Source organism: Nostoc sp. CmiVER01 (genome assembly GCF_034531135.2).
Taxonomy (GTDB): Bacteria; Cyanobacteriota; Cyanobacteriia; order Cyanobacteriales; family Nostocaceae; genus Nostoc.
Map to the genome: position 1 here is coordinate 391,073 of NZ_JAVRBU020000002.1, position 115,343 is coordinate 506,415.

A 115,343-nucleotide genomic window follows, 5' to 3' on the forward strand; every position below is an offset into this window, starting at 1 on the left:
AACCCTCCCGTTTTTACGGGGAGGGAAATGGATTTTCGGTTTTCCCCTTTACAAGGGGGGATTAAGGGGGGTAATTCGACTTGTGTATACACGGTAGCCTTTTGAAGGGGGGTTGGGGGGATCGACTCTTAACCGAGCAGTATTGTGTAGAGACGTAGCACTGCTACGTCTCTACAAGGTTTTGGGTTTTATATATGTACTTCATTTACCTGAAATCTGCTGTATAGCAATACAACATTTGATTTGTAAAAATGTGCGGTGTCCAAATTCCTAACTTCTTTGAGGAGTTAGGGAACTAATTTTTTATAAAAGACTTGTGTTCTGGACGAAAGCACTTGTGTTCTGGACGAAAGCACTTGTGTTCTGAACGAAAGCACTTGTGTTCTGCACGAACGCAATTGTGTTCTGCACGAAAGTGCTTGTGTTCTGCACGAAAATGCTTGTGTGTTTGAATTACGTATAAATTGTTTAATCTGCATCTAAAACATTCAAAAGTTATAGATGATATTTAACATCTTTACTTAAAAAGATACAAAACATATTTAATTCATTCTATTAAAACAGTAGGTATCAACTATGAATTGAGGAGTTTTACGCATGACTGCAACCTTTATAAAGCTGCCTAAGTTTCGTAATACCCAATGGGTGAGCTTTGTTGGTGGAGAAGGGATTGTACGAAGCTACAAACCTGAATCTGGCACATGGACGTATCTCATTGAGATGGCATTAGGGCTAGAACCTGACTTTGGCAGAGTTGGTGCAGAAACGATGATACTCCTCAATGAGGCAGATTTGCAGACGATATAAGCAGACTTTTTACAACCTAGTACTGCAAGGCGGAAGTCAAAAGTCACCTTTCGGCTGCGCTCAGGGTAAAAAAGTCAAAACTATTATGGAATAAGCTTTTTAGGAATTTTAAATGGTTGCTCTACTACGCCGTGGCGTACTAGTATTCCTTAAAATTTTAGATTTTTATAACGATAGTGATTAAAGAAGGTTCAGCCTCCAGCTACTCCGGCTGTTCTTCCTCTATTGCGGCAATAGTTCGTTTCGTGGCAAAGCCATTGAGAATGATATCTCGAATTAAAGATACCTCCTTATCTAAATTTATTGCATGATCTTCATATTTTGTTGCGGCACTAGTTAAATTATAGTTTCTCATCCGTTCTGCCATTTGACGCGAGAATGTAACCTTTTCCTCCATTACTCGCACAGCCGACCACAGCGCATTTTCAAGATTCTGAGTTTGCTCTGCCAGGAACACACTAGCTGTAAAGGAATGCCCCGTGTGACAGCGAAACCGTAGCGGCTCTCCTTTGCCAATTTGCCAGATGCTGCCGTTGCATTCAGGGCAGGTGTAAGTCGTTCGAGTCCCGATCGCTTCTACACTCTCCAAAAACTCTTGGGTATTCATCTGCTGTTCAGCAATCTTGGATTCAATTTCGATCTCTTCGGTCACGGGGTATGCCTCCTCCTTGGCGGCGGGTTCTTTTGACAACTGCACTAGCAAGTCTGGGATTTCTGCAAGGGGCAAGCAGTAATCGACCTTTACATACCGCAAGGCGCTCTTTGCCATGCTGGGGTATTCTGCTTCCTTCGGGTCTTGAACGATCGCCACTCCGCCCCGTTTCTTGATTGCCTGCAACCCCACCGTGCCATCATCAAGATAGCCGGTGAGTATCACGCCTACCACCCTTGTACCATAAGCGCGGGCAGCTGAACGAAATAACGCATCGATCGCGGGGCGAAAGCGGTTTTCTTGAGGCCCACGCACGACACGCATTAAGCCTTGGTTGACTAACAGGTGATAATCGGGGGGTGCAATATAGATTCGCCTGTTTTGAATTGACTCTCCATCTACCGGGTGAGATGCTGCGAGAGAGCCTATATCTGTAAGAATTTCGGGGAGAATGCTGGGCTTATCTGCTGCAAGGTGCTGAACAATGAAGAAGACAGCATTAATGTCAGGAGGCACAGCACTCAAGATTACGCCCAGTGCTTTGAGTCCGCCTGCCGAAGTCCCAATAACAATAATCTTGTGTCCAAGCATAGATACCTTTTCTTAATGAATAAAAGCTGCTCAATGTTATCTATGTCTTCTAAATAATTAAACATCTTCTAGTATGAAAATGCCTGTTGGGGAGGGGTGATTCAAGAATTTTTGCAATAGTCTAATGAATATCAAAGCCTCATTAATGAAGTTCCGAGCCTCATTAATGAATATTAAAGACTCATTGTTGCATTCTAAGATATATCTCCTCTCCCACCCCTGCCCCCTGCCCCCTGCCTCATCACAATCCCTGCCATTCCCGCTTGGAGAGTTCTTTCATCGGCAACAACAAACCGGCTTCAATCTCCTGCCGCACAATGTCTGTGATTTCACAGTTGCTATTAAGGCAATCGATAAGCAACTGATTGGCATCGTAATATTGTTGCAATACTTGCTGTTGCTGTGGGCTGAAGTGCCAGTGATGCTGAATTCGATGCTTGGCGATCGCAGTTTTTAACTGTTCTATCCAAGCAGGATAACTTGTTTGCCACCATGTCTGAATCCTTTCTCTACTTTGTTCTGGATCGGGCAGTAGGTCTTTAAGTTCTTGTAAAGCTTGATGTAAGCCAGCATCTTGAACAATTGCTAAAGCACTACTCAGAGCATCATTGCACCCATAGACATTGGTAAAATTAGATTCGCATTCCTTTACTAGATTATCTAATGCCGCATCCAAAAAAATATCTTGATCGAAGATGCAGACAAGGGCAAAGTACGGGGTAAGGTGAGGAGTCTTAGCAAGAGCAAGATAAAACGCCCGAATTGCAGCAGGCACAGGAGCAGCGACAGACTTTTGACTTGTCCAAGTTAAAAATTTTTGCAAATATGGATCTTGAGCCGCTAGCGCATCAATTTCTTGCTTCATCAACAGTACCAAAAAATCTGCATTCCGTAGCATGGCAACCGTTAACAAAAAGATTTCACGCCATCTAGGTTCAGTAATATGAGTCACCAGACGTTCTAAGGGTTGTTTTAATGCTTGTAAATTATAACTGGCAACGATTTTTCGAGCAGTCAGATATTCTTGAAACGTCAAATAAGAGAAAGAGAAAATCCCCCGCACTCGTTCTGCTAGTAATCCATGTTGCAACTCTATCGCCTGAAGTACCCCTTCACTATCTAATTCCAATTCCTCTGGTTCTGTAGAAGCATTCGGCAAATCACCGATATAATCGCTAATGTGTTGTTCAACAATGCGTTGTTCAAAAAAGTAATTACCCTGCTCAAATGTCGCGCTAGCAACTTGACTCAGCAACTTAAGTTTTTGTGGTAATAAAAAACCTTGGTATACTTCATCCCGCTCAATTGCTTTAGTTTCGTCCCATTTACCTAGGAGCAGGTCTAAACACTGCTTATAAAAAGCAGATTTTTGGGTTGGAAATTTGTTCTGGTGATGAAAAACCCAGCAGGCGAGATGCAAAAACAAGGGAGTGACAGCAAGTCTTTGAAATTGTAAATTTTCGGGTAAATCTAGTTTCTCAATAAACTCAAATGCCTGTTCTTGTTTATTCTCAATGTTCGTTTTCGTAACTGCTGTAAACCACTTCTGAGCAAAAGCAACAATTTGATCTTGACTAAAAGGGGCAATTTCAACATCTGTAAAGCGTCTGAGGTTCAAAGCTTTAGCTGCCGTGCGGCAGGTGACGACAAACATATTTTTTTGAGACTTTTCAGATAGTCTGCGAATCTCATTGACGACACCCTTACTCTGTTGATGGAGTACTTCATCTAATCCATCCAGCAAAAGCAATACTCTACCTGACAACAACAAAGTTTCCAGTACAGATGGATCTGAAATTCCACAGGTGAGGAAGTCTTCGCAAATATAGTTCAGTAAATTGAACTCTCCTGCAACTCTCGTTTTGTCGGCAAAATCTCTTAAGGTGACAAAAATAGGAACCCGATTTGCTGCAAATCTCCCTCGGTTGCATTGAATCGCCAGATGTTGTAAGAAAGTGGTTTTACCTGTTCCCGGTTTACCCAACACCCGCAGCTTTGAGTAAGTTTGAACTGCTGTGATCCCCGCTATTTGTGTCTGAGATACTTCACCTAAACCAAAGCGGTCAAATTCTTTTGATGTAAAGTTTTGCAAATCAGCAAACTCTAACCACTGAAGGCTGGCAATCTCCTCCAAAATGTTGACATCAATGTAAATGTCGTCGATTCTAACGGGGCGAGTAACATCTAATAACTGCAAAGTGCCGCACTGGTCTTGAATTTTGTCGAAGCGTTGCGATTGCACTTGTTGTACTAGAGCATCAATATCTAAAAATTCAGCATTACCCAGTTCTTTTGATTCAGAGAATTCTTCTGGAGAATTAGCCGCAATTTCCCGCCAATTCAACGACAACACAGAACAAATGTCTATAAAAATATGACGCTCAACAGGACGCCCAGTAAAAAACCGCCAAATTGGTTGGCGAGTCTTTAAGTTGACTTCAAGAGCTAAATTATCTTGTGTCCACCCCTTATGAGCGAACGCTTTTTTGGCTTGTTGAATCCCGGCGAGGGATGCTTGGAGCGATCGCTTAACCATAGAAGCTTACACACATCAAATAATAATTCTTCCAGTTGACATTATTGCAACATACAGTTTTGGAACTACTTAGAAAATAAGTAAGCTATTTTAGCTATTTTTAAATGTTAATGATTTGTTTCAAGCAGCTTCAGCCAATATCTTATAATTGCATTATTTCAGTAAAATGTAAAAAATTAGTATTTTTTGCAACTTTGTACTGAATTTTAGAGAAAGTTTTTGTATATATAATACCTTTAGTGGTATGGCAAGCTTAAAATTTATGTACGATTAAGTACTTGTAATTATTGTACCACTTCTGTTAAGTGTACTTGTGTATCAAGTTAGATTGTTATGATCAATATTTAAATAAGTGAGATTAAACTGGTGATTTAAAGGTTTACCTGCCGACATAAGCCTTAGATTCTCAAGTCCTTTTATTGTGTTGTTAGCTGGCTTTTAAACATAATTCACTCTCAGATACATGAGCAAGGCAAACGCATTTGAAATATAATATTTTTACTATTAATTTCAATAGTTATAACGTTTTATTTTTAAGAATACTTATTAATCAGAATCTTTATTAACAATAAATAATACATACGCAACCTTGCCAAAATAAGAAACAATACACTTCAGTTAAGCCCCAAATCCAATGCAAGAGACGTTGCAATTGCTAGTCTATACATACCCAAAATCAATACCAAAAATCCTTAACCCAAGCGTATTAAAATAAGAAATTGAATTTCGTGTCAATGGTGGAGTTCGGCGTGAGCGCTCAGTCGAACGCTCAATAGACCTCTTGCAAAAGTACTTTTTGCAAGAGGGGAAAAAGGGGTTCATGTTAAAGGGGAAGGGGATAATACAGAACCTTTCCCCGTTCCCCCTTACCCTTTTCCCGACTTATGCAAGAAGTCTAATAAATGGTAAAACACCACACTAAATTGAAAATTTGGTGCAAAACTATCAATGCTGGATCGAAATCCCTCACTGATAGCGCAGCGTTAGCGTACCACTGCGTGGAAGCAAGCTACGCGTAGCGTCTCGTAGAGAGGAACGAGCGTCGCATCTTAATTCTGACAAACTTTATTGTCTTTTTACAATCTACAGCTGGTAAGAAGCCGTCAAAGCCACCGCCAAAGCATCCGCAGCATCATCTGGCTTAGGAATATGATCTAAATCCAACTCCCGCGCCACCGCTTCTTGCACTTCCGACTTATCGGCATTGCCATACCCTGTTAAAGCTTGTTTAATTTGAGCAGGAGTATACTCTACATAAGGAAGACGACGTTGGCCCAATACTAAAATAACTATACCCCGCGCCTGTGCAACCAGTATTGTACTTGACATCCGATAGAAGAATAGTTTCTCGATCGCAACCAAATCTGGTTTAAATTCCTCAATCACGGTGTGTAAATCATCAAACAAGGTACATAAACGCAGTCCCATTTCTACATCTGCTGAGGTTTTTATTACCCCAAAATCCAGCATATTTACTGTAGTCTCTGGTATCTTGTTAGGAGTTTGTATGCAGCTAATTGCCCCAAATCCTAAAATTGCCAGTCCTGGATCTAATCCTAAAATTCGTTTTTCTATTAAATTCATTTTTATCAAGCTAAGGTATTGTTTAACTAGGAATACTGGCAATTTTGACCACTTGCTCTTAGTCTAATGGAATAGACAAATATAATAGTTTCACGCCAAGTGTTTTAAACCAAGTGGTGTAAATTTTTTGTTAGTTATTGTTTGTAGCACTGCTGTAAATCAGGTATGTCAATTGGTTTTCTCAGACAAGTCCTCAACGCCCTGCAAAAGCAGTCGCGCTCTCGTACTTCCTATCGTGTTAACCAGTGGTTCAAATGGTTATCCCCTGGACTATCGGTAAAACGTTGGTTGTTAATCAGTATTGGGGGTGTACTGCTGGCGAGTTTGGGGTTAGCTATTTGGATTAAGTTGACCCCAATTTTTTGGATGATCGAGTTTTTTAGGAATCTTCTGGGAGTAATCACCAACATTTTACCCAACTATGTTAGTGGGCCTTTGGTGCTGCTTGGCGGCTTGCTGTTAGTGCTTTGGGGGCAAACTCGCACTGTCGGCTCAATTACTAAAGTACTAAGAGCAGAAGGGGGAGAGGAACTCATTGATGTTTTACTGGCCCATCATCGATTGTATCGAGGCCCGAAAATAGTGGTAATTGGTGGTGGTACGGGACTTTCTACGTTGTTGAGAGGACTAAAAACCTACAGCGCTAATATTACTGCTATTGTCACTGTTGCCGATGATGGTGGATCTTCTGGGCGGTTGCGTCAAGAATTTGGAGTGTTACCACCAGGGGATATTCGCAATTGTTTGGCTGCATTAGCAGATGAAGAAAAGTTATTAACAGAATTGTTTCAATACCGTTTTCGGGCTGGAGATGGGTTAACAGGTCACAGTTTTGGTAATTTGTTTTTAACGGCAATGAGTGATATTACTGGAGATTTAGAACAAGCAGTTGCAGCCAGTTCTAAAGTGCTAGCAGTACGGGGACAAGTACTACCAGCAACTCTTAGTGATGTTCGTCTCTGGGCAGAATTAACCGATGGTCGCCGCATTGATGGGGAGTCTAGCATTCCCAAGGCTGGCGGTAAAATTGTCAAAATTGGTTGCATTCCAGCTAATCCTCCAGCAGTACCAGCAGCTATTAAGGCAATTAAAGAAGCTGATTACATTATTATTGGCCCAGGTAGCCTTTATACAAGCCTGATTCCTAATTTATTAGTACCAGAAATTGCCGATGCGATCGCTCAAACAGATGCTCCCCGTATTTATATCTGCAATATAATGACTCAACCAGGAGAAACTGAAGGCTACACTGTTGCAGATCATATCAGAGCAATTGATGCTGCTTGTGGAGAAAGGCGGCTATTTGATGCTGTACTAATCCACAAAAAATCCCCGTCGGAGCAATCACTCATCCGCTACGCCGAACAAAACTCCCATCCCGTTTTCCTGGATAGAGAAGCCGTAACTCAGCTTGGACGAAGGATTGTTCTAGCTAATGTTTTGTATGAAGATGAAACGGGTGTTATCCGTCACAACCCGCAGAAACTAGCACAAGTGTTGTTGCGGTGGTATGGTAAAGGTCATCACGGTAAGTAGTCATTTGTCATTTGTCATTTGTCATTTGTGAATAACCAATGCCCCATGCCCCATGCCCCATGCCTAATGACTAATTATGAAAATTTTTCTTGCAGATACAGAAGCGACTCTACGCTTAGGTATTACTCTCGGTGAATCCCTAACTCCTGGCAGTGTAATTTTACTAGAAGGTGATTTAGGTGCTGGTAAAACTACCCTAGTTCAAGGTATTGGCAAAGGTTTGGGAATCACTGAACCTATTGTCAGTCCCACTTTCACCCTGATTAATGAGTATACGGAAGGACGCCTGCCCCTTTATCACCTAGATTTATATCGCCTAGAACCACAAGAAGTTGCAGCCCTGAATTTAGAAAGTTACTGGGAAGGTGTTGAAGTCATACCAGGAATTGTGGCAGTTGAATGGGCAGAACGATTGCCTTACAAGCCAAATAGCTATTTAAGTGTAAGCTTGATTTATGGGAATGAGGGCACTCGTCAAGTGGAACTCATCCCATTCAATTGTGCCATTAGCGAAGTTATTGCCGCGATTTAAGCTGATCTCCCGACTTAGGTACGAGAATTGTCACTTTATTAATATGTAATACGAGAAAATTTTTGCAAACAGTCGAGGGAGAACTCCACACTCGTTCTATCTGCCACTACCACGCTCACCACTGTAAATTACTAACATTGTTATCTTAACCTAAAATAAATTAAAAAATTTTGTAACAGCAGCTTTATTGCTGCGATAATCAGTTAAAAACTGATTTAGATGGTCTATAAATAAAGAAAATGTAAACTGTTGTTGGGTTAAATAAGAGTTTTTACAAAACTTAGTCAGCTTGGTTTTACCCGATTGGTTCTTTACTGTCATTAAAAGAACAAATCTGGATTATTTAGCAGCCAAAGCTAGTAGAGACAAGTTAAACAACATCAAGCAAGTTATGTAGAAGTTGTCTAACTTTTCCTTATCCTCAATATACCCAAATTAAAGTCAAAATATATACACAGAAATACTGAATTATCAAATATTTGAAAATTAATTTAAATAGCAAGAAATTATTCTATTCACATCTGTAATTAATACTGATATCAATAAATTAAAGAAAACATCTCGTATTTATACGCTAGTTATGTATAAATACGAAATGTTTTTTCCTTTACTAATTGATATGAATATGTCTACGTAGATGCACTAGTTATCTTTTATAAAAGAGGCGATCGCCTCCTTGATCGGAGAACCAGAGTCGTCTCTGGTATAGTAAGTAAGACCTTTATCAATAAATGCAGCAGTAGTATTTATTAACTGTTCAATAATCTCCAAACTAGCATTATCTATTTCTGGACTGACTTTTTCCCCTGTAAATCGGTTTTTTCGCTCTTCTGGAGGTAATACAATCCGAGGATCTTTATAAGTCTCGTCTGGCTTGGCTTTAAATGTCTCATTTAAGTCAAACTGAAGCCGTAAGTAACGTTTAGAATCGTATCCGCCCATAATTTGCCGACAAATAGTACTATCAATCTCAGATGTAGGTTCCATAAAGATATTAGTAAGATTTTGTATCCAGTCTAAACCTCTCCATTTACTTATTTGCTTATATTGATATGGTTCACCAGTTTGACCTGTGCCAATAGAAAGAATAGAAATATCTTCCAATCTTAGATTATCCAGTTTATATTTTTGCTTAATTGTTGGAGAGACTGAAGATTGACTGATCCTCATAGCTAGACTTAAGGCTGCAAGACAGGGATTGTTGGCAGAAACTCCTCCATCAATGTGGGGAAATTCCCAATCACCAAATTTTTCTTTATCTACAGGTTCTAATTTATATGGTGGAAAAAAAGTAGGAGCTGAGGCAGAAGCAGTACATATCTGCCATAAATAACAGTCATCGTACCATCTGTCTCCTAAATCGGGATGGCAATTAGTAAAAAAGGTTGTATTACGATATAATGTATCGTAAGCAAGAATCAAAATAATCGGTTTTTCAATATCTTTTATTTTTGTAGATTTATAGGTATCTTTGAGGGCGTTAATAATTCCATCATGAGAATATTTAGGCCCTGAAAATACATCAAGAATTGATTTGATGATGGGCGGCAAGTTTTTATAGCGGTCTTTTCTTTCTAACGGGAAGATATCTTGACCTCTATCTTTATACAGGTTAATGAGTTCATGACTCTCCTTTCCTAAAGCGATCGCTCCTGTTAACATTGAACCAGTAGAAGTGCCAGAAATCAGATCAAAGTATTCGTATAAAAAGTTTCCTTTACCCTGGTTTCTAATTTCTTGCTCTACTTCTTGAAGTATTCGTGCTGCAATGACTCCGCGAACACCGCCACCGTCTAAAGCTAAAATCTTGAAGGACATAGCAATTCTCTTTGATTATTTCTATAGTTATGTTTCCGGGCATAGTTTCTGGGAACAAGCATCATGAGATGAATCGCAATATGGTTCTATTTGCTTGTTTGTTTTTATCCAAATGGAAGAATAGCTAAGTTTTTTAGAAACCGCCAAGTATGCAAAGCAGGGAAAAGAAAAATAAATAGGTAATCCATTGCAAGAAAGGATTAGTTATTGAAGTTTTGACTTGAAACACTTATAAATAAATTCAGGATTTAAAATTGCAATCTCTGATACAGCGACTAGTCAATACCTTTAGGTAAAAGGGTAAAGGGAAAAAAAAAGATTGTTGTCTTTTAGCTTTAACCAAATGGCATTGATCTAGTCTTAACTTGGGATAGATAAAAATCTTGCCCGTTCAAGTATGGCTTTGATGTCTAATTGTTTGTCTACTACATAAGCTTAAATAAAGATTTCCTACAAGAAAGTTAAAGCTTGACCCCGCACTTGTGTATTTACCTGACCTTTGTCATAAACAACTTCACCACCGACAATGGTGGTTGTAGCCCAGCCGGTGAGGTTCCAGCCTTCAAAGGGACTCCAACGGCATTTGGTTAACAGTTCTTCGCGCCGGACTGGATGGTATGTGTTTAAATCTACAAGCACTAAATCAGCATCATAACCAGGCGCGATCGCTCCTTTATTGGGAATACCATAAGCTACAGCTACATTTTTTGACATCCAGTTAACAACTTGAGCAACAGTACATTTTCCCTCTATCGCCGCAGTTAACATCAAAGCTAGAGAAGTTTCCACCCCAGGCATTCCCGAAGGAGTATTGGGGTATTCTTGAGCTTTTTCTTCTAAGGTGTGCGGCGCGTGATCTGTAGCGATAAAATCAATCACGCCATCGCGCAAAGCTTGCCAGAGAACTTCATTATCGTGGGGCGATCGCAAAGGTGGATTCATCTGTGCTAAAGTGCCAATTTCCTCGTAAGCACTGGTGTTCAACAACAAATGCTGTGGTGTCACTTCTGCTGTTACCCAACTAGGTTTCTCCTGACGCAGTAAATCTGCTTCTTCAGCAGTTGACATGTGCAGAATATGCAAACGACGTTGATATTTTTGAGAAAGTTTTAATGCCAGTTGGGTTGCCAGCAAGGCCGCTTGATTATCTTGAATTTGCGAGTGAACGGCTGGATCGTGGATATTAGCAAATTCTTGGCGGCGTTGGTTAATTCTAGCTTGGTCTTCGGCATGAACAGCAATTAAGCGATCGCCTTTAGCAAATATCGCCTCCAATGCTGTTTCGCCATCAACCAACAACTGACCATGCATCGACCCCATGAAAATCTTAATTCCCGGTGTTGGCTTTGCTAAGAGCAAATCTGGTAGATTCTCTGCTGTTGCCCCAATAAAAAAGCCATAATTAACCAAGGACTTTTGTGAGGCACGTTGTAGCTTATCGTCTAAAGCCTGCTGTGTCGTTGTCAAAGGGCGGGTATTGGGCATTTCTAAAAAAGAAGTGACTCCTCCTTTAGCACAAGCGGAGCTGGCGGTGAATAAATCTTCCTTGTGTTCTAGTCCAGGTTCTCGGAAATGCACCTGCGGATCGATGACTCCTGGCAACAAAGTTAACCCTTCTGCGTCAATTTCAGTGGCTACTGCCGTTTCAGTGATTTCTGGTGCAACTTCGACTATTTGGCGATCGCGGGTCAATACATCCCCAATCATCAGTTCCCCATTGGGTAGAATTATCCGAGCGCGACGAATCAGTAAAATTTGTGGAGATGACATAAGGTTAATAAAGTTGAGATAGGGAGCTATGTATTACAGAGAATTATGCTTTTAGGTTAAACTTATTCGCGATCGGAGTAACCAATTTTTGCTGGGCGTTAAAAAAAAGTTTATTTTTAATTTATGAAGAACCCCGTCAATCAATTTTGGATTTTAGATTTTAGGTTGCACCTTTGGTGCGCTTCCAGCGCAACTTGGATTTTGGATTGACCGTAGCCTTGGAAGGGATGCGGCTTGGGTATTTTATATTGGTTTCGCCTACCAGAGGCGAGTCATAACTCACAACAAACACCCTAATCTAAAATCTAAAATCCCCAATCTAAAATTGGTACTTAAGATGGGAGCATGACTAGGAAATTAAAATTTCCCCGTTAACATTAACAGATAAAGTGTCACTAAGCGAGTTAATTACCTACATCTTTCCTTCAGTTTAAGTAATTTCATGCAAAATAAAGTGTCTGATAACAACTCTAGTCAACAACCCGATAATTCTTGGATCGCAGAGCTAGGTAGAACAATTGTATTGAGCATTGTTCTAGCTCTGGGAATTCGTACCTTTGTTGCTGAAGCACGCTGGATTCCTTCTGGATCGATGGAACCGACTCTGCATGGTACGCCAAACCAGTGGGAAGCAGATAAAATCATTGTCGATAAGTTGAAGTATAAATTTGCTGACCCGCAACGGGGAGATATTGTAGTATTTTCGCCAACAAAAGAGCTACAAAAAGAACAATACCAAGATGCTTTTATTAAACGTGTAATTGGCTTACCTGGAGAAAAAGTACAACTTAAGGATGGCAAAGTCTATATCAATAATAAACCCCTCCCAGAAAGCAATTACCTTAGTTCTGGTCAAACTACAGTTATTGATGTTTGCCAATCAGGGCCACAGCCACCTTTTTTGGCGAAACCCCAGACTATACCAATCGGTTCATATTTAGTACTAGGTGATAATCGTAACAATAGTTACGATGGTCGTTGCTGGGGTGTTGTCCCCCGCGAGAATATTATTGGACGGGCTGTAGTTCGGTTCTGGCCTCTAAATCATATTGGAGGAATAGATAAATCGCCGATATATCCTAATTAACAATATTATTGACGTTCCCCTGGTTGAACAAGTAACAAGAGTGCTTACTCTGGAAAACCAGAGGAGTCATTAGTCATTAATCAAAAGTTAGAAATTCTTCCCCTAGCCCCTGCTCTCTGCCTCTCAATGCTATGATGCCTTACTTAGCTAATATTTTACTGTATCCAGTTAAGTCACTGGATGGTGTTGAAGTTGAGAACGCGAGAGTTCTTGCCAGTGGCGCACTACAGCATGACCGCGAGTTTGCCATTTTTGACGAACAGGATAGATTTGTTAATGGCAAACGTCATGCTAAAATCAATTTAATAAGAGCGCGATTTGCACTCTCAAATAGAACTATCTCGTTGCACATCCCAGGCGGCAACTTACAACAAATTTTCCATCTTGATGAGGAACGGCCAGCATTAGAAGCAACTATGAGTAATTTTTTTGAGTTTGCTGTCACATTAAGGCAAAATTCTCTGATGGGTTTTCCTGACGATACGCACTCACCTGGCCCAACGGTAATTAGTACAGCAACATTGGCAGAAGTAGCTTCTTGGTTTCCCGGTTTAAGTGTAGATGAAATACGCCGTCGAATGCGTGCCAACATCGAGATTGATGGTGTACCAGCATTTTGGGAAGATCAGCTATTTAGTGAACAAGGTAATTTAGTCTCCTTTCGAGTAGGAGATGTAGATTTTTTTGGGGTTAATCCATGTCAGCGTTGTATAGTCCCAACACGCGATTCTTACTTAGGGAAAGCTTACCCAAACTTTCAAAAAATCTTTGTAACCCAGCGACAAGTAACTCTACCAAATTGGGTTGCTTCATCGCCTTTTAATCACTTTTACAGATTGAGTGTCAATACCCAATTACCCCCATCCTCAGCCGGAAAAATTTTACAAATCGGCGATGAGGTTGACATATTTATACAATAAAATTAACATTTATTTAAAATAAAAAATATTAAGTAAATTTTTTTAGATTTATTTATTTTGACTCTGCATTTATATGAAAATTTTAAAATTGCTGTACTTAATTTTTGTACAAATTCAACGGTTTTAAGACCGGAAAATCAAGATATCAGCAATTAAAAATTAAATTTAGGATTAGGTACTAATGACGACCTGAATTTTAGAATGGCATACTGTAGCTTATCGGTTAAATTTTATTTCATCCGAGAAAATCTGATAAAACTGAGTACATTCAGGTGCTATGTCTACGAAGTGCTATGAAGTTCAAACGCTGTTGTAGCCAAAACTCACTATGGGCGTCGCTAAGTCTGAAAATTAGACCTTAAAGGAATTTAGCCAATGCAAAAAGTAAAAAATATTTTTTTGTATTATTTGATACTCATTATTTTAAATAAATGTCATAGTAAATGCATAATATGCCGTAATTATCCTGATATTAAATGTAGCTGATATGGCAAAAATACCCCTAATCTATGCTGGGGAAGAATTAAACAACAATGTTATCCAAACTTCAGCCGATCAAATCTATTAATCGCTTAGTTGGCAAAGTTTATGCCAATATGCCCTTGAGGTATGTTCTGATTGTGCCCTTTATATTGCAAATTTGTGGCGCGGTGGGACTTGTGGGCTACCTTTCGTATCAAAACGGCCAAAAAGCGGTAACGGAGCTTGCTAATCAATTAGAAAATGAAATCTGCGATCGCATTGAACAGCATCTTGATAGCTATTTAACAACCCCGAAGCAAATTAATCAAATCAACTTAGATGCGATTGAGCTAGGTTTGCTCAATCTTTCGGATTTTCAAACCATCGGTAATTACTTTTGGAAACAAATGCATGTTTTCAATGTTGGCTATAACAGCTTTGCCAATGCTAAAGGTGAATTTATCGGTGTTGAACGTTTAAATAATGGCAAGCTCTTAATTAATGAAGTTAGCGAAAAGCATGGCCTCGGCAAACTTTATGTTTATCCTACAGACAACCAAGGAAATCGCCGCCATTTACAGGAAGTTAAAAACTACGATCCTCGCCTAGAAGCTTGGTATACAGATCCAGTCAAGTTAGGTAAACGAGTTTGGAGTCAAATTTATCAATGGGAAGATAAACCAGAAATTATATCCATATCTTCCAGCTATCCTGTTTATGATAAAAATCGCAAATTTGTTGGGGTGATTAGTGTTGATTTGCTATTATCACAAATAGGCAATTTTTTAGCCAATTTAAAGATTAATGATTCGGGTAAAACTTTTATTTTAGAGCGTTCTGGGTTAATAGTGGCTTCTTCTACTAGCGAACCACCATATACCATCATGAATGGTAAGGGAAAACGTCTATCAGCATTAAATAGCCAAAATTATTTAATTAGACTCACAACACAGTTTTTGATCAAACGTTTTGGCAGTCTTAAGTTTGTTGGAGAGAAGCAACAGCTAAGTTTTACCGCCGATGGAATGCGTTATTTTGTGCAGGTAAAAAGCTGGAGGGATCAACTGGGTTTAGATTGGCTAATTGTAGCAGTGATTCCCGAAGGCGAATTCATGGAGCAAATTAACGCTAACACCCATATCACTATTTTGCTCTGCATAGTTGCTTTTTTAGTCGCTACAAGAATTGGAATTTTGACTAGTCGCTGGGTAATTAAGCCGATTTTAGAATTAAACACATCAGCAAAGAAAATTGCTAAAGGTGAATGGGAGGAAATACCAGAAATTCAGCGTTTCGATGAACTGGGAGAACTAGCCAAGTCATTTGAAACTATGGCAAAGCAACTCCAAGTCTCATTCAATAGTTTAGAAGCAAAGAATGCTCAGATGCAAGTCTTAAATGAGGCGCTATCTCACAGTCAGAGTCGGCTAACTCAATTTTTAGAAGCTATGCCAATAGGTGTATTTATCATAGATGCTGAAGGTGAACCTTATTACACAAATACAATAGGGCAGCAAATTCTTGGTCAAGGAGCGATCGCACAAGTTAGCAGCGAGCAATTGTCAGAAGTATATCAAGCTTATCTTGCTGGGACAGATCAACTTTACCCCAGCGATCGCCTGCCGATATTGAGAGCATTGCTTGGGGAAAGCGCCAGGATTGATGATATGGAAATTCGCCATTCTGACAAAAGTATTCCCATTGAAGTTTTGGGAAAGCCAATTTATGATGAATCAGGAAATCTTGCTTTTGCGATCGCTACATTTTTTGATATTACCCAACGCAAACAAGCAGAAAACTTATTAGCAGAATACAATCGCACCTTAGAGGCTCAAGTAAAAAAACGGACTGAAGAGTTCCAGCAAGCGATCGAGCAACTGCAAATCACCCAACAAGAACTAATTCAATCGCAAAAAATTGCCGCACAAGAACAACAAGCAGCCATTCGTGAAGCGGCGCGAAGCACCGCCGCCAACCGAGCCAAAAGCGAATTCCTTGCTAACATGAGCCACGAACTGCGTACCCCACTCAATGCCATTCTCGGTTTTAGCCAAGTTATGAGCCGAGATTATTCCCTATCTGGCGAACATCAAGAAAATTTAGCAATTATTAATCGATCTGGCGAACATCTACTTAATTTAATTAACGACATTCTAGAAATGTCTAAAATCGAAGCTGGCAGAATTACATTAAATAGCAACAGCTTTGACTTAATTCATGTATTGAAGAAGTTAGAAAAGATGCAACACGCAAGTGCTGCATCTAAAAATTTAGAATTGGTGTTTGAATATGCACAAAACATTCCTAAATACATAGAAACGGACGAAAATAAACTGTGTCAAGTCTTGCTTAACCTCTTGGGAAATGCCATTAAATTTACTAATACTGGGAGGGTGACACTAAGGGTGAGATTAGAGGCTGGTTGGGAGAGCGGTGAGCAGGGGGAGATGCGGGAGCAATATCCTCCTCATCCCCCTCATCTCTTCTTCGAGGTACAAGACACTGGCTGCGGTATTACCCCACAAGAAATTGACTTGTTGTTTGAAGCTTTTGAGCAAACCGAAATCGGCAGAAAATCCCAACAAGGGACGGGACTGGGTTTAGCGATTAGCCGAAAATATGTGCAACTGATGGGAGGAGATATTACTGTCAACAGTATACCGGGTGTCGGTAGTAGATTCGCCTTTAATATTCAGATTGCTCTAGCTTGCCCCAGAGAAATCCCGACAAATCAAATTAGATACCAAATTTTAGCTTTAGCACCGGCTGAGAAAGCATACCGTATCTTAGTAGTTGACGACTCCAAAGAAAGCCGATTGTTGCTAGTTAAAATTCTTACATCTGTTGGCTTTGAAGTCAGAGAAGCTACAGATGGTAGTGAAGCAATTGCTAATTGGGAATCTTGGCAACCACACGTAATTTTTATGGATATGCGAATGCCGGTCATGGATGGTTACGAAGCAACAAGAATAATTAAAGCTAAACAAACTAAACAAATAGGGTATGGGGTAGCCAATGCGTTACGAAGGTTCCCAAACTCGGAACAGATGCTGTCATCGGGGAGCCAATACCTTGCGGGAGAATTCCCAGATTCCGGCGAGTCCAAAATTCTCAAAGTATCCCTTTTAAAAAGCCAGCTAGGCGTCGCGTCCCCCACCCTAGAAGCAACTAGTGTCATGGAAAATGATGCAAATGATGCATCCACAAAGCGATCGCCAACAGCCTTGGCTCCTCCTTCTAACTTATCTGAGGCAAAGCAGAGTTACTCCAATACACACACGATCGTTATTGCCCTAACTGCTAGCGCCTTTGAAGAAGAACGCCAGAAAATTTTATCTATTGGCTGTGATGATTTTATTCGCAAGCCATTCATCCAAGAAGTATTATTGGAAAAACTGAGCCAACATTTGGGTGTAAAGTATACCAACCAAGTAGAAACCACAAACACAACAGTTGCCGATCAACCTACACAGATATTTATCAGTGTTACCGAACTCCTGAGCCGTTTATCACAAATGTCACCTGAGTGGCTCCAACAGATTTACTATGCCGCAGCTAGCTGTAGCGATGAATTGATTTTAGAGTTACTTAAGCAAATTCCATCAGATAATAGTCAAGTTTTTAAAGTTCTTAGGGATTTAGCGAATAACTACCAGTTTGAGAAAATCATGGAATTGACTAAAACAAACGTAGAATGAATTACGAGCATTTAGACCCTAATAAAAAAGATATTTTGATCGTTGACGATATGGCGGATAATCTCCGGGTTTTATCCTCCATATTGACCAGGGAAGGGTATAGCGTTCGTAAAGCCTTGAATTGGCAAATGGCACTGACAGCAACTCAAACAGTATTACCGGATTTGATTCTACTTGATATTATGATGCCAGAAGTAGATGGCTATGAAATTTGTCAGACCTTAAAAGGTTGGGAGCTAACAGCCGATATTCCGGTGATTTTTATTAGTGCTTTAGATGATGTTTTTGACAAAGTGAAAGCCTTTAAGGTTGGTGGTGTAGACTACATCACCAAACCTTTTGAGTTCCAAGAAGTTTTAGTGCGCGTGCAAAATCAACTGGCATTGAGGTCAGCGCGATTAGAAATATTGAAGCTAAATGTTGAATTGGAAGATCGGGTAAAACAGCGCACTGGGGAGCTAGAAAAAACTCTCCAAAAACTCCAAGAAGAAATCAATTCCCGCCAAAAATTGCAAAGTCAACTGCTAGACATAGCGCTGCATGATTCCCTAACTGGATTACCAAACCGAATTTTGTTTATTAGGCGACTAAAAAATGCTTTAAATCGAGCCAAGGAAGAATCTAGTTATCAGTTTGCACTCCTTTTTTTGGACTGCGATCGCTTCAAAGTGATCAATGATTCCCTTGGACATCTGGTGGGAGATGAATTGCTAATAGCGATCGCTTACCGCCTCCAAGCATGTCTGATACCTAGTCATACTTTAGCACGATTGGGCGGTGACGAGTTTGGAATTCTCCTAGAAAATATCACAGATATCAATGTGGCAATTCAAGTTGCCGAACAAATTCTGCAACAGCTATCACTCGCTTTTAAGCTGTCCAGATATGAAGTATTTATGAATGCCAGTATTGGGATTAGTTGGGGTAATAAAGATTATGATCGCCCAGAGTATTTGCTACGGGATGCTGATACAGCCATGTATCGAGCCAAGGCTCAAGGAAGAGCCAAATATCACGTTTTCAATCCAACGATGCATCAAGAAGCTATTCAGCTTTTAGAGTTAGAAAATGATCTGCGAAGGGCTGTTGAAAGACAAGAATTTCTCGTTTATTATCAGCCAATTATTTCCCTGGTTACAGGCAGAATTTCTGGATTTGAAGCTTTGGTACGTTGGCAACATCCGATTCGCGGTCTGGTTTCTCCTATAGAATTTATTCCTGTGGCAGAAGAAACAGGTTTGATTAATGCTATTAATACTTGGGTATTACAGTCAGCTTGTCATCAACTGAGCATCTGGCAACATTATCCAGTGACACCAGAACCTCTAACTATGAGTATCAATTTGAGCGCACGGTTATTTTTACAGCCTAATTTAGTAGAACAAATTGACCGAATAATTTATGAAAATAAAATAAATCCCGCATACCTAGAATTAGAAATTACAGAAAGTGTAATCATGGAAAATACTAATGCAATTGAAATAATTCTTAAACAACTAAAGCAACGCCAAATCAAGTTGATTATGGATGATTTTGGTACAGGATATTCTTCTTTGAGTTACTTACACAGCTTTCCTTTTAATGCACTCAAAATTGATAAATCTTTCGTTAAACGTATGCAGGAAAATAAAGAGAACATGGGATTAGTACCAGCAATGATTGGCATTGCTAACTCAATGGGAATGAGTGCGATCGCTGAAGGTGTCGAAACCCAAGAACAGCTAGCCCAATTGAGAAGTTTAAACTGTAACTTTGCTCAAGGATATCTGTTTTCTAAACCCATAGAACAACAATTGGTTATTAAATTACTTGCTGTATCACCTCAATGGTAACTATCAAATAACACCCATAAAAATTTTATTTTTGACGCTCGGCTAGATAATATACTGCTGTAAACAGGCGAGCAAGTTCGCAAACTTCCTAATTGACTAATATAGCAATCTTATTTGAGTTGTGAAAATTATCTTTGTTGAATAATGCTATTGATGCAATAGAAGAGGAAGCGGCAAAGGGGGAAGGGAGAAAGATTCTAGAATTCTCCAGCAATAGAGGGTTTCAGAGCAAATAAATTTATTTATGCTCTTTGGTTAAATATTTATTTCGATAGCGCAGCGTAAAGCCTGCGGCATAGCTTCGCTTAGAGCGAGTCAGACGCTCCTACGTCGCTAACGCTACGCTATCGAGCGTCGACGCACTGTTCGCGTGAAATAATGCGCCCTTAGTTCAGTAGCCCTACATTTATGTATGTGGTTCTCGCCCTGCCCCCCTGCCTATAAAAGTCGCAGGGTTAACGGCAGTTGAACTGTGAACGTTGTCCAGCCTTGAGAACTGTTAACTTCAATTGTGCCTTGGATATATTCTACTAACTTCTTCACTAATGCTAAACCTAATCCTATACCGACATGTTGCCAGCGATCGCTTTGAGGAATTCGATAAAACGGCTCAAAGATTCGAGATTGTTCTTTTTTAGGGATTATCACCCCAGAATTGCTAATTGTGATTTGCAAGTAGGATTGAATATTATCTAATCCATCAGATTCAGCATCTTTATTTATTAGACTTTTTGTGGTACTGATTACTTGAACATTCACCATAATCTGTTCATCAGGCGGAGTAAATTTACAAGCATTGTTGAGTAATTCTGAGACAATTTCGGTCAAGCTAGCCAAGTCTGTAACTAAAGGTGGTAAATTTGGAGGAACACTAACTTGCAAAGTCTGTTGCCTAGCTCTGGCCCGTTCCTCAAAATACTCGGCAAGGTGAGGCAGCCAGGTTTGGAGTTGAATTGAAGTTAATTCTAACGGATAGACATCTGCATCAATCATTCGCATATACAGTAAATTGTCTACTAAATCTAGTTCTTGTTCGCACTGTTCACGCAAGATAGTTAAGTAGCGGGCTACAGATTCAGATGAGTCTAGTGCGTTTGAATTTAAGATACCCTGCCGATCAAGAATATTTTCTAGCACGGAAATGGTCATTTTGATGTTTGACAAAGGCGTTCGCATTTCATGAGAAGTGGTTGCAAGAAAATCCTCTTTCAACTGGTTGAGGCGTTGGAGTTCTGCCACTTGAATTTCTAGTTGTTGGGCACGTTCAGTTGCGAGATTGCGTTCTTCAGTTAGCCTTCGTTGCGTGTCATCCCGAAAAACTAGTACGGCTCCTGTGATTACACCATTATTATTTCTCAGAGGAGTAGCACTATCAGCTACTGGTATACTTTTCCCGTCTCTAGCAACTAGTAAGATGTGACTGCCTAGATAGATAGTAGTTTCTTGTTGCAGAGCTGTGATAACTGGATTTTGGGTGGGGATCTGAGTTTGTTCATCAACAAGCTTGAACACCTCAGTTAACATTCGTCCTTTGGCTTCATCCCATCGCCATCCTGTCAATGCTTCAGCGACCTGATTTAAATACTTGATGCTTAACTGAAGATCGACTACGATCACCCCGTCCCCCATGCCTCGAAGGATAGAACTCAAAAATTGCTCACGCTCATAACGATTGAGTGCTGTTTGAATGGCAACGTAGAGTTCTTGCTCCTTAATTGGTTTAAGAATATATCCAAAGGGGGATGTCAGCGTTGCCCGCTCTACAGTGCTTTTATCAGAATGCCCCGTAACATAGATAGCAGGAATTTGCAAATTATGCCAGATTTGCTCTGCCGCCTGTATACCGTCCATTTCACCCCGTAATCTGATATCCATTAAAATCAGGTTCGGGCGTAATTCGGTTGCTTTTACAATTGCCCCTTCTGCGGAATCTGCTATATCTAAAACAATGTATCCCAAAGACTCTAAACTTTCTTGCAAATTGATCGCAAGAATATATTCATCTTCAACAACAAGGATTCTAACTGTCTCCTTTGTACGTATGTTTGATGGGATGTCAATTGTGTTCATGCACGGCTGTTTGTAAAAGTAATTTTGAACTGTGTTCCCTGGTGAGAGTCAATTCTGAGCTTTCCCCTTAGTTGCTTGACTAAGCCCTGCACAAGGGTTATGCCAAGTGTTTTAGCTTTCTTGGTATCAAAATTTTCAGGTAGACCAATACCATTATCTCGAATAATGAGTGCCAAAGTAGACTCGGATTCTTGATAAAACTTAACCTCAATTTCCCCTTTACGATTACCAACAAAGGCGTATTTCAAAGCATTGGAAACTAGTTCATTGATAATTAAGCCACAGGGAATGGCGGTTTCGATGTCAAGGCTAGCATTATCAACTAGAATCTTTAGTTGAATCTGGCTAGAACTGACGTTATAGGAATCAAATAAATGAGTTGTTAAATCTGGGATGTATTGCGCGAAATCAATATCAGCGAGGTCTTCAGAGCGGTATAACTTTTCATGAACTAAGGCAATGGAGGCAATGCGGTTTTGGCTATCGCGCAAAATTGCTGTCACCAAAGGATCTTCTGTACGTCTGCACTGCATTTGCAGCAAACTGCTGACAATTCCTAAATTGTTTTTAACGCGATGGTGAATTTCTTTAAGTAATACCTCTTTTTCTCTCAAAGAGGCTTTAATTTTTTCCTGCGTTTGCTTATGCTCAGTGATATCTTGTTGAATAGCCACAATGACACTTCCATACTCAGGATGCTCAAAAATGGAAGCATTCGCCCTACACCAGAATGGAGTGCCATCTTTTTTAAGATTATAAACTTCATAGTTTGCCTCACCGTGTTGCAAGACAGCAGTTTTAATTGCCTGATTCACATCTTCAGGTGTATTATGTTCATCACCGTAGTTGATAATCGATACATGCTGACCAATTAATTCACCAGATTCATAGCCAAACATCTGCTCAAATTTAGGATTAGCGTAGACAAATACGCCATCTCTGGCACGAACTAGGCAAATTCCCTCTGCCATATTGCGGGTAATCACTGCTTGCAGTTCTAACATTTGTTCAGCACGTTTGCGATCGCTGATTTCAACTACAACAATGCCCATACTAATGGGTTCATCGGCTTCAGACTGAATCGGAAAGTAGGAAGCTAGCCAAGTCCTGATTACACCGGGCATTTTTGGAGTTTCGCCACTGATCTCAAAATCCAGAATCGCTTCACCTGTGGTTAAAACATTTTGAAAGATCGGTTCGAGCCTTGGTGCCAAATCAGGGATAATCTCCCACAGAGTTTTGCCAATATGCGCGGCTGCGGAAATGCCATTAATTTCTGCTAATGCTTCATTAATCAATGAGTAACGCAGTTGCCGATCCAGAATGGTTATACCAACAGGTGCATTATTAATGAAAGTATCCAATAACTTCTGCTTGTGAGCCAGTTCTTGCTCTAAAATCTTCTGTTCTGTGATGTCGATCGCTACTCTACCCACTAGCTTTTGTGCAGACAATCCCAGAATCGGGAACTTATATACTAAGAACTCTCCAAGGGTGCCATCTGGTCGGGAAGTAACTTCGATCGCCTCAATTACCTGATTTGTCTGTATAACGTTCTGAATGCGATCAAAATGCTGCCGAGCAATTTCATCTGGATAAAGGTCAAAAATGGATTGTCCAATTACCTGTTCGGGTAGTAATTTAAATGTATGCAAGTATGTCTGGTTTAAGTAAAGTACACGCCCGTCCGGATCAGTGATCCAAGCTAGCACGGGGCTATTGTTCATAAATGCCTGGAACCGAGCTTCACTTTCTTGCAGAGCTGCTTCTGCTTCTTTGCGATCGCTAATATCAATAATTACCCCTAACATCCGAACAGGTTCTCCTGCTTCGTTATAAATGCCGCGCCCTTTCCCAATCAGCCAGTGAACCCTGCCATTGGGATAAATTACTCGATATTCACCTTGAAAATTAGTATGTTGTGCTAGGGAATTTAATACAGCTTGTTCAATTCGGTCAACATCCTCTAGATGAACACGATCGCGCCATAGCTGATAGTAGGCTGTTAATTCTGGCTCTAAACCTAACAAACGAAAATGGTTGTCGTTCCAGATAACTTCATTTGTTTTAATATTCCAATCCCAGATACCGATGTGGTTAAATTCTAACGTTAGTCTCAATTGTTCTTCACTTCTGGCTAAGGCTGCTTCGGTTTCTTTGCGTAAGCGAAGCTCATCGTAGATATCGCTGATATCCCGATGAATACCAGTCATCCGCAAAGGATTACCTTGTCTATCTCGCATTACAACTTTGCCGTAGTTGGCAATCCATTTGTATTCGCCCGACTTAGTTCGGAGTCGATTGTCAAATTTGTAGGGTACTGAATTATCCTTTAAGTGATCTGCCAAGATTTTCTCAACCCAAGGTAGATCGTCTGGATGAACTAAACGCTTACAGGTACTAAAATTCTGTGGAAGTTCATCGAAACTGTATCCAAGCATTTCTAAATAGCGGGGGCTGTAATATACCTCTCCAGTGAGAATATTCCAATCCCATAAACCATCGCCAGAAGCTTCTAGTGCTAATTGTAATCTCTCTTCACTTTCTCGAAGTTTTTCCTCAGCTTGTTTGCGTTCGCTAATGTCCCCAAGCGAACCGACCAATCGAACTGGATTTCCTTGTTCATTCCAGATTGCTTTGGCCCGCGATCGCACCCAGCGATAACTGCCATCCTTGCACCGCAGACGATATTCAACGTTATGATCGGCAACTTGCCCAAGCAAATAAGCTTTTTGTGCAGCTATGACTCTGGTATAATCATCAGGATGAATGCGAGTACTCCACTCATTATCGTGATCGCTAAGTTCGTTGGGTTCATATCCCAAAATTGTGAACCAACGCTCAGACCGGAAGGTTTGATTAGTACATATGTCCCAATCCCAAATTCCTTCATCAGTACCTGTGATCGCTAATTGCCAACGTTCTTCACTTTGACGCAATATTTCTTCACTGCGCTTGAGGTTGGTAATATCTCGTCCTTCTGGAATCAACAAAACTACTTGGCCCGTTTCGTTTTGCAACGGACGTAGTGAAAAATCGATTGTTGCTACTCGGTTATTTGCGCCGAGAACATCAACTTCATACCGGACAAACTCCCCTTGAGCTGCACGAGCGATCGCTTGTTTTAATTCTTCTTGAATTTGAGGTGAAATCGTCCACCAGTGTGCTTCCCAAAAAGGGCGATTAATTACATCTTCAAGCTTCAGTCCGCCAAAACTGAGCGCAGTCTGATTCGCCTCTAATAAAATACCATCTGGCGTTAGCAATCCTGTGAATTGGAAGGTGTTATTGAAGATTGCTCTGAATCGGCGATCGCTTTCCTGTAGTGCAATAGTGCGTTCCTCCACTTTGGTTTCTAACTCAGCCTTGAGGGTTTGCAAGTTATCGTGAAGTTGGGCTTGTTGGATAGCGATCGCTAGTTGCACCGTCAGTTGGTTGAGAAATTCTATCTCAAATGTCTGCCATTGGCGGGGGGTAGAACATTGATGCACGATGAATAATCCCCATACAACTGCTGGAGTCCCTTGGTTCTCTAACAAAATGGGGACAACTAAATTCGCCTTGACTTGAAACTGTTCTAAAAATTGAATATGGCGATCGCTTAAACCCGCTTTGTAGATGTTCGTCGCTGTCCAGATTTTTTCTTGGTAGTATTCTTCTCCTTGGCTTTGCTGAAAATCGGTATTTTCAATTTCAAATCCTAATGTTGCTCTCCATTGGGGTAAAACTGACTCAGCTATGACTTTACCATGCATTTTATGAGTAAATTGATACACCAGCACGCGATCAGCCTTGAGTAACTGGCGGACTTCTTTGACACTCGTAGCGAGGACATCTTGAAACTTCAAGGACTTGCGAATATCAAGAGCGATCGCTCCAATTAACTTTTGTTGTTCCTGTAGCTGTTTTAGCTCCTGCATTATCTGTAATTGTTAGCTTTTAACCTACGTACAAGTGCCCCTCAAGAGTGCTGATTGGGGAAGAAACAAGGGAGAAGAATTTTCCCCTCTGCCCCCTGCCCCCCGCCCCTCTGCCTCTTTTCAATGCCCAATACCCCGAATCAAGAAATCCGGACTTTTTCTTGATCGCAGACTACTATTTTTAGTCGTATAAACGCATAATAGAATAGTGACTGATCTGTTCGCCCCTTTACAATCTCTCAAACAAGGTGACTGGTTCAAGCTGATCTGCGGAGCCAGCTTCCAGCATTTACCGGCAGTCAGAAGTTTAACGTTAGCCTATACTTTGGCGGGCGCTGACTGCATAGATGTTGCAGCTGATCCAGCAGTGATTGCAGCAGCGCAAGCAGGGCTACTTGTAGCCAAATCTCTGGCTACAGATGCTCAAAAGCGAGGCTTTAGCTACAAAGGTAACTCACCCTTTTTGATGGTAAGCCTGAACGATGGAGAAGACCCCCATTTTCGGAAAGCAGAATTTAATCCTACTGAGTGTCCTACAGACTGCCCTAGACCCTGTGAACAGATTTGTCCGGCACAAGCAATCGTGTTTAACAATGTTGTAAAAGAAAACTTTTCAGGAGTAATATCAGAAAAGTGCTATGGCTGCGGTCGTTGTATACCAGTTTGTCCATATAGTATAATTGATACAAGTTCATATATGTCAACGCCGCAAGCGATCGCGCCATTGGTAATGTCAACGGGAGTAGATGCCGTAGAAATCCATACAAAAGTTGGGCGGTTGACAGAATTTGAGCAATTATGGCAGGCAATTTCACCGTGGGCCGATCAATTAAAGCTACTAGCTATCAGCTGTCCCGATGGCGAGGGGATGATTGACTACCTAAGAGCAGTATATGACATGATTGCCCCACTCAAGAGTGCCTTAATTTGGCAAACCGACGGCCGGGCGATGAGTGGTGATATTGGCGATGGCACCACAATAGCTGCGGTGAAATTAGGGCAAAAAGTTTTGGCAGCTAAGTTACCGGGATATGTGCAGTTAGCAGGCGGCACAAATAGCTATACCGTTGCTAAGTTAAAGGCGATGGGAATACTGAAGAAAGCAGGGGAGCAGGGGAGCAGGGGAGCAGGGGAGAGAGAAGAACTTTTCTCCTTTGCCCCTGTGCCCCTGTTCCCCCCCTCCTCCATCGCCGGGGTCGCCTACGGTAGCTACGCCCGCGTACTGCTGTCACCAATTCTCGAACAGTTAGAGAATAAGGAGGTAAATAACACCAATGTGCAAGCGAATCTTCGCCTCGAAGAAAATGACGTATTACTTTGGCAAGCTGTAAAACTTGCCCATTCTCTCGTTTCCCAGATCAAGTCACAGCAGGAGCATTAATTGCTCGTTTTGGGAAATTACCCAGAGCAATTTCTCCTGCACGCAAATGTCCTCGCTATCTCTAAAAACGTCACCATAGAAAGCATGACGATTACAGACGATCTCCAAAAGTTATTAGACATTTTGCCCCAAGACCTGCAACAAGTACTAGAGAGTCATCCCAAACGAGATAGTTTAGTAGAAGTGGTCTTGGATTTGGGCCGTCGCCCAGAAGCTCGGTTTCCTAATCAAGCTGAGTATCTGAGCGAAGTACCCGTCACTCAAGAACAGATAGATGATTGTATTCAACGAGTTGGAATCTTTGGCGGAGATAATCGAGCAGGAATTGAGCAAACTTTGCATCGGATCAGCGCCATCCGCAACCGCACGGGTAAGATTATTGGCTTGACCTGTCGCGTTGGTCGAGCGGTATTCGGAACCATTGGCATGATCCGCGATTTGGTAGAAACTGGTAAATCGATTCTCATGCTGGGGCGTCCAGGCGTGGGCAAAACTACTGCCTTACGGGAAATTGCCCGTGTTTTGGCAGATGATCTGCAAAAGCGAGTGGTAATTATTGACACCTCCAACGAAATAGCTGGGGATGGCGATGTTGCTCACCCCGCCATTGGTCGCGCTCGGCGGATGCAAGTGGCTCATCCAGATCAACAGCATCAGGTGATGATTGAGGCAGTGGAAAACCACATGCCAGAAGTCATCGTCATTGATGAAATTGGTACAGAACTGGAAGCTTTAGCGGCTCGTACCATTGCAGAACGGGGTGTACAGTTGGTAGGTACTGCTCACGGGAATCAAATCGAAAATCTGATTAAAAACCCCACCCTGGCTGATTTAGTTGGGGGTATCCAAGCTGTGACACTGGGAGACGACGAAGCCAGACGCCGAGGCAGTCAAAAAACTGTTTTGGAGCGGAAAGCCCCTCCTACCTTTGAAATCGCTGTGGAAATGTTGGAGCGCCAACGCTGGACAGTACACGAAAGCGTTGCTGACACAGTAGATAATCTGCTGCGCGGTCGTCAGCCTACTCCACAAACAAGAACTGTTGATGACCAGGGTAAAATCGCTGTTACAAGGCAGTTAGCTGTTGTCAACGGTCGCGGTGGACAGTTAGCGACAGTGGAGGAATCTTTCGCACCGGCGCGACCGTCTAATGGCTGGCGTTCATCTGGACAAATGGTAGCACTGCCGCAATTGCCTGTAGAGCGGGTAACTGGACGCAGTGAATTTGATCGTTTGCTGGATGAATCTTTCAATTATTCTGAAAGCATTGATTTGGATGCTGCTACAAGAGTGCCAGGGCCCAATGGTGAAGATTTGCCACTGCACGTTTACCCTTATGGTGTTAGTCGCCATCAACTAGAACAGGTAATAAGCGTGCTAACTTTGCCCGTGGTATTGACAAAAGATATAGATAGTGCTGATGCAATTTTAGCACTGCGATCGCATGTCAAAAACCACGCCAAATTACGCCAAATGGCCAAAGCTCGTCATGTACCCATCCACGTAATTAAGTCCAGCACCATTCCCCAAATTACCCGTGGCTTGCGACGGTTGCTGAACATTGATGATCCAGAGATGGCCGATGACCTAGAATTGCAACTGTTTTTGCACAATGGTAGCGATGATGAGATGGATGCTCTTGAAGAAGCCAGACTTGCTGTTGAGCAAATTGTAATTCCTAAAGGACAGCCAGTTGAATTATTGCCGCGTTCTTCTCAAGTCCGCAAAATGCAACATGAGTTAGTAGAACATTATCGCCTCAAGTCGCATAGTTTTGGCGAAGAACCAAATCGGCGATTGCGGATTTATCCGGCGTAACCTCACCCCTAACCCCTCTTTGCAGTGCAGAGAGGGGATGTCACTAGGAGACACTTGATGTCCTATAGAGAGTTTTCTTTAAGAAAAGTCAAACAAGACTTTAATCTTACCTTAGTAGAAGGTGGGCGATTTTTACCTCCTATAGAACCAATCTCACCTAGTCCTCTGCTGGCTGAATTTTTAGCAGAAAGTATCCAGCTAGCAATTGCAATGGGTTCTGAGAAAGCTAGATCAGAATTGATTATCAGCCCAATTTTGTTTGAAGTCCGAAAAATTCTCAACAGAAAAATCAGTTTTTTTTCTGGAGAAGAATTTAATGTTGAGCCAGAAGCAGGACTGGCGGGATTTTGTGACTTTTTGATTAGTCTTTCGCCAGAACAGTTATTTATTGAAGCTCCAGCAGTGGTGATTGTGGAAGCCAAAAAGGAAAATCTTAAAGGTGGTTTGGGGCAGTGTATCGCAGAAATGATCGCCGCCCAAAGGTTTAATGCCAAATACGAAAAACCCATTGCTACTATCTACGGTAGTGTTACTAGTGGCAACCTGTGGACATTCCTCAAGTTAGAGGATAGCACTGTTACTATTGATTTAACTGAGTACTTAATTCCTCCAGTAGAGCAAGTCTTAGGTATTTTAGTGTGGATGATTCAGTCACAATCAACTTAAGGTTGGGTTTCGCTTCTGATTGCTGTTAATTTACACATGCCAAAAAACCCAGTCACGAAGACCGGGTTTTTGTGGGGTCATATTTCCCCAAGGCTAGTTATAGAAGTTATTTATAAATTAGTGTTCTGGTAATAACTACTAAATTTAGATTACCAATTTCGGAAAATTGTTGCCCAATTATCAAAATTTTTTCTCGCTCACCTGTGCGTAGACGCGTAGCGGCTTGTCGTTAAACATCCCTCTCCTTATGATGATCAAGGGACAAGGAGAATAACCAATCTAACTTTTCACCGTATGTGGAAAAGGAGCGAGGATGTGGTGTGTAGTAAGACTTTCTTCTTTTCTCTACACCCTATCCCCTACCCCCTGTCTTGACGAGGATTTTAGGACTTCCCGTGAAAAGTCAGAATAACCAATGCCCCATGCCTAATTTTTATTCTGGTAATTTATATTGCCCAACAATCCGCTTGGCAAACTCTGGAACATGCGCTTCTAATTTCTCTGGATGATTTCGCTTCACATACAAATAATTCCGAGTAAAGTGAGAATCAATCGAAAATCGCGCATATTCTAGACCCTTGGGACCGATTTTTTCGATCACTACACCCATCAGTTTTGCTGCCCACATGGGGAGGGTAACGCCTTTATCGTAAGCGGGAATACTTTGCTGTACAGCTTCCTTCCGGTTGCCTTTAGACGTTACTGGTTGAGTATCTAATTGGTCTTTCACTAAATCCAGCATTTCTTTACCAGTATCATTTCTAACTACAATCCATTGCCAGCCGAAGGGTGCGCCCATGTAGCCAACAACTAAATCGGCTAGAGAGTTGACGTAATCAAAGCAACTCATACAGGACGGGGCAAAGACATCTTTGAGTTGGTTTGTTTTCAAGCCAAAGAAAGGCACTGTTTCTGTTGAGCCATCCTCATGTTTAAAGTGAACCCGGAAGTCTTGCATGAATTCGTAATGCACAACTGTCTCAGGCGATCGGCTGGTGGTTTCTAAGAATTTTTGCAGTCCGGCGCGGTTAACATTATCTACACAGGGCGTACCCAAAACATACAGCTTTTCTAAACCAAGTTGTTTTTCTACGGCTCGTAATGCCTGGATTTGACAACCAACGCCAATAACTAATAGCCGCTTCATCCCCGATTTCTCTATCTGTTCCAACACAGAAAGGTTTGGGGAAAGAGTTGGTTTATTTACCCGCGCTGCTAGTATTTCTTCTGGGGTACGAGCAATGACGGGCATGGGTTGAAAGCGGTCTTCTTTAGTATTTTGCACGCAGACGACACCTTCAACTAAGCCGCGATTGAGCATTTCAATAGCAATGCTGCTAACAATACCTGTCCATTGTGCGCCTTCGATGGGCTGTTGTTTCCGCGCTGCCATCATGTCTTGGTGAACACCAAAGTAGAGTTCATCAGAGTTATCGAGATGGCGCGATCGCATGTGGGTTTCTTCTTCAAGTTCGCCTATTTGCTGATTAATAAAAGCGCAGGCTTCCTTGACATAGTGAATATAGTATGTGTCACATAGTCCACACTCGCTACAGAGTTCTTTAGCAGGGCGGCGGCTGGTAGATTTTAAGGCTCTGGCTTTTTTGTGAGGAGAAACTGAGGTCATGTAAATTTTTTGTTTTATTCAGGAATCGCTTTTATTACAATACATTCACTGGCTATGAACTTTACAATAGAGATTGAACAACAACAGGATACGGATACATCCGGAAGCTTGAAGCCATTCGCGTCGCGTAAAAGACACTGGTGACTCTCTGCATTCTCTTTGTTCAAGCACAATTCTAAAAAGAACGCTACTAAGCAATAGCTAGCAGGCTGAAAATCTTGGTAGGTGCTGATTTTATCGGAAATGAACTTTATATTTTTAGCTAATTTTTTATGTTGTTTACCAAATCGACATATTCTTGGTATTAACTTTATAATTTATATGAGTACAAATTTGGTGAATACTAATGTTGCAATCTATTGAAGGAATATATAAAAATGGAAAGATACAACTCTCAGAATTACCATCTCATGTATCAGAAAGCCGTGTTATTGTTACTTTTTTAGAACCAAAAAAGTCTCAATCACAAAAGCAGAGAATTCAGTTTGGTATGTTTTCTGGAAATAAACAATCAACAGAAAAAGATTTTCAAATCACTGAATTTCATGGAGATACCGAAGACGGATTAGATTGGTCATAGGTAATTATGAAGTACGTGATTGATACTCATGCTCTCATCTGGTTTCTTGAAGGGAATTCACGATTAGGTGCAAATGCCAATGCTGTTCTTTCTAATCCTGATTCCCAGTTATTTATACCAGCTATAACATTAGCCGAAGCTGTTTGGATTGTTGAGAGAGGGAAAACATCTATTCCTTCTACCAAGAATTTACTTTTAGCAGTTGAAGCTGATCCCCGTATAATAATTTATCCACTGGATAAAGATGTAATTGAAACAACTATAAGCTTATCTACTATTAATGAAATGCACGATAGACAAATTGCTGCAACTGTGCTAGTTTTAGCAAGTAAAGGTGAGAAAGTAGAACTGTTAACCTGTGATTCAAATATAACCGCATCAGGATTAGTTCCGATCATTTGGTAATGGGTTAGCAAAGCTGTTTGCAGAAATTGCACAAAATCATTATGTTATGGAAAGTGCGATCGCAGCAAAATATTATAGATATTTCTGTGGAATAACTTGCTTGGTAAGCTTTTAGCGATCGCGTGTGGGTTTCTTCTTCAAGTTCGCCTATCTGCTGATTAATAAAAGCACAAGCTTCCTTGACATAGGGAATATAGTATGTATCACATAGTCCACACTCGCTACAGAGTTCTTTCGCAGGGCGGCGGCTGGTAGATTTTAAGGCTCTGGCTTTTTTGTGAGGAGAAACTGAGGTCATATAAATTTTTTGTTTTATCAAGGAATCGCTTTTACTACAATACCTTCACTGGCTATGAACTTGACGATAGAGTTTTAAGAGTCAAACTCTTATTAGCGGTAGCACAGACTCCACAATAAAAATGCGATCGCGTATGCCTTTCTTCTTCAAGTTCACCTATTTGCTGATTAATAAAAGCGCAGGCTTACTTGACATTATGAATATAGTAATGTGTGAGACAGTCAGCGATCGCTAGAGTTAAAGTATTAGTACTACGTGTTTTGACAGATCAACTTGTAATGTTTTTAAACGCAGAGGAACGCAAAGTAAACGCGGAGTATCGCAGAGTTTTGTCTAGTAATTAGCTAGGAATTAATGAAATATTGTGTTGAGACTTTTCTAACGTAGCATTAAAAGCAAAAGTTAAGGCTTAAGTAATTTTTACGAGGACGCAACAGTATTAATTAGTCTACGCTTTGGGTAATAAGGCTACTCAGATAAACTTATGGGACTTTACGACCAAAATCAATCATCACAGGATGCGCTACAAAAGTTACGCCAAGGAGCAAGCCACTCCAGAGCAGCCCAAGAAATTGCTCAACGAGATTATGCGAAAGCTCAAACGGAAGCTGATAAATGGGAACAACAATATCAACTTGCTTTAAAAGGAAGTAATCAGGATTTAATTCGTCAAGCAAAATTCCAAAAGGAACGATACCAAGCAATTGCTAGTAGGCTAAAAACACTGGTAGAAGAGCAACAACCACAAGTAGACGCAATTAAAACTAGCTTGAAATCTTGGGAGAAAAAGGTTTCAGAAGCACAGAATGAAGTATTACGCAGTAAGCCTAACACTAGTAAGGTTTCACGGACATTGATCAGCTTTGAACATGAACATGTTGATTTATGGGCTGATGATGAATTACAGCAACTTAAAGAACTATTATTGCTACCACATAAACTTCAAGAGCTAACTAAAGCTAAAAAAGACACTAAAGTGCTTTTAACAGAGGCTATTCACGAGATAGAAGAAACTGTAACAAACGCTGTTGCTAATCAAGAAGGGATTCAGAAAGATTTTAAAAAAACGCAGAAAGAAGCTAAATACTGGAACGAAAAAGCTCAGACAGCTTTGAGAAACAATGATGATGATTTAGCCCTTGAAGCTGTAGTGAATAAAAAATTTCAAAATAAAATTTTGCTTATTCTTCAAACTCAGCTTCAGCACCAGAAAGCGACAATAGATATACTTGTACGAAACTTAATGGCAATAGAAAGTCTCGTTGCAAATGAGAAACTATAAAAATATGTAGGCGTAGCCCGCAGTAGGCATCGCACTCTATCTTCTTCATTCCTAATTTGTTCCTCTTCAAAAACCAGTGACACAAAACTCTAAAACAGGCGCAGCATTTATCGCAGGCGGAACCATAACAGGTGCTGGTATTTCCGCAACGGTAGGCGGCATGGGACTAGCAGGCGGATTTGGTGCAGTCAGTATTGGTGCAACTCCTGTAGTGGCTGCTGGTGCTGTGGCTGGTGCGGCTGCTTACGGTGCTTTCAAAGCGATCGCACAGGGAGATGCAGCTGCTTTCGCTACAATGGGAATTGGTGCAGTCGGCGGTGCTGGTGTTTATAGTGTCGTCGGTGGCATGGGTTTAGTCGCACCTAAAGTAGGGCTGGCATTTGGGATTGGTGCAGTACCGATGGCGGGAATTGGCGCAGTGGTGGGACTCGCCGCCTATGGTATTGCCAAACTGTTAGATGAATCTGAAATTAGCGAAACTCCAGCACAGCTTTTTGAGCAGATGGAAGAGAAAGTGTTGCTGATGGACTACTATTCCGAAGCTGTGATGGAATTAGAAGCATTTTTATCTGGTGAGGATTTCAATCAAAAATTTGTTGCTTTAGAAATCGAAGATGAGTTACAAGCACTTAAAGCTGAATTTAAGAAAAAATCAGAATTTGTTACCCCTAAACCTTCTACTCCCAATATTGAAGTAGAAAAAATATCTCTGACAACCCAGTTACCTGAAACCTGGAAATGTGTACGCACACTCAAAGGACACTTAGCGGCAGTTAATGCGATCGCTATCACTCCTGATGGTACTACTTTAATCAGTGGCAGTGATGACAGACAAGTTAATTTGTGGAACTTAAAAACCGGAAAATGGCTTTACACGTTTTCTGGACAAGCTGAGGCAGTTTTATCTGTTGCTATCAGTCCTGATGGAAAGCAAATTGCAAGTGGTAGTGTTGATCGCAAAATCAGCAGTTGGCAGATGGACACAAAAAAATTTCACCATACATTCTTTTATTTAAATCCCTACAGTCATAATGGTTTTGTTAACTCGATTGCCTACAGTCCTGATGGCGCAATTCTTGTTAGTGGTAGTGCTGATAAAACTATAAGAATTTGGGGACACTACACGGGAAGAATAAAACGCACTTTGAATGGACATTCAGATGCAGTTTTCTCAGTTGCTATTAGTCCCGATGGTAAAATTATTGCAAGCAGTAGTGCTGATCAAACTATTAGGCTTTGGGATATCAAAACTTGGCAACAGCGCTACATTCTCACTGAACATTTGGGAGCAGTAAATACAGTTGCCATCAGTCCTAACAGTCAAACTCTTATAAGTGGTAGCAAAGACGCAACAATAAAGCTGTGGAATCTCCAAACTGGAAAATTACTTTCCACTCTGACTGGACACTCAACGGCGGTTTTGTCTATTGCCATCAGCCCAGATGGAAAAACCCTCGCCAGTAGCAGCAGAGACGGTATGATCAAACTTTGGAATCTCGACACTGGGGAACTACTACAAACTCTCTCTGGCTCTAGTCCTGTTGCTTTCAGTCCTGATAGCAAGACGCTGGTAAGTGGCGGTAATGGCGGAAGTATCAAAGTTTGGAGTCAAGTGCAAAGCTTTGATAAATTTAATCTCGACCCTGTACTATCTGGGGAATGGTGGCAAGTTTTGAGTGTAAATCAGAGCGATCGCCCCAAGGATATCAAACTTGCCTACCTTCGATTAGCAAGATTGTATCATCCTGATGTCAACAGTTCTACAATTGCAAAAGCCTCAATGCAAGCAATTAATCAAGCTTATAAAGAATTCCAGGAGCAGTTAAACGCTTACAAATATATTAACTTGGATAAATAAGTTACCAACTAACTTAAATTTACAGGGCGATGTCTCATAACAAGCCATTCGGTGTCTACGGATTTTTGTGCCTCTTTCTGATACTTGAATCTTAATTCTGTTTGCTTTAGTATGTTTGTCTTTACTCATACAAACACCCCATGTCATCTGTCAATAGGGTAAAATATATAACTCTTCAGAAGTATTGACATCTGAATTTTTTCAAGTATTCATCTTGCATATTTTGAAAAAACGTTATAAATTATTAGATTATAGGGGAATAATCTGACCTCTTAGTGTCAAAAACTAATCTTGCTCAAGTAAATATACTGCAACCAGTTTTAACTTCATGCAAATCCTAAACAGCACTGAAGATATGTTTTTATTTGGTAAAGCAAAGATTCTGTATATGAAACGGAACAATAAATAATCTAAAAATATATCTTATGTGACTGTTTTTAAAATTATGTTACTGCTTGCGGTGAGGAACAACAATTAGAATTCACCAAAAGAGTAATCCATTATAAGCAAATTAACTAGTAATAAAGCTACATGTGTTAGCAGATGTATTCGTTATTAGTTGATTAATTTTTTCCAAATTATATTTGCTATTCAAAGAATTATTTTTGTTATGCTGAGAATGGCAAAAATAATCAATTAAGACGCATCTACCTACTACAAATTCACAATCCCAATGGAGCTATTCTGTCGATGCACCTAAACGAATTAGAAACTACTGAAAATTTAAAAGAAGTCGAAGAAGCGTGGCGAACACTAGAAAAATCAATTCTCTATTATCAGGGTCGCCCCGTTGGGACGGTAGCCGCTTATGATGCATCTGTAGAGGCTCTTAATTATGACCAGTGCTTTGTTCGGGATTTCGTCTCCTCAGCTCTAATTTTTCTAATCAAAGGTAGAACAGATATTGTTCGCAATTTCTTAGAAGAAACCCTAAAGTTACAGCCTAAAGAAAGGGCATTAGATGCCTATAAGCCTGGACGAGGATTAATTCCAGCTAGCTTTAAAGTTGTATTAGAAAATGGACAAGAATATTTAGAGGCTGATTTTGGTGAACATGCGATCGCTAGAGTTACACCCGTAGATTCTTGCTTATGGTGGATTATTTTGTTGCGTGCTTATGTAGTCGCCACAAAAGATTTTTCTCTAGCCTATCAACCTGAATTCCAAAATGGTATCAGGTTAATCATGGACATCTGCTTGGCTAATCGCTTTGATATGTACCCAACGCTGTTGGTTCCAGATGGTGCTTGTATGATTGACCGTCGTATGGGCATTTATGGGCATCCTCTAGAATTACAAGTTCTCTTTTACATGGCATTGCGTGCATCTCGTGAACTGTTAATTTGCCAAGGTAATTCCGATATTGTTGAAGCTATTGATAACCGATTGCCTCTTTTATGCGCTCATATTCGCCAGCATTATTGGATAGACATTAATCGGCTGAATGCAATTTATCGCTTCAAAAGTGAAGAATATGGTAAGGGTGCTGTTAATCTATTCAACATATATGTAGATTCTGTTCCCTATTATGAATTAGATAAGTGGCTACCAAAAAAAGGTGGTTATCTAGCAGGTAATGTCGGGCCGTCGCAGTTAGATACTCGCTTCTTTTCACTCGGAAACTTAATGGCAATCATTTCAGACTTAGCCACCGAAGAACAGTCACAAGCGATTATGACTCTCATTGAGGATCGATGGGATGATTTGGTGGGAGATATGCCAATGAAAATTTGTTTCCCAGCTTTAGAACATGAAGAATACAGAATTGTAACTGGATGTGACCCCAAAAATATCCCCTGGTCGTATCATAATGCTGGTAGTTGGCCAGTTTTAATGTGGATGTTAGCGGCGGCGGCGGTGAAAACTAATAGAGCAAACCTTGCACAAAAGGCTATTCAAACTGCCCAAGGACGCCTCAGTACAGATGAATGGCCAGAATATTACGATGGTAAGAAAGGGCGACTAATTGGCAAACAAGCTCGGAAATATCAAACTTGGACAATTACTGGGTTCTTATTAGCAAAAGAACTGATGGCAAACCCCACTTATTTACCATTAATCAGCTTTGGTAAATTACCAGCAGAACAGGTTTCTAGAGCATGTGAGTTTGAAATCGCCAGTGTAGACCCGTATCTGTCTCGATAGGGAAATTAGGAGTCGAGACGCGATTAATCGTGTCTGTACAAGAGTTGGGAGTTAGAATACAAAAGCCTTCTGACTCCTGAATCTTGTTTCCATGACAAACCCCCGTCAACTAGCTTTTATCGCCCTGCGAGATGTTCACAAGGGGGCTTATGCTGATGTTGCCCTAGATAGAGTGCTGCAAAAAGTAAGTTTGGCTGATAACGATCGCCGCTTGCTGACAGAATTGGTTTATGGGAGTGTCAGAAGGCAGCGCACTCTTGATACTCTCATCGATCAACTCGCCAAAAAGAAATCTCATCAACAACCCCAAGACCTTCGCACCATCTTACATCTGGGCTTCTACCAGCTGCGCTATCAAGAGCGTATTCCCGCCTCAGCTGCTGTTAATACCACCGTTCAACTCGCTAAAGAAAACGGTTTTTCTGGACTAACGGGTTTTGTTAATGGTCTATTACGTCAATACATCCGCCTATTAGAGAAGATAAAAGCAGATCCGCTACAACTTTTAGAAAACCCAGTGGAACGCTTGGGTATTTTACACAGTTTTCCTGACTGGATTATTCAAGTCTGGTTAGAACAACTGGGTTTGGTTGAGACAGAACAATTGTGTGAATGGATGAATCAATCACCAGCAATTGACTTGCGTATTAACCCACTTCGCACTTCCATCGAAGAAGTTGAGGCTGCTTTGCAATCTGTTGGTATTTTGGCGAGACGGATTCCTCATTTACCCCAAGCTTTACGATTGATTGGTAGTGCTGGATCAATTCAAAAACTACCTGGTTTTAAAGAAGGTTGGTGGACTGTACAAGATGGTAGCGCCCAATTGGTAAGTCATTTGCTCGACCCTCAACCCGGTGATGTGGTAATTGATGTCTGTGCTGCACCAGGGGGTAAAACAACCCACATTGCTGAGTTAATGGCAGATAAAGGGAAAATTTGGGCTTGCGATCGCACTCCTTCTCGTCTTCGCAAACTCCAAGAAAATTCTCAACGGCTAAATTTACAATCTATTCAAATTTACATCGGTGACAGTCGCCACTTCAACCAATTTCAAAACACCGCAGACCGGGTATTACTGGATGCTCCATGTTCTGGACTAGGAACCATACACCGTCATGCTGATGCTCGTTGGCGACAGACACCAGAATCTGTGCGGGAACTTTCGGTGCTGCAAAAAGAATTAATAACACATACATCAACTTTTGTCAAACCTGGTGGTGTACTAGTTTATGCCACCTGTACATTGCATCCAGTAGAAAACGAAGAAGTAATTTCGACATTTCTAGCTGAGTCACCTAATTGGCAAATTGAGTCTCTGAGCGGCTTTGAATCGCCTGCTTCTGCATATAGCACCCCTCAAGGTTGGTTTAAAGTTTGGCCCCATAGACAAGACATGGATGGCTTTTTTATGGTGCGCTTAAGAAAAACCAATAATTCCGAATGAATACTGTTTGGGATTGTACGATTTGGTTGAGGCCTGAATCTACCGACGAGGCAGCAATGGTTACCCCTTCCAATGTCAAAAACTTAGTTAAAATCCTGATTGGAGCCGCCTGGATCGATGGCAGAATCCAACCAGAAGAACGGCAATATCTCCGCGAAATAGCTCAAGCAAAAGGTTTGGCTAACGATCCAGAAATTAAGCCTTGGCTGTACGAATTCGTTCCTGTACAGCCAAAAGAATGCTATGACTGGGTGCGTGAATATTTAGGCGATCGCCCCAGTCATGAAGATTGTGAAAATCTAATTGAAGCCATCAGTGGCTTAATTTATAGCGATGGCGAAGTTGCCGTCGAAGAAGCCAGACTGCTGACGGAATTGCAGGATATAGCGAAGCCGAATGATTCAACTCAGCCGGCTCACACTGCACTTCTCAAACAAATTCAAAAGCTTTACCGCCGTTGGGTTGACGTGCAAAACTAATCATAGTCAAAAGCCCATAGTCTAATAACTAATAACTAATGACTAATGACTAAATTATGACTTCGGATCACCCAGACCCGGAGTTTCTTCTTTATCAACCTTAGGCACAAAATCAGGACGCTCTTTACTTTCCCAACCTGCGGGGCGTTTTGAGTTGTACCAAGCTATTGAACCAATGGTTACAGCAGCAATAAAACCAACGACATACACCAAGGTGAAAGCAAAAGGAAACTGACCGCCACCTGTTGCAACTGAATCTGCTGCCTGCATCAATATATGCATGAGTATATTCTCCAATGTTAAGTAACACTACTTGACACACTATAGAATGAGCGTATCACTTAACATCCCTCTGGAGTTTAGTTTCAGCAGCTCCATATTGCATAGAAATGAGGATGGGGGGCAGGGGGCAGAGGGGGATGAGGGGACAAGGGGAGAAAAGTTTAGAATTTCCAACAAGTCTTTCCCCTTGTCCCCAATTCTCCTTATCCCCAAGTCCTCTTTCTCATGCCCAATGCCCAATGCCCTATGCCCATTATTCAATTAGAAGGTCTAAGTCTATCCCGCCAAGATGGCTGTGATGATGAATCTGAAGAACCGGAAGAACCGGAACTATTTGCGGGAGAGGAAGATCGCCGACTTCTTCGAGGCGGAGGAGAAGAAGAATCAGATTTTACTCTTCTAGATCGCCGTTGTGGACGTGATGATTCTGAAGAAGAGTTATTGGAACTTGATTCTTCGGTGCGTAGGCGTAGCCCGCCGTAGGCATCGCGCCTTCTCCGTCTTGGGGTATAATCGCTCGATTGCTGTTCTTCTTGAGAATAGCTCCTCCTTCTGCGTCTCCGAGATGAACCACTATCCTCAGAATTTCTAGCACTTTCTCCTTCTGAGTCATCATCAGAAGAGATAGAACGATTCAGCACTTGTTTGGGCTTGATAGCCTGGGCTTTGATAGTGCCTTTACGACCTTCTAACTTAGGACGTTTGGGAAATTTTTCTACGGGCATCCCTTCTGCTGCTTTTTCCATAAATTCGTGCCAGGTGTAAGCAGCACTACCACTACTACCGTCTGTGGGGCGGTTGTCATCGTTACCTAGCCAAACGCCTGTCACCATCTGGGGAATGTAGCCAATAAACCATAAATCACGGGCTTCGTCGGAAGTGCCGGTTTTGCCTGCAACTGGTCTATTACCTAATTGAGCAGCAGCACCAGTCCCCTCTTCTACGACGTTGCGTAACATCCAAGTCATGATGGCTGCACTGTCAGCGTCAAGGGCCCTTTGTGGCTTGAAATTAGCTGACCAGATCACCTTGCCTTGGCGGTTGAGGATGCGAGTAATACCATGAGGTTCTGTGTGCAATCCCTGAGTTGCAAAACTGCCATAGGCGCTAGTCAATTCCAACAGATTAACTTCATTTGAGCCAAGAGCCAAGGAGTAAGTGGGCTTAAGTTCAGATTTTATTCCCATATCATGGGCGAGTTTAATCGTTGGCGTAAATCCCACATCAATCAACACCTTCACCGCAATAATATTAATGGAGCGGGTAAGGGCGTCTCGCATATTCATGGAACCCCGAAACCTTTCACTATAGTTTTTCGGTTCGTAGCCGTCTACGACAAAAGGCGCATCTTCATAGCTATCGTAAGGGCTTTTACCGCTAGCGATCGCAGTGGCATATACAAACCCTTTAAATGTCGATCCTGGCTGCCGTTGTGCCTGAGTAACCCGATTAAACTGGTTTTTGCCATAATCTTTTCCCCCAACCATTGCTTTGATTTCACCATTGCGGGGGTCAATGGCTACCATTGCTCCTTGCTTAAAGTTTTCCCAGCTTCCTTGATTTCGCAGGGTTTTGGCAACCGCCTCTTCTGCAACTTTCTGCCAAGTCGGGTTCAGCGTAGTTTCTACTACTAATCCCTCACTTTTTAGCACGTTAGGAGAAACGTACTTCGGCAATTCTTTTTGAATATAGCTAGTAAAGTAGGGTGATTCTACTTCCAGTCGCTTGGGTAAACTGGTTTTGAGAATTAGTGGTTCTTGGACTGCTGCTTGCCTTTGTTCTGGTGTAATTATTTTATCTTCTTGCATCCGTTGCAATACCAAGTCCCGCCGCCGTTTTGCCGCTTCGGGATTTTTGTCTGGAGCGTATAAGCTTGGAGCAGGGGCTAATCCAGCAATCGTTGCCATTTCGGCTAGAGAAAGCTGGTCTGGCGTTTTACTAAAATATACCCTCGATGCATCTGCCACACCATAAGCTCCACCTCCCAAATAAACAAGATTTAGGTAGCGCTCTAAAATCTGATCTTTGGTTAATTCATTCTCCATTTTTTGTGCTAGGCGGACTTCCTTGAGTTTGCGCCAGATTGTCTGTTCTTGTTTCAAAAACAGAATCCGCGCTAGCTGTTGGGTGATAGTGCTAGCACCTTCAACCACACCTTGCGATCGCAAATTATTCAAACCTGCTCTGGCAATACCTTGTGGATCAAATCCGTTGTGTTGCTTAAATCTTCTATCTTCTGAGGCGATGAAAGCTTTTTTTAAATTATCTGGTATTTGTTCTAGCTTTAGCTGTTCTCTGGCCGTTTCACCTTGTTGTTGTAATATGGTTCCATCGGCGGCTTTGATAGTCAGTGTTTGCTCTCTAACCACGGCATTCAACTGTGCCTGATCTGGCAAAGTCCGATCTATTAAACTGATGCCGTACATAAAGGCAACTATCCCACCACCTACACCCAAGCCTGTCCAAAACCAGATGCGACGATAGAGTGGTTTACCACGAGTTGCCTGATTGGACTTCATCCTAGAGGGTAAAATTTTCATTTGCTCAGTAACTGCCTCGCCTGCGCCAGATATGCTGGTGGTGAGCTTCTCATTTGTTCCTCCTTGTCCAGAGTCACTCAAATTAGTTGGTCTTCGCTTGAACCAGGAGGTAAGCTTCCCCACGTCAGTTCCTCGCTCAAATTAGTAACTTTAATAACCACCATCAATCAACTTTGGGGTTAGTTTACCACCATTGTGTTAGTATAATATCCTATAAATAATTAACTAAAATCACTATAAAATAATGTTTTTTAGATTTTATAATTTAGTTTTGTAAAAGCGCTGCAATTTTGATATCTCAAATTATTGGCATTTTCTGGAATAGGTGTGCCGAAGTATTCGCAAAGACAGCCCCAAAACAGCTTACTTAAGGAGAGTGCGATGCTTAAGGCGAATTACGCCAAAGCAAAGCCAAGAAGAAGCGCCGTTGCCCTTGGTAGTAATATCGGCGATTCACAAACAATTTTAGAAGCAGCTATAGAGACTTTAGCTCAAACGCCAGGTATTTCCTTAGAAGCCAGATCCAATTGGTATCAAACCAAAGCTGTGGGGCCGCCACAGCCAGATTACCTAAATGGCTGCGTCACATTGCAGGTAGAAATGCTACCCCAGCAGTTATTAGAAACTTTGTTAGGAATTGAACAACAATTTGGGCGTGTGCGTCAAGAACGCTGGGGGCCACGAATCCTGGATTTAGATTTGTTATTATTTGATGACATCATTCTGGATACATCAAATCTCCAAATTCCGCATCCACGAATGCGGGATCGGGCCTTTGTGTTAGTTCCACTGGCAGAAATTGCTCCAGATTGGATAGAACCAGTATCCGGGTGTGTTATTAAAGAGCTGCTGAAAGAGGTAGACTGTTCTGATGTACATTTATTGATGGGCAATTAAAAAATACCATCCTTAAACGCAGAAGAACGCTGATTTCACCTCTGTATTCACAGATAATCAGATTTTATTATGCCATTAGGTAGAGAATTACCACAACTACTAAGACAACGCCTGTTTTATAAAGGACGCAAATTTGATTTTGAAGTTAATCGCTTGCGTTTACCTAATAAATCAGAAGGAGAATGGGAATGTATTCGTCACCCTGGTGGCGCTCTAGCTGTACCGATAACACCAGAGGGTAAACTTATACTCGTGCGCCAGTATCGTTTTGCAATTCAGGGACGGATATTAGAATTTCCGGCGGGAACTGTGGAAGCAAATGAAGAACCCTTAGCAACAATACAGCGTGAGATTGAAGAAGAAACTGGCTATAGTGCCAAAAAATGGGATAAATTAGGCGAGTTTTTCTTAGCTCCCGGTTATTCTGATGAAATTATCTATGCTTTTCTGGCGCGAGATTTAGAAAAGCTAGAGACACCACCACCACAAGATGGAGACGAGGATATCGAAACTGTGTTTTTGACTCCCGAAGAATTAGAGAAAGCGATTCTGGAGGGAGAACCGGTAGATGCTAAATCAGTTTCTAGCTTTTTTCTGGCGCGTCCGTTCTTAATTTAATACAAATATGCTGCTAGAGTTAGCGATGCCTACGGCGGGCTACGCCTACGCAGATGCCTACGGTGCAGGCTTTGAATATGCTGACGAGATGATCGTTAACAATGATTTGAGCCGATACGTGGAACATCCGCGTTTTCGACTCAATCCTGGCAGCTACACAGACGATACCCAGATGAGCATTGCCATTGCTGAGGTAATTGTTATTCAAGCACCGTGAACGATAGAAGTTTTAGCCGATAGTTTCGTTAGAGCCTTCAAACGTGATGAGAGAGAAGGTTATGCTCGAAGCTTCTACCATTTTCTAAGAGAAATTCAAGATGGGGAAGAGTTTTTAACGAAAATTAACCCTGAGAGTGACAAAAGCGGGGCAGCGATGCGTGCAGCCGCGATTGGCATCTATGCGACACCAGAAAAAGTTATTGAGGCGGTAACAATTCAAGCGGCAATTACCCACAATACACCTGATGGAATCAATGCTGCCGTTGCGGCTGCCTTGATGTCACATTATTTTATCTATCAACTGGGGGCAAAACGCAAATTAGGAGAGTTTCTGGAAAGTTATGTACCTGGGGAGTGGTCTAAACCGTGGGAAGATAAAGTAAAATCCAAAGGCTGGATGAGTGTCAGGGCTGCGATTACTGCGGTGATGCGAAATGACAGCATGAGCGAACTTTTACAAGATTGTATTGCTTTTACCGGGGATGTGGATACAGTAGCTGCAATCGCCTTGGCTGCTGGTTCTTGTAGCGAGGAAATTAGACAAGATATTCCCAATCATCTTGTTACAGGCTTAGAAAATGGGGCTTACGGTAGAGATTATCTCATCGGCTTGGATAAGCAGTTAATGAGTTTGGTAAACAAAAAGACGAGCTAAATGTAATACATCGGTTGGGAAAAGTGTGATTTGCCCTACTGCTTTACTCAATTAAGTGGCAAACTTACCTTTTCAAATACTACGGTTTTCAGATATTATTACAGTGATTTAGGTAAATATAAAGCTACCTTAGCCTTCACTATCTCCAAATTGGGGTAGTAAAGTACACCATTGGCGGCTTAATTATATACCTGTATATATTCAACATATTAACTGCTCAGTGATATGAAAATTGACTTAAAGTCAAGCTTATAAGAGCATGACCACAAGAAGCTTACAACTCATAAATATGTGTCTTGCATAAAGACACATACATGTTTCACACAGATGAAAAAAAATCCAACTTTTAACAGTGCCGGTAAACTGACTGCTCTTTTGTTTCTGATAACTCTTTTTCTCACGCCTTGTGTGATTGTCAATGCAGGTGAACGTGGTGTTTTGATGAAATTTGGTGAAGTACAAAACCAGATATTAGGAGAAGGACTGCACTTAATTATTCCTGTAGTTAATACTGTGAAAAAGTTGAGTATTCGAGTTCAAAATCAGGAAATTTCGGCTGAGGCTTCTTCTAAAGATTTACAAAATGTTTTCACCGATGTAGCCCTGAATTGGCATATTATTCCCCAGGAAGCAAATGCCATTTTTCAGGAAATTGGAGATGAGCAAGATGTAGTTATTCGGATTATTAACCCAGCAGTTGAAGAAGTTTTAAAAGCAGTAATAGCAAAGTATACTGCTGAAGAAGTGATTACTAAGCGAGGAGAAGTTAAAGGTGGAGTAGATGATGCTTTGTCTACACGTCTCGCTAGTTATCATGTTGCAGTTGATGATATTTCTTTAGTTCATATCCATTTTTCAGAAAGATTTGGTGAGGCGGTGGAGGCGAAGCAGATTGCCGAACAAGAAGCAAAACGAGCAGAGTTTATTGCACTGAAAGCAACAAAAGAGGCTGAAGCAAAAGTTAATTTAGCAAAAGGAGAGGCTGAAGCCCACAGATTATTACGTGATGGTTTAACTCCCGAAATTCTGCAAAGGCAAGCGATAGAAAAATGGAATGGCAAGCTGCCATTAATTGTTAGTAAGGAGGCTCCAAAACTATTTAATTTAAGTGAAATTTTAAAATTTGATAAAAATTAAGATTTGACAATTCGACTGCGATGCTTTTCCAATAAGAACAAAAATTCTTTGTCTGTTTTTTGCTTAAATCAGCAAATAAAGCAATTGTCCTATCCACCTGACCAGAAAGAAACGTCCCCAAGGCTTGAGGCTGACTATTCAAAACAGATATGAATGCCTAACGCATCCTACTTAAGATTTATTTTATAAAATAGATAAATAATTTTTGCGCTAGTGCTTGGCTTATTAACATAAACTTATCAACAATTAAACCCAAAATTTATGCTTAACCACATTAGAATTTTTAGGTTTAAGCCTAAATAATTGGTAGTAGGCATAATTAAACATAACTATATTTTTATCATATTTTACACTTAATGCTTTATATTTTATACCTTATGCTTCCTTATAAGCAGTGATATTTATTTATGCCCATGTAGTATATAAATTTGTATTTGTAACTCTAAGACTGAAATTTATCCATTAGTTTGACAACTACTTCATATAAATTTCATAAAAGTCTTTTTAGTTTTATAAGGAGCGCTTTTTAGATAAAATTAACTACTAAAATAAGGGGGATTTTATCTATGCGTTTTTTTCAGTTTTCAGGAATTCTTGCTTGTACAACAGCAGCTTTTATATCAATTGCCTCTATAAAGGTAGAAGCCGCAACTTTTAAAGTAATATCTGGAGTCACTAGCATTGATCGTGACCACGAGGATATTCTTAGAAATATCGGACTAATCTTGACAGGTAGTAATAATACAGTCGCACCAACTCCCAGCAATTATTTGGTTGGCTTTAACATAGATTCAGCCAGCAACTTCACGTTCAGCGATGAGGGCGGTTTTACTCCGCTCTCAGGGACAATCGAGCATACTGGGACTGTTACTTTCAACAATCAAATTACTGTAGGTGACTTTTCAATTGGTTTTGTTCCAGGACGTACCGTTAAAGATGCTAGCGGATTTGTTTTGAAAGACACATATTCTTTAAATACAATTTTGTTTGATTTGAGTCTTCCAGAACCTGTGGCATTTGATAATCAAAATTTAACCATCCCTGATGTGAAATTGCTGTTTTCTCCAGAGTTTGCTAATATCCTGCAAAAACCTGAATTGACAGGTTCGTTTGCTGGAACTGCGCGAATTGATGCTGAAGTTGCTGCCGTACCCGAACCTGATAGTGTACTAGCAGTTTTGGCAGTGGGTGCGGCTCTCTTGGCAACTAGATTTTATACTCGAAAAATTAAATACACTTGATATCTTGCAGCATTGCTAAATGCTTATTAACTGGTGCAAGGGTATTGGCAGCAATCAGCCCACTGGCGGCGACTGCTGGTAAACCAATACCGGGAAATGTTGAGTCGCCACAGCACATCAACCCTGCTAAAGGTGTGTTGGGGCCAGGAAACATAGCGCTTCCAGCCTGAATTGCTGGGCCGTAGGAACCTTGATGACGGCGGAGATAACGTTCGTGAGTTAGAGGTGTACCAACAAGTGTGACTTCGCAACGAGAGCGAATATCTGGAATGATGCGCTCTAGGGCTTGCCACATTATTTCTGCACGCGATCGCTTTTTTTCGGCGTATTCTTGGTTCCTTCTATCCATTCCTTGCCAGATAGAGTATGGCTCATTACCAGGAGTATAAACATGAATTACGTGTTTGCCTGGTGGTGCTAAGGATGGATCGAGAACTGAAGGGATGGAGATAACTACAACATTCTGAGGTGCTGTTATGCCTAATTCCCAGTCATTAACCACGATGTAATGACACCGCAAATTTGACTGTAATCCTTGAGCATCAATGCCTAAATGGAGATGCATAAAGCTATCACACTCAGGTGTTGCTTGTCGTTTAGCGCGGTACTGTTTGGGTACTGCCTTTTCTGGTAGTAACTTCAGTGTGTCCCAAACCGAGGCATTAGAAATTACTGCTCGATGTGCGCGAATTTCGGAGCGATCGCGCAGACGCACACCCACCGCACGATTACCTTCTACAAGGACTTCTTCCACATGAGCGCCCAGCATCAGCTTCCCACCGTGACGCCCCAATCCTTGTACAAGGGTGTCAACTAAAGCACCACTACCACCAATGGGATATTCTAGTATTGCATCTGGCCGATACCAGTCAGCAAACATAAATCCTACTTCTGCGGCGCTAGTGCCATCTGCGGGCAATCCAGAAAGCAGAAAACACAGCAAATTCAGCCAGTTTCGGGTAAAAGGATCTTTAACAACGCCATCCATAATCCGGCTGAAGAGGCCCGTCAGCTTAATCATATTTGCCAGATGTTTTGTCAAAGATGGGATAAACGGGCCCACAGTTCTAGCTGCACCAAAATCAAAGCGTAAAGCCGCCGGTGGTATAGAAGTTGCTGCACTAGCGAATGGTTCCATAACGCGCTGGAGTTCTTGCCATTCGGCTACAGCATCATGTCCCCGAAATTTCATCAGAACTTCACAAAATTGCTCCGCACCAACCGACGTATCAAAATCGCCTTCTGGTACACAACAACCCCAAGTATCATAGGTTACGCATGGTAATTCCGAGCCAATTGCATCTAAGACTTGCCGCAGAGGGTTGGCAGAGGGGCTGTAAGACAGTCCAGAGTAGAGAGACGGGCCCGAGTCAAATTTAAAACCATTGCGCTCAAAAGCATGGGCAGCACCTCCAGCAATGGAATGACTTTCACAGACTATTACATCAAAGCCATACCGCGCCAAAACAGCAGCACAACTCAAACCGCCAATACCGCTACCAATGACAACTACATCTGTAACTTGCATATATGTTTGCAACAATAAACTAAAACAGTTAGGGAAACTTGGATAATATCATTCGCTCCTCCATCTATAAACCGCTCCAATTGGTTAATATCATCACAAATGATGGACATTAGGGACTTCCAAATAAAAAGATCCCATCGTTTTAGAGGCAGGGGACAGGGGGCAGGGAGCAGGGGGAGGGAAAGTCGTTGTGATTCCAAAAATTGGATAATTTATTTTTTGGATTTCCCTTAAACCGCTAGTGCCGCGTTCTTCAAATTAAAGGGTTGATTCACACAGACTAATAAGAAGCTTAAACTAGTAACTGAGTTTACCCAGACACAAGTAAGACTTTTTACTCAGCACTATAGGCTAGAGAAGGAAAACAAGGAGAAAAATAATAACTCTTCATGACAAATGACAAATGACAAATGACGAATGATAAATGACTAACTCACATGGAGAGAAGAATTTGAAAAATCAGCAATTTGGAAATTGGCAAAGCACAGTTTTAGGAATTGTGTTAGCAGCACTAGTGATTCTGGGACTAAATTCCTTTATCATTATTAACCCAGGACAAGCAGGAGTGATTAGCATTTTGGGTAAAGCCAAAGATGGGGCATTATTGGAAGGAATTCACGTAAAACCGCCTTTTATCTCAGTGATAGATGTGTATGATTTGACGGTGCAAAAATTTGAAGTGCCAGCAGAAAGTTCTACCAAGGATTTGCAAAATTTATCTGCGAGATTTGCGATTAACTTTCGCCTCGATCCCATGCAGGTAGTTGAAGTTAGAAGGAAACAAGGAACCTTAGCAAATATTGTATCGAAAATCATTGCACCCCAGACCCAAGAAGCATTTAAAATTGCAGCCGCTAGAAGAACAGTAGAAGAAGCAATTACCAAAAGAAGTGAGTTGAAAGAAGACTTTGATCAAGCGCTAGGCGATCGCTTAGACAAATATGGGATAATTGTGTTAGATACTAGCGTAGTTGATTTAGCATTCTCACCAGAATTTGCCAGAGCTGTGGAAGAAAAACAAATTGCTGAACAACGGGCGCAAAGAGCCGTTTATGTAGCACGGGAAGCAGAACAAGAAGCACAAGCAGATGTGAATCGCGCTAAAGGTAGGGCAGAAGCTCAAAGACTCTTAGCAGAGACACTCAAAGCCCAAGGAGGACAGTTAGTTCTGCAAAAAGAAGCAATTGAAGCTTGGAAGAGTGGCGGCGCTCAGATGCCCAAAGTCCTCGTTATGGGTGGTGACTCAAAAAGCGGCGTTCCCTTCATATACAACCTTGGAAATGTCCAAAATCAACCTTAATTCGAGTAAATAATATTTAGTTAAGTTGGGCTAGTACAAGCTTGCGGAAATAAACCTACTATTTCATTACAGCAATAAAGCCCAAAATTAAAGCTTTTTGACTTTTGAATAGGTGACTTACGCCTTACGGCACTAGTCCCAACTTCAACACAACACAAAAACCAACAAGACAATAATCGAAGTTTATGTCAACCCCCAATCCTCAGAATCTCACCGCCGAAGAAGCGAAAAAATTACTGAATAAATTCAACTGTCTAGACATTGCGCCTGTCCTCAAGCCATCAGAAAAATTAGTAATTCGTAGTGCCTTAATTTTAATTGCTAAACTTGCTGATTATCAAATTTTAGGAATTTGTGCTGATACGGCAGAAGAAGGAATACTTGCCATGAAGACTTATTCCCTGGCTTTGGGTTATGAAGCACCAGACAATTTACTTACACCCGAAGGCCCAGTTTATATCAAATTAAATGGTAAAAATGGCTTGTGTTATCTCGATTCTTATGCTGGACATCATCGTGGTGTATTAGTGTCTTGTCAGTCTTACGATGAAGACGGAATCAACGAAATGTATGGACATCTCCCCTTGGATTTATTTGTATAGAATTCGGCAATGTAGGTAGGGTATGTGCCTTACCTACTAATTAATAATCAATGAAAAGCTACTAAATCTTATGAGTATTATTACACTACAATCAGTCAAAAAAGATTTTGGCATCAAAGAAATTTTAAAAGATGCTAGCTTTAGCCTTGATGCTACCGATAAAGTTGGCTTAATTGGTACTAACGGTTCTGGCAAATCAACCCTATTAAAAATGATTGCTGGATTAGAATCGATTGATAGCGGTCAGATTTTAGTCAACTCTGGTTCTCGAATTATCTACTTACCCCAGTTACCAAATTTAGATGAGAATCACACAGTTTTAGAGCAAGTTTTCGCCGACAGTGGCGAACACATGGCTTTAGTGCGTGAGTATGAAGAACTCTCAGATAAATTGGCTCACTATCCAGATGATAGCCAACTGATGTCTCGCCTTTCTGTGGTGATGCAAAAGATGGATACAAGCGGTGCTTGGGAATTAGAAACTAATGCTAAAATCATCCTCACTAAATTAGGAATTTCTGATTTTGACGCCAAGATAGGCACTTTATCTGGAGGTTATCGCAAGCGGATTGCTTTAGCATCAGCGTTGCTAGCAGAACCCGATGCTTTGCTGATGGATGAGCCGACAAACCATCTTGATGCTCTTTCTGTAGAATGGTTACAAAGTTATTTAAATCGCTATCGCGGCGCACTTTTTCTAATAACTCACGATCGCTACTTTCTAGATCGCGTTACCAATCGGATTATTGAAATCGACCGAGGCGACATTTACACCTATACAGGTAACTATTCATATTACCTGGAAAAGAAAGCTTTAGCTGAAGAATCTGCTGTAAGTAGTCAACGTAAACATCAAGGCTTATTGCGGCGCGAGTTGGAATGGCTCAAGAAAGGGCCGAAAGCCAGAAGTACCAAGCAAAAAGCGAGAATTGACCGCGCTCATGCTCTGCGAGATACTGAATTTAAACAAGTTCAGGGTAAAGTTGATATTTCTACAGTTGGTCGTCGCATTGGCAAAAAAGTTATTGAATTAAATAACATTTCTAAGGCATACAATGGGCGGACTCTAATTAATAATTTTACCTATGAATTTAGTCCAGAAGACCGCATCGGCATTATCGGCCCTAACGGTGCTGGTAAATCCACTTTAATGGATATTATTACTGGTCAGATTCAGCCAGATTCAGGTGTTGCAGAAATTGGGACTACAGTTCACATTGGTTATTTTGATCAGCATTCTGAAGAATTGCTCACAGCTTTAAATGAAAATCAGCGCGTGATTGATTACATCAAAGAAGAAGGAGAATTTATCAAAATTACCGATGGGACTCAGATTACTGCTTCGCAAATGTTGGAGCGGTTTTTGTTTCCTGGTAATCAACAGTATGCCCCAATTAATAAACTTTCTGGTGGTGAAAAACGCCGTTTATTTCTATTGCGGGTTTTGATGAGTGCGCCCAATGTCTTAATTTTAGATGAACCGACAAACGATTTAGATGTTCAGACTTTGGCAGTATTAGAGGATTATTTAGAGGATTTTGTTGGTTGTGTAATTGTAGTTTCTCACGATCGCTACTTTCTCGATCGCACCATCGATACAGTATTTTCCTTTGAGGAAGGCGGTAATCTGAGACAATATCCAGGTAATTACTCGATTTATCTGGACTATAAGAAGGCTGAAGAGGCACAGCAACAAGCTGCGAATACTAAGGAGAAGCCGAAAAATGCCGAAGTGCAAAATGGTGCGTCTGCGCCCAAGGATGTAGAGAATACCAAGCGGCGGAGGTTATCCAATTGGGAGAAAAAAGAATTTGAGCAATTGGAAGGTAAGATTGCCGAGTTAGAGGCTGAGAAGTTGGAAACTGAGAAAGCACTGGGGAATGTCTCACCGGGGAATTATAGCGAAGTGCAAAAGCTGTACGATCGTGTAGAAAAGCTCAAGCACGCGATCGATGTGGCGACTGAACGCTGGTTAGAATTGGCAGAGATGGAGTAGTAGAGGATGTTTGTGTAATATTGGGCAAATTAGAATTCGCGGCTATACAGACCTGTGTTGAGCGGAGTCGAAATACAAAACCCACCTCTGTGGGTTTTAAAGCCTCAATTTTTTCTTAGTCCACCTCCGTGGACTACCCTGCAAGAACGCCAAGGGCGAACGTTTGTGTAGCCGCAATTCCATTCGCTCGGTACTTCCATTTGCCTCCACAAGATGTAAAGTCTAATTGCTCAATATGCCAACTAAAATGTGAGTTAATTCAGTTAACTCTTCAGGAACCCGATATAATTTGAGGTCTTCTGTTATCTGCTTTTCCTGACGGTTGTAAATTGCAAATCGCCAATCTTCACCAGTAGTTACTGCCCCATAAAGATATGGCAATTCTGAATCTATCCATTGATCGAGTGCAATCAATTCAACTGCTAATTGTGTAAACCCTCTACTTAAATCAGCTTGTTTTGCTTCAATTACTAACAATCCCTTACCTTTATTAATGTAGTAATCCAAGCTGCCTTTTAGTTGGTCGTTCACACTAATAGGATACTCAATATTCAATTGGGTTTGGGCAATTTCGCAAACTTCTAGTAATATCGGTGCAATAATTGCTTGCTTGCGTGCATCCTCACTACGCAGCTTAACACGTCGAAAGTTACGCTCAATGACTCGCTGTAATTCTGCAATTATCTCAGAGTTAAATTCTGTTTTTGGTAATTGCAACCGTTCGCGTTTGTAAGAACAGCCAAGTTCAGCCAGAATATCTTCTGGAGAAAACGGCAGTTCAAAATATTTGCTGAATGTATAGCTTTGACCAGGTTGAATAATTCGGGGACGATTCATACAGCAGTTTTTGTGTGGTTGGCATACATTACTCTACGATTATTCTTAACAGAACTGTATTGAATAATTCTAAGTAGGGTGCGTTGTCGCAAAGTGCAACGCACCATTTAAATATCTATTGCGATGCGTTACGGCGTTTTGCCTAACACACCCTACCACTGGTGGATAGATGAGATGATAATTAGGCATCGCTTGACTTTCCAAACAGTCGCTATACTTATAATTTAAATAATCAGCCAAAAAGCCTCATGTAGAGCCGCGATTTATCGCGTCTGAGTAAAATTGTTAAATTAATATCATTCAAATAAATAATTTAACTATGCCAAATGTCTTCATCAGTCATCGTAAAAGTGATGCTCAACAAGCTGAACAGTTAGCGAATGAATTAAGAACTGCTGGGCATGAAGTATGGTTTGATGAATGGAAGATAGACGTAGGAGATTCGATTGTTGAGCGTGTTGACCAAGGGCTAGAAGGATCTAAGTATTTAGTTCTGTGTTACTCTTCGTCTGGTATGTCGCCTTGGGTAAACCGTGAGTGGATGTCAGTGTTAGCTCGACAATTGTCAGGACACCAAGTAAAGGTATTGCCAATTTTGCTCACAGGTGGGGAACCGCCTGCTATTCTAGCTGATATCAAGTATGCAGATTTGGTTAATGACTGGTCACAAGGCGTATCTCAATTGCTGCGGGCAATAAAATGAGTCAGACAAACTGGCAAGTTTACATTGCCCATCATCCCAAAGAAGAAGATTTAGCAGAAGAATTGGCAAAACACATCCGCGAGGCTGGCTATGAGGTAGTACATCGCGGAACTGTCATGGTGGGGGAGTCGTTCACCGAGGAAGTCTCAAAAGTTTTGAGTGCTGGCGGAGCAGTGGTATTGTGTGGAACTAGTAGAGCATTGGGAACCCGTTGGGCATCGCAGATTGTTAACGCAGCCAGACAGCAGACTTCTGGTAGACAAACGCGAGTTTTTTGTCTTCAGATGGAAGAGGATGCTGATGTAGGGAGATTGAGCTTTGATGAATGTATTGCTCTTTATTGGCAAAACCCTGCAAAAGCACTTGAGGATTTGATTGCTGCACTCAAAAAGCACTATCCCGTTAATAATACTATTGCTCATTCTGTTTGCCGTCTTGTGCAAGCGCCACCCTTACCCACATCCTTTGTAGAACGCCCAGAGTACAGCAATGATTTAAAAAAGCGTCTGCTCACAGAGTCATCATCAGATAGTCGTGCTTTGGTAATTACTGCAATTCACGGTTTGGGTTCTGTGGGTAAATCGACCTTAGCCGCAGCATTAGCCCATGATCCAGAAATCCAAACTCGGTTTTGTGATGGCATTCTTTGGGCAACATTAGGCCAGCAACCTGATGTGCTTTCTTTACTTAGTGGCTGGGTGCAGGCACTAAGAGACTATAGCTTTAAACCTACCAGTGTAGAAGCTGCTTCTACCCATCTGCGTACTCTGCTTTATGACAAAGCTGTGTTGCTGGTGGTGGACGATGCTTGGAATACCGAAGATGCACAAGCGTTTAATGTTGGCGGGGCGCGGTGTCAAGTTTTGGTAACTACTCGTGAAGGGGCGATCGCTGACGCATTAAAAGCCAGCACCTACAGTCTAGATATAATGACAGCATCCCAAGCGATGGAATTGCTGACGAAGAATTTAGGACGGGAGATTTCAGGTAAAGAACGTCAATCAGCAGAAAAGTTAGCTGAAGGCGTTGGTTATCTCCCCCTAGCATTGGAACTAGCAGCTGCCCAAGTGACTAGTGGTACAACTTGGACAGACTTGTTACAAGATATTAAACAAGAAATTGCTCGGTTAAAATCATTGAATAGACCAGGGGCAAAAGATACTACTGATGAAGCAAGTTTAAAACGCCTCAGCTTAACTGCATCTTTGAACTTGAGCATAAAGCGATTGTCACCAGAGGATAAAGAATACTTTACTTGGTTGGGGGTGTTACCTGAAGATGTAAGTATTACTCCCAAAATGGCAGCAACACTTTGGGGTATTGCAGATGAGCGCGATGCCTCTGATTCATTGAAAGATTTACAAAGTAAAGCCCTATTATTACTTGGTGTTCCTCTTGCTGATGGTACGCTTACCTATCGCCTACATGACTTATTCCACGACTTAGCACGGAACTTGTTAACAGCTCCCCCACAACCGCGTCGAGGTGATTTACCAGGACTAGGGATTTCCCTTGCTAAGGCTCACGTCGCTTTGTTGGAGAAGTATCGGCAGAAAACTGAAAATAATTTATGGCATACCTTGCTCGATGATGGTTATATTCATCAGCATTTAGTTTGGCATTTAGATAAAGCTGGACAGGTTGAAAAGATTCACCAGTTATTGCGGGAAGAGTTGGTAACTGGCAACAATGGCTGGTATGAAACGCGAGAAAAATTAGGACAAACTGCGGGTTACATCACAGATATTTCTCGTGCTTGGGAATTAGCACAAACGAATTGCAATGAATCAACTCAGCCGCAAGTTGTGGGTTGGCAGTGTCGCTATGCTTTGATTACTGCATCCGTGAACAGTTTGGCAGCTAACATACCAGGTAAATTGCTGGTAGCATTGGTCAAAAAACATCTGTGGACTCCTGAACAAGGACTAGCTTACGCTCTGCAAAAACCAGAGCCAAAGGAAAAAGTAGAAGCCCTAGCAGAGCTAGTCAACTATTTACCGCCAAATTTAAAAAAACTAGCACTTTTAGAAGTACTCACCACCGCCACGGCGATTCAGGATGAGAGGTCTCGCGCCGAAGCCCTGAGAGCATTAGCCGACAAACTGCCCGATGTGTTGCCACAAGCCCTAGAGGCGGCGCTGGCGATTGAACATGAGAGGTCTCGCGCCGAAGCCCTGAGTGCATTAGCTTTTGGTCTGTCACAAATGCCGAATGCCAAACTTTTCGCTCTCTGGCAAGATACACTTCATGAGTTATCTGTTCGCACTCGCCCTAATTTGCTGCAAGATATCAAGGCATTGTTTCCAGTTATCTTTGCATTAGGTGGCGAAGCAGCAACGGCAGAAGTTGCCCGCGCTATTGTAGATGTGGCGCGATGGTGGAAATAATTTTTAATTCGTAATTCGTAATTCGTAATTTAAGACAGTTAGATTTAATTTGAGTTTACAGACTTGTATCTGTAGCCTGATTTTCGTTAATTGGTATAAGGGGATGCAGGGATGAGGATTTATAGTTTTAAGCAAAGTGCGATCCTATACTTTTGCAGCTACTCAACCCAGTTCTCTAATAACAGAGCAGGAATACGAAGTATTGCATTTACAAATTCTCTCTGGTGTCGATAAGTGAGCGATCGCAATTAGTCATAAAATCATCACAGAAATTGTCTAGATTGTCAATGAGCGACGTTAAACTATAGCGCTTCCTATTGGATGTTATACATTACAATCCAGTAAAAATATCCCTAGCCATGATAGGTTTTAAGCAACTTCTTTAGGTGACATTTTAATTTCTACTTTTTGATTTAAAGCTCCTGCGATCCGAGCCAATATCGACAAAGAATGTCCCTCATAGTCAGAATCTTCCAATCGAGCAATGACTGACTGGGTAGTACCGACTAAATCGGCTAGTTGTTGCTGCGTTAGTCCCGCTTCTTTACGTGCATCGTAGATGATTTGAGATACCTGAGCATTTATTGATGATTCTCTAACCATCTCTTGTAATTCTGGATCTTCTTTCATCATTCTTTTAATGATTTTCAGTGCATCATTAGTTTTCTTCATCTGTTTCTTCCTCTGGTTCGATATAAGTATGAATTTCTGAATTGAGTATGAATAAATTTTTGTATTTTAATGCTAAATCAATTTCTCGATCTGGAACTTGGTTATCCTCTTTAATAATGGCATGAGCTAAAATCACTACGTTTTGACCATGAAAAAAATATAGAATTCTATACTGTACTCTGATGTGCTTGGCTCTTAGTTCATAAATACCATCACGCAGAAAATCTGCGGCGGGTCGTCTTAATTCAAAACCATACTCAGCTAATTGCTCAATTCTAGCGATGCAGTTTGCATATCCCTTACGATCCTGTTTAAGTAATTTGTTTAGCCACTTTAAGACTGGAACTTCTCCTCTATCATCTTGAAAGAAAATAATCCGTGTTTCTGGCATTGTCTGGGATAAGCTTACGCATACTATTAATTTTATCGCAATAATGCGATTTTAGTGATTAGGACAAAATACTAAGCGATCGCTTAAGCTGCTTTGCATCTACAGCACTTCCCAACAAACTGAAGTGGTCTAACTCGTGACGGGAGTGGTTTCAGTCGTGACAGAAGTGGTCTAACTCGTGACGGGAGCGGTTTCAGTCGTGACAGAATTGGTCTAACTCGTGACGGGAGTGGTTTCAATCGTGACAGAATTGGTCTAACTCGTGACGGGAGTGGTTTCAATCGTGACAGAAGTGGTCTAACTCGTGACGGGAGCGGTCTCAGTCGTGACAGAAGTGGTCTAACTCGTGACGGGAGCGGTCTCAGTCGTGACAGAAGTGGTCTAACTCGTGACAGAAGTGGTTTCACTCGTGACGGGAGTAATCTCACTTTTGCTTTTTTACATTATTAATTAAATTCTGAAAATAAATACCGAAAAATTACTGATATGACCTGAAAATTTTATAAGCAAAAACTGCGAGTTTTGCTGAACCGAAACGCAGTTTAATTAAGCCAAGCTAGCTATAGCAGCATCTTAAAGGACTAATTTTATGTCTCGTCAAAAACGCACATCCCGCATTCTAGAAAAAGCTCAGTTAAGGTCGGCTGGACTGAAATCGATTGTTCCAAACATCAAATTTGATGAAAATTATAATCTGGAAAAACTGATTGAGTCAATTGAGCAGTTACGCAAAAAACTTGATGTTTATAATACTGCTCTGTCTGTGGTTGACTCTTCTAAAACTGAAATTGAAGAGATGGAAAAAAACTTGAGTCAGCTTTCTGAAAAGATGCTGATGGTGGTTGCGATCAAATACGGCAAAGACAGCCGCGAATATGAAATGGCAGGTGGTGTTCGCAATAGCGATCGCATCCGTAAAATCAGATCGAGCCGCTTAAAAAATGTTGCAGAACAAACATCAGAAGAAAATGCTAAAACTGCATAGTAGGGTGTATTATGTCAAAGGCTAACGCACCGTTTTTATAATTTATTAAAATCTCCTTTCGAGCCAGAAACCGGAAATGCTAATTATTAGGCTGCTGTGGCAAGTAGGGGAGGCGGCAGCCTCAACGATGGGCATTCCCAGTCTCCGACTGGGAACGAGACAATAGCTGATTAACTAAGGTTTTACCCCACCTTAACCATCCCTGATATATTGGCTATCCATTACCCGGATTTTTCTCAACAAAACTACAACTGACTTAAAATAAGTCAAAAGCATTGATAACTATAGTTCTTTACTTTCATTATCAATTACCAAAAATATTTCTGGATTATGGTTCAAACAATACAGGCTAAAGAAATTACCCTACTTGATTTAGAGACCAGATTTGGACTCGAATTAGTTGAGGATGAGCAATTTTTTAGAGAGTGGCAAGATAACTTACCAGAAATTACCAACTCCCAAAAACAACAGCTCGACCGAGTTAAGGCAAGTTATGCCAATTTGCTCAAGTACCCTCCCCTGCTGGAAAACACCGTCAAGATGGTGGTGCTGTCTCCTTTGTTGGATTTAGCAGACTTCTATCTATCCCCGTTTTATGTCAAATCTGAAAAATCTGTAGAAGTTTCGGCTGAAGATGAAGGCGTAAGGGTCAAAGGGCAGATTGATATCTTAGTTTTGTTTGAACAACTAGTAGTAGTAGTTGTAGAGTCTAAACAAGCAGCTTTTTCTGTGGAGGTGGGCAAACCACAGCTGCTAGCTTATATGCTGGCAGTCTCTAACTCAGATAAACCAGTATACGGACTAATCTCCAATGGCAGTAGTTTTATTTTTTTTAAATTGATAAAACAAGAAACACCAAAATATATATTGTCTCGCTTGTTCTACATCTTCAATCCTGGAAATGAATTATATACGGTTTTGAGTGTGTTGAAGCGTCTAGGGCAATTGACCAGAAATGGCGGTTAGGAGAGTGGGTAGAGGGGATTTAGGGATATCTCAAATTTTTGATACCGACAAGAGGACTTTTCAAATATCCTCTTAGCACGCTAGCAAAATCAGCACATAATACAATAGCTAGCGTCCATCAAAAGCCACTCATGCCGCAAAATAATCAAACTGCCGTCGAATTCCGCGATGTTACCTTTAGCCGCAATCATCGCTCATTGGTGTCAAATCTCAATTTCACCATCCGCCAAGGAGAAGCACTGGTATTACTTGGGCGCAGTGGTAGCGGCAAAACCACCACAATGAAGTTAATTAATCGCTTATTTACACCTACACAAGGTGAAGTTTTATTTGATGGTATTCCCACAACTCAATGGGATGAAATTAAACTGCGGCGAAAAATTGGTTACGTCATTCAAGAAATTGGTTTATTTCCCCATTTCACTGTTGAACGCAATGTGGGTTTAGTCCCGGCTTTGGAAGGTTGGCAACCGAAACAAATAAAAACGCGGGTTTATGAATTATTGCAATTAGTAGGCTTAGAACCAGCACAATTCGCCGGACGTTACCCGAACGAACTTTCGGGAGGACAAAGGCAAAGAGTCGGTGTAGCTAGGGCTTTAGCGGCAGATCCGCCAGTGTTGTTGATGGATGAACCCTTTGGCGCACTCGATCCAATTACGCGCTTAGAACTGCAACAAGAGTTTCGGCATTTGCAGCAAGAGTTAGGCAAAACAGTTGTGTTTGTTACCCACGATATTCAAGAAGCATTTGTTTTAGCATCAAGAATTGGTTTAATGTATGGCGGAGAATTGGTAGTATTGGGGACGACAGATGAATTTAGGCGATCGCAACATCCAGAAAGCCTTGCCTTTCTCCAATGTCTGCATACCTTGCAAGATAATCTATGAAAAATTTCTTCCTCGTTAAGTATGCTCCAGAAATCCTTCAGCATACTCTAGAACACTTGTTTTTGGTAGGCATAGCAATTGGAATTGCTATCCTTGTAGGCATTCCATTAGGTATTTTAATTACACGTAAAACTTATCTTCGTCAACCAATTCTCGGTATAGCAAATATTTTCCAAACTATTCCAAGTTTGGCACTATTTGGCTTGCTCATTCCTGTGCCGATAATTGGCGGGATTGGTGCAGTGCCAGCAATTGTTGCCCTGATTGTATATTCGTTGCTGCCGATAATTCGTAACACTTACACAGGCATTACTGGTGTAGATCCAGCTATTAGAGAAGCTGGTAGAGGCATGGGGATGACAGATAGACAATTGTTATTACAAGTTGAGATTCCCTTAGCACTGGGAGTAATTTTAGCAGGGGTGCGTGTAGCAACGGTAATTGCCATTGGTATTGCAACTATTGCAGCAGCAATTGGTGCTGGTGGTTTGGGAGTATTTATTTTTCGTGGTATATCAGTCGTGAACGATCAGTTAATTTTAGCTGGTGCAGTTCCGGCGGCGGCAATTGCATTACTAGCTGACTTTGCAATTGGCTGGATGGAAAAGAAGTTAAAAATTAAAAGTTAATGAAAAAAATTATAGCATTGTGCTTTTTAACTTTTGCTTTGTTATTGGGAATCACTAGCTGTACACCAAATTCAAATAATAGTAGCAGTCGCAACATTATCGTTGCTTCCAAAGATTTTACTGAACAAGATATTTTAGGTGAACTGTTAGCACAACAAATTGAGGCGACAACTAATTTAAAAGTAGCTCGTCGTCCCCGTCTGGGTGGTTCTTTTGTTTGTCATAGTGCTATTACTGCTGGCAAAATTGATGCATATATTGAGTATACAGGCACAGCTTTTACGGGAATTTTAAAGCAAAAAGCAGTTAATGATCCGAAAGAAGTTTATGAAAGGTTAAAACAAGCATATTCCCAGCAATTTAATCTGGAAGTGATGCCAAGCTTAGGTTTTGAAAACACTTTTGCGATGATTGTCCGGGGTGATGATGCCAAGCGTTACAACATTCAAACTCTCTCTGAAGCTACTCAATATACACCGCAGTGGCGCGGGGGTTTTGGCTATGAGTTTTTAGAACGGGAAGATGGTTTTCCTGGATTAGCAAAAGCTTACGATTTGCATTTTGCCAAACCTCCCCAAATTATGGACTTGGGTTTGATATATCGTGCTTTGATTCAAAAACAAGTAGATATGGTGGCGGGTAATTCTACTGACGGACAGATTGCTCGCTTGGGTTTAGTTGTCTTAAAAGATGATAAACATTATTTTCCACCTTACGAAACTGTACCAATTGTTCGACAAGAAATATTAAAAAAATATCCTGAATTAAAAAATGCGATCGCTTCACTTGCCGGAAAGATTTCAGCAGATGAAATGCGGCAATTAAATTATTTAGTTGAAGGGGAATTACGTGATATTAAAGATGTTGTGCAGGAGTTTCGCAAATCGAAGGGATTAAAATAATTTGTAATTAATTAAGGGTTAACGCAACAGCCCCTACTATAGCAATCCTATTTGAGTTGTGAAAAATATAGATTAAGAAACGAACCGCCAAGGACGCCAAGGACGCCAAGGAAGGAAAGAAATAAAGAGAGATATAATTTTCACGAATGATTTTAGGACTGCTATAGTAGTTTGGCAAGTTTAAATTGATGGGTAAGTAATATTAAGTCCTTATCCTTCTAATATGGCGGTTATCAGTTGAGTGCAATATAGACCAATACGCTTGGCTTTTAAGACAGTCGCTACGATTATAGTTTTTGCATGGATGCGGGAATCATAACTAATTAGGCGGACATGATATCACTAAAAATTATGAAACAGAGGTAAACCCTGAAAGGGTTGCTATATCTAAGTTTTTTAATTGCGAATACTAGACTTCTTGCATAAGTCGGGAAAAGGGGAAGGGGAAAAAGTTCTGTATTGTCCTTTATCCTTTTCCCTTTCTTGCAAAAAGCACTTTTGCAAGAGGTCTACTGATGAACTCACTTGATCTGCCTAAGAGGATGTTTGAAAAGTAATGATTCATGTATCACATATTTTTTACCCCACCCTAACCCTCCCCTTATAAAGGGGCTACCGTGTATACACAAGTCGAGTTGGCAATCAAATCAACGAAAAACAACGGAAAATTATTTTTAAAATCCTTGATTTTCCATTAGTACTCTATCAATAAGCTGACACTATTGATAATCAGTTTGCTTAACTCAAAACCTTGCCTACCAAGGCTTGTATCTTACCAGGCAATGATTTTAGGACTTGTGTATACACCGTAGTTATAAAGGGGAGGGAACCAGATTTTTCTTGTTTCCCCCCAATATATCGGGGGGATTAAGGGGGGTAAAAATGTGATTAAAAGCACAAGATACCACTTTTCAAACATCCTCTAAAACAACAGTTTATATTCTGACTCTTGAGAACGCATCACAATAAATCCATGTCTACACAAAACTACATAATTTCGGTAAAATTGGGTAAAGCAATTTTTGCGCTTGTTAAACAAAGGCATCAGCAAACCCATGCAACTGAAACTCAGTGCATCTAAACTTCCCCTCGCCTCTCTCCTCTTAATTGCCCCCTTTTTCCTATGGGGGACGGCAATGGTAGCCATGAAAGGAGTAATACCCCACACCACACCGCTATTCATGGCAGGTGTGCGTCTGATACCAGCAGGGATGTTAATTCTGATTGCAGCAGCATTTATGGGTAAACCTCAGCCGAAAGGTTGGGCTGCATGGCTGTGGATTACCTTATTTGCCCTCGTAGATGGGACGCTGTTTCAAGGCTTTTTGGCAGAGGGATTAGTTAGAACCAGTGCGGGGTTAGGGTCTGTGATGATTGACTCCCAACCTTTGGCTGTTGCCTTACTATCGTTGTGGCTATTTCAAGAACACATTGGTTTTTGGGGATGGCTGGGGCTGGGCTTGGGTGTAACAGGCATTAGTTTAATTGGCTTACCTGATGAGTTGATTTTACATTTTCTCGACTCAGGTGCAAATATCACAATTGGTAACTGGCAAGATTTGTTTGCTAGTGGTGAGTGGTTGATGTTGTTAGCAGCCCTATCAATGGCAGTAGGAACAGTGTTGATTCGGTTTGTGTGCCGACATGCTGACCCAGTAACCGCTACAGGATGGCACATGATTTTGGGTGGATTGCCACTATGGGGAGTTTCATCAGTTGTCGAATCTCAGCAATGGGAGAATCTAGGAGCATCTGATTTAGTGGCTTTGGGTTATGCTACTGTATTTGGCAGTGCGATCGCCTACGGTTTATTCTTCTACTTTGCCTCTAGTGGCAGTCTCACCAGTCTTAGTTCCCTAACCTTCCTCACACCCGTCTTTGCTCTACTATTCGGCAATCTCTTCCTCTCAGAAGTCCTCAGTCCGTTGCAGTGGGTCGGTGTTTTCTTAACTTTAATCAGCATTTATCTGATTAATCAACGTGATACTTTAGCAGCGCAAAACGATACAGTTACTGTCGGCGAAATAGCTAATATACAGCAGCCGGTTTTAGAAGCATCTGCTAAAAAATTGAACCCCATAACTTTCAGAGTGAGAGAATCGGAACGAGAAATTTTACCCTAACTGGTAATTCGTAATGACGCTCGATGACTCGCTACCGCTACGCTAACGTAATTCGTAATTCGTAATTCAGTAGGGAGAATAACTAATGCCCAATGCTCAATAAAAAAATTACAGTCAACATTTGGTAATTTGTTAATCTTGAAGGTATTGTGGGATTAAATACTTCAAAACCACCTTCAGGCTGAAACTTGCAATATGAGGCTATGCCGTTCCTCAATTTTGATATTTACCTGTTTTTCTTGCATGGGTTTTTACCCAAATCGTGCAAGCACAGCAACACCTAGCCTAGCACCTGAAATTTTAAAACTTGCACAAGCTAGTCCGACAGTGGCTGCTAGTCCGAATGTTTTGAGATATGGTAGTCCAAAATTAGATGTGCAGAGATTACAAACCCAATTAAAGCAGTTGGGATACTACAGTGGTGTGGTAGATGGAGAGTACAACGCCAGTACAGAAATCGCTGTGACTAAATTCCAGAAAGCAAAGGGTTTAAAAGTAGATGGTCTTGCTGGTCTGGCGACTAGAGGAAAACTGCAAGCAGCAATAGTAGCCAAAAATCAGGTTGCCACCTCTCCAATAGTTACTGCTCCAATTGTTGCCTCTGTTGCTGCGACTTCAAAACCAACTACAACATCCGAACCAACAGATAAAGGTTTTATCTGGTGGTTAATATTATCCATCGTAGTTCTAGGAAGTATTGGCGTACTTGTTTACCTGCTGAGGTGGCTTCGCCAGAGGGAACAAGTGCAATCCAAAATATCAGAAACTAAAAGTTTGAGTGAAGCTAACAAAATCCCCATGCTATCACCCTCTCCAGAGACTGTAACTAATCCACAAACAGATACGCCACCACCCGCCACAAAATTACTGCTACCAGAAAAAACTTCCCGGCTAACTAAACTCAATATTGTTGAGGAATTAATTCAAGATTTACGCAGTTCTGACCCCACAAAGCGGCGCAAGGCTATTTGGGATTTAGGTCAGCAGGGAGATTCGCGAGCAATTCAGCATCTGGTTGACTTGATGATTGATGCTGATTCTCAAGAAAGCAGCTTAATTTTGGCAGCTTTGGCAGAAATTGGTATCCGCACACTTAAACCAATGAACCGTGGCCTAGCAATCTCACTCCAAGATGAAAGTCCACAAGTAAGGCAAAATGCGATCCGTGATCTAACGCGTGTTTATGACATGATGGGTCAAATGAGTCAGATGTTGCATCATGCATTAGAAGACCCAGATGCAGAGGTGCAAGCAACAGCACGATATGCTTTAACTCAGATGAATCGAATGCGTGGTTTGCCGGAACAACAAAGTCTACCAGAAGATTCACACAACGATTCACCAGAATAAACCTAAAAATATGTCAATTGAATTTGAATCTCAGTGTCCGGGCCTGCTACTAAAAATGCTGCTTCGCTAAATTTGGCCGCTCTTGTGCGAATTTCTGGGTTGCTGGAAAATCCAAAGCCTTCGCTTGGTATACCTAAAGCATTGCTATTGAGAGTGCCGTCGTTATTTTGATCGTGGAAGACAGCAACGGCGTAACTACCTGCTTTCAAGTTCTCAAAGGTAATTGCAAAGGGAGTGCTAGTAATCTTGGTACACTGCTTTTGTAAGCTGCGATCGCCATCGCTAGGAAATCCTTTACTGTTAGCGAATATACTGGCACAGACTTGTCCTTGTTTATTCTTCAATCCATCAATTTCTACGATGAGTTTGCCGTTAAAATTTGCTTTGGCACTAAATGACCACGCCAGATTTCCCACAACTGCCAATAGCAGTATACTAACTCTCAATCCTCTAACCATAAAATTTTCACAAGGTAAAATAAGTATCAACTTTAATTCAGCTCAGGCAGATTCATAGTGGCATTATTCAGTTAATACTTGCAACCATTCGGTTAAGGAATTTCTTGGTTGAGGCAGGTTGGACGCTGTAATTGCAACCAAACCAGCCAAAATACCATTGATAATCTTTAAATTCTGCTGTTGTTGGCCCTGCGGCTGGAGTTTGGGCAACTGCGGCATAACCCTAACCCAACACAATCAGACAAGCTAAAGGTAAGCAAGCTTGCCAACTGGGAGAAAGTCGCTTAATTGCTAGATTAAAGAGCTTGATTTTTATAAAATCGTAGGGCTAACAAACCTAATTTATTTAAAAAAAGAGGGTTTAGAGTACCTGTAATATGGGAGACTTGGCAATATTCCCTATAAATCAGATTCAAGATGACTAAGACGATTTCGGACATCGCAGTTAAGACAATTAACGGTGAAGATAAACAATTAAACGACTATATCGGCAAGGTACTCTTAATTGTGAATGTGGCATCCTACTGCGGTTATACTTCTCAATACGAGGCGTTAGAAAAATTGAACCAGAAGTATAAAGAAGCAGGGTTACGTATTTTAGGGTTCCCTTGTAATGATTTTGGAGCGCAGGAACCAGGAAGTAATGAAGAGATTGTGAAATTCTGCACGAGTAAATATGGTGTTACCTTTGAACTATTCGATAAAGTTCATGCCAAAGGCTCACAGCAGCATCTACTTTATGAGAGACTTACTAAAGCCGTTGAGCCAACGGGAACTATTGCTTGGAACTTTGAAAAATTTATAGTTAATAAACAAGGTGAAGTGATAGCTAGATTTAATAGTAGTATCCAGCCAAATTCACCAGAAATAATTGCCATGATCGAGAAAGAATTAGCTAAATAGTTATTTAGTCATTCAGGAAAAAGTTATGTCCTATTGACTATTGACTGTGAGCTTTGAAGTGTTAAATTGATTTACGTCTATTCCCTTCATTGAGAAAATATTCTCAATGATTAGTTTAATTTATTTGTGTCTAATTTGTCATGAACGTTGCAATCATTGGTTGTGGTTATGTTGGTTATAAAGTTGCTCAATATTGGCATAAAAAAGAGGATTTTGTTGTCAGTGTAACCACAACTTCTTCTGAGCGTGTCCCTGCTCTAAACTCAGTATCCCAAAAAGTTGTAGTTACCCGTGGTAATAACTTAGATAGTCTAAAATCAGTTTTGCACAATCAAGATGTTGTACTTTTGAGCGTTGGTGCAAAAAATGCAGAAGTTTATGAAGAAACTTATCTACAAACTGCCCAAACTTTAGCTTTATCTTTACAGCAGATTCCGAGTATAAAACAATTAATATACACAGGTAGTTATGCCGTATATGGTGATAGAAATGGGGTTTGGGTAGATGAAGAAACACCGCTTGCACCCGCTAATTTAAATGCACAAATTCTCCGAAAAACAGAGGATGTGCTGCTATCAGCATCTAGCGAAAACCTCCGCGTTTGTATCTTTCGCTTAGGAGGAATTTATGGCCCTGGTAGAGAACTGGTGAAAATCTTTAGCACATATTCTGGTACAACCCGTCCCGGCGGGGAGGATATCACAAATTGGATTCACATTGATGATATTGTTGGTGCGATAGAATTTGCCCGTCACCGTCGTTTACAAGGAATTTATAATTTAGTAGATGATGCACATCTTACCAGTCGAGATTTGCTAGATAACTTATTTGAAAAACATAATTTACCCAAAGTTATATGGGATACTTCTATTAAAAGTACACGCCCATATAATGCTTGGGTATCGAATGAAAAGCTTAAAGAAGCTGGATACCAGTTAATTCATCCACAGATGATTTTTTAGCAAGTATTAACAACTAGGAATTATGCAACCATCTGCTGTAACTAACACAACCAATTTCACAGCACCTCCTAGCCAGTTTTACAGTTGGCGGAATTATCGTTGCGCCTACGAAGTTCATCAACCAACTAACACAACATCAGAGGGTATTCCTTTATTGTTAATTCATCCGATTGGTGTTGGATTGTCGCGGCACTTTTGGCAGCGATTTTGCCGCGAATGGTATAATTCAGGTCAGCGTAATTTAATTTATAACCCTGATTTACTAGGATGTGGCGAAAGTGATATGCCTCATCTGGCTTACACTCCTAATGATTGGGCAGAACAGTTGCAGTACTTTTTACAAACAGTAGTACAAAAACCTGTGATTGTAGTAGTACAAGGTGCTTTATTACCAGTTGCGTTGGCTTTGTCCGCCGCAGGCATCGCATTAGTCGAAAAGCAATCAAACTTAATTGCCAGACTTGTACTCTCTGCGCCTCCAGCGTGGGCTTTGATAACAAGTAAATCACCAGAATGGCGGCAAAAATTTGCTTGGAATCTTTTAGATTCGCCTTTTGGGAGTGCTTTTTATCGCTATGCACGCACCCGAAAGTTTTTACATTCTTTCTCGACTCGTCAACTTTTTGCTTCTGAGAATGCTGTGGATGCAGAGTGGTTGAATACATTGGTTGCAGGTGCAGAAAATCCTGCTAGTCGTTATGCAGTGTTTTCTTTTCTCGCAGGATTTTGGCGACAGGATTATACTAGTTATATCGCCTCTATTGAGCAACCAACATTAGCGGTTATGGGAGAGACTGCATCAAGTATTAGTCAAAAAGGTAAAAAAGAAACGCCAGACGAACGCTTAACTCACTATCTCGCCTGTTTGCCTCAAGGCCGAGGTATAAAAATAAATGGGCGCAATGTTTTACCCTATGAATCAACTGCTGAATTTGTAGCAGCGATCGCGCCATTTATCAAGGAGAATTCAGAACCCAGGAGTCAGAATTCAGCATGAATCAGTAGAGTCAGACTGGGTAATGAATATTAGTTTAAAACCTTGCCCCTTATAGGCGCAATGAAATTCAAAATTCAAATATTCTTCCGGTTATTACTCTATCCCTTGAGAGCAAGATGCTACGCGAACATAGGTAGAGCATTCTGACTTCTGACTTCTGACTCCTGAATTCTGTCTTATTAATGAAGTTTTTTAGCTGATTGACAGTTACATCATACCAGTCTTCCCATGATAGGTTATGACTGGAATTGATTACTAAAGGCAAGCAAAATTATGTTTTCCAATCGCCGAGGAGAAAGAGTTCCTAATGTCACTTTTCATACACGCGTGGGCAACCAGTGGGTGGATGTGACAACCGATCAATTGTTTGCTAATAAGACAGTGGTTGTTTTCTCTTTACCAGGTGCTTATACACCGACTTGTTCATCAACTCACCTCCCTGGTTATAACGAATTAGCCGGGGTTTTCAAAGAAAATGGAGTTGATGACATTATCTGTATTTCTGTCAATGATGCCTTTGTAATGAACGAATGGGCAAAGGATCAAGAAGCAGAAAATGTCACACTCATTCCCGATGGTAATGGTGAATTTACTGAAGGAATGGGTATGTTGGTAGACAAATCAGACTTGGGATTTGGGAAGCGATCGTGGCGTTACTCAATGCTGGTAAGAGATGGTGTAATTAACCAAATGTTTATTGAGCCAGACGAGCCAGGAGATCCGTTTAAGGTATCCGATGCTGAGACAATGCTTAGATATATTAACCCTCAAGCAGTGAAGCCCGAACTCGTTTCTCTGTTTGCCAAAGTGGGTTGTCCCTTCTGTGCGCGTGCCAAAGAGATGCTCAAGGAACATAATATTAACTACGAGGAAATTACCTTAGGTAAAGATATCACCACACGTTCCTTACGAGCAGTTACAGGTGCAACAACAGTTCCCCAAGTATTTATCGATGGTAAATTAATTGGTGGTTCTGAGGCATTAGAAGCGTACTTCACTGCTAAATAGTTTTCACTAGGGGCGCACAGATGTCATTAATGTCAATAAAAGCTTAGAAATAGCTTGACTGTTGGCTTGACTCACCCGCCTGGAACTAAAGTTCCAGGCTAATAGATAAAGTTTATTGAAGTAGACTAAAGATTTTTCAGATTATTTAGTCATTTAAAGATGACTAGAGCTATTAGCGAGGCACTTCAGTTCCTTGCAGACATGGCTTTTAAGTTAATTTGACACTTATGCACATCTATAAATATCCACCACGTATTTAAAGATCGCCCTTCTTCTGTTTTGAATTTTAGTAATGGCGATCGCGTTCCAAATCATAAATCACTTTCTCTAAATACCATTCATCCGATTCACCCTGATGCCTCTGGCGCTGCTGTTTGAGCAATCGTTCGGCTGTTGTCCAGCTTTTCACTATTTATCATCTAAAATTGAATTTTCATTTATTAAAAATACAATATGTTTGCTAGAATCCGCCAAATTTTGAACCAATTTTTTAGTACCTCAAGGACAATTAATAACGAACCACTGAATAAAGTAAGTTTGATTGTCATTATTTTAATTGATATTTTTATCTTGATTAATGTTTTTACCGGACTCGATGATATTAGCAGATGGCATATCAGCGCGGCAGAAGCTTATCCATGCTATTCAGAGTGGCAAAATTACCGGACAAAAACCAGTCAAGATAAAGACTATGAAATTGTTAAACTTTCATTACCAGATAATCCGAATAATCAACTTAGTTTTCAGAAAAACTATCAACAAGCCGAAACAGGACATCTAGGCAAAGTTTCTAAAACGTGTTTGCAATATGCCGATTACAAGGATAAAATTAACAAGCCTGACAAACAGCAAATCATCAAAACTATTGAGCAGAAACAAGCGAAAATTAGTTCGCTTGAACAAGCCAATCGCACTATTAAAGCCCAATATGACTCAACGTTATTAGAAAAAATAGCAGGTCAGGGTCGTGAACAATCAATTAATCAAGTCAGTGCTGAAAAGGCTAAACAGACATTAGAACAAAATAATCGCCAAATTTCTACCCTTAAACAAGAAAATTCTACTCTTAAAAATGAGCTGCTTGCCAAACCAGAAAGTATTAGTTTTCTAGCCTTTCTTAAAGATGATAATCAATTCCGGGAAGTTGACAAAGGCTATCAGCAGGCATCATTTTGGTATCCCAGTATCCAGCTTGCTTTTCAGTCTCTCTTTCTTCTACCGTTGATTCTCATTGCCTTATCAGTTCACAAATTTGCCCAAAGAAGAGGATTTGGACTTGTCTCGCTAATTAGCTGGCATTTGCTAGTTATCTTTTTTATCCCACTAATCGTTAAAATATTTGAATTTCTTCAAATTGGGGCAATATTTAAATTTATATTTGATATTATTAGTGCCCTTTTTGGTGGCTTACTTTTTCTAATAAATTATGCTTATATATTACTAATTCCAATTATCGGTTTTGGAATTATTCAGTTTTTTCAAAAATTTGTATTTAATGTCAAAGTCCAGGCAGCTAGCCGAGTCCAAAAATCACGCTGTATAAATTGCGCCAAGAAAATTCGACAGTTTGATACTTATTGTCCGCACTGTGGTTATTATCAAGACATTGAATGTCAAAATTGTCATAATCTGACTTATAAACATTTGCCGTATTGTAAACATTGTGGAGCTTCTCAAAATACTAATATTTTGTAATCGGTGAAGTCGTGAAAGTTTAACCATGCTTAGTTCCAAATAACATTATTAAATTTATTCGGTGTTTATTAGTCAAAGTAACTAAAACTATCTGCTGATAGATGACACTAAGAAACAAATTCTAGTTAATTGATTACAAGAACTTAATATGGAAAAAGTGAAAAAAGCCAATAAAGAGAGTCCGTCGCCTCTTTCTTTTATCAAAAACCTGTTGATTGCCCGTTGGCGATCGCTCTTACTCCTTTTGATAGGAGTATACTTACCTTTGCAGGTTTTTGAAATTCTGATAGTGAAAATATGGGAAAATAAAGCTGGCTTCCCGTGGGATGTGCCTATTTTGTTAGCAGTTCATTCTACAGCAAACCCACAGCTTGATGTTTTAGCCGTGGCGCTAGCGAAAATTGGAGAACCTTGGACGGCGGTACCGATTTTAGGTGCGATCGCACTTATATTATTACTTCAAAAACGCTGGCGATCGCTAGCTTATTTACTCACCGTCTCAGCAGGAAGTGTGATCATCAACCGCACAGCAAAGGAATTAATGCATCGAGTGCGTCCACAATTGTGGCAGTCCATTGCGCCTGAGTCTAGTTTTGCCTTTCCCAGTGGTCATGCAATGACGAGTATAACTGTAGTGGCAATTTTGCTATTTTTAACTTGGGATAGCTCCCGGCGCTGGTTAGTTTTAATCTTTGGTAGCTTATATGTAATAGCTATTGGATGGTGTCGTCTCTATCTGGGGGTGCATTTTCCCAGCGATGTTCTCGCGGGTTTGATGGTTGCATTAAGTTGGACAATTGGCGTCAGTTTTATTATCAAACCCTATAGAACTATAGCTAAATCGGTAGATGGCGATCGCCCTGAGGATGAAACTACCTTACTCCCTGAAGAAAGAGAGTTGATAAATAAGGAGTAATATTATGTCCGCTTAGGCTTATTGTTTAGGCTGACGCATAGACACAGACAAAAATCAAACACCCTCTTAGTCGTCTTTAGACGACTTTCGCTGTTAAACTCATAATTCATTAAACATCTCCAAAAAAGAATTGTTTTGACGTAGCAATGCTACGTCTCTACAAGGGTTCTAGGTAACGCATATTTAATTTATCGAGATGTCTATTTTAAGGCGGGCTAGATGAGAATGAAATAGACCTGCTTTTTTTAGTAAATGCATTAATTACTTATGCGTCTACAACCTCTTGCAATGCGTTCAAGATAAAGCAATTCACTTCACCTCTTTTCAAGATTTTAGTCCCAGCTTGATTGAATTAAATCACCCTAGTATCTAGGTTTGGCTTCCAAACTAAGTTACTTCTATTAAAAACTTTAATTACAAAATTACATTGTCTCTCTTTCTCGGAAGTACTGGCGCAATCTTTTGTAAGCCAGTAGTCAACTTGACAATTAAGTTTTCAATGATACAAAAAGAATATTGGCATCTTGATATACATGTAAAAAAAAGAGGAAGTAAATTTGACTATTTTAGAGTTTTCATTATTAATTTGGATTGGTTCATTTAGCGCTGGCTTGTTAGGGGCGCTAACTGGGTTAGGAGGTGGAGTAGTAATTGTTCCCTTATTAACTTCGGTATTTGGCGTTGATATTCGCTATGCCGTTGGTGCTTCACTAGTATCTGTAATTGCAACTTCTTTGGGTGCAGCATCTACCTATATTAAAAAAGGCTATACCAATTTGCGATTAGGAATGTTTTTAGAAGTAGCCACAACCATTGGTGCGATCGCAGGAGCAATGATTGCTACTTTTGTTTCTGTGAAAGCCCTAACTATTGTACTAGCGATCGTCCTCATTTATTCAGCATACCTTTCACAACGTCCCAGAATCGAACATATTGAAAATGAAGTAGCAGATCCCATAGCAAATTATTTGAAACTGAATGGTACTTATCCAACTCCTGATGGAGTAATGTCTTATCAAGTTCATTCAGTACCAATGGGATTTGGTGTGATGTTAATAGCTGGGGTGCTTTCTGGGTTGCTTGGTATTGGTTCCGGGGGATTTAAAGTATTGGCAATGGATCAAACCATGCGGCTACCCTTCAAAGTTTCTACTACCACTAGCAATTTTATGATCGGCGTGACAGCAGCAGCATCAGCTGGAGTTTACCTAGCACGCGGCTATATCGATCCAGGATTATCCATGCCGGTAATGTTGGGGGTATTACCTGGCGCTTTCTTGGGCGCACGAGTTCTTACAGGCGCTAAAACGCAAATTTTGAGAATTCTCTTCAGTGTTGTGCTAGTGGTAATGGCTTTGAAAATGGTCTACAACAGTTTAATAGGGGGGCTGTAAAATGTATAAATTTAATAATACCTTTCGCTGGACATTCCTGGCACAACCTGATATTGAAGTAGTTAAACTAACCTTACCGCAGAAAGATATAGACTCTAATATCGAGCAATTAGAACAGTCCAGTGACACAGTAGCACAATTGCCTAATAAGTGTGAGATTGATGTTAACAAGAATTTGACAAAAACATCAAGTGAGCAGCAATTGGAATATTTGCTCAGTAACCTTATGAGATATGGCGTTTTGATAGCTAGTGCTGTCGTTTTGCTGGGGGGTATACTCTACTTGATTCATCATGGTGCTGAACCTGCTGGATATCACTTTTTTCAGGGAGAACCATCGGAATTTCGCTCACCAACAGGTGTAGTAAAAGCAGTTTTATCAAGTAGCGATGCCTACGGCGGTCTACGCCTACGCGCCATTATTCAACTCGGACTTTTACTATTAATTGCTACCCCAATTGTGCGTGTTTTTATTTCCCTATTGACTTTCCTATTCCAGCGAGAATTTATCTATGTGATTGTTACTTTATTAGTAATGACTAGTTTGATTTACAGTCTTATAGGAGCGTATTATTAGGAGTATTAAAAAAGGGGTAAAATCAAATTTTTACCCTTACAAACAAAAAGCTAATTTTTTAGACCTCTTACGAGCCTTGCAAAAGCTCATTTATTGAACTTATACTCTGTTTAATTTGTTCTACCAGAGAAGTTCTTAAGAAGTCAAAGTTGACTGTTGAAATATTGAATAATCCTAAAGCATATAATAGGCTCGAAATCCCAATTAATAGAGCCAAAAATCTGCCAAAACAACCGGGATTAATTTCAATAAAACCTAATTTAGATTGCCCGATGATGGCAATCGTTATAAAAACAATTCCTGCTATTAAAAATGTGCTATTTGGAGTTAAATCTGTCATTTTTCTATTAAGATGCCTCACTAATTTTATTGTAGCTATTATTAATTCAAATTTCTGCTCCAGCTATATGCAAAATAAAAATTATGCTACTCAACATCGACTTATCCCAGTCTAAGCAGGCTTTGGTTGTTGCAGTATCGGTGCTGGATTTCATCGTATGTTATGATTTAAAAAGATATAGTTTGATTTTGAAACCTATTGAGCGACAACTCACGGTGAGCGTCTCAATTGGCTTTAAATCCTTCTATTTAGCTTAGATATCATAGAAAAAACTCAGATTTTACAACATGCGATGTCTACCACACACTCATGCATGTCTAGTATAAATCACCGCACAACAACATCTGAGTTAAACTTCTATTTAGCTTAAACTATCCAGTGGTAATATTTTCAGCATCAAAAAGCCAAAAATTCATCACTTCTGTACTAGACTTTGGTTTAGTTTATATATTAAACTACACTAAGTCGATGAGAATAGTGGGTTTTTATGGAAAGCGTCCAAAACGTCAGCCAAAAGTTGAATGTAGCAAGAGACACAACTCTGGAGGAATCACAACAGTCAACTCCAAAAGAGTTCAAAAAAGACATTTTCAAAAAACTCAGAGGTGGGTTCTTTTTAGTACTGGGATATTTATTGTCACCACTATGTTGGTGGAATGACCTACTATTTAATTTGCCAATAGCTTATGGTTTTGGGTATGCATGTAGTTTACTTTCCCCAAAATTACTTCTACCTTGTTCAATTATAGGATACTGGCTCTCTAATATTGTAGGAATTCTCTTGATGCAATTCGGTTCTAAAGATATTTTTCAAAAAGAACCTCAAGAGCATAATCTGAAAAAAGAATTAGTCACAGGTCTAATTTCTTCAACAGCTTATACAGTGTTGATTATACTATTAATCCAGTTGAAAATTCTTGATTCTCCTATTTTATTCGCCAACGGTTAGGGAACTCCAAAAAATAAATTATCCAATTTCTGGACTTCACTACGACTTCCCGTCCCCCTGCCCCTTGTCCTCTTCATTGACTTTTCACGGTATGTGGAAAAGCTCATTTTAGCGGTTTACTAAACCCTGATTTTTTCCTTAGCTATTTTCATTAACTCAAAGCTATTGATAATTAGAGGATGTTTGAAAAGTCATGATTCATGTATCACATATTTTTTACCCCACCCTAACCCTCCCCTTATAAAGGGGAGGGAACCAGATTTTTCTTGTTTCCCCCCTTTATAAGGGGGAGATTAAGGGGGGTAAAAATGTGATTAAAAGCACAAGATACCACTTTTCAAACATCCTCTTATGTGGAAAAAACCACGCTTTTTCCAGGCTTGAGGACTTACCGTGAAAAGTCAGATTAATACTTATCTACATCATTGCATACGTAGCGTGGCCACTACGACCACCACCGCCTCCTCCAGAAGCATGTGATGTGTTTCCATCTTCGATGTAATCTCCTACCTTGGCGCCAGCTAAAGCACCTGGAAGAATACCACCAGGGCCACCTGTAACAAATCCTATAACTCCACCGACAACCCCTCCAACAATCCGCCCTAACAAACCACTTCCACTAATAGCAGCAATTTCTTCGGGGGAAAGTTCACTTAAGAGTGAGTTGTCTTGTAATTCCTGAGAGAGGTCTGAAATTGTAATCGTAGCCATTTTTCAATCTCCTAATATTGTTTAGATGACTAAAATAATTCCATAGCCATAATTTCAGATGAATTTGGTAATTGCAATATTTTTTTAAGTGGCAAAGAGATATAAATAGTGCAATTTTTGTATTTATTTTTGTGATAAATCTGCTGAAATTTCAGTTTTTTTTAGATTGAACTTGATATTTTAAAAATAAATTTATAAAATTTTAGCTCATAATTGCTGGACTGGATAAGTATCAGTGTCTTCACTGCTAAAAACCGGGCAGTGAAACCTTTGATTTACCGTAGGGACAATTCATGAATTGCCCCTACATTTCGTACTTGATACGTAAGTCCTATAAATAATTACCTGACTTTTTCCGTTAAGTCTCTAATTAAAACTTTTATGTCTCTAAAAAATACAAAATTTTTTGTTTATACTATTTGGTGATTTGTTTAATCGGAATTTCAATCCAAAATTTTGTACCTAACCCCGGCTGAGAATCACATTTAAACACACCACCGTGTTTATCTACAACAATCTGATAACTTATTGATAACCCCAAGCCAGTGCCTTTCCCCACTGGCTTAGTAGTGAAAAATGGGTCGCAGATTCTTGCTTTTAGGGCTTCGGGTATTCCTGGGCCATTATCTATTATGCGAATTACTACGCTCTTAATATTGCCTTCAAGCTCTCCAAGAGCAGTCCTAATGGTAATTTGACTGGTATCAGGATTTAATTGAGATTCCCTATAATCTTCTAGGGCATCGATCGCATTGCTTAAAACATTCATAAATACCTGATTCAGTGGCCCAGCATAGCACTCTACTAAAGGCAGATCGCTGTACTCTTTGACTAATTTAATCGCCGGACTTTCTGGTTTTGCTTTCAAGCGATGCTGCAAAATTAGCAAGGTGCTATCAATACCCTCGTGAATATTAACTGGCTTCATTTCTGCCTGGTCAAGGCGAGAGAAATTCCGTAAACTCAAGACAATTTGCCGGATGCGATCAATTCCAATTTTCATGGAAGATAGAGTTTTGGGCAAATCTTCGATCAGAAATTCTAAGTCTATCTCGAAGGCGCGATCGCGTATCTCAGGAATGGGATTAGGAGTACTTTGCAAATAGAGGTTTAGTATACTGAGTAAATCTTCGGCGTAATCGTTGACATGATTGATGTTGCCATAAATAAAGTTTACCGGGTTATTAATTTCGTGAGCAATACCAGCTACTAGTTGACCCAGTGAGGACATTTTCTCAGTTTGGATCAGTTGGGTTTGAGTTTGCTTTAAATCATGCAGAGCTTGAGTTAGCTTTTGAGTCTGCTCTTTGGTTTGATTATGCAATTGCGCTTGTTGAAGTGCGACCCCAAGCTGATTGGCAATTTGAGTAATGAACTTAATTTCCGAAGCTTCCCAATGGCGGGGTGCAGAGTTCTGGTAAGCTGCTAGTAAGCCCCATAGCTGTTGCCCGATAAATATAGGTGCGATCGCATAAGCCCTTGCCTGTAATTGCTCCAGAGCCGCAACGTGGCACTCAGAATGATCGGCTTGATAGATGTCATCAACTGCAAAGGTTTCATTATGACGATATCGCCCACCTTGGGTTTCCTGCAAATAGCTATCTTGCCAAACTGTATTAGTATCAGTTACTAACTTTACCCAGCCATCAACCACAAACTCGGCGATATATTCACCACTCCAATCATCATGAAAGCGGTAAACTGCAACTCTATCCGCTTGTAGTGATTTACAGATTTCTTGGGTAGTTGTCTGAAAAATTGCATCTAGATCAAGAGATTCCCTAACTTTGGCAACAACTTCAAACAATACTCGTTGTTGTTCTGCTGCTTGTTGCAAAATTAACGTCTGTTCTCGTGTCTGAGTGAGTAAATTAGCTTGCTGGAGTGCTACGCCCATTTGAGCCGCAATTTGACTGAGAAAGTTAACTTCAGAGGCTTTCCATTGCCGAGGCCCAGTGTGTTGATAAGTTGCTAACAAACCCCAAAGTTTTTGCCCAACGAAAATCGGAGCTAGCACAAAAGCGTGAATTTGAAACTGTTCTAAATTATCAATATGACACTGAGCAAAGCCCATCTTGTAAATGTCATCGACTGCAAATGTTTCATTGTTCCGGTAGCGTCCTCCCTGTGTATCTTGTAAATAGGTATCATTCCAAACTGTATTAACACCTAGTTCAGACTCATTTGACCAGTAAGGACTAGCAGCCTCAAAATCCCCAACAAATTCACCACCCCAATTAGAATCAAAACGATAAACTGAAACGCGATCGGCTTTGATTAATTGACAAACTTCTTTAGTAGTTGTTTGAAAAATCGTATCTGTATCAAGAGATTCCCGAATCTCGGCAATAACTCTAAAAACAGCCTGTTCTTGTTCAGCTGTCCGTTGTAACTCAACTGTGCGTCTTTTAACTTGTTTTTCTAAATTTTCATTGAAGGTTTGTACTTGTTGGTATAGTTCATACTGCTGAATTGCTGAAGCAAAATGTTTACCAATGTCTGTAGCTAGATCAATTTCTTCGACTGTCCATTTTTGAGCTTGTGCTTTTTTAGATTCGCGCCAAACCTCAAACGATAAACGGGGGTAAAGCTGCCTTTGATCGCTGTCATACTGCCCCGCCCATAGCGTTTCTGTATCTATTTCGTTGCGGAAAATACTTAAATAGCCCAGCAATTGCTGACGATACTGAAGTGGGATCATCAACATGCTACGAATTTTAGTTGCTTGAAAAGCGGGTTGTAAACTTCGCAAGCTAGGAGTTTGATATATATCTGAAATCGCCCAAGTATCGTATTTCCCAGACTTGTAGTGTTCCTGCCAGACGTTATACTGCTCTATCAATGGATATATAGTTTGTTCTGGCATTATAGGCTGCTGTCCACAGAGATAAAGCTTGGCACAAGTGTTTCCAGGCATTAAACATTCTGTTAAGCTGCTCATGTTGCCATTGTGGAAATCAACACCTGCATTTCTAATGCAAAGCCGTCCGCCAACGCCATTAAAGGCAGCAACAGCCGCTTCTAGGGCTGGTTGTAATACGATTGTTGGTAATGAATGTAGTAAGGTAGCAATGCGGTTAACGATCGCTTCTTGTTCGGCTGTTTTGCGGACTTGAGTGAGCAGAGTACTTTGAGCGATCGCCACTGACAGCTGCTCGACTACCATCTGTATTGCTTCTAATTCATATTCTGAAATCAAACGTGCTTGAGAATTATGAGACACTAGTAGCCCCCAAAGTTGATCTTGATAGATAATGGGCGCTACTACAGAAGACTTTACCCCCATTGCCGTCAAATATTCAAGATGACATGGGTCTACAGGGCGGTAACGGATCTCGTCTGATATAGTTTCTCCATTTTCCAAGTCATGGAGGTGACTTTGACCAATCTTTTGAGTATCAACATTAACAACAGAACGCACCCGTGATTTAATAAATAGTTCCCGAGCAGTGGGTGGAATATCATCAGCAGGAAAATTCAGCCCCAGTAGTGACGGCAAGCAATTGTTGTAAATTGACTCAGCAATGACCTGACCACTACCATCGGCATGAAATTTGTAAATCATCACTCGGTCAGTTTTTAGTAGCGATCGCACTTCTGCCGTCGTCACTGTGATAATTTCTTCAAACTCTAAGCTTCGCCGGATACGGTTTGTAATGCGGCGTAGCAAACTTTCTTCATGACGACATAAGGGTAAATCCGGTTCTGGGTTAGAGGTCATTGCTTATAGCAAAATCAATTAATAATTTGCAAAGTGACATAATTAAATCTAAAGCCATTTTGAAATTTATTTAATCAATTTGTCTTCAGTAAAACTACGGGCAAATCATTAATATAAATATTTATTGACCTTTTATATAAATTCAACTACACATTATAGAAACAGACGCTAAAAAATTGCGTCTGTATTAGCTATAACAAAAAAATCTTCCTTTTTAGTCTTGACTTTTTGTGAAACATTGCCGCAGCAACATTAAACTTTTATATTGTCAGTAAAGCGAATTTTAAGATAATCATCTTCTATCTTTGCCCCTCCTGGTTGTAGTGCTGCTAAGGCTTGCGGTAAAACTAAGTTACGACGGTGGTTGCCAATAGTAATGTTTAATTCGTCTCCATTTTTACTCAGTTGAACTTGGTTTTTCGGAATCCCGGGTAAATAAATTTCTAAGCTGTATTGGTTTTGCTCTTGTACAACTCTCATAGTCGTTTCTTTGTAATAAACCTGAGTCGGATCTTCATCTTTATAAAGAGTTTCTTTCAGGCGTTCTAAGGCAGCTAAACCGCACATTTCCTCAGAAAATAGTGGAACTTCTTTCACCGGTAGAGGGTGGAAATTATCATGAATCTCCTGGCGATATTGCTCCTGACTTTCCTTCCAACGTTGGAAAAATGGGTCTTGGACTTCACGGGGAATAATTCGATTAGCCACAATTAAATCTGTTGCCACATTATACAAACTGAGATAAGCATGGGCCCTTAGAGACTCTTTAATCACCATTTTTTCGGGATTAGTTACCAAACGCACTGAAGTTTGAGTATTGTCTGTTAATACTTTTTCCAGAGCTTCAATTTGTTCATAAAACTCATAAGGTGCATCCATCACCTCTTTATCTGGTAGTGAAAAACCAGCAATTGGTCTAAATAAAGGTTCAACCAGAGGGCGAAGTGCTACAGAGATGTTTTGGAATGGTTTGTAAAAACGGCGCATATACCAACCGCCGACTTCAGGTAAACTTAGCAAGCGCAGTGCAGTGCCTGTGGGGGCTGAGTCAATAATTAAAACATCAAACTCACCTTCATCGTAATGGCGTTTCATCCTTACCAAGCCAAAAATCTCATCCATACCTGGTAAAATTGCCAATTCTTCTGCCTGTATGCCGTCTAAACCCCTTGCCTGTAAAACTTGGGTAATGTAACGTTTCACCGCACCCCAGTTTCCCTCAAGTTCTTGCAGAGCATCCAATTCTGCACCCCACAGATTTGGGCGAATTTTTTGGGGTGCATGTCCCAGTTCTATGTCAAAACTGTCTGCCAGCGAATGTGCGGGATCTGTACTTAAAACCAATGTCTGATAGCCTAGTTCCGCACAACGGAGTCCAGTTGCAGCAGCAACGGAAGTTTTGCCGACGCCGCCTTTACCGGTCATTAAAATTACACGCATAGATACTTTTGTCCTGCCTGAGGATTTTATTACATTTATTTACATTATCGACTGTTTAAGAAAATAAATGCTGCTTCACTCCGTCGAGGCGTGAACAGTTTGAATAGCTTAACTGAAGGCTTGACTCACCCACCTAGAACTTTAGTTCCAGGCGGGACATGACCAGAAGAGGCAGGGGAGCAGGGAGCAGGGAGCAAGGGGGAAAAATTCTAAGTTCTCCTGCTAAGAGAGATTCAGAGTAAATAAATTTATTTCGAGGCACGCTGTTCGTGTGAAATAATACGTCCTTGTTCCAGCAGCCCTACATTTATGTATGGGGTTCTCTCCTCGGCCCCCTGCTCCCTGCCTCTTTTCCTCTTCATTGACTTTTAGGGTTAGTTTATTTCTTATTCCAGAGATTAATAAATTCTTTATAGATAGCTGGGGTGATCTGACTTTGTAAGTGATTTAGTGCATCACGATGGTTTTGATTATTGTTATCATAATAAGTAAATAGATTTGTCAGCTTGACAATATCAGGATTTTGATCGTTTGTCCCCCTCCATTTGTTAGTAACTTTGTGCAAAACGTCTTTGGGTAGATTTTGTTGTAAGTTATTTAGGGCTGTACTGTAAGAAGGATTTTGAGGATTCTTTTTGAATTGAGCCAATAAATCTATCAGCTTAATCTGTGATTGTGGCTGCGACTGCGGCTTGTTTGTTAGAGTAGGTTGCTGTAGAATTTGACGCTGTTCAATAGTGGCAATGCCATTTTCAGTTAAACCTTGAGATTTCTGAAATTTCTTGACTGCTGTATAAGTGGCTGGCCCATAAAAAGGCTTATCTGAAGGAATTTCGGCATTGGTGGCAAAACCGTGAAACTTCAATCTATTCTGAAGTCCGATGACTGTTTCTTCCATTACACTTCGAGTTGGGGCGTCAGCGTTACCATTAACCTCAAGTTTTTGTGGATACTGTTTCTGAAACTTTTTAATCGCTTCTTCAGTAGGATCATCTGTCAAGGAGTTGTTATTGCGCTTCCAGGGAGCAAATTTAGTCAGATCCGGTTTAGGGTCTATCTCAGGAGCTAAATATCCCAGTCCAATCAATATATGACGGATGACTTCAGGACTACTAACAGCCATACTTTTTGGTTCCTTTGCTACTAAACTACCATTTAATGTATCTTGGTTTACAAAAATTATGTAAGTAGAAATAAAGAAATCTAACATGTTTGTTTACAAGTCGTTCCAAACTTTAAGCGATGCGTGACCCAAGATGCAAGTCTTTGAAGCGTTTAGCTTTGATGAGCGATCACTTCGGGTTGTTTCTAAATAGCGATCGCATATATTACATGCCATTATAAATTAGGCAGCAATAACGCCGTAAGATCGTCATTTTGGTAGTTTAAGTAGCGCGATCGCACTTGGAGAATTAGTGGTTTGCATATATCGCTGAAGTCTTAAACTTGATAGTAGTGCGATATATTACTAAGTTGAAACTAGTTTAATATTAAATTACGGCAAGAATCTATGCTCTCATAAGTGGTCAAAATGAAGTCAGTTGCAAAGATCCCTTTAGCCGAGTTTCTCTCTCAACCCAACATTGAGGCTTCGCCCGCATGGGAGTTAATTAACGGGCAAGCACTGGAAAAACCAATGCCAACCCTTTTTCACTCACGGCTACAACGCAATTTAGTGAATTACATAAATCGTCATACTGAGCGGTTTGAAGCCGTGCAAGAACTGCGTTGTATCGTACCTCCTTACTCCCCAGTACCAGATATTTCCGTTATAGCTTGCGATCGCCTTGACGATAAAGATGGCCCTCTAGAGGGAGCGCCTGACTGGTTAATTGAAATTCGCTCTCCTGACCAAAGTACCCTAGACTTGCAAAACAAAATTCTCCATTGTCTTAGCAACGGAACGCAATTGGCTTGGCTAATAGATATAACTCGTCAACAGATTTGGGTATGGCTTGGAGATGATCTGCCACTGGTTTGTTCCGCAGAAGACATTTTACCAACTTTGAGGGATTTGCCGGAGCTTATGGTTAACGTGGTGATGGCTATGACTCGCAGGCAAAGCTAAAGTAAAAGTAATGTAACTATACACTTTAGAAGTTACTCATTGCTGAGAAAACCAAACTCCGATTTAATATTCCATCGCTTACCGTCGTGAAGCAGTAATGTTAATTTGTCGGCAGTAAACTCAAAATGCAACTGACGCTTTTCAAATTCTGGCCAAGCAACTCTAAAGTTTTGCTTTGTTAAATCTCGAAATGCAACCGTTATATGGGGAGCAAAAGGGCGAGTTTTAGAAACCTTGTCAACGATTCCCAAGTTGCTTTCTGTATAAGTCATTAAATCAGCTTGCAAAGTCAAAAGCTCTTGGCTTTTAACTACATTAATGTATATAACACGAGGTACAAAGGCATCAAATCCCTTGAGGGTAATTGCTACTGGCTGTTGTCTACTAGCAAATTCCTTCAAAGATGCTTCTAGTAGTGGCAAGTTATCATCTGCCCATTCAAAAGGTGGTTGCAGGGTAATATGAGGCGGAGATTTTAGCGCCCCGCTACTAGCATAGCGATCGGCGAAGTATTGCTTAATCTGACTGGCGTAGTCTTGAATGTCTTGTGGTGGTAAAAGGGCGACAAAAAAACGGCTCATTTAGCTTATCTCCAAATTACAACCAATTCCCAATCAACATATAAGTTCGTTGATCTTCAATGAGTATTCCCAAGTAATTTAGTTGCGCTTGGACTAGTGTTGCTGCCAGTCTGATACTCTCCCCTTGCTGCTTATATACTTTAACAGCCTGTTGTAACAGTTCTACCGCCTTGGTAAAGTTTCCGCTATTGTATAAAACTTTGCCCTGCTCTATTAGTGAGGCTGGGTCAGTGACTACAGCCAGCGACGTAAGATTATGAATTGGTAGTTGAGATGATAAATTAATTGAGCTAGGAACTCTTGCTAGTACGAGTGAACCAAGAATCCATAGCAGAGCTATTAGGAAGTACAAAGGCAAGCGGAAAAACTGAGCTAGTGTGGTTTTTTGCCAATGCCCTGGATGCTTTTGCTTTTTAGCTTTTACATAATTCGCACCAAAAACGCTAGTTTTTATAGCCATAAGCATGACAGAGGTAACTAATAACCAGGAACGCACAGGATTAACTGTAAGTATTTAGACTACCAGGGTAATGTTACCATTTGTACCATTTCACTAAAATCCTGATACAAATTCTTTCCCCTCTGCTCCCCTGCTCCTCTGCTCCTCTGCTCCTCTGCTCCCCTGCTTGCCTAAATGTATAAACCTTAAAGTGAAACGGTATTGCATCCATTGCTCATGCCGTAGCTCTGACAATAAAATGCCAAAAACCTGGTCGAGGTTGACCAGGTTTTATCGAGTTTACAGGGTTCAAATTGTTAAACTAAGTTAAGTAATTAAAACTTAATAACTAAGGTTGACTAAACGACGAACAAACTCAGCATTATTGCGTTTTTCCGCTATAGGATTTGGGTTTGCCTTCTATATTCGGCTTTTTACCACTTCATTTGATATGCTGAAATTTGCTTGGGTTGATGACAGGGGACACTAAGTCATTTACCCTTTGAGTTTGGTTTTTTCTTTTCGTGTCCTAGTATTTAATTTATCACTTAATTTGTGAGTTGCAACCCCTAGTTTACTAAAGTTGACGTTTTGTTAGATTTTGCAATTTAGCTCTAGAGATTTGATCCCAGACTATCTTTTTAAGAGATTTGAGGGGATCTTGGAGAGATAAGCATGACTAACCAAACTGCATTGTTACCAATTCCACATAATTGGACTGTTATCCAGATTGTCGGTAACAATACGTCCAATGGCATCAATTTCTGCCAATTGGGCGGCGGAAAGCTTAATTTGAGCGGCTAAGGCGTTGTCTTGTGCTTGTTCGGGATAACGCGCCCCGGCAATAGCATTTGTTTGAGGTTGAGCAATTAACCAGGCTAAAGCTAACTGAGCAAGTGTACAATTATGAAGAAGGGCTATGGGACGAAGTTGTTGTAGCGCCTGTTGAGCACGTTCAAAGTTTTCGCCTTGAAACAGTTTATTTTTAGCACGGTTATCTGCTGGGTCAAATTTATGACCATGAGCAAATTTACCTGTTAACAACCCCTGTGCTAAAGACGAATAAGCAAGGATAGAAATATTATTTTCGATACAATAGGGCAATACATCTTGTTCTACCTGTCTCCAGAATAAAGAATAGGGTGGTTGTAAACTATCAATACGTCCATAACTTGCTGCTTCTGCCAACTGGGCGTGGGAAAAATTGGAAACACCAATAGCTCGAATTTTACCTTGTTCTTTGAGCAGGTTAAGAGCGCTCATAGTTTCCTCAATAGGTACTATTTCACTATTGAAAGCACCGGAGGGCCAATGTATTTGGTAAAGATCAATGTAATCAGTTTTCAGGTTCGTTAAGGAACGATCGCAAGCTTCAATGACTTGTTTATACTTTAGATGGTTAGCAAAAACTTTCGTGGCATACTCCACACGATCGCGTACATCAGATAAAGCTTCAGCGACAATTTGCTCAGAGTGTCCTTGACCATAAGCTTCAGCAGTATCAATTGTCGTTATACCAGCTTCATAAGCGGCTCGAATCGTTTTAATTGAGTCAGCATCTTCAACTCCCACCCACATTCTTTTACCAGCTTGCCAAGTTCCCATAAGGATGGGTGTGATTTGGACTTCAGAAGTACCTAGTGTTCGCTTTTCCATAACTGCTTGCTTTCTAATTCATTCCCCTAGATAGTTTCACACGTTATCGGTCTTAGCTTGAAATTAAACCAGAGTTACAGTAGATACTGATGGAATTGACTACAACTTTTCATGCTCTCAAAGAATGGGCAGTCGCCATAAATGCCTTGGAAAGTGGCGAAACAATTATGTTGCTTCGCAAAGGCGGTATCCATGAAAGAAATGGACATTTCCAAGTTGCTCACAAGCAAATTTTGCTTTACCCTACTTATGAACATCAACAAGCTTTCATGCTGAAAGCTGAGTATGCTAATCGTGTTTATCCAGTTACATCAGGTTGGCATCCAGAGAAAGTACCCATCGGTAGTTGGGCTGAAATTACAGATATTTTGCCAGTTAGCGATGAGTCTATTGTCAACACATTGCTTCCCTTCCATATTTGGAACGAGCATTTTATTAGCGATCGCCTCAAATGGAAAGCACGCCAGCCGCTTTATATTCTCCTCTTACGGACATATAAACTACCCCAACAAGAAATTCCCTATCACCCTAAATACGGCGGTTGCAAGTCATGGATTGATTTAGATCAACCAATTAACTTGCAAGGAGCAAAACCAGTTTTATCTGACTTTGCATATACTCAACTAGTAGAGACAATTCGCCAGATTGTCGGCGATAAGTTGTATGCTCCTTCTTTCTGATAACCCAAATTACATGTTATCAAAGACCAATTTCTTATTGAATGCGAAGGTACACTAGGAGATAGCGGTTGCGCTAGGCGCAACTGCAACTCCGGTTTAATGAAAAGTCCTCTTGTCGGTAGCAAAAGTTCTAAATTACTTATTAACTTAACAAAGCTTTAACCTGGCTTTGTTTGCTCAATAAAAGCTTAAAGCCATCAAACATAATTGTGAAAGCTTGATACACACGGTCAACGATGCCACAAATTTTTTCTTCTTCATCTTCAGAAAGGTGAATACTATTTAAAAATTTTTGCATTTCCTGCTCAAAAAGTTCGTGATTCTTTTCAATATCTAAATGATGTATTGAGAAGTACTTGAGTTTACTAGAATAACCGACTCGTTTCACTAAGCTTGCAGTGTACTGAAAAAAGATGCGACCTGTAGACTCAAGACTCATTATCAGAGCAACTCTTTCAACATCACTACTTGCTCGAAAAACCTCCGATATTATGGCATAAGTTGCATCACGGGTGAAAACATAATCCCGGCTATATAGCAGTTTAAGATTCGGCTCTTCAACTTTCATCTCTTGAAGATCGCTTAAAAACCATTGCTCGTGCCCCATGTCCTCGACTAAATGATGATGAGCAATTTTATGGATTTTACTATCAGTAATTTGCATCTCATTTATTCGGATTATGTCTTGAAAAGACATAACCCAGAAGCTCAAGTATTGAGCCAACAATCTCATATTTTCTAAAGAATTTTCTTTAGTAATTTGGATGAAAAGTGGGTGTTTAGCTAGTTTAATTTGTTTTTTAATTATATATTTATCGATGGTTTTCATCTTAAATCCAATATTTCCTTAAAATTTATACTAGTGATATCCAATACCTTTGCCCAAAAAAGAGGACGAAGAGAGAGTGTGCATATAAAGTTAAAAAATCAAGCTATGTGACGAAACGTCAAATCACCCAATAACTTATGCATTGGTTGTTCCACACTTTTGGCAAAACTAAATATACATGGGTTTTACCATGCCGACTTATCTAGTTTTATAAGTAATTTCCGAGATTGGCAATAGTCTTTATGTATCTAATCAGAAAAACAAATCTTCTAATTGCGAACTCCAGCGAAAATAGTAGTGATTGTTACACCCAATCCCAAAAAACGCGGATACATTAGAAAAATCTCACCCGATAAATAAGGTGAGGCAAAGCTGTTTATCTTCGTGTTCTAGCAGATGTATTCCAAGTTATCGCTTGTTAAGTAACTATCTTGAAATGGATAGAACTTAATTACACTTTGTCTAAAGTGTTAGACAAAAAAGTATCCCACAAGGGTGATAATTGACTTGACAAAAATCTGCTATTATGCATATTACTTAAAAGAACAAGGAGTTTGCAATGCATCGACAAATGTGCTGGTTACCTAAGTCTGGTGGTGACGGAGAGAAAATTTTGTATTTGCAGACAGAACCTAATCAACCTTGGCGTCCTTACACAGCTTTTAGAGGTTTTACAGTCCCAGATTATCAAATACCAGGTGGATCTAAAGGTTGGGCAACTTATCAAAAACTTCTCAAAGCAGGTTGGACACTAGTACCTAGCGCACGGGCAAATGAGTTTGGCAGCAGCAGCTATGTAGAATCAACAGCCCAAAATCAATAGTCATTGATCATTTACTATTTTTAGTGTCTCTGCGTCTTCTTAGTCTCTGACTCGCTCACAAACCTCTGGGAGAACCTTCACCGCGAGGATCAGCGGCCCCTTCTAGAGTTCCATCAGATGTTACAGCGATCGCATTACCATTACCCCAAGGAATAGTTTCTTTTATTTTGTGTCCCCGACGGCGTAAGTCTTCCACAGTGAGAGCATCCAAACCCCAGGATTCGACGCGCAACTGATCTGGAAGCCATTGATGATGTATGCGTGGAACAGAAACAGCCGCACCAACATCCATGTTGTATTCCAGCACATTTAGGATCACTTGCAAAACCTGGGTGATGATAGTGCTACCACCAGGCGCACCTGCTGCCATGCGGAAATGACCATTTTCTGTGACAATTATCGGAGTCATGCTGGATAAGGGAGTTTTACGAGGTGCGATCGCATTGGCATCGTTACCAACCAAACCAAAGGCATTAGGCACTCCTGGCGCAGAAGCAAAATCATCCATCTCATTGTTAAGAACAATTCCAGTTCCCGGTGTCACGACACCAGCACCAAAACCAAGGTTAATTGTGAAAGTCAGACTTACGGCGTTGCGTTCTTCATCTACAACCGTAAGATGACTAGTTTCAGTAGATTCATGGCGACTTGTGTTCGTTTGTAGAGACTGAAGCGATGATGGGATGATATTATTTGCCGATTTCTGATTATTAGCTTGACTAAAACGTTGTAGTGTCTCTTTATCTACTGGCTTGACTTCGGTCGAAGGTCTAGCCACTTGCATATTAATTTCTTGACGGCGTTTTTTAGCGTAACCTGGACTGAGCAGTTCTTTCACAGGAACTTTAACAAAATCAGGATCGCCTAAATATTCTGAGCGATCGGCGTAAGCAATCTTCATTGCTTCAACCATTAAATGTATAGCATCGGGATGATGCCATCCCAAAGATTTCAAATCAGTGTCACCAATAATATTTAAAATCTGCAATAGATGAACGCCTCCTGATGACGGTGGTGGCATTGAGCAAATTTTAGCTTTACGAAAATTGCTACAAACAGGAGTCCGCCAGATTGGTTTGTAGGCTTTGAGGTCTTCTAGAGTAATCAAACCACCATTTTTTACCATATCAGAAGCGATCGCCCGAGCAATACTTCCGGTGTAAAAACTTTGGGGATTTTTGGCAATTTCTGCTAAAGTTCGTGCCAAATCACGCTGCACCAGCTTCTCTCCTGGTTGATAAAACTCACCATTACGAGTAAAAATTTCTCGCGCTGCTGGATTTTTGAGAATTGCTTCCTTGCGGTTTTCGTATTCTGGGAGGGAACGCCAAGTAATTTGAGGACTGAGGACAAAGCCATTAGCAAGTGCGATCGCAGGTTTCATTACCTCTTGCCAAGGAAGCTTACCATAGCGACGATGCAGTTCATAAAGTCCCGCCACCGTTCCTGGTGTGCCTACTGCCAAATAACCATTAATACTTGCATTGGGACGCACTTTTCCTTTTGCATCTAGATACATATTTCTTGTAGCTTTCAGGGGTGCGCGTTCGCGGAAATCTAAAGCTTTCATCTCACCAGTTTTCTCAGAATGCATCAGCAAAAATCCGCCGCCGCCGATTCCGGCTGAAAAAGGTTCAACTACTGAGATTGCAAAGGTTGTAGCGACAGCTGCATCCACTGCATTACCACCTTTGCGTAACATCAAAATTCCCGCTTCACTTGCTAAGGGATGGGCCGAAACCACCATTCCCTTTTTGCTGCGTAGAGGTAAAGTCAAGGCAGCTGAGGCGACTTGACTGTAAAGCAAGACACTAAAAGAAAAGATTGCCAGCGCAACTCGCTTGGGTTTAGCAACAGTAAGCATTTTTATACTATTTCTCCTAAAATTTTATACTTATTTAGCATCTTGGCGTGAGATCATTGATATGATCTGATTTGAAAATTTTACAGTACTTATAAATGCTATGTTACGAAAAATAAGTAAAACATTTTTCAAAGCTTTAACTATTGGATTATGTATCTCTAGTGGAAGCGTTCTTTCTCAAACATTACCGCTTTCCTCTAACTTAGTAGGTTTTAATACGCCTGAAGGGGAAAAATTATTGCTTCAGAGTAAATCAAATGAAGACTTTTTTCCACTGAGTATACAATTCACCACTCAAAATAATCAGGCATATTGTGGTGTTGCAAGTATGGTTATGGTACTGAATAGTTTACAAATTCCAGCACCAGAAGCACCGCAGTACAAGCCATATCGAATATTCACTCAAGAAAACTTTTTTAGTAATGATAATACAAAAAAAGTGCTAACTCCTGAAGTTGTGTCTCGCCAAGGTATGACTTTAGATCAGTTAGGGCAATTACTAGCCAGCTATGGCGTTAAAGTTAATGTTTACCACGCTGCCGACACTAGTTTAGAGCAGTTCCGCAAACAAGCGGCAGAAAATTTAAAACAACCGCGAAACTTTGTTTTAGTAAACTATTTACGCAAAGAAATAGGTCAAGAAACAGGTGGGCATATTTCTCCTTTAGCAGCATATAATGAGCAAACAGATAGGTTTTTAATTCTTGATGTTTCTCGTTACAAATATCCACCAGTCTGGGTAAAAACAGCAGATTTATGGAAAGCAATGCTTACAACTGATTCCTCAGTAAATAAGAGCCGTGGCTTTGTATTTGTCAGCAAAAGCCTTTGATATAAGGATCTGTTCATTGAGTTCATGAATTCTGCGATCGCCTATCTTCGATGTAAATAATGCGAGCTAATTATGGATACCGTAATTACACCAGAAAGAATCGAGTTACCACCTGGCGCAGTGTTAAAGCTTTTGGGAGACTGGAAAGACTATCAAGTATTGAGTCAGCAACTAGGTGATCGCTCCTCGCCTCGCATTAAATATCGAAGAGGAGAGATTTTACTAATGGCACCGCTACCAGAGCATGGAAGAGATGCGAGTTTGTTGGCATTGATAGTAATAGCTCTACTTGACCACTTAAACCGCATATACGAGTCATTTACGCCTATCACCATGAGCTTGCCAGAAATTAGTGGCATTGAACCAGACTTTTGCTTTTACATTGAAAATTGCAGAGCAGTAGTAGGCAAAAAAAGAATTAATTGGGAGTCAGATCCACCACCAGATTTAGCAATTGAAATAGATGTGACAAGCTACACCGACGTTAATGATTTTTTGCCTTATCGAGTGCCAGAAGTTTGGATATTAAAGAGTAATCAGTTATTAATTTATCGATTCCAGGAAGAAAGTTATGTGCTTACAGAAAGCAACTACTTTCCTAACGTCACAGGAATTGTGCAGCAATGTCTCAAAATGGCAAATGAGCAAACAACAAGCGAAGTAATTAGGTGGTTAAAGAACTTTTTGCGTGAACAGCAGTAATACAATATCTAAACTAGTAATGAAAAGTTTGTAGTAAGGGTTAGGGTGGGGTAAAAACCAGCTTTTTAACTTATTGACGAGCCTGAATCAGAGTAGAAATTACCAAAACCACTATAAGAGAAAGCTTTCAATAAATTAAATATTCATTTAGATGGCAATGATAATCATTATAATTTTCAACCATTCTTTAGTTTTTAACTATTTTAGCCGGGGAAGCTGTCACAGATAAATTCATCAGAGTTTTTTACCTCAAGCTTTGATATCGATCATACCTCTCAAAGCTGAGGAATTATTACAATAATGTAACACAAGCTGTATGCTCAAGTCTGAGTATTCTTCACTGCATAAAACTGAACAATTTACTTGTTTAATTAAAATTTTATATAAGGATATCTAAGTTTTCCCAGCTTAGATATCCAATAGCAACATAACCTAAAGTAAATAGACTATTAACTATATATATCATTTTAAGTCTAATTTTTGTTTTTGAACTATTTCTTTAGGTAGTTTATTTATTCATCCTTAAGTAGGATGAAAATTTAAATGTAATTTTGAAAGCAAATGCATAAATTAGATATGATTTGTAATAGCGCATATATGTGCGTTTATACATTAAGCGGGCGCGTTACACTGCGTTAACGCACCCTACTTTCTAAGACAATTTAGCAACGCTAGACTTTTCTAAAGTCGCTACTAATTTCACTCCAAATTCTTCCTCAAATACTCCTTTTTTATAGTCTAAGCTCCAAAGTTCTAATCCACAATCATCATCAGGTTGAGATGGGAAAACCAGTAAATTCACCTGCTGAAATTGTTCATAATATTCACATTGTACTTGCGCGATCGCACCAATTTGTCGCCTATCTAATGCTACAGCCAATCTTAAAATTGCACTCAATTGACTGACCATTTGTCGCTGGTGTTTATTCAGCAAAATCTGGGAATTTTCATGTTTTTTCTTAGGCGGCGATTTGCGATGATAACGCGCTAAATTGGCTATGATTTCAATCTCAGTTTCTGTATAACCGAGTAATTCACCATTGCGAATTAGATAGTAAGAGTGCTTGTGGTGAGACGAATGGCTGACATAATGACCGCAATTGTGTAATATCGCAGCTGCCCACAGCAATTGTCGCTCGTCTGATCCCCAGTGGTGTAACGTACCTTGAGTTTGGTCAAATAAACTCTCGGCAAATTTTGCCACGCGATCGCTATATTCTAAATTGACGTGGTATTTATTAGCAAGTTTTAAAACATTCCGTTCCCGAACTGAACTTTGGTAGCGCAGCTTATCTTCAATTAAACCGTGGGTTAGCATCCAGTCTACTATTACACCTTCTCGCAGTGAACGCTCACAAACTGTAACCGATTCCGTACCCAAAAGGGTCATTGCTTCCTGTAATATGACTGCACCAGCGAGTATAACTTCAGCCCGCTTCTCTGGCATACCGGGAATCGCAGCCCTTTCTGAGTAACTCAGTTTCCGCAAGCGATTTACCAACTCTTGCAAGTCTTTAAGACTGAACTGGTAGCCATTAAGAATCGAAGGAATAACATCCGATTTTTCTCGTGCATGAATCATCGCCAGCGTTTCAATTGTGCCAGCCGTACCCACCAAACGGGGAGACTCCCCAGACTCTAAATTTGCTAGTACCTCATCCACAGAACGTTCTAACATCCCGCGTGCGTAGGCTTGCAGGTATTGAAACTCAGTGTTGCTGATGGGGTCGGTGTTGATTAACTCGCTAGTTAGTCGCACTGCACCAACTTTGGTACTGGTGAGAGTGCGTGCTTGGTGACTATCGCCCAAAATTAACTCTGTGGAACCACCGCCAATATCAATAATCATGTGGGGTTGGTTGTTAAATTCCATCCCCGACAGCACGCCAAGGTAGATTCGTCGCGCTTCTTCTTGACCAGAAATCAAGTCAACGCTTAAACCCAATTCCGTTTTTACTCTGTGCAAAAAATCTTTACCATTGGGTGCTTCTCGCACAGCGCTAGTTGCCACAGCAATGGTACTTTCAGCATTGATAGTTTTGGCAACTTCTTGAAAGCGTCCTAAGGCTGCGATCGCTTTTTCAATGATCTCTGGTTTTAGTTCCCCAGTCTTAAGATTGCGATCGCCTAGTCTGACAGTTTCTTTTTCTCTAGCGATAATGCTGAAAGCTGGTAATGTGGGATCAATCTTAACTACTACCATGTGTAGAGAATTTGTTCCCATGTCAATGGCAGCAATAATCCGGTCTTGCTTAGGTGGTTGAGTTGGAGCACTCTCCCAGCTAGAAGCTAAATTCAGCATCTAGTTTCTCTCTTTATAAGAAATAATGGCAAACGGTGGTATGTCGGGGTAGCTGGCACTGATATTTGTTGCAACACACTAGTACCGAAAGGCGGAAGTCACCCATTTAAAAGTCAAAAAGCTTTAATTTTGGGCTTTCTGGCTGTAATGAAATAGTAGGTTTATTTCCGCCGACCTGTACTAGCTCAAACTAAGTAGTGAGTAATAAGTACTCAGCATTCTTCATCTTTGATCGAGGGTAACTGAGCTAAGTATATGCACCCTACTGCTCCTAACCTAGTGACTATTTAAAAATATTTAAAGTTGCCACTTGAGGTTATGTTTTTACAAATAACAAATAACGTTATTCTATAGATGTAAAGAAGTGTAAATTAGGGAATAGGGAATAGGGAATAGGAACTAGAGAAAAGTTTTCTTAATACGCAATCCCAAATAAACAATGCCCTCTTTGCACTCCCTATACCCTACTCCCCATTCCCCACTCCCCACTCTCCATTCTTATGTTAAGGACGCCAGAACGCCCCCAGAAACCAGTTTGGCTTGTAATTGTCCGGCTTTTGCGCTGGCATAAACCAGAAGGACGGTTAATTTTAATGATTCCTGCCCTTTGGGCTGTTTTTTTGGCAGCTTCTGGGAAACCGCCTTTACCTCTGGTTGGTGTGATTATATTAGGTACTCTGGCTACGAGTGCCGCCGGATGTGTAGTCAATGATTTGTGGGATCGGGATATAGATCCAGAAGTGGAGAGAACACGCGATCGCCCTCTCGCTTCTCGCGCCTTATCCGTGAAAGTTGGCATTGTAGTTGCGATCGTCTCCCTAGCATGTGCAGCTATTTTGGCATTTTATCTTAACCCCCTGAGTTTCTGGTTATGCGTGGCAGCAGTGCCGGTAATTTTGCTTTATCCAGGTGCAAAGCGGGTGTTTCCTGTACCGCAACTGGTACTTTCAATTGCTTGGGGTTTCGGCGTGTTGATTAGCTGGAGTGCAGTCACACAAACCATTTCCCAAGCAACTTGGTTACTTTGGGGCGCGACTGTACTATGGACATTGGGATTTGATACAGTTTATGCTATGAGCGACAAGGAAGACGATCGCCGCATTGGTATCAATTCTAGCGCTCTATTTTTTGGGAATTATGCCCCTGTAGCTATTGGAATTTTCTTTGCTGGCACAATCTTGTTATTGGCTTGGTTGGGTATACTCATACATCTGCACTTAGCCTTCTGGATTAGCCTTGCAGTTGCTACTATCGGATGGGTTTGGCAGTCTGTGCGATTAACACAGCGAGACTTACCTAATCCTGTTTATGGTCAAATGTTCCGCCAAAACGTCTGGATTGGTTTTATTTTACTTGCTGGGATGATTGCTGGCTCTTTTTAAATTGAAGCTTATATCAAGTCCGCGTAATTAGTTATACCCCACCCCTAGCCTTTCCCCGGAGGCGGGGTGGGGTTCTTAAGGTTTAATAAGTAATCAAGCGGACATGATATTACTCTTAAGTAGAAGCGAATACGTGTCTATGGCTGAAACAAAAAATATTTATGAGTTTTTGTATGCGTACATTCTTTGATTGTTTTACTCTCTTATTTCAATATCTACGTACTTGGACAGCAATAAGTTTACTAGTTTTGGTTGTTACTTGGTCATTTCCTGCACAAGCTGCTAGCCGCATTGATCCACAATTTGAACAGCAAGTATTACAAGTTATCCGTGACCATCCAGAGGCAATTATCGAATCTGTTCAAGCCTATCAACAGCTACAACAACAGAAAGTCAAGCAAGAACAGCAAGGATTTTTACAGGATTTAAAGACAAATCCTCAAACCGTGATTGGTGACTCTCCCACTACAGGTTCAACTAAATCAAAAACTTTGCTAATAGAATTTTCAGATTTTCAATGTCCTTACTGTGCTGAGGCGCATAAAACATTGAAAGAATTGTTAGCAAAATATCCAGATAAGATAAGATTAGTTTACAAGAATTTACCATTAGTTTCAATTCATGCTGAAGCATTACCAGCTGCAACAGCAGCTTGGGCGGCATATCAGCAAGGCAAATTCTGGGAATATCATGATGCGCTATTTACTAATCAAAAGCAACTAGGTAAGGCATTATATTTAGATATTGCTAAAAAGCTCAACCTAGATTTGGGTAAATTTAAACGCGACCTGACTCTTGCTAATACCGCAATTACAAAAGATATTCAACTAGCTGAGAAATTGGCTGTTTCTGGCACACCTTTTTTTGTAATTAATAGTCCAAATTTTTCAGGAGTGGTGCAGCTAGCAGATATCGAAAGTATATTGAATAGTGCTAAGTAAATTGGTGTGTTTGAAAATAGCCCTCATCGTTTCAACAGCTAGACGCAAATAAATTAAAGTTTGTAGTAAGGACTTTAGTCCTGATAAATCCTATGAGCGATTCATCGCTCACTACGAACTAGAATTTTATTGTATTACCTTAAAAAGGCTTGCTCTAGTTCCCTCCTTTTTAAGGAGGGTTAGGGAGGATAAAGTCTTAATACCATTTCTTTGTGAGGCTGCGCCAAACCCTCTTAAATTCTTTCTTTCTTTGTGTCCTACCCTGCGGGAAGCCACTTCGTGTCTATGCGTCCTTTGTGGTTCGTTTTTCTTTCTTGTACTTAAATATGGTTGAGCGCATCTTCATACAGAATTGGTATAACTCAAGGGTATTACTTTATAAAGAGTCTTTCAAATTCTCTTTTTGATGCTCGAAATATTTATTCTGTAATTCCTCTGGAATAGGAATAGGACGACTATTTTGTAAACTAACAAAAGCGCCTTTTTGAGTAGCTACTGCTGCTAACTTATTGTTAGATAAAATTTCCGCTTGTACAGTCCACTTTAACCGTCCTAAATTACTCAACCATAAACGTCCAATTACTTGATCGATAATCTTTATCGGACGTTTATATTCAATTTCAGTTCCAGCTAAAACAGGCGCATATCCTTGCTTGATTTGTTGATTGAGTTGCCAGTGTTCATCTAAAAACTTTAAACGTAAATCTTCTAGCCATCTGATATACACAATATTACTGACGATTCCCATAAAATCAATGTCGTATGTTTTTACAGGAATTTCTAATATTACTTCTAATGGTCTATGAAAGTTATTATTTAGCAGCATTATTTTCTATACCTTAATTTTTGGCATACATTCTTAGGTGAGTCTCTAAATATTCATTCAAGTGATTAATCACCCTCTGCATGTGAATTGAATCTCCATAAAGCTTGCTCATCATTACTGCTCCTTCTAATGTTGCAATTATGATAGTAGCGATTTCATCAGCACTAACTTCAGGGCGAATTTCACCCTTTTTAATTCCCGTTTCAACAATTCGACGAATCAGATGCAGCCAAGAATTCATCGCTTGTTGAGCGCGTTCCCGCAACGCCGGATGAGCATCATCACTCTCCACAGCAGTATTCAAAAGTGGACACCCTCCCTTGATAGGTGGATTTTCTGTAAAGGTACTAAATATGCCAATGATTGCTTGTAGACGTTCTACTGCGTGGCGTTTGCTTCGTAATGCTAATCTAGTATGCTGATGGATACGAGCGATCGCAAAGTCAAAAGCTTGTAACGCGAGATCATCTTTGCTTTGGAAGTGATTGTAAATTCCTCCTTTCTGCAATCCCGTCACACGCATGATGTCTGACATTGATGAGCCTGCATATCCCTGTTGGTTAAACAGTTCGGCTGCTTGGTGGAGAATTCTGCTTTTTGTTTCCTCGCCTTTGGACATTACAGCGATTTTTAGATGAATGGACTATGAGAAGTGGGAATTAAATTGAAAATTGCTGTAAATAAAATATTACCGACCGAATGGTTTGTTTAAACTTAGCGCGATAAGTCCTTTAAAGTCAAGTATTTTTCAGTGCTGAGTTCTTAACTACGCATTGGGCATGGGAAAGAGGACTTGGGGACTCTTGAGAATTGGGGACAAGGGGAAAGACTTGTTGGAAGCTCTAAACTTTTGTCACCTTGTCCCCTTGTCCCCTTGTCCCCTTGTCCCCCTGCTCCCCACTCCCCACTCCCCATTCCCTCTTTATCCAGATATTTCGCAAGATACAACACAAATACGCTGGACGTTTGCTCATGCTTACAAGTAAAATACGGTAAGTGCATCGCCTTACCGGCTTTTACATGTAAAACCGCAAAAAACCAGTTATAAGTTGAATTTAGCAGAGCAACTGACCCATAAGCAGTTATCACAGCCTGTTTCAGCTAAGTGCCAGTTCTCATGCTACCAAAAACTTCCAGGCAGGTTTTAAGTTGTCCAGGAATCCTCTGCTCTAACTTTTAGCTGGATAAACTTTGTGTAACTCATCCCTAGAGAAACACAGTAACTTGCCATCACTAGCTCTATATACGACTGGGCTATAGTTTGGCACAATTACTGCTCTTTCGCAGTGAAGCTTTAGCTGATTTTCAGTTATAGCTGCTCCTAGTTAAGTCAGTGAACAGTTATTAAGGCTTTGTTTGGAGATTTAAACCCTATGTTGCTCACTTAATAGAAGTGGGAGACTCAACAGGACTTTGATAACTCATAACTGATTGTTGAAACCCCCGAAGAGTATGGAATATTTATTACTACCGTTCTTGAGCTTTTTTGTTGGCATCATAGTTGGTTTGACGGGAATTGGTGGAGCCTCTCTCATCACCCCAATGTTGATTTTTGTTTTTCAGGTTCCGCCTTCTATCGCTGTAAGTTCTGATGTTGTAGCTGCCACATTGATGAAAATTGTTGGTAGCGTCAAGCATTGGGAACAGAAAACCCTTGACACAACAGTTGTTAAATGGCTGGCTTTTGGGAGTGTTCCAGGCTCACTGTTCGGCGTGGGGATTTTGCACTTTCTTAAACGTACAGGTGAATATAGCCTGGATAACATCTTGCTGCGTTTGCTTGGTGTGATGATTTTGCTAGTCACAGTATTAGCACTAGTGCAATTGCTACTATTAACTTTTTTCCCCAAATTTAATTTACCTGAACTGCCAAAATTAGACTTAGAAACTAACTCTGGTAGGTGTATAACAATCACTTTGGGAGCAATTTTAGGCTGTTTAGTTGGTTTAACTAGTGTCTCATCAGGTTCAATGTTTGCCCTGGTGCTGATTGGGTTTTTCCGGCTTGATGCACGGAAGTTGGTAGGTACAGATATTTCACACGCAGCAATTTTACTACTGTTTACTGCCCTCGGCCACCTCAGCCTGGGAACAGTTGATTGGAGTCTGGTAGTACCTATATGGCTAGGCTCTGTTCCAGGGGTGTTAGTAGGCGCTAAAATCTGCCAGGTAGCTCCGCAACGCCCACTACGATTTATAATTTATACCATCTTAATGATGGTGAGTTGGAAATTAGTTCATCAAGTGTAACCAATTTTAGATTTTCAATCCCAAATCCAGCATCCAACATCCAACATTGATTAACTTTTCACCCAAGGTAGTAGAGTGAATGTACCTCGCTCATACATAATGAACAGACCCAAGCCAATTAATACAAAAGGTACGACAGCTTTGCCGTAGCGACTTAAAATATTAGCAATGGTAGGTTGACGGCTTAAAAAATAAGCGATCGCACACCAAACCCCTACCATGATAAAAAATATACTTAGAATAACTCCCAAGCTGGTAAGATCGTGACCAGCGAATAAAGGGATATATATACTAATATTGTCACCACCATTAGCGATCGTTACTGCCGCTACTTTATAGGTTTGGGGGTGTAAAATACTCAAAATAAAAGATAATACAGGATTACTAGGTGTAGACTGCGTAAAATCACTACTGACTGTCTGAACTGTTGTAGTTTCTTCTTTTCTAGATACTAATTGTTGAATTCCAATTACTATTGGTAGCAGTCCCAGCAATCCTATCCATTCTCGCTGTACGACTAAGCCACCAAAAAATCCTGGTAAGCTAGCGATGATAATGGCTGTGAAACCCAGATATTGACCGAGTAAGATATGCCGTCGCCGAAAATTAACATCTACCTGTGAAAAAAATATTAACAATATAATGATGTCATCTATGTTAGTGGCGATGAAGGCAATTATCCCTTCACTGAAGGCTGTACCTATCTTACTCATCCTGGATTTTTAGAACTTATGATTTATCACCATATCAAATTCACTAATCGGTAATTCAGTTTAAATCCCCCACCAAATTATATTTTTTGGTGGTTTATAAGAAAGTTGGCATCTAAATTCCCAACTCATTTCATTACGAATTATTTTAACCTTCTGACACAACTAAGCTTTAAGATGACAAAGTAATTATTTTCAATGAGAAAAGTTGTCAATGCCTAGACTTACGGTTCCATTTAATTTCATCGGGACTTCTAGTATCGATACTATTGTCGCAGAAGAGTCAAATGCATCTGTGGCGATTGGTATTGATATTTTAAATGGAGGTGTGATTAGTACATTTTCAGGAAACGACAGTATTACTGGTACTGGTAAGCCTAACACAGGTGGTAAGCCTAAGAAACCTGTTACTGGCATCGGCATCAATAATAGTGGTACTCTCAATGCAGGGGATGGAAGTGACATTATCACTGGCATCGGCACTGGCTTGAAATTTATAGGCACTGGCATCAATAACAGTAGTAGTCTCAATGCAGGGAGTGGAATTGGCATTAGCAACAGTGGCAGTTTTGATGCAGGGAACGGAAATGACACTATCACTGGTACTAACGCTACTACAATCGGCATCAGCAACAGTGGCAGTTTTGATGCAGGGGACGGAAATGATACTATCACAGGCATTGCTACTAGTAGCATTCGCATCCGTATACTGGGTATTGTAAAGGATGTTAAAGACGGTAAAGGCGCTACTAGAACGGGCATCAGCAACAGTGGCAGTTTTGATGCAGGGCATGGAAATGACACTATCACAGGCATTGGTACTGGCGGTATTGGTGTCACGGACGGCTATCAGGCAGGCGATGTTTCTAATGTTTCTAAAGCTGGCGACGGCGGTGCTGGAATCGGTATCAGCAACAGTAGTAGTTTTGATGCAGGGCATGGAAATGACACTATCACAGGCATTGGTACTGGTGGTAATGGTCGCCAAGGTAGCCCCTATATCGGTGTTGGTTTTTTAAGTTACAGCACCAAAAGTGGCGATGGCGGTGCTGGAATCGGCATCAGCAACAGTGGCAGTTTTGATGTAGGGGACGGAAATGATACTATCAGTGGCACTGGTACTGGTGGTACTGGTGGTACTGGTTCTGCCTATGGCACTACTTCTGATTACATTATCAATGGCGAAAACGGCGACGGCGGTGCTGGAATCGGTATCAGCAACAGTGGCAAACTAAATACTGGCACAGGAGAAGATACGCTCATTGGTATTGCTACTGTCGGCAGCAGGGGCAAATATACAATTTATCCTATACCTGGGCTTATTAATCTTGGGTCTGGCCAGCTTATTAAAGATGACACTATCCCCATTGCACAGAGCATCAGCCCTACTAGCATTAGCAGCCAGAACAAGAACATCGAAAACGCCACCATCATCACAGAACCGAGCAAAAGCAGCATAGGCACTACTACCATCGGTATCCAGAACATTAAAAAAGCTGTTATCACAACTGGTGAAAACAAGGACACGATTAAGGGTTCTGCAAACAGCTTGGAAGCAAACACCCTAGCCTATGGCATCTTCAATGACGGCATCATTGATACTGGTAATGACCATGACATCCTCACCGGACAAGCAACAACCACAATTGGTGGTACTGCTTATGGCATTTATGGGCAAGGAATCATCAGAACTGGCGATGGAAATGACAAAGTTATCGCTACCAGTCATATTGATAAAGTTCAACAAAAAGTCACTATTGGTGGCGGTATCCGCTTTGAACTAGGGACTGGAAATGACTATTTCAAAGGATTCGGGTCAGCAATTGTTGATGGCGGGAGTGGTTTTGACACCCTTAATGTGAAGGCTTTCAAGCGTTCTGAAGTTAGTGTATCTGGTATTATTTCTGGCAAGAGTCTAAACCCTGCCAACATTACCTTCAACAACAATGGAAATCTGATTACCCTTTTGACAACTGGCTTTGAAAATTTTATCTTTGCAGATAGCTCTTTTTCTTACAGCAGTTTGGCCTGAAACAAGAATTACCACAATTCAATTACACATCTAGTAAAAAAGAATGTAGAGAGGCAGCAGTGCTACGTCTCTACAAGCGTTCTGGATAATGTATATTTAATTTCTAGAAATGTCTAGAGTGAGATGCTCCCTGCAAGATAAAAGCATATCTATGTTTATCTTAAAATATGAACGAGTTAGTTACTGCAATTACTACTGGGACAATTGCGTTCATTGCCACTAATATTGATGATATTGTCATTCTATTGTTGCTTTTTTCTCAAATAAATGCTACCTTCCGCCGTAGGCATGTAGTTGTCGGTCAGTTTCTAGGTTTTACAGTTTTGTTAATTCTTAGCCTTTCGGGTTTATTTGGTGGGTTAGTTTTATCAAAAAACTGGATTGGATTACTTGGTTTACTACCAATTGCTATAGGTATCAGCAGCTTAGTTAATAAAGAAGAAGATGCATCGGAGGAGGTTGTAGCTACAACTGAAGAATCTGAGGCATCAAACATTACTATCCTATCTCCTCAAACTTACAGCGTAGCAGCCATTACAGTTGCAAATGGTAGTGACAATATTAGTGTCTATGTGCCGTTATTTGCTAGCAGTAACTTAGAGAGTTTTGTGATAATTATTGGATTATTTTTTCTACTGCTAGGAGTATGGTGTTATGCGGCATACAAATTAATTAACTACAAAGTAATAGCCGATGTATTAACTCGCTATGGTAATAATATTGTACCTTTTGTTCTTATAGGATTAGGCGCTTTTATTGTATTAAAAAGCGGAGCTATGAACTTAATAAAGCTAGCTGCTAGTTGTTTCTGTTTGATGATTTTGGTGAAAAATAATGAAAGTACTGATGAAATTGGCGAAAATTCTAGTAGATAATCAAGCCAATTTTAGACTTTTCATCAAAATCTAAAAAATCGGTTTCACGAAAAACGATTGCTCCTTGGGTAATATAAGGTGGGCATTACCCACCTTACAAGCTTTAACAAGTGGTGGGGGTTTAATATCATGTCCGCACAATTAGTTATGCTAATCATAGTCACTACACCCCATCCCCAATCCCTCCCCGCTTGCGGGGAAGGGAGACAAAGCGTAGCTTTGGCGGGGTGAGGTTATTCGAGTTTAATAAGCAATTAAGCGGACATGATATAAGTTCCTAGCAATACCGTTTCACTTTAAGGTTGATACATTTAGGCAAGCAGGGGAGCAGAGGGGAAAGAATTTGTATCAGGATTTTAGTGAAATGGTACAAGACAGGTAGTAGGTTTTGTGTCGCGGTTAAATCTCCATTACAAAAGGTAATTGCGTTCGCTTTTAGCGTCTCGTAGAGAGCATTATTACGAATTAGTTCACTCAGCACCTTCAATTGGTGCAAAACCTTGGCGTTGAATATTTTCTGTTACCGCGCGTGGTTCGAGGAATTGCAAGAGGTAATCAGGGCCGCCTGCTTTAGAACCGACTCCAGAAAGTTTGAATCCACCAAAGGGTTGCCGCCCCACGATCGCTCCTGTAATATTGCGGTTAATGTACAAATTCCCAACTTCAAACTCTTCCTGCGCCTGCTGAATGTGCGAAGGTGTTCTAGAATAAAGTCCTCCAGTTAAGGCGAAGTTTGTCCCGTTGGCGACTGCTAACGCTTCCTGGAAATCTTTCACCCGAATCGCTGCCAGCACAGGGCCAAAAATTTCTTCCTGGGAAATTACCGCATTTGGCGATACTTCACTAAAGATCACAGGCCCGATAAAATATCCTTGTTCGGGTGCTGGTAATTCCAAGGCTAATTGTGCTTCTGCCTTACCCTTCTCAATATACTCGCGGATGCGATCGCGGGCATTAGCATCAATCACTGGCCCAACTTGTGTACTTGGTAACTCTGCTTCCCCAATATTCAAGGATTTTGTCGCTTCCACCAACCGTTGCACAAAGGCATCATAAATCGGTTGCAGCACAATCACCCTAGAAGCAGCCGAACATTTTTGTCCACTGTAACCAAATGCCGACTGTACTACACCCACAACTGCTTGGTCTAAATCAGCACTTTCATCTACAATAATCGCATTCTTGCCACCCATTTCAGCAATCACTCGTTTCATGTGCTTTTGTCCAGGTTTTAAGATTGCCGCCTCTGCGTAAATTCTACAGCCGACTTCTTGGGAACCCGTAAAAGCAATTACATGAGTATCTGGATGATTTACCAAATAAGCGCCGACTTGTGAACCCTTGCCAGGTACGTATTGAAATACACCTTTAGGAAAACCAGCATCTACCAAAATTTCTGTGAGTTTTGCCGCAATTACAGAAGATGTTTCCGCAGGTTTGAGGAGAGTACAATTGCCTGAAACCAAAGCTGCAACGGTCATTCCACAAGCGATAGCTAGCGGAAAATTCCAAGGGGAAATCACTACAGCAATACCGCGTGGTTGGTAGATATAATGATTAGTTTCGCCAGGTATGTCATAATTCACACCTTTATCTAACCGTTCTATCTCGTCAGCGTAGTACCGACAGAAATCTATCGCTTCCGAAACTTCTCCATCAGCTTCCTTAACAGGTTTCCCAACTTCCAACACTATCCAAGCTGAAAGTTCGGCGCGGCGGAGTTCCATCAAATCACCCGCTTTCCGCAAAATATCAGCGCGTTGTTTAGCTGGTGTTTTCCGCCACCCAGGAAAGGCAGCTTTAGCAGCTTGCATCGCCTGTTCTGCTTGTTCAACGCTAATCAACCCAATCTTACCAACTACCTCACTGAAATTAGAAGGATTGAGAGAATCAACAAATTCCGGCGGATTAATATACTCGCCATTAATTAGGGGTAAATAAGTTTTACCAAGTTGTTGACGAACACTTTGAAAAGCTTGCGCCATCTTTGTTCTTACCTCTTCTTCAGCATAATCAGTATCAGCAGCACCGATAAAATGAGAGTTAGTAGAGACGTGATTAATCGCGTCTGTACTTTGGAGAGACGCGATTAATCGCGTCTGTACGTTCTTTTCCTCTTTGACAATCGGCGGCGCTAATAATTCTTCAATTGGTCGATTTTCGAGATTTTGCCGTAAAAAAGAACTATTAGCGGTATTTTCTAACAATCGCCGAATTAAATACGCCATCCCAGGTAATAATTCACCGTAAGGACAGTAAACTCTGACTCGATAACCCTTGTCAACCAACGCCTTGGCAACTTTATCACCCATGCCGTAGAGGACTTGTAATTCAAAGCGACGGCGGGGGACATTTAAACTTTCAGCGATGGCAATGGCGCGAGAGTGCGATCGCACGTTATGGCTACCAATGGCAGAATACACATATTGATGATTTTCTAATAACAACTGAGTGATGGTTTCAAAATTAGCATCAGTTGCCGCTTTGTCGTTGTAAACTGGCTGTGGCCAATGCTTCTGCGCTGCTTTGATAGTTTCCTGATCCCAATATGCGCCTTTTACTAAGCGGATTGTCAGAGGATAACCACGTTCTTTCAACCAGGAAATTACGTCTTTAGTATCTTGCTCGCTATCACGCAGATATGCTTGAATGGTTATCCCAACGTCTGTGCGTTGCCGAAACTCTTCTTCTAAAAGTAGTTTTTTCAAGATGCTAAGAGTTATATCTTTATAGGCATACTGTTCCATATCAAAATGGACAGCTGCGCCTAATTCTTTAGCACGACGTAAGAGAATCCGAATGCGATCGCTAACTCGCTCTTCACTACCTTTAGCATCTAATGGATCAAATTGGGAATAAAATGCCGTTAACTTAACAGAAACCTGAACTTTTGGGATTGCTTCGCCATCAGCCTCATCAATAGCCGGGATAGCTACCCAATTCTTCGATGCTTCCACCAATTGTTGCATTAATTCTAGATAGCGTTCTAGATAAGACTGCGCTTCGGCTTCGGTAATTACTGCTTCACCAAGTAAATCGATGGTGAAAGCCATTTTCTCTTTTCGCAATCGTTCAACTGTTTTGATGACTTGTTTAATATTTTCCCCAGAAATATATTTATGAGCAAGAGTTTCAACGGCTGTACCAACGGTTGTAGCAGCAACTTGTCCTGGCATCGAATCGGGATTAGCAAAGTTTAGCATTCCCTTTAAAGCTGCCGGTAATTCTACAGACTCATCTCCTAAATATTCTTGTAAATGTGAGGCAATTTCTGATTTACTGTGTAAAGCAGGTAGCGTATCTATAAACCGAAATAGTTGCACCCGTAACCCAGGATTACTCATCGCCCAAGCTAGTAATTTATCATCCCAGCGCATTTGATCCCGCAGGGAAGAAAAAAACGAACGATTTTCCTGCGTTGCTGCTAGAAGTTGTTTAGCAATTTCTTGGGTTTTAGCTTCGTAGGTGCTTGTCTGTACTTGTAATACCACTGATAATAAACTCCTTAATTAAGGCAAGGCTTTTTGGACAAAGTCTGTGTCTTCTATTTTGACGCTTTCATATATCTAGTGGGGAGTGGGGAGTAGGGAGTGAGAGCAGGGGAGCAGGGGGACAAGGTGACAAAAGTTTAGAGCTTCGCTTCCAACAAGTCTTTCCCCTTGTCCCCAATTCTCCTTGTCCCCAAGTCCTCTTTCCCATGCCCAATGCCCAATTCAATAACAAGTGTTATCCTTTTGTTGATCTATTTCTAACTTGATTAGACAGATGTTGCAGCACAAGAGATTAGCTCAGTCATACTAAGAGTGTGAATACTACATTTATGCCTACAGAAAACCTCACGCATATCTTATTTTCTAACTGGCAACACACACTCCAACCCTTTGGTGTTGACCAGGTAGCGGCTGAGAAAGCTTTTAATGACTTGATTGCAGCTTACTCTACCCCTGGTCGCTATTACCATACACTCAAACACATTGATCGCGTTTTCAAAACAATTGAGATTTTGCAAGGCTACACTACCAATCTAGCTGCTGTTCAACTAGCTGCCTGGTTTCATGATGTAGTATATGACACTCAAGCTCAAGATAATGAACAACGAAGTGCAGACTATGCTTTTGATCTGCTAAGTAATTTGGGTATTCCAGAAAGTACTATAACTATTGTCACTCGTATAATTCTGAACACTAAAGACCACCAAGCTGCGGTAGATGACTATGATAGCCAAGTTCTACTTGATGCCGATTTAGCGATTTTGGCTACTAACCAAGTGCACTATGGAGAATACGCCCATGCCATTCGCCAGGAATATGGCTGGATGGCAGAGGCGGATTATATTACAGGTCGTCAGCAGGTTTTAGAACGATTTTTACAGCGATCGCATATCTACTTTACGCCTTTAATGTCAGAGTTTGCTGAACCATGTGCCCGTGGCAATATCCAGGGAGAAATTCAAAGTCTCTCTGCTTTTGGAAGAGAGAAATAAAAGTGAGTTTTTCCAGATACTGTGAAAAGTCAGCTATGCACTCAACGACAGACTTGTATTCCATGCAATTAGAATCGGCTATAAATTTTGAATTTTTTACCGTCTGCTATCGCCACGATGAGCTACTTCAGTGTCTTGTAGTTTCATTTTAGGTGCAAAAACTTCTTGATGTTGTTGCAGCTGTTGCGGCTGAATTTTTTCTTGTGCAAACTTGACACGGGTGCGAACTCCAAGATCAACATCTGTATCGAGCATGTGTTGAAGTTGATTTTTAATCCGCGACGCTTGATCGGGTAAAGTAGCTGCTATGGCAATGGCTAGTGTTTCTAAACTTGTCACTGCTGCATAGCGCACTACCCACTCTGGATCTTGAGAAATTAGTAATAGCGCCTCTAATACCTGAGTTTGAATAGATTCTAGTTTCTCAGGCGGTACTTGCTGCCAACGCAAAGTGCCTAATCCCCTAGCAGCTGCCCGCCGCACACTCAAAGAAAAATCGGTCTTTGCTGCCTCTAACAAGGTATCGAGCGCCCGGACATCGCCAATTCCCGCTAAGGCACGAATAGCCCAGGCTCTAGCACCATAGTTGTAGCCATCAATTAGTTGTAATAGTGGCTGCACTGCGGCTTCCCCGATCGCAATCAGCCCATCTACCGCCGCCACTGCTGCCCCTGGATTGTTGTAACCCAAAGCTGCAATTAGTGTAGGAACACCTTCTTCTATACCAGATGCTGCTAACTCCTGAACTGCGTCTAATAAACGATCCGAGGAATCTGCTTCTTCTACAGCACGGATCAATATTTGGGCCAGATCGCTGTTATTCATAATAATTCTTCTTCAGTAATGAGTCGTCAGCCAATTGTAGCTTGAGCTATCCGTAGTTGGCATCATACATAAACCCCCTAGCCCTGATTTTAGAGTGAGCCTGGGGGTTGATGTGTAATAAAAATTTGGTTGTAACGTATTAATAAAAACTGATTATCTAGAATTTATGACTACAACAGCGAGTCCATCAAATTCATCACTTTAATCGTACCTTCTGAGAAAGTGCTTGGTATTATGTGATTTACTTGATGTTCTAGTAATCCTTTAAGAGAAATTAGCTTGAGACTATTTTCAGCAAGAGTCTGTGCGATCGCATCTGCTGCGGGTAGATATCCAATCGCTCCCAAATCTGCTAAAACTGCTCGACGCAATTGCAATTTCTCTCCCGCCAGAGCTTGTACCAGCCGTTCTCCATAAACTGATTCTTGGGTTAATTGATACATGGCTCGTGCAGCCGAATATTGCACCAATTCAATTGGATGTTCTAAGAATGCTTTTACCAAAGGGGCAAACTCAGTCGCCCTCAATGTTCCTAAGGCTTCTAAGATGGCGTCGTAGGGTTGAGATAAATCAGGCTGTGATATGAGCTGCTCTCCCTGCAAACCTACTGCTAATAGCTTGATTAGCGCCGGAATACAAACCGGATCACCCAGCATCTCTAAGGATTGTACCGCCGCTTCCCGCACATAAAAATCTGAGCAGTCTGAACACTTAATCAGAGGTGATACTGCCTGGCGATCGCCAAGTTTCCCTAATGCTCTAGCTGCGTTGCGTCGCAGAGGATATCCGCCTTCTGGTGTCCTGTCCGCTTCATCCTCTAACGCTTTGATTAGTGCTGTAACCGCAGCTGGTTCATTTATACGAAACTTGCCCAACCACCAGGCAGCATAAAATCGCAAGCCTAAATCTGCACTTTCAAGATTAGCTAGAGCCTGCTCTACAGTTAAAGATCCACCGTCGCCATTGTCAACTGTCAGTGATAAATCTTTAATGTTCTCCAGACTGGGATTCATGGTTGTGTTCGCTATGTGTTGTATCAGCGTTCAATGCCTGAATGCCGACTATTTTGCCACCCAAGCGAGTAATGCGCTGCATTTCCTGATTCATTCGGTTCTCAGGCACTGTGTAAAACACAGAGGCACTAGAACGAATCGGATAATTAGTTTTGTCGGTTTCTTCGCTTTGGCGCAGACCCACTACTTCATACCGAAAGTAGCGACTACTTGTTCTACTACTAATTTGTCCAACCATAAAATTAATTTCCAATTCTAAATTGTTATTAGTCTCAGTTCGCGCACTCTTTCCTTTGCGAGAACTTCTGATGGTCTGAGCCTTCGCTCAGACTTCTCTCTTTGTCCTTATGATTATTGACACTAAAGTGGTTTCACACTGGCTATTTTGCCACCTTGTTTTACCACTCTCTGGAAGTAAGTAGATAGTTCTTCATAAGGTATAATTACCGCTTGATTGACCCGGCGTGTGCTAGGATACCCGGCTCCAAAAACACCTGCAACTTCAATGCGGTAGAGTCTGCCTTCTTTGCCGAAAGTCCCTGCACCACCGAAAGTACTGTTGGGGGTAACACCTTTTTCAGGAGCGACGTAGGAAAAACCGGAAGGGCCACCAGAGGGAGGAACAACAACGGATGCACCATTACGACCAAGTTCGCTAGCAAGACGGGAGGACTTGCCTTTGAGTTGAGAGGTATCGCTACTGGCATAGCCGCGATAAAGTTGGAATATCCGGCTAAATCCTACAGTTTTTTGTCCTGTTTGGGTTTTAAAGCCACGATAGTAAGGCACAATGTTTTCACCAAAGTTGGATTGATACTCTGGCGAATCAATATAAGAATCTATGTCGGCTTCATATCCCTTGGTTTGGTACAAGTCCAAATGATAGACCACATCAGACTCATCATAAGGGGCACGACCCAACAAATGTTTATAGTTCAGCTCGATGACGCGAGTTTGGAAATTGTCGTAGAAAAATTTGGATTTGTACAGTTCTGATTTAGCTAGTTGACGCACAAACTCTTGCACTGTAATTTTTCCATCGCGCAGGATAGATTCAGCACTTGTGAGACGGTCAGATGTCAAAATGTAGTTGTTGCCTAAAACTTGACGATAGATGGCAGCAATTACTCTCTCAATGTCTTCTTTGGTTGCATTTGAACGCAATTCCACAGGAGACTGATCATTAAAAGGTTCTGTTCCCAGACGAGAAGCTGCTGTTGTAATAGCCATTGATAATTTTCCCTTTTTAAGTTAGTAGTTGGGAAAAGTTAGGAGTTAGGAGTTAGGAGTCAAGAGCACGGGGTAAAGTTAGGAATTCAAAACTCCTTACTTTTTACTCCTGGCTCCTAACTAACAACTTCTAACTCCTCCTTAATTCCCGATTCCCTATTTATACGGCTGTAATGCTAATAACCTTACTGCCTTTACTATTCAACTGCTGCAATTTACTAGAAAGTTGCTCGTATGGTACGATCAATTCCGCAGTACCCCGCCGCACTACAGTTGAATTTGGGGAAGCTGCTTGTAACACTCTGATTCGGTATGTTTCCCCACGGTCACCCCTAGAAAGACCTGTTAAGGCTCCCGATGAGACTGGGTAAATGGGTGAAGCTAGATTTTTAGCTATTTCCCAAGTTAGGCGTCCTTGTTTTTTCCCTTGAGCGCGATCGCTATTGGCGTAACCCCGATACAGTTGAAACAGTCGGCCATAGCTAACGTTTTTCAGTCCTACCTGGCTTTTAAAGCCTCGATAGTAAGGCACAATATTTTCGCCAAAACTCTCTTGATATTCTAATGAGTCAATGTAGGAATTAATCTCGGCTTCATAACCTTGTGAGTTGTAAAGCTCAACATGATACGAAATTTCTGACTCATCTTGCGGGGCACGCCCCAATAGGTGCTTATAATTCAACTCGATAAACCGAGTTTGGGAGTTGGAGTAGAAAAACTTATCCCGATAAAGTTCCGATTGAGCAATGGCTTGCACAAATCCCCGAACTGAGATTCCACCTTGCTGCAACAGTGATTCTGCACTGACAAGACGTTCTCCTTCCAGTAGATATTCATTACCCAGAACCTGACGGTAAGCCGCCCGGATAACCACTGCTACATCTTCTTCTGTTCTATCGGGACGTAGTTCTACTAGTGGTAAGTTTTCAAATTCTCCAATCCCTAATCTTGCTGCTTGTCCCAAAGCCGCCATATTTAACCTCCTCAGTTTTTACTGTAAAACTGAAAACTTTTTAGAAAAATTTTTTCTACTCTTTTAACAGTCTTTTGAATATAAAACTGCCCGGAGAGGTAAACAACTCATAAGACTCACTTGTCATAAGAGTTGATTGTCTCTCCGGGCTAAAGAAACACTCTAGCTTAGAGTATTGATTACATAGTCGATGTAAGAATTGGCTTCAACAGCTGGATCGCCGCTTAGACCGTGGTTAGCTTTGATGTACTTGAGAGCTTCAATGTACCAGCTAGGAGACAGATCAAAAGTCCGGTTGATTTCAGCCAAGCCAGAAATCAAGAAATCGTCCAAGGGGCCTGTGCCACCAACAACTAAAGCATAAGTGATGATCCGCAAGTAGTAGCCGATATCACGTACACACTTGCTTTTACCGCGTGCATCAGACGCGAAGTTGGGGCCTTGTTGTTGAGTGGTGTAAGGGAACTTGCTATAAACTGCTTGAGCAGCACCTTCGGTCAAGCGTTGAGCATTACCGCTCAATGCTTTTGCTGCTTGTAAGCTAGCTGGTGCTTGGCGGAAGCGACCAAAAGCAACTTGAATTTCAGTGCTGCTGAGGTAGCGACCTTGAGAATCAGCCGATGCGATTGCTTCCGTTAGAGGTGTTTTTGTCATTTTGGTATTCCCTTTTACAAACTTTTGGTTGAAATTTTGTTTTGTCCTAATGGACTATTATCTTCAGTCAATAGCAGCAGTATCTGCCTTACGCTACTGCTGAAGCAGCACGATCAAAATAGCTAGCTATTTCAGATGATAAAGCGCTGCAATCTCCTCTGGTGATGTTGTTTGGATCGTTGACAATAGCCAGGGAAGCTTGTTTCAACTTTTGAATACCAACAGCAACTGAAGCTCCTGGAGTTCCCAATGCCAAGTAGGTTTCCCGCAAACCATTGAGGGCACGATCATCTAGCACGCTGGAATCGCCAGCAAAGATCGCATAAGTGATATAGCGAAGAATGATGTCCAAGTCTCTGATACAAGCAGCTGCACGACGGCTGGTGTAAGCATTACCACCGGGAGCGATCAATTGGGGTTGTTCTGCCCACAAATCACGAACCGCAGCAGCAACAAGAGCTGACGCATTGCTGGTAATACGGTTAACAGCATCTGTACGCTTGTTACCATCTTTGACTAGTTCGCTCAATGCATCCAATTGTGCATCGGAGAGAAATTCCCCACGTGTATCAGCTTGGGAAACTACTTTTGCAAATGCATCTAAAACCATTGCCTTAAATCTCCTAGTTTGCTTGGTTAAGAATAATTGGACTCAAAACTGAATGGTTCAGTTTATTTTTGATGTCAGTACTGCCTGACGAGTTACGAAAGGTTTAAAACAGACATCCACGGAATAAGTTTACGATCTCCAGGCTTTCAGATTAAAACTTTTGTTAAAAAACTTAAAACTTCTGTAAACGACTGGAAAACCTGATTAAGATGTTGTTTTTTCCTTCTAAGTTATCTTTATACAATGCTGTTGCGTCATTATTTATTACAAATTATTGTTATGTTTGTTAATTTCGTTTACATAACTTTACATTTTTTGGTAAATATAGGAAATCCGTTTAAGCGTGCATAGGCGTAACCTGTCGCAGGCATCACACATTTAAACTCGGTATTATTGGCTACTTTCTAGCGCGTAGCTTTGGTAGTATACGTCTACATTACAGGCTATGGTGGTAGTTAACTATGCAACCGACAGACTTGGGAGCCTTGCAAAAATAACTTGAACAATTTTGATGGGGAAGTTAAGCTCACAAGTCGTTCCAGATTAAATTTGTACAACTTATTTTTATATGATGCCTTAGCAGAAATTAATTATGCGTTACCTAAAACCCTTGTAGAGATGTTGCAATGCAACGTCTCTACATTCATTTTCACTCCTATGTCTAATTTCTCTTCACTATGCCCAATGCCTCTTGAGTTAAGTCAGTAGGGATGAACACAATTTGTTTTCAAGTTCGATTTCGCGTTCTTGGGTGGCGACAATAGCCTGAGTGATGACGCGCTGGCTGTCAAAACCGACTGCGTGTAATTGCAACCACTGTTGAGCTTCATTGCCTTCGCGGAGGATTTTGTGCAAAGGAGAAAGGAAACAACTAAAGCCTTGTTGTTTAGCGATCGCCCAAACATCCTGATACATTTCAGAAATCCAATCTCTGGCTAGGATACTTCTACCATCTTGCCAATGCCTCAAATGAGCATCGAGACTACCAGTAGCAGCAGCAGCTTCGTTCTCAGCAGTCAGGGTGACGAGTTCTTGAGGAGAGAAGGTACTCTGAGTTAAGGGATCGATGCTGGGATTTTCGATTATTTGTAACAAACGCGCTTCTAATAAGGCAGTAATGGCTAGCAAAGCAATTGGATCTGTGACTAAATCGCAAATTCTCAATTCTAGGCGATTTAGAGCGTAAGGACGGCGATCGCCATTTGGTCGTACTGATGCCCACAAATGCCGCACGTTTTGCATGGTTCCGGCAAGGAGTTGATCTTCCACCCACTGAATATGTTCGGCGTGGCTGGCAAATAAAGGTACATGGCTAGGCGTTTGCGGAAATACGCCCCAACGAGTGGAGTGATAGCCAGTAGCTTTGCCATCTAGGAAAGGAGAAGAGGCGCTGAGGGCGAGAAATAGAGGTGCTTCCATACGGATGACTCGACAGGCCCGCATCAATACTTCTGGATCGCTGATGCCGACATTGATGTGTACGCTGGCGGTGACTACTTTTGTTCCGTAGGTATTCTCAATGTAGTCATGATAGGGGTTTGCTGGGTCGGAGCGGAGAAAGCGATCGCTCCCACCCAAAGATAAAGTACTCCCCGGTATCAGGGTATAATCGCCCAAACGATTGAGGTAGTTTCGCAATACCCGCCTCGGACGTAGTAAGGCACATAATAAATTTTCGTAATTATGGGATGGTTCGGTTATATATTCCACGTTGCGGCTATCTGGCTCTCGCATAAATCCATCCAAATCCGCAACAATTTTATCGGAGAGACCAACGATTTCACCTTGAGGCGTGCCAGTGTAAATCTCAATCTCAAAGCCTTTTAATAAAACCACCTTGTTCTCCTCGGCTCTCTCTGCTTATAAATTGTATCGAATAACACGAATCTCTGGATCTATCTTTAAGCCAATCAAAAGTTAAGAATCATTTTGCTGATAATTCATACCAAATCAGGACGACGGATTTATTGGCTGCCTTTTGGAGAATTATTACTTCCTACTAAAGCATGAAAAATATACTTATACCGTAAAGCGGAAGTCA

General features: G+C 40.9%; 92 protein-coding genes and 3 pseudogenes. 54 read left to right on the forward strand and 41 right to left on the reverse strand.

The features are described from left to right. Positions 1-597: 597 nt before the first annotated feature. The gene (locus RMZ43_RS04390) at positions 598-807 is read left to right on the forward strand and encodes a hypothetical protein (protein ID WP_322654533.1); all 210 of its coding nucleotides are present in this window, start codon (positions 598-600) and stop codon (positions 805-807) included. A 202-nt stretch (positions 808-1,009) separates the two neighbouring features. On the opposite strand, the gene RMZ43_RS04395 is transcribed toward RMZ43_RS04390, so the two are convergent. From RMZ43_RS04395 to ruvC, 3 genes are all read right to left on the reverse strand, one after another. Next, positions 1,010-2,050, reverse strand: coding sequence for a chemotaxis protein CheB (locus tag RMZ43_RS04395; protein WP_322654532.1), 1,041 nt, complete (start codon positions 2,048-2,050; stop codon positions 1,010-1,012). 241 nt (positions 2,051-2,291) lie between these two features. Beyond that, positions 2,292-4,586 (reverse strand): NACHT domain-containing protein, encoded by a 2,295-nt coding sequence (locus RMZ43_RS04400; RefSeq protein ID WP_322654531.1) that lies wholly within the window; start codon positions 4,584-4,586, stop codon positions 2,292-2,294. A 1,083-nt stretch (positions 4,587-5,669) separates the two neighbouring features. Continuing rightward, positions 5,670-6,161: a crossover junction endodeoxyribonuclease RuvC gene (gene ruvC, locus RMZ43_RS04405; protein ID WP_322647630.1), complete on the reverse strand. Its 492-nt coding sequence runs from the start codon at positions 6,159-6,161 to the stop codon at positions 5,670-5,672. A 174-nt stretch (positions 6,162-6,335) separates the two neighbouring features. Between ruvC and RMZ43_RS04410 the strand changes: the two genes are divergently transcribed. Together RMZ43_RS04410 and tsaE are read left to right on the forward strand one after the other, a co-directional pair. Next, on the forward strand, positions 6,336-7,706 hold the full coding sequence (locus tag RMZ43_RS04410) for a gluconeogenesis factor YvcK family protein (RefSeq protein ID WP_322647591.1): 1,371 nt from the start codon (positions 6,336-6,338) through the stop codon (positions 7,704-7,706). Positions 7,707-7,782: 76 nt separating this feature from the next. Then, the gene (gene tsaE, locus RMZ43_RS04415) at positions 7,783-8,238 is read left to right on the forward strand and encodes a tRNA (adenosine(37)-N6)-threonylcarbamoyltransferase complex ATPase subunit type 1 TsaE (protein WP_322647592.1); all 456 of its coding nucleotides are present in this window, start codon (positions 7,783-7,785) and stop codon (positions 8,236-8,238) included. Between the two features lie 642 nt (positions 8,239-8,880). Here tsaE and RMZ43_RS04420 read toward each other — a convergent pair. Both RMZ43_RS04420 and RMZ43_RS04425 read right to left on the reverse strand, forming a co-directional pair. Beyond that, positions 8,881-10,056 (reverse strand): patatin-like phospholipase family protein, encoded by a 1,176-nt coding sequence (locus RMZ43_RS04420; protein WP_322647593.1) that lies wholly within the window; start codon positions 10,054-10,056, stop codon positions 8,881-8,883. A gap of 450 nt (positions 10,057-10,506) precedes the next feature. Then, positions 10,507-11,826, reverse strand: a complete 1,320-nt coding sequence (locus tag RMZ43_RS04425; protein ID WP_322654530.1) for a dihydroorotase — start codon at positions 11,824-11,826, stop codon at positions 10,507-10,509. Positions 11,827-12,268: 442 nt separating this feature from the next. On the opposite strand from RMZ43_RS04425, the gene lepB reads away from it, so the two are divergent. The 4 genes from lepB to RMZ43_RS04445 all read left to right on the forward strand — a co-directional run bounded on the left by lepB (position 12,269) and on the right by RMZ43_RS04445 (position 19,825). Continuing rightward, on the forward strand, positions 12,269-12,913 hold the full coding sequence (gene lepB, locus RMZ43_RS04430; protein ID WP_322647595.1) for a signal peptidase I: 645 nt from the start codon (positions 12,269-12,271) through the stop codon (positions 12,911-12,913). Between the two features lie 134 nt (positions 12,914-13,047). Continuing rightward, entirely contained in the window at positions 13,048-13,833 is a 786-nt protein-coding gene (locus tag RMZ43_RS04435) for an MOSC domain-containing protein (RefSeq protein WP_322647631.1), read from the forward strand. Positions 13,834-14,366: 533 nt separating this feature from the next. Continuing rightward, positions 14,367-17,993: an ATP-binding protein gene (locus RMZ43_RS04440; RefSeq protein ID WP_322654529.1), complete on the forward strand. Its 3,627-nt coding sequence runs from the start codon at positions 14,367-14,369 to the stop codon at positions 17,991-17,993. Then, positions 17,990-19,825, forward strand: coding sequence for a two-component system response regulator (locus tag RMZ43_RS04445; protein WP_322647597.1), 1,836 nt, complete (start codon positions 17,990-17,992; stop codon positions 19,823-19,825). The genes RMZ43_RS04440 and RMZ43_RS04445 overlap by 4 nt, the downstream gene beginning before the upstream one ends. Before the next feature lie 438 nt (positions 19,826-20,263). On the opposite strand, the gene RMZ43_RS04450 is transcribed toward RMZ43_RS04445, so the two are convergent. Together RMZ43_RS04450 and RMZ43_RS04455 are read right to left on the reverse strand one after the other, a co-directional pair. Then, on the reverse strand, positions 20,264-21,895 hold the full coding sequence (locus RMZ43_RS04450) for a hybrid sensor histidine kinase/response regulator (protein ID WP_322654528.1): 1,632 nt from the start codon (positions 21,893-21,895) through the stop codon (positions 20,264-20,266). After that, entirely contained in the window at positions 21,892-25,815 is a 3,924-nt protein-coding gene (locus RMZ43_RS04455) for a PAS domain S-box protein (RefSeq protein ID WP_322654527.1), read from the reverse strand. Before RMZ43_RS04455 ends, RMZ43_RS04450 begins: the two co-directional genes overlap by 4 nt. Positions 25,816-26,023: 208 nt before the next feature. Here RMZ43_RS04455 and ldpA point away from each other — a divergent pair, with 208 nt between their 5' ends. The 3 genes from ldpA (at position 26,024) to RMZ43_RS04470 (ending at position 29,680) form a co-directional block, all read left to right on the forward strand. Further along, complete coding sequence (gene ldpA, locus RMZ43_RS04460) at positions 26,024-27,196, forward strand: circadian clock protein LdpA (RefSeq protein ID WP_322647600.1); 1,173 nt, start codon at positions 26,024-26,026, stop codon at positions 27,194-27,196. Between the two features lie 84 nt (positions 27,197-27,280). Then, positions 27,281-29,014, forward strand: coding sequence for a R3H domain-containing nucleic acid-binding protein (locus tag RMZ43_RS04465; protein ID WP_322647601.1), 1,734 nt, complete (start codon positions 27,281-27,283; stop codon positions 29,012-29,014). Between the two features lie 57 nt (positions 29,015-29,071). Then, positions 29,072-29,680, forward strand: coding sequence for a hypothetical protein (locus tag RMZ43_RS04470; RefSeq protein ID WP_322654526.1), 609 nt, complete (start codon positions 29,072-29,074; stop codon positions 29,678-29,680). A gap of 433 nt (positions 29,681-30,113) precedes the next feature. Here the strand turns inward: RMZ43_RS04470 and RMZ43_RS04475 are convergent, their stop codons facing one another. Further along, the gene (locus RMZ43_RS04475) at positions 30,114-31,307 is read right to left on the reverse strand and encodes a Coenzyme F420 hydrogenase/dehydrogenase, beta subunit C-terminal domain (RefSeq protein WP_322654525.1); all 1,194 of its coding nucleotides are present in this window, start codon (positions 31,305-31,307) and stop codon (positions 30,114-30,116) included. Positions 31,308-31,653: 346 nt separating this feature from the next. On the opposite strand from RMZ43_RS04475, the gene RMZ43_RS04480 reads away from it, so the two are divergent. Together RMZ43_RS04480 and RMZ43_RS04485 are read left to right on the forward strand one after the other, a co-directional pair. Next, complete coding sequence (locus RMZ43_RS04480) at positions 31,654-31,887, forward strand: hypothetical protein (RefSeq protein WP_322654524.1); 234 nt, start codon at positions 31,654-31,656, stop codon at positions 31,885-31,887. Positions 31,888-31,893: 6 nt separating this feature from the next. Then, entirely contained in the window at positions 31,894-32,292 is a 399-nt protein-coding gene (locus tag RMZ43_RS04485; RefSeq protein ID WP_322654523.1) for a type II toxin-antitoxin system VapC family toxin, read from the forward strand. Positions 32,293-32,407: 115 nt separating this feature from the next. Here RMZ43_RS04485 and RMZ43_RS04490 read toward each other — a convergent pair. Then, positions 32,408-32,590 (reverse strand): annotated as a pseudogene (locus RMZ43_RS04490) (Coenzyme F420 hydrogenase/dehydrogenase, beta subunit C-terminal domain); the annotation flags it as partial. A gap of 484 nt (positions 32,591-33,074) precedes the next feature. On the opposite strand from RMZ43_RS04490, the gene RMZ43_RS04495 reads away from it, so the two are divergent. From RMZ43_RS04495 to RMZ43_RS04515, 5 genes are all read left to right on the forward strand, one after another. Further along, entirely contained in the window at positions 33,075-33,872 is a 798-nt protein-coding gene (locus RMZ43_RS04495; protein ID WP_322654522.1) for a PspA/IM30 family protein, read from the forward strand. A gap of 76 nt (positions 33,873-33,948) precedes the next feature. Next, a complete protein-coding gene (locus RMZ43_RS04500; protein WP_322654521.1) occupies positions 33,949-35,730 on the forward strand; it encodes a DnaJ domain-containing protein in 1,782 nt (593 codons plus the stop codon). A 690-nt stretch (positions 35,731-36,420) separates the two neighbouring features. Beyond that, positions 36,421-37,875 carry a glycoside hydrolase 100 family protein gene (locus tag RMZ43_RS04505; RefSeq protein ID WP_322654520.1) on the forward strand — a complete coding sequence of 485 codons (1,455 nt, stop codon included), beginning with the start codon at positions 36,421-36,423 and terminating at the stop codon, positions 37,873-37,875. Between the two features lie 91 nt (positions 37,876-37,966). Further along, positions 37,967-39,322, forward strand: coding sequence for a 16S rRNA (cytosine(967)-C(5))-methyltransferase (locus RMZ43_RS04510; protein WP_322654519.1), 1,356 nt, complete (start codon positions 37,967-37,969; stop codon positions 39,320-39,322). A gap of 56 nt (positions 39,323-39,378) precedes the next feature. Continuing rightward, entirely contained in the window at positions 39,379-39,801 is a 423-nt protein-coding gene (locus tag RMZ43_RS04515; RefSeq protein ID WP_229557536.1) for a TerB family tellurite resistance protein, read from the forward strand. 54 nt (positions 39,802-39,855) lie between these two features. Here the strand turns inward: RMZ43_RS04515 and psb35 are convergent, their stop codons facing one another. Next, entirely contained in the window at positions 39,856-40,083 is a 228-nt protein-coding gene (psb35, locus tag RMZ43_RS04520) for a photosystem II assembly protein Psb35 (RefSeq protein WP_229495704.1), read from the reverse strand. A gap of 257 nt (positions 40,084-40,340) precedes the next feature. Next, positions 40,341-42,623, reverse strand: a complete 2,283-nt coding sequence (locus tag RMZ43_RS04525; RefSeq protein WP_416212455.1) for a transglycosylase domain-containing protein — start codon at positions 42,621-42,623, stop codon at positions 40,341-40,343. Between the two features lie 381 nt (positions 42,624-43,004). Here RMZ43_RS04525 and folK point away from each other — a divergent pair, with 381 nt between their 5' ends. The 5 genes and pseudogenes from folK to RMZ43_RS04550 all read left to right on the forward strand — a co-directional run bounded on the left by folK (position 43,005) and on the right by RMZ43_RS04550 (position 47,390). After that, on the forward strand, positions 43,005-43,520 hold the full coding sequence (folK, locus tag RMZ43_RS04530) for a 2-amino-4-hydroxy-6-hydroxymethyldihydropteridine diphosphokinase (protein WP_322647610.1): 516 nt from the start codon (positions 43,005-43,007) through the stop codon (positions 43,518-43,520). A 69-nt stretch (positions 43,521-43,589) separates the two neighbouring features. Further along, entirely contained in the window at positions 43,590-44,138 is a 549-nt protein-coding gene (locus tag RMZ43_RS04535; protein WP_322647611.1) for an NUDIX hydrolase, read from the forward strand. Positions 44,139-44,163: 25 nt separating this feature from the next. Further along, a pseudogene (locus RMZ43_RS04540) lies at positions 44,164-45,012 on the forward strand (ADP-ribosylglycohydrolase family protein). Positions 45,013-45,339: 327 nt separating this feature from the next. Further along, positions 45,340-46,149: a prohibitin family protein gene (locus tag RMZ43_RS04545; protein WP_322654517.1), complete on the forward strand. Its 810-nt coding sequence runs from the start codon at positions 45,340-45,342 to the stop codon at positions 46,147-46,149. 566 nt (positions 46,150-46,715) lie between these two features. Next, positions 46,716-47,390 carry a hypothetical protein gene (locus RMZ43_RS04550; RefSeq protein ID WP_322654516.1) on the forward strand — a complete coding sequence of 225 codons (675 nt, stop codon included), beginning with the start codon at positions 46,716-46,718 and terminating at the stop codon, positions 47,388-47,390. On the opposite strand, the gene RMZ43_RS04555 is transcribed toward RMZ43_RS04550, so the two are convergent. Next, entirely contained in the window at positions 47,377-48,918 is a 1,542-nt protein-coding gene (locus tag RMZ43_RS04555) for a phytoene desaturase family protein (protein WP_322654515.1), read from the reverse strand. The genes RMZ43_RS04550 and RMZ43_RS04555 overlap by 14 nt on opposite strands. Positions 48,919-49,369: 451 nt before the next feature. Here RMZ43_RS04555 and RMZ43_RS04560 point away from each other — a divergent pair, with 451 nt between their 5' ends. The 3 genes from RMZ43_RS04560 (at position 49,370) to RMZ43_RS04570 (ending at position 52,816) form a co-directional block, all read left to right on the forward strand. Beyond that, entirely contained in the window at positions 49,370-50,218 is an 849-nt protein-coding gene (locus tag RMZ43_RS04560) for a prohibitin family protein (protein ID WP_322654738.1), read from the forward strand. 185 nt (positions 50,219-50,403) lie between these two features. Further along, the gene (locus tag RMZ43_RS04565) at positions 50,404-50,820 is read left to right on the forward strand and encodes a DUF1824 family protein (RefSeq protein ID WP_109010880.1); all 417 of its coding nucleotides are present in this window, start codon (positions 50,404-50,406) and stop codon (positions 50,818-50,820) included. Between the two features lie 70 nt (positions 50,821-50,890). Further along, positions 50,891-52,816 (forward strand): ABC-F family ATP-binding cassette domain-containing protein, encoded by a 1,926-nt coding sequence (locus RMZ43_RS04570; protein WP_322654514.1) that lies wholly within the window; start codon positions 50,891-50,893, stop codon positions 52,814-52,816. Positions 52,817-53,038: 222 nt separating this feature from the next. On the opposite strand, the gene RMZ43_RS04575 is transcribed toward RMZ43_RS04570, so the two are convergent. Next, the gene (locus RMZ43_RS04575; RefSeq protein ID WP_322654513.1) at positions 53,039-53,653 is read right to left on the reverse strand and encodes a hypothetical protein; all 615 of its coding nucleotides are present in this window, start codon (positions 53,651-53,653) and stop codon (positions 53,039-53,041) included. A 319-nt stretch (positions 53,654-53,972) separates the two neighbouring features. On the opposite strand from RMZ43_RS04575, the gene RMZ43_RS04580 reads away from it, so the two are divergent. Next, positions 53,973-54,356 (forward strand): toll/interleukin-1 receptor domain-containing protein, encoded by a 384-nt coding sequence (locus RMZ43_RS04580; RefSeq protein WP_322654512.1) that lies wholly within the window; start codon positions 53,973-53,975, stop codon positions 54,354-54,356. Continuing rightward, positions 54,353-56,743: an NB-ARC domain-containing protein gene (locus RMZ43_RS04585; RefSeq protein ID WP_322654511.1), complete on the forward strand. Its 2,391-nt coding sequence runs from the start codon at positions 54,353-54,355 to the stop codon at positions 56,741-56,743. Before RMZ43_RS04580 ends, RMZ43_RS04585 begins: the two co-directional genes overlap by 4 nt. Before the next feature lie 369 nt (positions 56,744-57,112). Here the strand turns inward: RMZ43_RS04585 and RMZ43_RS04590 are convergent, their stop codons facing one another. Together RMZ43_RS04590 and RMZ43_RS04595 are read right to left on the reverse strand one after the other, a co-directional pair. Next, positions 57,113-57,415, reverse strand: a complete 303-nt coding sequence (locus tag RMZ43_RS04590; protein WP_322652119.1) for a helix-turn-helix domain-containing protein — start codon at positions 57,413-57,415, stop codon at positions 57,113-57,115. Then, positions 57,402-57,806 (reverse strand): type II toxin-antitoxin system RelE/ParE family toxin, encoded by a 405-nt coding sequence (locus tag RMZ43_RS04595; protein WP_322652118.1) that lies wholly within the window; start codon positions 57,804-57,806, stop codon positions 57,402-57,404. Before RMZ43_RS04595 ends, RMZ43_RS04590 begins: the two co-directional genes overlap by 14 nt. Positions 57,807-58,395: 589 nt before the next feature. Here RMZ43_RS04595 and RMZ43_RS04600 point away from each other — a divergent pair. The 7 genes from RMZ43_RS04600 to RMZ43_RS04630 all read left to right on the forward strand — a co-directional run bounded on the left by RMZ43_RS04600 (position 58,396) and on the right by RMZ43_RS04630 (position 65,651). Next, positions 58,396-58,791 (forward strand): hypothetical protein, encoded by a 396-nt coding sequence (locus RMZ43_RS04600; RefSeq protein WP_322652116.1) that lies wholly within the window; start codon positions 58,396-58,398, stop codon positions 58,789-58,791. A 330-nt stretch (positions 58,792-59,121) separates the two neighbouring features. Beyond that, positions 59,122-59,757, forward strand: a complete 636-nt coding sequence (locus RMZ43_RS04605; protein ID WP_322654510.1) for a restriction endonuclease subunit R — start codon at positions 59,122-59,124, stop codon at positions 59,755-59,757. Positions 59,758-59,888: 131 nt separating this feature from the next. After that, a complete protein-coding gene (locus RMZ43_RS04610) occupies positions 59,889-60,647 on the forward strand; it encodes an ATP-binding cassette domain-containing protein (RefSeq protein WP_322652121.1) in 759 nt (252 codons plus the stop codon). Further along, positions 60,644-61,276, forward strand: a complete 633-nt coding sequence (locus RMZ43_RS04615) for an ABC transporter permease (protein ID WP_322654509.1) — start codon at positions 60,644-60,646, stop codon at positions 61,274-61,276. Before RMZ43_RS04610 ends, RMZ43_RS04615 begins: the two co-directional genes overlap by 4 nt. After that, positions 61,276-62,178: a glycine betaine ABC transporter substrate-binding protein gene (locus tag RMZ43_RS04620; protein ID WP_322654508.1), complete on the forward strand. Its 903-nt coding sequence runs from the start codon at positions 61,276-61,278 to the stop codon at positions 62,176-62,178. The genes RMZ43_RS04615 and RMZ43_RS04620 overlap by 1 nt, the downstream gene beginning before the upstream one ends. 1,055 nt (positions 62,179-63,233) lie before the next feature. Continuing rightward, entirely contained in the window at positions 63,234-64,301 is a 1,068-nt protein-coding gene (locus RMZ43_RS04625) for a DMT family transporter (RefSeq protein WP_322651315.1), read from the forward strand. Positions 64,302-64,496: 195 nt separating this feature from the next. Further along, entirely contained in the window at positions 64,497-65,651 is a 1,155-nt protein-coding gene (locus RMZ43_RS04630) for a peptidoglycan-binding protein (protein ID WP_322654507.1), read from the forward strand. 2 nt (positions 65,652-65,653) lie between these two features. Here RMZ43_RS04630 and RMZ43_RS04635 read toward each other — a convergent pair whose 3' ends face one another. Next, positions 65,654-66,109, reverse strand: coding sequence for a DUF2141 domain-containing protein (locus RMZ43_RS04635; RefSeq protein ID WP_322651313.1), 456 nt, complete (start codon positions 66,107-66,109; stop codon positions 65,654-65,656). A 63-nt stretch (positions 66,110-66,172) separates the two neighbouring features. After that, positions 66,173-66,328 (reverse strand): hypothetical protein, encoded by a 156-nt coding sequence (locus tag RMZ43_RS04640; protein WP_322651312.1) that lies wholly within the window; start codon positions 66,326-66,328, stop codon positions 66,173-66,175. A 198-nt stretch (positions 66,329-66,526) separates the two neighbouring features. Here RMZ43_RS04640 and RMZ43_RS04645 point away from each other — a divergent pair, with 198 nt between their 5' ends. The 4 genes from RMZ43_RS04645 (at position 66,527) to RMZ43_RS04660 (ending at position 69,979) form a co-directional block, all read left to right on the forward strand. Beyond that, positions 66,527-67,012, forward strand: a complete 486-nt coding sequence (locus tag RMZ43_RS04645; protein ID WP_322654506.1) for a glutathione peroxidase — start codon at positions 66,527-66,529, stop codon at positions 67,010-67,012. 140 nt (positions 67,013-67,152) lie between these two features. Continuing rightward, positions 67,153-67,974, forward strand: a complete 822-nt coding sequence (locus tag RMZ43_RS04650) for an SDR family oxidoreductase (protein ID WP_322654505.1) — start codon at positions 67,153-67,155, stop codon at positions 67,972-67,974. A gap of 22 nt (positions 67,975-67,996) precedes the next feature. Continuing rightward, complete coding sequence (locus RMZ43_RS04655; protein WP_322654504.1) at positions 67,997-68,971, forward strand: alpha/beta fold hydrolase; 975 nt, start codon at positions 67,997-67,999, stop codon at positions 68,969-68,971. 273 nt (positions 68,972-69,244) lie between these two features. After that, positions 69,245-69,979 carry a glutathione peroxidase gene (locus tag RMZ43_RS04660; RefSeq protein ID WP_322654503.1) on the forward strand — a complete coding sequence of 245 codons (735 nt, stop codon included), beginning with the start codon at positions 69,245-69,247 and terminating at the stop codon, positions 69,977-69,979. 286 nt (positions 69,980-70,265) lie between these two features. On the opposite strand, the gene RMZ43_RS04665 is transcribed toward RMZ43_RS04660, so the two are convergent. Then, positions 70,266-70,388: a hypothetical protein gene (locus RMZ43_RS04665; RefSeq protein ID WP_322651307.1), complete on the reverse strand. Its 123-nt coding sequence runs from the start codon at positions 70,386-70,388 to the stop codon at positions 70,266-70,268. Positions 70,389-70,432: 44 nt separating this feature from the next. Between RMZ43_RS04665 and RMZ43_RS04670 the strand changes: the two genes are divergently transcribed. From RMZ43_RS04670 to RMZ43_RS04685, 4 genes are all read left to right on the forward strand, one after another. Beyond that, positions 70,433-71,674 carry a hypothetical protein gene (locus tag RMZ43_RS04670; protein ID WP_322654502.1) on the forward strand — a complete coding sequence of 414 codons (1,242 nt, stop codon included), beginning with the start codon at positions 70,433-70,435 and terminating at the stop codon, positions 71,672-71,674. 148 nt (positions 71,675-71,822) lie between these two features. Further along, a complete protein-coding gene (locus tag RMZ43_RS04675) occupies positions 71,823-72,590 on the forward strand; it encodes a phosphatase PAP2 family protein (protein WP_322654501.1) in 768 nt (255 codons plus the stop codon). Between the two features lie 557 nt (positions 72,591-73,147). After that, entirely contained in the window at positions 73,148-73,984 is an 837-nt protein-coding gene (locus tag RMZ43_RS04680) for a sulfite exporter TauE/SafE family protein (RefSeq protein ID WP_322651304.1), read from the forward strand. Between the two features lies 1 nt (position 73,985). After that, positions 73,986-74,561 carry a DUF1634 domain-containing protein gene (locus RMZ43_RS04685; protein ID WP_322651303.1) on the forward strand — a complete coding sequence of 192 codons (576 nt, stop codon included), beginning with the start codon at positions 73,986-73,988 and terminating at the stop codon, positions 74,559-74,561. Positions 74,562-74,628: 67 nt separating this feature from the next. Here RMZ43_RS04685 and RMZ43_RS04690 read toward each other — a convergent pair whose 3' ends face one another. After that, positions 74,629-74,901: a hypothetical protein gene (locus tag RMZ43_RS04690; protein WP_322651301.1), complete on the reverse strand. Its 273-nt coding sequence runs from the start codon at positions 74,899-74,901 to the stop codon at positions 74,629-74,631. A 487-nt stretch (positions 74,902-75,388) separates the two neighbouring features. Here RMZ43_RS04690 and RMZ43_RS04695 point away from each other — a divergent pair, with 487 nt between their 5' ends. After that, a complete protein-coding gene (locus tag RMZ43_RS04695; RefSeq protein ID WP_322651299.1) occupies positions 75,389-75,850 on the forward strand; it encodes a hypothetical protein in 462 nt (153 codons plus the stop codon). 417 nt (positions 75,851-76,267) lie between these two features. Here the strand turns inward: RMZ43_RS04695 and RMZ43_RS04700 are convergent, their stop codons facing one another. The 4 genes from RMZ43_RS04700 to RMZ43_RS04715 form a co-directional block, all read right to left on the reverse strand. Continuing rightward, the gene (locus tag RMZ43_RS04700; protein WP_322654500.1) at positions 76,268-76,561 is read right to left on the reverse strand and encodes a hypothetical protein; all 294 of its coding nucleotides are present in this window, start codon (positions 76,559-76,561) and stop codon (positions 76,268-76,270) included. Between the two features lie 415 nt (positions 76,562-76,976). Further along, on the reverse strand, positions 76,977-80,282 hold the full coding sequence (locus RMZ43_RS04705; protein ID WP_322654499.1) for a GAF domain-containing protein: 3,306 nt from the start codon (positions 80,280-80,282) through the stop codon (positions 76,977-76,979). Between the two features lie 252 nt (positions 80,283-80,534). After that, complete coding sequence (locus RMZ43_RS04710; protein WP_322654498.1) at positions 80,535-81,722, reverse strand: TRC40/GET3/ArsA family transport-energizing ATPase; 1,188 nt, start codon at positions 81,720-81,722, stop codon at positions 80,535-80,537. A 379-nt stretch (positions 81,723-82,101) separates the two neighbouring features. Then, positions 82,102-82,932: a peptidoglycan-binding domain-containing protein gene (locus RMZ43_RS04715; protein WP_322654497.1), complete on the reverse strand. Its 831-nt coding sequence runs from the start codon at positions 82,930-82,932 to the stop codon at positions 82,102-82,104. Positions 82,933-83,253: 321 nt separating this feature from the next. On the opposite strand from RMZ43_RS04715, the gene RMZ43_RS04720 reads away from it, so the two are divergent. Beyond that, entirely contained in the window at positions 83,254-83,790 is a 537-nt protein-coding gene (locus RMZ43_RS04720; protein ID WP_322654496.1) for a Uma2 family endonuclease, read from the forward strand. Between the two features lie 32 nt (positions 83,791-83,822). Here RMZ43_RS04720 and RMZ43_RS04725 read toward each other — a convergent pair whose 3' ends face one another. From RMZ43_RS04725 to RMZ43_RS04735, 3 genes are all read right to left on the reverse strand, one after another. Further along, on the reverse strand, positions 83,823-84,371 hold the full coding sequence (locus RMZ43_RS04725; RefSeq protein WP_322651293.1) for a 2'-5' RNA ligase family protein: 549 nt from the start codon (positions 84,369-84,371) through the stop codon (positions 83,823-83,825). A gap of 16 nt (positions 84,372-84,387) precedes the next feature. Next, positions 84,388-84,867 carry a hypothetical protein gene (locus tag RMZ43_RS04730; RefSeq protein WP_322654495.1) on the reverse strand — a complete coding sequence of 160 codons (480 nt, stop codon included), beginning with the start codon at positions 84,865-84,867 and terminating at the stop codon, positions 84,388-84,390. A gap of 639 nt (positions 84,868-85,506) precedes the next feature. Then, positions 85,507-86,466 (reverse strand): aldo/keto reductase, encoded by a 960-nt coding sequence (locus tag RMZ43_RS04735; protein ID WP_322654494.1) that lies wholly within the window; start codon positions 86,464-86,466, stop codon positions 85,507-85,509. An 89-nt stretch (positions 86,467-86,555) separates the two neighbouring features. Here RMZ43_RS04735 and RMZ43_RS04740 point away from each other — a divergent pair, with 89 nt between their 5' ends. Continuing rightward, the gene (locus tag RMZ43_RS04740) at positions 86,556-87,146 is read left to right on the forward strand and encodes a DUF1802 family protein (protein ID WP_322651290.1); all 591 of its coding nucleotides are present in this window, start codon (positions 86,556-86,558) and stop codon (positions 87,144-87,146) included. Positions 87,147-87,288: 142 nt separating this feature from the next. Here the strand turns inward: RMZ43_RS04740 and RMZ43_RS04745 are convergent, their stop codons facing one another. Continuing rightward, entirely contained in the window at positions 87,289-87,975 is a 687-nt protein-coding gene (locus RMZ43_RS04745; protein ID WP_322654493.1) for a hypothetical protein, read from the reverse strand. A gap of 559 nt (positions 87,976-88,534) precedes the next feature. Here RMZ43_RS04745 and RMZ43_RS04750 point away from each other — a divergent pair. Then, positions 88,535-88,798: a hypothetical protein gene (locus tag RMZ43_RS04750; protein WP_109010888.1), complete on the forward strand. Its 264-nt coding sequence runs from the start codon at positions 88,535-88,537 to the stop codon at positions 88,796-88,798. Between the two features lie 55 nt (positions 88,799-88,853). Here the strand turns inward: RMZ43_RS04750 and ggt are convergent, their stop codons facing one another. Continuing rightward, complete coding sequence (ggt, locus tag RMZ43_RS04755) at positions 88,854-90,662, reverse strand: gamma-glutamyltransferase (RefSeq protein ID WP_322654492.1); 1,809 nt, start codon at positions 90,660-90,662, stop codon at positions 88,854-88,856. A gap of 100 nt (positions 90,663-90,762) precedes the next feature. Between ggt and RMZ43_RS04760 the strand changes: the two genes are divergently transcribed. Then, positions 90,763-91,494, forward strand: a complete 732-nt coding sequence (locus tag RMZ43_RS04760; RefSeq protein WP_322654491.1) for a phytochelatin synthase family protein — start codon at positions 90,763-90,765, stop codon at positions 91,492-91,494. A gap of 72 nt (positions 91,495-91,566) precedes the next feature. Beyond that, entirely contained in the window at positions 91,567-92,196 is a 630-nt protein-coding gene (locus RMZ43_RS04765; RefSeq protein ID WP_322651286.1) for a Uma2 family endonuclease, read from the forward strand. A 652-nt stretch (positions 92,197-92,848) separates the two neighbouring features. Here RMZ43_RS04765 and RMZ43_RS04770 read toward each other — a convergent pair. Next, positions 92,849-94,498, reverse strand: a complete 1,650-nt coding sequence (locus tag RMZ43_RS04770) for a Ppx/GppA phosphatase family protein (protein ID WP_322654490.1) — start codon at positions 94,496-94,498, stop codon at positions 92,849-92,851. A gap of 500 nt (positions 94,499-94,998) precedes the next feature. On the opposite strand from RMZ43_RS04770, the gene RMZ43_RS04775 reads away from it, so the two are divergent. After that, positions 94,999-95,880 carry a 4-hydroxybenzoate solanesyltransferase gene (locus tag RMZ43_RS04775; protein WP_322654489.1) on the forward strand — a complete coding sequence of 294 codons (882 nt, stop codon included), beginning with the start codon at positions 94,999-95,001 and terminating at the stop codon, positions 95,878-95,880. Positions 95,881-96,053: 173 nt separating this feature from the next. Further along, a complete protein-coding gene (locus tag RMZ43_RS04780; protein ID WP_322651283.1) occupies positions 96,054-96,821 on the forward strand; it encodes a DsbA family protein in 768 nt (255 codons plus the stop codon). Between the two features lie 376 nt (positions 96,822-97,197). On the opposite strand, the gene RMZ43_RS04785 is transcribed toward RMZ43_RS04780, so the two are convergent. Both RMZ43_RS04785 and RMZ43_RS04790 read right to left on the reverse strand, forming a co-directional pair. Beyond that, positions 97,198-97,647 carry an acyl-CoA thioesterase gene (locus tag RMZ43_RS04785; protein ID WP_322654488.1) on the reverse strand — a complete coding sequence of 150 codons (450 nt, stop codon included), beginning with the start codon at positions 97,645-97,647 and terminating at the stop codon, positions 97,198-97,200. 13 nt (positions 97,648-97,660) lie between these two features. Next, positions 97,661-98,266: a TetR/AcrR family transcriptional regulator gene (locus RMZ43_RS04790; protein ID WP_322654487.1), complete on the reverse strand. Its 606-nt coding sequence runs from the start codon at positions 98,264-98,266 to the stop codon at positions 97,661-97,663. Between the two features lie 833 nt (positions 98,267-99,099). Here RMZ43_RS04790 and RMZ43_RS04795 point away from each other — a divergent pair. Beyond that, positions 99,100-99,897 (forward strand): sulfite exporter TauE/SafE family protein, encoded by a 798-nt coding sequence (locus tag RMZ43_RS04795; protein WP_322651280.1) that lies wholly within the window; start codon positions 99,100-99,102, stop codon positions 99,895-99,897. A 50-nt stretch (positions 99,898-99,947) separates the two neighbouring features. Here the strand turns inward: RMZ43_RS04795 and RMZ43_RS04800 are convergent, their stop codons facing one another. After that, the gene (locus RMZ43_RS04800) at positions 99,948-100,610 is read right to left on the reverse strand and encodes a cadmium resistance transporter (protein WP_322654486.1); all 663 of its coding nucleotides are present in this window, start codon (positions 100,608-100,610) and stop codon (positions 99,948-99,950) included. 211 nt (positions 100,611-100,821) lie between these two features. Between RMZ43_RS04800 and RMZ43_RS04805 the strand changes: the two genes are divergently transcribed. Both RMZ43_RS04805 and RMZ43_RS04810 read left to right on the forward strand, forming a co-directional pair. Then, a complete protein-coding gene (locus tag RMZ43_RS04805; protein WP_322651278.1) occupies positions 100,822-102,639 on the forward strand; it encodes a hypothetical protein in 1,818 nt (605 codons plus the stop codon). A 167-nt stretch (positions 102,640-102,806) separates the two neighbouring features. Beyond that, positions 102,807-103,514 (forward strand): cadmium resistance transporter, encoded by a 708-nt coding sequence (locus RMZ43_RS04810; protein ID WP_322651277.1) that lies wholly within the window; start codon positions 102,807-102,809, stop codon positions 103,512-103,514. A 470-nt stretch (positions 103,515-103,984) separates the two neighbouring features. On the opposite strand, the gene pruA is transcribed toward RMZ43_RS04810, so the two are convergent. Then, positions 103,985-107,005, reverse strand: a complete 3,021-nt coding sequence (gene pruA, locus RMZ43_RS04815) for an L-glutamate gamma-semialdehyde dehydrogenase (RefSeq protein ID WP_322654485.1) — start codon at positions 107,003-107,005, stop codon at positions 103,985-103,987. Positions 107,006-107,334: 329 nt separating this feature from the next. On the opposite strand from pruA, the gene RMZ43_RS04820 reads away from it, so the two are divergent. Continuing rightward, positions 107,335-107,997, forward strand: coding sequence for an HD domain-containing protein (locus RMZ43_RS04820; protein ID WP_322654484.1), 663 nt, complete (start codon positions 107,335-107,337; stop codon positions 107,995-107,997). Positions 107,998-108,093: 96 nt separating this feature from the next. On the opposite strand, the gene RMZ43_RS04825 is transcribed toward RMZ43_RS04820, so the two are convergent. The 8 genes and pseudogenes from RMZ43_RS04825 to gshA all read right to left on the reverse strand — a co-directional run bounded on the left by RMZ43_RS04825 (position 108,094) and on the right by gshA (position 115,138). Continuing rightward, positions 108,094-108,822, reverse strand: coding sequence for a HEAT repeat domain-containing protein (locus tag RMZ43_RS04825; RefSeq protein WP_322654483.1), 729 nt, complete (start codon positions 108,820-108,822; stop codon positions 108,094-108,096). A 170-nt stretch (positions 108,823-108,992) separates the two neighbouring features. Next, complete coding sequence (locus RMZ43_RS04830; RefSeq protein ID WP_322654482.1) at positions 108,993-109,835, reverse strand: HEAT repeat domain-containing protein; 843 nt, start codon at positions 109,833-109,835, stop codon at positions 108,993-108,995. 25 nt (positions 109,836-109,860) lie between these two features. After that, positions 109,861-110,073: pseudogene (locus tag RMZ43_RS04835) on the reverse strand (phycobilisome linker polypeptide); the annotation flags it as partial. Between the two features lie 122 nt (positions 110,074-110,195). Then, positions 110,196-111,065 carry a phycobilisome linker polypeptide gene (locus RMZ43_RS04840; RefSeq protein ID WP_322654481.1) on the reverse strand — a complete coding sequence of 290 codons (870 nt, stop codon included), beginning with the start codon at positions 111,063-111,065 and terminating at the stop codon, positions 110,196-110,198. A gap of 160 nt (positions 111,066-111,225) precedes the next feature. After that, on the reverse strand, positions 111,226-112,038 hold the full coding sequence (locus tag RMZ43_RS04845) for a phycobilisome linker polypeptide (protein WP_322654480.1): 813 nt from the start codon (positions 112,036-112,038) through the stop codon (positions 111,226-111,228). Positions 112,039-112,200: 162 nt separating this feature from the next. After that, positions 112,201-112,692, reverse strand: coding sequence for a phycocyanin subunit alpha (gene cpcA, locus RMZ43_RS04850; RefSeq protein ID WP_322654479.1), 492 nt, complete (start codon positions 112,690-112,692; stop codon positions 112,201-112,203). 88 nt (positions 112,693-112,780) lie between these two features. Continuing rightward, positions 112,781-113,302: a phycocyanin subunit beta gene (locus RMZ43_RS04855; RefSeq protein ID WP_322654478.1), complete on the reverse strand. Its 522-nt coding sequence runs from the start codon at positions 113,300-113,302 to the stop codon at positions 112,781-112,783. Positions 113,303-113,998: 696 nt separating this feature from the next. Next, positions 113,999-115,138, reverse strand: coding sequence for a glutamate--cysteine ligase (gene gshA, locus RMZ43_RS04860; RefSeq protein WP_322654477.1), 1,140 nt, complete (start codon positions 115,136-115,138; stop codon positions 113,999-114,001). Between the last annotated feature and the right edge of the window lie 205 nt (positions 115,139-115,343).

What these genes read in the sequence shown, in the direction of transcription:
- RMZ43_RS04390 (WP_322654533.1), top strand. Translation starts at nt 598, where the DNA reads ATGACTGCAACCTTTATAAAGCTGCCTAAGTTTCGTAATACCCAATGG.
- RMZ43_RS04395 (WP_322654532.1), bottom strand. Translation starts at nt 2,050, where the DNA reads ATGCTTGGACACAAGATTATTGTTATTGGGACTTCGGCAGGCGGACTC.
- RMZ43_RS04400 (WP_322654531.1), bottom strand. Translation starts at nt 4,586, where the DNA reads ATGGTTAAGCGATCGCTCCAAGCATCCCTCGCCGGGATTCAACAAGCC.
- RMZ43_RS04410 (WP_322647591.1), top strand. Translation starts at nt 6,336, where the DNA reads ATGTCAATTGGTTTTCTCAGACAAGTCCTCAACGCCCTGCAAAAGCAG.
- tsaE (WP_322647592.1), top strand. Translation starts at nt 7,783, where the DNA reads ATGAAAATTTTTCTTGCAGATACAGAAGCGACTCTACGCTTAGGTATT.
- RMZ43_RS04420 (WP_322647593.1), bottom strand. Translation starts at nt 10,056, where the DNA reads ATGTCCTTCAAGATTTTAGCTTTAGACGGTGGCGGTGTTCGCGGAGTC.
- RMZ43_RS04425 (WP_322654530.1), bottom strand. Translation starts at nt 11,826, where the DNA reads ATGTCATCTCCACAAATTTTACTGATTCGTCGCGCTCGGATAATTCTA.
- lepB (WP_322647595.1), top strand. Translation starts at nt 12,269, where the DNA reads ATGCAAAATAAAGTGTCTGATAACAACTCTAGTCAACAACCCGATAAT.
- RMZ43_RS04435 (WP_322647631.1), top strand. Translation starts at nt 13,048, where the DNA reads ATGCCTTACTTAGCTAATATTTTACTGTATCCAGTTAAGTCACTGGAT.
- RMZ43_RS04440 (WP_322654529.1), top strand. Translation starts at nt 14,367, where the DNA reads ATGTTATCCAAACTTCAGCCGATCAAATCTATTAATCGCTTAGTTGGC.
- RMZ43_RS04445 (WP_322647597.1), top strand. Translation starts at nt 17,990, where the DNA reads ATGAATTACGAGCATTTAGACCCTAATAAAAAAGATATTTTGATCGTT.
- RMZ43_RS04450 (WP_322654528.1), bottom strand. Translation starts at nt 21,895, where the DNA reads ATGAACACAATTGACATCCCATCAAACATACGTACAAAGGAGACAGTT.
- RMZ43_RS04455 (WP_322654527.1), bottom strand. Translation starts at nt 25,815, where the DNA reads ATGCAGGAGCTAAAACAGCTACAGGAACAACAAAAGTTAATTGGAGCG.
- RMZ43_RS04465 (WP_322647601.1), top strand. Translation starts at nt 27,281, where the DNA reads ATGACGATTACAGACGATCTCCAAAAGTTATTAGACATTTTGCCCCAA.
- RMZ43_RS04470 (WP_322654526.1), top strand. Translation starts at nt 29,072, where the DNA reads ATGTCCTATAGAGAGTTTTCTTTAAGAAAAGTCAAACAAGACTTTAAT.
- RMZ43_RS04475 (WP_322654525.1), bottom strand. Translation starts at nt 31,307, where the DNA reads ATGACCTCAGTTTCTCCTCACAAAAAAGCCAGAGCCTTAAAATCTACC.
- RMZ43_RS04480 (WP_322654524.1), top strand. Translation starts at nt 31,654, where the DNA reads ATGTTGCAATCTATTGAAGGAATATATAAAAATGGAAAGATACAACTC.
- RMZ43_RS04485 (WP_322654523.1), top strand. Translation starts at nt 31,894, where the DNA reads ATGAAGTACGTGATTGATACTCATGCTCTCATCTGGTTTCTTGAAGGG.
- RMZ43_RS04495 (WP_322654522.1), top strand. Translation starts at nt 33,075, where the DNA reads ATGGGACTTTACGACCAAAATCAATCATCACAGGATGCGCTACAAAAG.
- RMZ43_RS04505 (WP_322654520.1), top strand. Translation starts at nt 36,421, where the DNA reads ATGCACCTAAACGAATTAGAAACTACTGAAAATTTAAAAGAAGTCGAA.
- RMZ43_RS04510 (WP_322654519.1), top strand. Translation starts at nt 37,967, where the DNA reads ATGACAAACCCCCGTCAACTAGCTTTTATCGCCCTGCGAGATGTTCAC.
- RMZ43_RS04515 (WP_229557536.1), top strand. Translation starts at nt 39,379, where the DNA reads ATGGTTACCCCTTCCAATGTCAAAAACTTAGTTAAAATCCTGATTGGA.
- psb35 (WP_229495704.1), bottom strand. Translation starts at nt 40,083, where the DNA reads ATGCATATATTGATGCAGGCAGCAGATTCAGTTGCAACAGGTGGCGGT.
- RMZ43_RS04525 (WP_416212455.1), bottom strand. Translation starts at nt 42,623, where the DNA reads ATGAAAATTTTACCCTCTAGGATGAAGTCCAATCAGGCAACTCGTGGT.
- folK (WP_322647610.1), top strand. Translation starts at nt 43,005, where the DNA reads ATGCTTAAGGCGAATTACGCCAAAGCAAAGCCAAGAAGAAGCGCCGTT.
- RMZ43_RS04535 (WP_322647611.1), top strand. Translation starts at nt 43,590, where the DNA reads ATGCCATTAGGTAGAGAATTACCACAACTACTAAGACAACGCCTGTTT.
- RMZ43_RS04545 (WP_322654517.1), top strand. Translation starts at nt 45,340, where the DNA reads ATGAAAAAAAATCCAACTTTTAACAGTGCCGGTAAACTGACTGCTCTT.
- RMZ43_RS04550 (WP_322654516.1), top strand. Translation starts at nt 46,716, where the DNA reads ATGCGTTTTTTTCAGTTTTCAGGAATTCTTGCTTGTACAACAGCAGCT.
- RMZ43_RS04555 (WP_322654515.1), bottom strand. Translation starts at nt 48,918, where the DNA reads ATGCAAGTTACAGATGTAGTTGTCATTGGTAGCGGTATTGGCGGTTTG.
- RMZ43_RS04565 (WP_109010880.1), top strand. Translation starts at nt 50,404, where the DNA reads ATGTCAACCCCCAATCCTCAGAATCTCACCGCCGAAGAAGCGAAAAAA.
- RMZ43_RS04570 (WP_322654514.1), top strand. Translation starts at nt 50,891, where the DNA reads ATGAGTATTATTACACTACAATCAGTCAAAAAAGATTTTGGCATCAAA.
- RMZ43_RS04575 (WP_322654513.1), bottom strand. Translation starts at nt 53,653, where the DNA reads ATGAATCGTCCCCGAATTATTCAACCTGGTCAAAGCTATACATTCAGC.
- RMZ43_RS04580 (WP_322654512.1), top strand. Translation starts at nt 53,973, where the DNA reads ATGCCAAATGTCTTCATCAGTCATCGTAAAAGTGATGCTCAACAAGCT.
- RMZ43_RS04585 (WP_322654511.1), top strand. Translation starts at nt 54,353, where the DNA reads ATGAGTCAGACAAACTGGCAAGTTTACATTGCCCATCATCCCAAAGAA.
- RMZ43_RS04590 (WP_322652119.1), bottom strand. Translation starts at nt 57,415, where the DNA reads ATGAAGAAAACTAATGATGCACTGAAAATCATTAAAAGAATGATGAAA.
- RMZ43_RS04595 (WP_322652118.1), bottom strand. Translation starts at nt 57,806, where the DNA reads ATGCCAGAAACACGGATTATTTTCTTTCAAGATGATAGAGGAGAAGTT.
- RMZ43_RS04600 (WP_322652116.1), top strand. Translation starts at nt 58,396, where the DNA reads ATGTCTCGTCAAAAACGCACATCCCGCATTCTAGAAAAAGCTCAGTTA.
- RMZ43_RS04605 (WP_322654510.1), top strand. Translation starts at nt 59,122, where the DNA reads ATGGTTCAAACAATACAGGCTAAAGAAATTACCCTACTTGATTTAGAG.
- RMZ43_RS04610 (WP_322652121.1), top strand. Translation starts at nt 59,889, where the DNA reads ATGCCGCAAAATAATCAAACTGCCGTCGAATTCCGCGATGTTACCTTT.
- RMZ43_RS04615 (WP_322654509.1), top strand. Translation starts at nt 60,644, where the DNA reads ATGAAAAATTTCTTCCTCGTTAAGTATGCTCCAGAAATCCTTCAGCAT.
- RMZ43_RS04620 (WP_322654508.1), top strand. Translation starts at nt 61,276, where the DNA reads ATGAAAAAAATTATAGCATTGTGCTTTTTAACTTTTGCTTTGTTATTG.
- RMZ43_RS04625 (WP_322651315.1), top strand. Translation starts at nt 63,234, where the DNA reads ATGCAACTGAAACTCAGTGCATCTAAACTTCCCCTCGCCTCTCTCCTC.
- RMZ43_RS04630 (WP_322654507.1), top strand. Translation starts at nt 64,497, where the DNA reads ATGAGGCTATGCCGTTCCTCAATTTTGATATTTACCTGTTTTTCTTGC.
- RMZ43_RS04635 (WP_322651313.1), bottom strand. Translation starts at nt 66,109, where the DNA reads ATGGTTAGAGGATTGAGAGTTAGTATACTGCTATTGGCAGTTGTGGGA.
- RMZ43_RS04640 (WP_322651312.1), bottom strand. Translation starts at nt 66,328, where the DNA reads ATGCCGCAGTTGCCCAAACTCCAGCCGCAGGGCCAACAACAGCAGAAT.
- RMZ43_RS04645 (WP_322654506.1), top strand. Translation starts at nt 66,527, where the DNA reads ATGACTAAGACGATTTCGGACATCGCAGTTAAGACAATTAACGGTGAA.
- RMZ43_RS04650 (WP_322654505.1), top strand. Translation starts at nt 67,153, where the DNA reads ATGAACGTTGCAATCATTGGTTGTGGTTATGTTGGTTATAAAGTTGCT.
- RMZ43_RS04655 (WP_322654504.1), top strand. Translation starts at nt 67,997, where the DNA reads ATGCAACCATCTGCTGTAACTAACACAACCAATTTCACAGCACCTCCT.
- RMZ43_RS04660 (WP_322654503.1), top strand. Translation starts at nt 69,245, where the DNA reads ATGTTTTCCAATCGCCGAGGAGAAAGAGTTCCTAATGTCACTTTTCAT.
- RMZ43_RS04670 (WP_322654502.1), top strand. Translation starts at nt 70,433, where the DNA reads ATGTTTGCTAGAATCCGCCAAATTTTGAACCAATTTTTTAGTACCTCA.
- RMZ43_RS04675 (WP_322654501.1), top strand. Translation starts at nt 71,823, where the DNA reads ATGGAAAAAGTGAAAAAAGCCAATAAAGAGAGTCCGTCGCCTCTTTCT.
- RMZ43_RS04685 (WP_322651303.1), top strand. Translation starts at nt 73,986, where the DNA reads ATGTATAAATTTAATAATACCTTTCGCTGGACATTCCTGGCACAACCT.
- RMZ43_RS04690 (WP_322651301.1), bottom strand. Translation starts at nt 74,901, where the DNA reads ATGACAGATTTAACTCCAAATAGCACATTTTTAATAGCAGGAATTGTT.
- RMZ43_RS04695 (WP_322651299.1), top strand. Translation starts at nt 75,389, where the DNA reads ATGGAAAGCGTCCAAAACGTCAGCCAAAAGTTGAATGTAGCAAGAGAC.
- RMZ43_RS04700 (WP_322654500.1), bottom strand. Translation starts at nt 76,561, where the DNA reads ATGGCTACGATTACAATTTCAGACCTCTCTCAGGAATTACAAGACAAC.
- RMZ43_RS04705 (WP_322654499.1), bottom strand. Translation starts at nt 80,282, where the DNA reads ATGACCTCTAACCCAGAACCGGATTTACCCTTATGTCGTCATGAAGAA.
- RMZ43_RS04710 (WP_322654498.1), bottom strand. Translation starts at nt 81,722, where the DNA reads ATGCGTGTAATTTTAATGACCGGTAAAGGCGGCGTCGGCAAAACTTCC.
- RMZ43_RS04715 (WP_322654497.1), bottom strand. Translation starts at nt 82,932, where the DNA reads ATGTTAGATTTCTTTATTTCTACTTACATAATTTTTGTAAACCAAGAT.
- RMZ43_RS04720 (WP_322654496.1), top strand. Translation starts at nt 83,254, where the DNA reads ATGAAGTCAGTTGCAAAGATCCCTTTAGCCGAGTTTCTCTCTCAACCC.
- RMZ43_RS04725 (WP_322651293.1), bottom strand. Translation starts at nt 84,371, where the DNA reads ATGAGCCGTTTTTTTGTCGCCCTTTTACCACCACAAGACATTCAAGAC.
- RMZ43_RS04735 (WP_322654494.1), bottom strand. Translation starts at nt 86,466, where the DNA reads ATGGAAAAGCGAACACTAGGTACTTCTGAAGTCCAAATCACACCCATC.
- RMZ43_RS04740 (WP_322651290.1), top strand. Translation starts at nt 86,556, where the DNA reads ATGGAATTGACTACAACTTTTCATGCTCTCAAAGAATGGGCAGTCGCC.
- RMZ43_RS04745 (WP_322654493.1), bottom strand. Translation starts at nt 87,975, where the DNA reads ATGAAAACCATCGATAAATATATAATTAAAAAACAAATTAAACTAGCT.
- RMZ43_RS04750 (WP_109010888.1), top strand. Translation starts at nt 88,535, where the DNA reads ATGCATCGACAAATGTGCTGGTTACCTAAGTCTGGTGGTGACGGAGAG.
- ggt (WP_322654492.1), bottom strand. Translation starts at nt 90,662, where the DNA reads ATGCTTACTGTTGCTAAACCCAAGCGAGTTGCGCTGGCAATCTTTTCT.
- RMZ43_RS04760 (WP_322654491.1), top strand. Translation starts at nt 90,763, where the DNA reads ATGTTACGAAAAATAAGTAAAACATTTTTCAAAGCTTTAACTATTGGA.
- RMZ43_RS04765 (WP_322651286.1), top strand. Translation starts at nt 91,567, where the DNA reads ATGGATACCGTAATTACACCAGAAAGAATCGAGTTACCACCTGGCGCA.
- RMZ43_RS04770 (WP_322654490.1), bottom strand. Translation starts at nt 94,498, where the DNA reads ATGCTGAATTTAGCTTCTAGCTGGGAGAGTGCTCCAACTCAACCACCT.
- RMZ43_RS04775 (WP_322654489.1), top strand. Translation starts at nt 94,999, where the DNA reads ATGTTAAGGACGCCAGAACGCCCCCAGAAACCAGTTTGGCTTGTAATT.
- RMZ43_RS04780 (WP_322651283.1), top strand. Translation starts at nt 96,054, where the DNA reads ATGCGTACATTCTTTGATTGTTTTACTCTCTTATTTCAATATCTACGT.
- RMZ43_RS04785 (WP_322654488.1), bottom strand. Translation starts at nt 97,647, where the DNA reads ATGCTGCTAAATAATAACTTTCATAGACCATTAGAAGTAATATTAGAA.
- RMZ43_RS04790 (WP_322654487.1), bottom strand. Translation starts at nt 98,266, where the DNA reads ATGTCCAAAGGCGAGGAAACAAAAAGCAGAATTCTCCACCAAGCAGCC.
- RMZ43_RS04795 (WP_322651280.1), top strand. Translation starts at nt 99,100, where the DNA reads ATGGAATATTTATTACTACCGTTCTTGAGCTTTTTTGTTGGCATCATA.
- RMZ43_RS04800 (WP_322654486.1), bottom strand. Translation starts at nt 100,610, where the DNA reads ATGAGTAAGATAGGTACAGCCTTCAGTGAAGGGATAATTGCCTTCATC.
- RMZ43_RS04805 (WP_322651278.1), top strand. Translation starts at nt 100,822, where the DNA reads ATGCCTAGACTTACGGTTCCATTTAATTTCATCGGGACTTCTAGTATC.
- RMZ43_RS04810 (WP_322651277.1), top strand. Translation starts at nt 102,807, where the DNA reads ATGAACGAGTTAGTTACTGCAATTACTACTGGGACAATTGCGTTCATT.
- RMZ43_RS04820 (WP_322654484.1), top strand. Translation starts at nt 107,335, where the DNA reads ATGCCTACAGAAAACCTCACGCATATCTTATTTTCTAACTGGCAACAC.
- RMZ43_RS04825 (WP_322654483.1), bottom strand. Translation starts at nt 108,822, where the DNA reads ATGAATAACAGCGATCTGGCCCAAATATTGATCCGTGCTGTAGAAGAA.
- RMZ43_RS04830 (WP_322654482.1), bottom strand. Translation starts at nt 109,835, where the DNA reads ATGAATCCCAGTCTGGAGAACATTAAAGATTTATCACTGACAGTTGAC.
- RMZ43_RS04840 (WP_322654481.1), bottom strand. Translation starts at nt 111,065, where the DNA reads ATGGCTATTACAACAGCAGCTTCTCGTCTGGGAACAGAACCTTTTAAT.
- RMZ43_RS04845 (WP_322654480.1), bottom strand. Translation starts at nt 112,038, where the DNA reads ATGGCGGCTTTGGGACAAGCAGCAAGATTAGGGATTGGAGAATTTGAA.
- cpcA (WP_322654479.1), bottom strand. Translation starts at nt 112,692, where the DNA reads ATGACAAAAACACCTCTAACGGAAGCAATCGCATCGGCTGATTCTCAA.
- RMZ43_RS04855 (WP_322654478.1), bottom strand. Translation starts at nt 113,302, where the DNA reads ATGGTTTTAGATGCATTTGCAAAAGTAGTTTCCCAAGCTGATACACGT.